Origin of the sequence: Actinoplanes xinjiangensis (assembly GCF_003148685.1) — a bacterium.
Taxonomy (GTDB): Bacteria; Actinomycetota; Actinomycetes; order Mycobacteriales; family Micromonosporaceae; genus Actinoplanes; species Actinoplanes xinjiangensis.
On record NZ_QGGR01000005.1, the window covers coordinates 1 to 114006 of the forward strand.

Genomic DNA, 114006 nt, shown 5'->3' on the forward strand with positions numbered 1-114006 from the left:
CGTATCCCAAGGGGAAACACCGACGTTGGCGGGCGGCCCACCCTGATTTTCACGCCTGCGAGGCGTCACCGGAAGGGATAGGAGAACTGACCTGATCCGGCAGCATCCGCGGCGAGGGCCGGTCGCTTCGGCGGCCGGCCCTCGCCGCGTGTGGGCCGCCGGTGTCGTCGGGGATCGTCCGGAATCTCGGCGGGAAAGACGTGCCCGACCCTCCCGCCGCCTCGACAATATCTTTACTATCGAGATAACCGCGGTGTAGTTTTTTGGAGACGCCGTTTCGCTAGGAGGAACCGTGACCGGACAGCCGTCCTGGCGGAAACGCATCGCCGGGACGCGCTCACCGGCGGCGGGACCGGGTAGGTATTGCTCCGCGCGTTCCTCGACCGGGGCGCCCCGGTCGCCCGCCGCGGGCAGACGCCCGCACGCCCACCCGCCCGCACCGATCGGAGCCCTTCGATGACCGACGCCCTCGGCTGGCGCCGCAAGTTCGGCGTCCTTGCCCCGTCCACCAACACGATCGTCGAACCCGACTTCTACGCGATGGCCGTACCCGGCGTCACCTCGCACTTCTCCCGCATCCACCTCCGCAGCGAGGGCCTCTCCGACGACACCGAGCTCGGCTCGGCCTGCGAGCGGGTGCTGACCTGCGAACCCGACTACATGGTCATGTCGACGGAGACGTTCCGGGACGGCGCCGACGGCAACCGGGGGCTCGTGGCCCGGATCAAGAAGATCACCGGACTCGACGTGGCCACCGGCGCGGAAGCGTGCGAACGCGCCCTGCGGGCCTACGGGGCCCGCCGGATCGGCGTGATCACGCCCTACCAGCCGGCCGGCGACGCCGACGTGGTCAGGTTCTTCGGCGAGATCGGCTTCGAGGTGACCGCCATCGAGGGCCTGCGGTGCCCCACCGCGGTGTCGATCGCCCACGTCACCGAGGACGAGCTGCGCGCCGCGATCCTCGACGTCAACACCCCCGACGTGGACGCGATCGTCCAGTGCGGCACCAACCTGTCCATGATCCGCCTGGCCGACGAGGCCGAACGCTGGCTGGGCAAGCCGGTGATCGCCGTCAACGCCGCCACCTGGTGGATGGCGCTGCGCGAGAACGGCATCAAGGACCGGGTGTACGGCGCCGGCTCCCTACTGCGCGAATATTGACCGCCCCGGTCGGCGCGACCGGCCGAGTCGCGGCACCCCCGGCGGCCCCATTTCCGGACAAACCACACGGTCAGCGAACGGTGCGTAGCGCCCCGCTGACCGTGCGGAATGCTTCGTATTCGCCGCATAAAGGTAATCGATTCGTTGTCCGGTGCCGATAGGTTTGCCAGGCTCACTAATATTCCGCGCGGCGCGGGGGTCCCCGCCGCGGTGATGAGAGAAGATCGATGACGAAGACTGCCTTCCGGGCCGGCCTTGCTGCCCTGGCCACCGCCACCATGCTGCTCTCCGGTTGCGGTGGTTCCGACAGCACCGAGCCGAAGGGCGGGACGACGACGGCGGCCTCGCAGGCGCCGGCCGACAACGGTGTGGCCGCGATGACCGCCGACGAGATCCTGACCAAGGCCAAGGAGGCGCTGACCAAGGCCGGCTCGTTCCACATGGCCGGTTCGGCGACGACCGACGGCGAGACCATGTCGCTGGACTTCAAGGTCGCCGGCAAGGACTTCGTCGGCACGATGTCGATGGGCAAGGACGCCGAGGTCGAGGTCCTGGCCGTCGGCGGCAAGCAGTACATGAAGCCGAGCGAGGGCTTCTGGGCGATGATCGCGGGTCCCGAGCAGGCCAAGAAGATGGTCGCGGCGACCGGCGGCAAGTGGGTGCTGGTCCCGGCGAAGGACCAGATCAGCGGCCTGTTCGCCGCCGCCGACGTCAACGAGCTGCTGAAGCCGGGTGGCACCCTGTCCAAGGGCGAGGCCACCAAGGTCGGCGAGCAGCCGGTGATCACCCTGAAGGACAGCAGCGACGCCGACTCCCTGGTGTTCGTGGCGACGACCGGCGAGGCGTACCCGGTGCGCATCGGCCCGTCCGCCACCGGCGAGGGTGTCACGTTCAGCGAGTTCGGCGCGAAGTTCGACGGCATCGTGGCCCCGGCCGCGAACCAGGTCATCGACCAGGCCACCCTGGGCAAGTAGGTCATCCGGCGGTCCGGGGGCGCCCGCGCCCCCGGACCGTCCCGGGCTGCACGTCGATCGATGAACTCCCCCGGCTATGAACGCCAAGATCATCCGGGCCGGCCTCGCCGCCCTGGCCACCGCGACCGTGCTGCTCTCCGGCTGCGGTGATGCCGTCTCGGCCGTCGTGGGCAGGTAGGCCACGGGCCGACGGGCGCTCAGCGGCGCCGGGTGTCAGCCAGTGGGATGCAGATCCTCGATGATCTGAGCCGGTGTCGCGGTGGCGATGGTCGGGGCCGGCACGGTGAACGGGTTCGTCCCGGGGGTGCCCGCTCGCATCCGTTCGGCCTCGACAGCTCGGGTCAGGGTGAACAACGCATTCGAGGCATGCCTCTCCGCCTCTGCGAACTCGCTGCTGATCTGCCCGAGTGCGGTGGACACGTTGATCGCGACCTCAGCAGCGGTCGGCGCCGCCAGCGGCAACTTCTCCTCCTCCGGCCGGTCCGGCAGGAGGCCCTGGCCCACGGTGCCGCCGACCTCGAGCAGAACGCCCGCCGTGAGCAGCGCCACCCCCGGGTTGAAGGCGCCGATGACGGTCCCGACGGCGACCATGATGATCGTTCCCCATTTGAGGGTCGTATCCACGGAGGAGTTTCTGCTGACCGCCTGGGTGGCGTTGATCGCTTGGTCGAGCAACGTGAGCACCGCTTCACGCCGGCGCATGTAGATCAATCTGGTCAGCTTCATCTGATCGCCCGCCAGGCGCACCAGCTCGCGGTGATTCGGCAGGGTGTTCTCCAGCGGAGTGACGAAGCTGCTGATGAAGTTCGTCCGGAACTCGCCGGCCCAGTGCACCATCTCACCCCGGACGTCGTTGATCCGGCCGAGCGCTGAACTGGATCCCGTCCAGCCGCCTGATGTCTGGGCATCCCCACCGAACTTCGCCTCGATCTGTCCCAGCAGAAGGACGACCGCATCGAACTGCATCGGGTCAGGGTCGAGATGCCGCTCGAACGAAGGCACGATCCATTCGTAGTCCTCGGTCCGGACCCGCTCGCGATACCGGTTGAACTCCTCCTCGGTGATGCCCCGTCGCTGTGGAACGCCGGGATGTTCCTCGTCCCACTTGGCGGCGACCGCCTTCGCCCACGAGTCGGCATCCTCGATGGTCTGCCGGATCAGCTCTTCCTTGAGCCGGCGCGCCCCCTGACGTACCGCCGAGGCGTATGTCTCACCGGTCAGCCGCACGGGAATCGGGGCGTCCAGGATCTCAGCCGATGCCATGTCGAGATACCTCCTGCCGTCAGGACGCTGTAGGCCGCCGGGGACGGTCCGGGTCATCCGGCGCTGGCGGGTTCGCGGCGACGTCCCGGGGGTCGTGGTCCGTCTCCATGTAGGCGTCGAGGATGGTCCTGCCATTGGCGGCGTCGACCTGATTGAAGATCTCGGTGGCGTGACGCACGCCCTGAGCGGCCTCCATCACCACATCACCCATCTCGATCATGAGGCTCTGCAACTCCGCGCGGAACGCATACCAGGCGTTCTCGACACCGCTCACGGGTGGTAACAGAGACCCGCTGTCGCTCGCTGGGATGTACAGATCGGTGCTGGGCAGTCCCATGATTCCGCCCGCGCCGTAGAAGACGCTCGCAATGCGTGGCAGGTGCACCTCCGACACCGTCCACAGGTGATAAAGGTCCCCACCGACGATCTCCGCCATCTACTTCCCCCCGAATCCCTGTCATTTCGCCGATGCCCGTGGGCGGCTCCGCGTCATCAGGACCACGGCCGCCACCGCGAGGACGAGTACGCCGGCCCCCAGCAGCCACGGCCACACCGTTCCGGCCTGTGGCGCCCCGGGCGACGGATGGGACGCGTCCACCCTGAAGACCCGGCTACCGACCATGTCGAACAGATAGAGCGGGCCGTCCCCGGCAGGGCCGGCGGCCAGGTCGAACGGCCCGAAGCCGAGGTTCGCCGTGTCGAGCTCCGTTGCGGTCGCGACGGCCCCATCGGTGCCTAGTCGTCGTACCGCATGTCGGACGTCGTCCACCACGTGGACGTCGGATGCCCGGCCGGCCACGGAGCGCACATTTCCCAGTGCGTCGTCTCCCGGCGGCTGCGCGGTGCCATCGCCGACAGTCCATCGGTCGGCCTGATGATCCAGGATCGGCGACACCGCGTCACCGCGCATCCGGTACAGGTCCTGCGCCGCGATCCAGAGATTACCCTGACCGTCGACCGCCAGACCGTTCGGGGCGAAGACCTCCGCGACGACGCTCACCGCGCCTGCCGGTGTGATCGCGACGACCCGGTTGTTCTCCCGGTCGGACACGTAGAGCGTGCCGTCCGCCGCTACCGCCAGTCCTCGAGGGAACCGCATCGGTCGGTCCAGCACGCCCTGACCGGTGGAGGCGTCCAGGCGCAGGGAGATCGTGCCGTCCGGAGCCAGCCCGTAGACCCGGAAGCCGGGCCCGTCCGCGATGAACAGTGTGCCGTCGAGGCCCACGGCCAGCTCACCCGGAAGTGAGAGCGAAAGCCCCGTTCCCATGGTTCCCGCCGGGACGGGACCGGCCTCCCCGGACGGCGTCCCGTCGCCCGCCACCGTGCGGATGACTCCATCCGGCGTCACCGCGCGGACGCGATGGTTGGCGGTGTCCGCGATGTAGAGCGTGCCGTCTGAAGCGACCGCTCCTCCGTACGGCTTGTTGAGCCGGGCGGATTTCGCCGGCCCTCCGTCGCCGGAGAACCCCGCGCTGCCGTCACCTGCCGCCAGGTCCAGCGATCCGGTGTCCCGTTTCGCTGCCACCGGCGCCGGCGCGGCCAGAATGGACAGCAGCACCGTCACACCGATGGCAACACGTCTCGCTGTCACGATTTTTGTGTACCACACACCACCGCATACGTTGGCTGTCATCAATCGGTTCGGCGATCGATGCACGCGGACGGAAGGCTGACACATGCATCCTCACGGCGCTGATCTGGGTGATCTTCTACGCGGCATGATCGTTACCGGAAAATCGCCGGATGATCAGATTCGGGCAACCGTCACCGGCAATCTGACCCTTGAGATCATTTTTCAGCGCCATACCTACGAATGGTACGACGAAAGCGGCCTGACCAGGCAATTGGCAGGTCTGGGAAAGAACACGTGGGTGGCCTGGGAACGCGAACGGCGAGAGATCGTCCGACGGGCGCTGTCACTGACATCCGAGGAAGCGGAACAAGATCGCCGGAACCGCGGTGACGCACGGCATCAGCGATTCCAGGACGGTTTGCACACGTTGCAGTGTCGGGGCGTTTCACCATCCGCGATTCTGCGCATCTCGACGACTGGAATGATCGATTGGCGCGTCGACATCGAGCCCGGGGTGCTGCGGGAGTTCGGTGAGCGAGATTTCGTGGAGGAGGCGACGGCGGCGTTCGCCGATCTGATGCGTGATCGGGAGCGCAAACTCATCCTGCTCAAGGCCGAGCACTTCGACCTCGGCATCCCCCGCGCCTGGCGGGAGCGCCTCCGGTAGCGGTGGCACGCCGGCGGGCGCGCCACCGGTCACCGGTGTCAGTCGGTCGGGGTGGCGCGGACGGCGTCGTCCTCCTTGGCCATCGCGTCCTGGCGGGCCGGCTCCTCGCGGAGGATGGCGGCGTTCAGCCATTCGTCCGGGATGGCGAAGGCGTCGACCAGGGTGCGCATGTGCGGGCGCAGGTCGCGCAGCAGGTCGTTGATCACCGCGGTGACGGCCTTGGAGCGGGCCGGTGTCAGCCGGCCGTGTTCCAGGAACCAGCCCTTGTCGGCCTCGATCACGGTCAGGGCGTAGAGGTCGCAGACCTTCGACAGCAGTGCCCGGGCCGACGGGTCGCCGGACCGTTCGATGCCGGCGACGAAGGCTTCCAGGGTGATCCGGTCGATGTGGGCTTTCGCGGTGGCCAGCACGTGGTCCTGGACGTCGTTGAAGATGTCGAACGGGCGGTCCTTCTTGGTGGCGGCTCCTCCGCGGAGGCGGCGGATCACGCTCTCCAGCAGGTGCTTCTCCCGGTCTTCGAAGACGGACAGGTGCCAGCCGCGGTCGGTGACGGCGACCTCCTCGTCGCGGCCGGGTACGGCGCTGACGAGCCGCTGGATCAGGGAGCGGGCAGCCGTACGCTCGAGGACCATCTCTGTGACCTGTTCGGCGACGAACGTCGCCCGGCCCCAGCCGTCCAGGGAACCGAAGGCGTCGCGGTAGCCGGTGAGCAGGCCTTTTGCGACCAGCTGGAGCAGCACCGTGTTGTCGCCCTCGAAGGTGGTGAAGACGTCGGTGTCGGCTTTGAGGCCGGGCAGCCGGTTCTCGGCGAGGTATCCGGCGCCGCCGCACGCCTCCCGGCACATCTGGATGGTGCGGGTGGCGTTCCAGGTCTGCATCGCCTTGAGGCCGGCGGCGCGGGATTCGAGTTCGCGCTGCCGGTGTTCGTCGGGTTCGGTGAGGGCGAAGACCTCGGACATGGTGACGGCGAGTTCTTCCTGGGCGAAGGCGTACGCGTACGCCCGCGCCACCGCCGGAAGGAGTTTGCGCTGGTGGGCCAGGTAGTCGTTGAGGGCGATCTCGCGGTCCGCGCCGGGGGCGGTGAACTGGCGGCGGCTCTCGCCGTAGCGGACGGCGATGGTGAGGGCGTTGCGGGTGGCCGCGGAGGCGGCGGCGCCGACGGTGACCCGGCCGCGGACGAGGGTGCCGAGCATGGTGAAGAAGCGGCGGGTGTCGTTCTCGATGGTGCTGGTGTACGTGCCGTCCGGCGCGACCTGCCCGTACCGGTCGAGGAGCATGTCCCGCGGGACGATCACGTGGTCGAACGTGAGCCGTCCGTTGTCGACGCCGAGGAGCCCGGCCTTGGGGCCGGCGTCGCCGATGGTGACGCCGGGCACCGGGTTGCCGTCCGCGTCGCGGATCGGCACCAGCCAGGCGTGTACGCCGTACGACTTCCCGCCGGTGATCAGCTGCGCGAAGACGACGGCCATCCGCCCGTCGCGGGCCGCGTTGCCGATGTAGTCCTTCCGCGCGGCCTCATGCGGAGTGTTCAGGATGAAATGCCCGGCTTCTTCATCGAAGACACACATGGTCCGCAGCTGCTGGACGTCGGATCCGTGACCGGTCTCGGTCATCGCGAAGCAGCCCATGAGGTCGGCGGAGATGATGTCACGCAGGTAGGCCTCGTGGTGCCGGGCGGTGCCGAGCGCGACGACGGCGCCGCCGAACAGGCCCCACTGCACGCCGGCCTTGACCATCAGGGACAGGTCGACCTGGGCGAGCATCTCGGCGGCGACGGTGGAGCCGCCCGGGTCGTCGGAGCCGCCGAACGCGGCCGGGAACGCGGCCGCCACACCGACGTCGGTCGGCAGCGCGCGGATGAGCCGGCTGACCCGTTCCCGTGCCTGGTCGCCGGTCTCGCCGGGGACGGTGACGAACTCGGCGCCGAGTTCGTCGCGCACGGCCTGCCGGATGTGCGCCCACCGGCCGTCGAGCACCTCGGCGAGGGAGGCGGAGACACCATTGATCATGACCCTATATTACCCACGAGTAACCAGGATGAACATGACGCGCGTCATGACAGACGCTGTTGTATCTGCTAGAAATATCTGGCAGATACAAGGAGGCGCGGATGGCACGGTCGAGTCAGACCCAGATGGCGGTTCTCGGCGGGTTGAGCATCGAACCGATGACGGCATATGCGCTGCGTGAGGCGATCCGCGATGTGCTCGGGCACTTCTGGAGCGAGAGCTTCGGCCAGATCTACCCGACACTCCAGACCCTCGAGGAGGAGGGCCACGTGCGGCGCCGGGAGGGCCCGCGGGCGCGGTCCTCGGTCTTCGAGATCACCGGGTCCGGCACGGCCCGGCTGATCGAGCTGCTCACCGAGCCGATCCGCGGCACACCCCCGCGCGACGGCCTGCTGCTGCGGCTCTTCTTCGGCCGCACGCTGGGCCGCGAGCGATGCCGCGGGTTGCTGGAGGCGGCGCGCGACACGGCGCTGAAAAACCTTCAGGGGTACGAATCACTGCAAACCCAGTTGTCCGCGCAAGAGGGCGACACCCCCGACTGGCCGTTCATCGAGGTCACCATCCGGGCCGGCATCCACCACTCCCGGGCCACGATCGCCTGGGCCGACGAGTCCCTGGCAGCGCTCGGCGATCCGGCCGGCCATCCCGAGCCCGAGGAGCCACAGCCATGACCGGCAGAGCCCGCCTCAACTTCGCCCTCTTCACCCTGGCCGTGATCGGCACCGGCTGGCTCGGCGTCGCCGTCGACCGGGCGGCCGGCGTGCAGACCGCGACCGGCACCGCCACCAGCAGTGGCAACGGTACGACCGGCATGCTGGTGTTCCTGCTCGGTCCGCTGGTGGCCGCACTCCTGCTGTATCTGCTGTCCCGCGACGGCGGCGGCCCCCTCGGCCTCGCGCCGCGGGCCGGACTCCGTTGGTACGGCCTCGCCGCGGTCTTCTATCCCGTGGTCACCGCGATCGCGATCGGCCTCGGCGTGGCCACCGGCCTCGTCACGGTCACCGGCCGGCCCGGCCTGGCGGCCGCCGTGATCAGCGTCTTCGCCGTCCAGCTGATCAAGAACCCGATCGAGGAGTTCGTGTTCCGTGGCTACGGCACCCGGACCGCGCTGGCCATGGGTCTGCGCGGCCGGCTCGTCCCGCATCTGCTGGCGGGCGCGGTGTGGGGGCTCTGGCACGTGCCGCTCTATCTGGTGTGGACGTCGGCGGCGGACATGCGCCTCGTCACGTCGCTGCCGATGACCCTGTTCCTGCCGTTGATGCTGGCCGGGACGATGGCGGCGTCGGTGCTCTACGGCGAGGTCCGCGCCCGGACCGGCTCGATCTGGCCGGGCGTGCTGATGCACAGCGTCTGCAACGCGATCGCCACACCGCTGATGGTGGGCGGATATCTCACCTTCGAGGGGCACAGTGACGCGGTGTTCTCGCCGGTCGCCGCGTCGATCGTGCTGACCACCCTGACGGCGGCCGCGGGCCTGGCGCTGATGCACAGCAGGAAGCCGGCGACCGTACGGCCGCCGGCTTCTCTGGAGAAGATCGGCTGAGTGCCCGGATCACGGTGCCGGGCCGGTCGCGCCGACGGGGATCAGTCGTCGTAGCCGGGCACCGTGAGCGGGTGCCGTTCCTCGTCACGGGCGGCGATGCCGGCCATCGAGCGCACGTACTGACGCCGGGTGATCTCCCCGTCCATGAGCTGGGCGCAGAGCACCCCCTCGAGGCTCTGCGGGGCGAAGAGCCCGTCCGGAATGGTCAGCGGCTCCACCTCGGCAGACGCGTCCGCACGCACCCCGCGCACCGCGAGCACACAGGCGGCGGCCAGGACCAGGATGAGCAGGAACAGGATCAGCATCGCCACCGCCTTGTCGGGTCATCGCGGGGCGTTCGCACCCCGCCTGACAGAGAGAACGGATCACAGGGCGTGTCGGTTCGACGATTTCTGTCACTGACCGCAACGAAGTTCCGGGCCGTCGACCACCATGACACGACACGATAGGAGTACGACGTATGCCCGGATTTTACTAATTATGGCTATCTTGCCTCTGTGCCCGGAAAGAGTGTTGTATCCCGTCTGCCGGATTATCGCGGCTTCAGCCGGCTCGCCGGTGACGCCGAACCAGCCCCGGAAGGCGACGACTACCGGGTCCGGTTGCGTCCGCTGTCCCGTCGCCGCCCCATCCGCTCGGTCCTGATCGCGGTCTTCGCGTTCGCGTTCGAGGCGACCTTCTTCGGATGGCTGCTCTCCTCGGTCCAGCTCCCCGACCGGCGGATGCAGACCGGGCTCTTCCTCGCCACCGCGTTCATGATCGTCGCGATCGCGCTCATCGAACTGTTCCGTCTGGTCAACGTGGTGACCCTGTGCCTGGCCACACTCCAGGCCCGTGACCCGGTGCCGGTGGTACCGGACGAGCGGCTGCGGGTGGCGTTCCTGACCACGATCGTGCCCGGCAAGGAGCCGATCGAGATGGTCGAGACGACGCTGCGGGCCGCCATGCGGATCCGCCACGGCGGCCGGTTCGACGTGTGGCTGCTCGACGAGGGCGACGACCCCGAGGTCAGGCGGATGTGCCGGCGGGTGGGCGCGTACCACTTCAGCCGCAAGGGCGCGCCGGACTGGAACACGCCGTCCGGGGCCTTCAAGGCGAAGACCAAGCACGGCAACTACAACTCCTGGATGGACCGGCACGGCGACCGGTACGACGTCTTCGTCTCGGTCGACCCGGACCACGTGCCGCTGCCGAACTTCTGCGAGCGGCTCCTCGGCTGGTTCCGCGACCCGGACGTGGCGTTCGTGATCGGCCCGCAGATCTACGGCAACTACGACAACGTGATCACCCGCTGGGCCGAGTCGCAGCAGTACCTGTTCCACTCGCTGCTCCAGCGGGCCGGCAACCGGCTCGGCATCCCGATGCTGGTCGGCACCAACAACGCGGTACGCATCAGCGCGCTCCGGTCGATCGGCGGACTCCAGGACTCGATCACCGAGGACATGGCGACCAGCCTCGCCCAGCATGCCCGCCGCAACCCGGCGACCGGCCGGCGCTGGCGCTCGGTCTACACGCCGGACGTGCTGGCCGTCGGCGAGGGGCCGTCGTCGTGGACCGACTACTTCAGCCAGCAGCACCGCTGGTCGCGCGGCACCGACGAGGTGTTCGTGGCCGGGTTCGCCCGGATGGTCCGGCGGCTCGGCTTCCTGCGGACGGTGCACTACTCGCTGCTGATGGCGTACTACCCGCTGACCGCCGTGTCCTGGCTGCTCGGCGCCGCCACCGCGGCGCTGCACGTGCTGCTCGGCGTGCAGGGCGTCCAGGTGCCGCAGCAGGTGTGGCTGATGCTCTACGTGGACGCCGCCCTGTTCCAGGTCGGCCTCTACCTGTGGAACCGGCGGCACAACGTCAGCCCGCACGAGGAGGCCGGTTCCTCCGGTCTCGCCGGCATGCTGCTGTCCACGCTGTGCGCGCCGATCTACGTCACCTCGTTCGTGCAGGCCGTGCTCCGCAGGCGGGCCGGTTTCGTGGTGACGCCGAAGGGTGACTCGGCCAGCCCGGACCGGCTGCTCACCTTCCGTACCCATCTGCGGTGGGCGGTCTTCTACGCCGCCCTGCTGGCCGTGGCCGCGGTGACCGGCCACGCGCACGGGTTCATGTGGCTGTGGCCCTCGCTCAACCTGGCCCTCTGCCTGACCCCGCCGGCGATCTGGGCGCTACAGGCGCTCGGCCGCAACCACCACCAGACCGTCACCGTGGAAGACGACAAGGAACCCATAATGATGGAAATCGCCGCATGAGTACGCGACGACGCCCGACGCTCGCCCGGCGCCTGCTGACGATGGCGGTCACGCTGCCCCTGATGGCGGCCGTGGCCGTGGTGAACAAGCCGATCGTGGTCTTCGCCGCCGAACGTTTCCACGAGTTCAGCATCAACCGGCCCTCCTACAAGGAGCAGTACGGCCACTGGTCCCTGCTCGACGTGCCGGCGAAGTTCCGGATCAACGCCGTCCACGCCGCGCTGCTGCGTACCGGAAAGATCCTGATCGTCGCCGGATCCGGCAACAACCGGGACGCTTTCGAGGCGGGCACGTTCCGCACGATCCTGTGGGATCCGCGCACCGACGCGTTCAAGGACGTCCCGACCCCGACCGACCTGTTCTGCGGCGGGCACACGTTCCTGCCGAACGGCAATCTGCTGGTCGCGGGTGGCACCAAGTCGTACGAGGTGCTGGAAGCGGACATCAAGAGCGCCGCCGGCGTCATGAAGATCAAGAACGAGTCACCGGACCGCGGCCCCCGCACGTTCCCGAAGGGCACCCGGCTGCTCGGCGCGAACGGCCGCGCCTACCTGACCCGGGCCGAGGTGACCGTGCCCGCGGCGGCCAAGATGTCGCACGGCGGCCACACGATGGTGCACGCCGGCGAGACCGAGGTCTGGGTGGACGCGGCCGACGCGGGCGACGCGGGCACCGTCACGCAGCCCGCCCAGTACGCGATCGACGGCCTGACCGGCACCGACACCCGCAACCTGTACGGCATCGCCGACAAGATCACCCGGGAGAAGCAGGAGTACGGCGGGGACCGCACGTCGTACGAGTTCGACCCGATCGCCGAGCGCTACGTCCGCACCGGGGACATGGTGGAGCACCGCTGGTACCCGACCCTGTCGACGATGCCGAACGGCGACGTGCTGGCGGTGTCCGGGCTGGACGAGTTCGGCCGGATGCTGCCCGGCGTCAACGAGCGCTACAAGGTCGCCCAGCGCAGGTGGGTGGCCGCGCCCGAATTGCAGCGGGTCTTCCCCACCTATCCGGCGCTGTTCCTGACCCGCGACGAGCGGCTGTTCTTCTCCGGCTCGAACGCCGGCTACGGCTCGGACACCGAGGGCCGTACCCCGGGGCTGTGGGACGTGACGAAGAACAGGTTCCAGACCGTACCCGGACTGGAGGATCCGCAGATGACCGAGACCAGCTCGTCCGTGCTGCTGCCGCCGGCACAGGATCAGAGGGTGATGATCATGGGCGGGGGCGGGGTCGGTGACTCACCGGTCTCCACGGCCCGGACCGCGATCGCCGACCTCGACGAGAAGGAACCCCGCTACCGGCCCGGACCGGACCTGCCGGCACCGACCCGGTACCTGAACACCGTGATCCTGCCGGACGACACCGTGTTCACCAGCGGCGGCTCGTCCGGGTACCGGGGTGGGCCGTACCAGGGGAAGAACCGCAGCGACCTGCTCACCGCGCATCTCTACGACCCGCGGCGGGAGGTGTTCCACCAGGCGGCGGCACCGAGTGTGGGCCGCAACTACCACTCCGAGGCGCTGCTGCTGCCGGACGGCAGGGTGGTCACCATGGGCAGCGACCCGATCTACGACGGCACCGGGAAGAACCCCGGGAAGTTCGAGCAGCGCATCGAGATCTACAGCCCGCCCTACCTGTTCCAGGGCGAACGGCCGGCGATCGGCGGCGGGCCACGGACGGTCAAACGCGGGCGCAGCGCCGCCTACGCGACCGCGGACGCCGACCGGATCACCGGGGCCCGGCTGGTCCGGCCGAGCGCGGTCACCCACGGCACCGACGTCGACCAGCGGTCGATCGAGCTGGGCGTACGGCGTACCCCCGGCGGGGTGACCGTGACGGTCCCGAACGAACCGGGCCTGCTCCCGTCCGGCTGGTACATGCTGTTCCTCACCGACGGCGAGGGCCTGCCCTCCCCGGCCCGCTGGGTGCGGGTGGCATGACGACGGGGACCGTTCAGTTGGTGGCGAGCCCGAGGGCGTACTCGGGCCACCACTGACCGGCCGGCGGGGCGTCCGGAAGGCACGCCCCGTCGGACTCGCCCGGCCGTTTCACCCACAGGTACGCGTCGACGCGGGGCGTGCCGGTGTCCTCGGTCGGCGCCGGCCCCAGCGCACGTCCCGGCGGGTTGCACCAGTGCCCGTCGGCGTTGCGCCCGTCGACCGGCGCCGGCCCGTTGCCGTTGCGGCTGGTGTCGATGACGAACGGTTTCCCGCCGAGTTCGTCGGAGACGGCCGTCCCGTACGCGACGTTGTCCTCGGTGGTCTCGAAGTTGGCCACGTTGAGGCTGAACCCGTCGGCGCTCTCGACCCCGGCGTCCCGGAGAGCCGCGGCCACCCGGCCGATGTCCTTGATCCAGCCGGGGTTGCCGGCGTCCAGGTAGACCCGCGTGCCGCCGCCCTCCTTGAACGCCCCGATCGCCTCGCGCAGCAGCGTGAGCCGTTCCTCGGCGGCCGGCCCGGTGACGCAGTCGTCGAGCACGTGCGGGACTGCATCGGGCTCCAGGACGACGATCGCCTGCCGTCCGCGGACGACCGCGGCCAGGTCGGCGATCCACGCCCGGTAGGCGGCGGCATCCGGCGCACCGCCACCGGAGTGGCCGCCGCAGTCACGCTGCGGCACCCAGTAGGGCACCAGCACCGGCGTACGCCCGGCCGCCCCGGCCGCCGCGACCAGCCGCCGGGCCCGGTCCTGGAAGCCCGGCCGGTCGTCGGCGAACCAGACCGCGTTCGGCGCCTCGGCGATCCTCCGCACCGCGGCCGCGTCCGCACTGCGGCCCTGCGCCTCCCAGGCCGCCACCTGCCGGACGGCGGGGGCGTCCGGCTCCACATAGAACACCGTGGACCCGGTCGCCGACGGCCGGGCCGGCGCCGTCGGGGCGGGCCGCTCGGGGGCGGAGGTGCAGCCGCCGAGAACGACCATCGTGGCCAGGCAGCAGAGTGCAGGAAGACTTCTCATCCCGACGAACGCTACCGACCGCGCATACCCGATCCCGGCTCAGCGCACCGAGCCTGCCACCGCAATCGCCTCTTCGAGTGTCACGATTCCCTCCAACCGGTAGGTGACGGTGTCCGTCGCCCAGATCAGGGTCGGTCCGGCCAGGCGCGCGGTCGCGGTCCGTTCCACCCCGTCGCGGCCCACATAGGTCACCGGGTGCGGGCCCGGCAGCCAGGCCGCGCCGATGCCGCCGGGCAGCTCCACGGGACGGGCGTCCGGGGCGGTCTTGAAGAACGCGGTGTCCAGCCGCCCGTCGAACACGTCCACCCGCACCGCGCCGCCGCGGTAGATCAGCGTGACCACCCGTGGGCGACCGTCCGCGTCCGGATCGGAGCGCAGCACCTGGTCCGGTTCGCCCAGGTGCGCCGGGGCGGCGACCGGGAAGGCGGCGGATGCGGTCGCCGACGGCAGCGCGCTCGGGGTGCCGGGCAGGGCTCCGCGGGGCGGCTCGCGGCGTACCTCCACTCCGGCGATGCGCAGCAGGTCACCGACCACCTCGACCACCGCGGCCCGGGCCGGGTCGACCACCGCGACCGTCGTGATCAGCGCGGCCACCGCGGCCGCCACCCACACCCGGGCGCGGCGCGGCCGGGCCGCCGGCGCCGCGAGGCGTTCCCGCACCGCGATCCGCTGATCAACAGCCGGGGGTACGGTCACCCGCGCCCCCAGGTCACGCAACTCGGCGATCAGGTCCTCGGGTTCAGGCACCGGCCACCCCCTCCGGCATCCGGTCCCGCAGTCGCGTCAGCGCCCGCGAGGTCCGTGACTTCACCGTCCCTTTCGGCACGTTCAGCGTGACCGCGGTCTCCGCCTCGGACAGGTCCAGCAGATAGCGGCAGACCAGCACCTCACGGTCCCGGTCGTCGAGGCTGCGTAACCGGTCGACGAGGAGCCGCCGCCGTTCGCGGGCCAGCGCCGACTCGGCCGGGTCGGGCTCGAACAGCAGCGGGTCCTCGCGTGCCGCGGCCCGCAGCCACAGCCCCTCCCGGCGGCGCCGGGACCGCACCAGGTTGCGGGTCTCGTTCGCCACGATGGCCAGCAGCCACGCCTTGAACCCGGCGTCGCCCCGGAACCGGCCCAACTGCCGGTACGCCTTCACGAACGCCTCCTGCACCACGTCGTCCGCGTCCGCCCCGGCGCCGAGCAGTACCGCCGCCCGGTGCGCGGGCACGGTGAACCGCGTGACCAGGACCTCGTACGCGTCCACGTCACCGGCCCGGGCCCGGGTCACCGCGGCCGCCTCGTCGATGTCGATGGTCGCCCCCTCCGCTGACACACCCTAAAGACACCGCCCACCCCCGATCGGTTCCCGGCTGGCCCCCACCGCTGCCTCACCCCCAACGAGACACCGCTCAGCACCAGCCAGACCTCCGTGGCTGGCTCCCACCGCTGCCTCAACCGCGGTGAGACACCGCTCAGCACCAGCCGGATCTCCGTGGCTGGTTTCCGCCGCTGTCTCAACGGCGGTGAGACGGCGGTGGGAGCCGGCCGGGAACCTCGGTGGGGCGGGCGGTGTCTTCGGGGTATGACGACCCGCCGCAACCTTCTGCTGCTCGCCGGATCCGCCCTCGCCCTCGGCGGCTGCCGGGAGACCGCCCAGGCCGCGCCCACCACGCCCACCGCGCCCGACGTGCTGCTCGCCGAATCGGACCGCGGGCTGCTGCGCCTCGGCCCGGCCGGCGAGCAGGTGCTCGGTCCGGCGGCGGCCGGCTACGACGGCGCCCACCTGTACGCGGCCCGGCCGGGCGGCCTGGACCAGGTGGACCCGGCGAGCGGAACCGCGGTGCGCAGCGCGGCGCTGGCCGACGGCTGGATCCCGCGGGTCGTCTCCACCGACGGCCGGGCGTGCGCGCTGAGCCGCACGGGGGCCTCCGATCGGCCCGCCGCGCGCGCCCGGACCCGGCTGCTGATCACCGGGCCGGGCGGGGCTTCGGAGCGGGACCTGGCCGGGGTGATCGAGCCGGACGCGTTCACCGCCGACGGGACCGGCCTGTTCGTGCTGGAGTGGCTGCCGGCGGCCGCGCCCGACCACTACCGGGTACGGCTGCTCGACCTGGCCACCGGGGAGGTGCAGCCGCTCAGCACCCGGGACAAGACGCCGCTGCCGCCGGGTGCCGAGGAGGAGATGCGCGGCGACGGGCGGCAGGCGGTGCTGTCCGCGGACCGGACCATGCTGTTCACCCTCTACACCCACCAGCCCGGCCATCGGCACACCCGTGATCTGCTCTCCGGGCGGCCGGGCGGCGCGCACGCCTTCGTGCACGTGCTGCACCTGAGCGAGCGGTGGGCGTACTGCCTGGATCTGCCGCATCCGTTCGGCGAGGGACCGGCCGCCGGGCACGCCCTGGCCGCGGACGGGCGCACCCTGTTCGTGGCCGATCTGAACGCCGGGAAGCTGGCCTACGCGAGCCCGGAGTCGCTGGCGATCGAGCGGGTGGTGGACGTGCCTCCGGTGCCGGAGTCGACGGCCGCCCTGGCGCTGACCGCGGACGGCCGGGTGCTGATCGGGGCGGGCGGGGTCACCGTGCTGGACCGTGCGTCCGGCCGGCAGACGGGCCGCTGGGAGCTGCCGGGCGCGGTCCGCGGGCTGGCCCTGAGCCGGGACGGTGGGCGTGTCTACGCCGGCGGGACCGGCCGGGTCACCTGGCTGGACGCCGCGACCGGCACCCGGTCGGGGGAGGTGGCGGTCCCCGGGTTGATCGCCCTACGCCACGTCGTGTGAGCGGCGCAGCACGTCCAGCACGAACCACTCGTCCTCGTGGTGCACCACGTGGTCCAGGCCGGCGGTGGCGAGCAGGGCGGCGTGCGCGTTGAAGCCGTCGTAGCTGCCGCTGTTCTCCCGGTCGCGGAAGTGCACCGCGACCAGGTCACCGCCGGGCTCCAGGCGCCGGGTCAGTCCGTCCAGGGTGGCGGTCAGGTCGTCGCCGGACAGGTAGTAGAGCAGGTCACCGATGACCACCAGGTCGAAGTCGCCGTCCGGCAGGTCGGCCGGCAGCTCGGCCCGCTCGACCCGCACGTTCGGCAGGTCCGCGGTGTTCTGCCGGGCCAGCTCGACGGCCTCCGGGACGCTGTCGGTGGTGAGCACCTCGTCGCAGCGGCCGGCGAGCATCCGGCTGAGCGTGCCGATCGAGGCGCCCGGCTCGTAGCAGCGGCGGTAGCGTTCACGCGGCAGGCTGGCCACGGTGACCGCGAACTTGCGGCGGTCGTGCCACTTGGTCGCGACGTCCCACGGATCGTCCTTGGCCTCGTAGAGGCCGATGAAGTGGTCCAGGGAGACGGAGGTCTCGGGTGGCGCCGCGTCGCCTGCTGCTCGTGTCACTCGGCGATTGTGCCTCCGTCCCGGCCCTCGGCCACGGTCAGGGTGCCGACGCCGTTCTCCGCGACCAGGTCGATGCCGCCGTCGCCGGTGCCCACGGTGAACCGGCTCCCCCGGTTGACGCCCTTCCTCCGGTCGCCGTAGAGGTCGACCGTGCCGGCGCCGCGTTCCAGGACGGCCCGGACCGGGGCGCGGCCGCCGGTGCTGACCCGCCAGTCGCGGACGCCGCCGGTCATCGAGATCGGTACGACCTTGTCCTGCCGGGGCAGTGTCAGGTCGATCTCGGCCGCGCCGCCGACCAGGTCCACCCGGCCGACCTTCGCGCCGGTGAGATCGATCGCGGCGGTACGGACGCCGCCGAGCATCAGCACCGACCAGGTGACGTCCGGGCTGAGGACCACGTCGACCTCGGCGGTGCCGGGGTCGGTGCCGTCGTCGACGAAGATCCGTACGGTGCCGTCGCGCACCTCGGCGCGGGTGCTGATACCGCTGCCGACCGGGCTGCTCACCCGGTACCAGTCCTCGCCGGTGTCGCCGACCCGCACGCTGAGCGCGGTGGTGCCGTCGGTGAGTTCCAGGGTGGCGAGGTCGGGCACCGGCGCGGCGGGCGCGCTGGTCTCGATGGAGACGGGCGGCTGACCGGCCGGGGCGGCGCCGGTGGCCGTGGCGGTCGGGACGGTCAGCACCGGGCCGGCGGTGGGTTCGGTGGGGCGGGTGGCGTACCACGCCAGCCCGGCGGCGGTCAGGATCGCGGCGGCCAGGGCGGCGACCGGTTTGCGGGAGGCGCGGCGGACACGGGTCTCGGCGAGCCGGAGTTCCACGGTGGGCCGCTGCGAGCCGCGGGGCATCCAGGCCGGATCGGTACGGACGGCGTCGGCCCCCTCCGGCTCGTAGTGGTCGGCGGCCGGCCCGAGCCGGTGCGGCGCGTCGGGCCAGAACCCGGAGATGTCGGGCAGCTTCGGCCCGGTCCCGGGTGGGCCGGTGACGACCAGTTCGATGACCCTGGGGTCGTTCTCGGCCGGGCTGTCGGTGTCAGAGACGGCAGGACTGTCCACGTAGCTCTCCTCGAGGCGCACGGCAGAACTCCACGCCGGTGATACGGATGCGAGCCCCGTTCGGTTCGATTGGAGCGCTCCCAACAAATGGGGACATCGTTTCCTCTTGCCCTGAGATGCCCCGAGCGTGTAGATCCTTATCGAATCCTTAAGTGATTCTGTGTGAACGATCCCCCACGGAAGCGAAATTGATGCCGGAAGACGACGCCCGTAACGGTCTGCGGGTCGGCGGCTGGATTCCGCCCTATTCACCCGGCGGCGGCCCCGCCGGGCCGATCCGGCCCACCGCACACGCGTACGCCAACTCTCCCCGCCCCCGCGACTCCTTCACCCGCCTCCGCGGCGAGGGGACGATGCGGCCACGCCTCGTGCTGGCCGCGGCGCTCTGCCTCGCCTGCGCGGCGACCGCGGCGATAGCCGTGGTGCTGGACGCCTCCCGCAGCACCGAGCCGGTCGCCGCCGAGTTCACCGTCCCGGTCGTCCCCGGGCAGCCGATACCGGCCTTCCCGGCACCCTTGGACTCGGAGGACGTACCGGTCAGCGTGCAGCCGTCACCCTCCGGCACGGTGCCGCCGGTACCGTCGACCGAGCGCCCGGCGGTACCGCCGAAGAGTTCACCGGCGGCGACCCGGACCACCACGAGACCGCCCGCGGCGACGCGGCCGGCGCCCCCGCCCCCGGTCCGGTTGAGCGTCGGTTCGACGGTCGGGCTGGAGGCGGCCGATCGACCCGGGCACCGAGTCCGGCACCGTGACTTCCGTGGCCGGCTGGAGGCGGTCAGCGCGTCGAGCAGCGCCGGGGAACGCGCCGACTCCGGCTTCCGGGTACGCACCGGACTCGGCGACGACGACTGCGCCTCGCTCGAATCGGTGAACTTTCCCGGATATTATCTCCGCCATCGAAATTTCGAAATACGGCTAGACAGGAACGACGGCTCGGCGCTATTCCGCCAGGACGCGACTTTCTGTCAGGTATCGATTCGGCAGGGCACCGCACTGGCGCTCCGGTCGACGAATTATCCGCGCCACTACGTGGTCGCCGACGGTGACCGGCTGAAGATCACCGAGACCACCGCGGCGGGGGCGACCGCCTTCACGCCGCGGAACGCGCTCTGACCGACCCCGGCCGGCCCATCCGGCCGGGGTCGGTCAGTGCCCTCAGTTCGTCCGGAGAACGGTCACACCGCGGGCCGGCAGGATCCCGGCGCCCGGCAGGGCGCCGAGGTCCACCGGCTCGTCGGTCCGGTTGATCAGGAACCAGTGGTCGCCGCGGACCGCCAGCTCGACCCGGCCGCCCCACTCCGCGGGCAGCTCACCGCGCACCCCCGCCGGGCCGAGCAGGCCGGGCACCAGCGCGGCGATCCCGTCCGGGCCGAGACGGGTGGAGACGTACGCCGCCGACCCGGCACCTGCCGGCCGCCGGGTGACCGCGGCACGCTCGGCCTGGTCCCCGGTCTTGTAGCGGGCCAGCACCTCGACGTCGTCGCCGGTCACATCGATCCGGTCGGTCCAGATCGTGCCGGTGGTGCCGTTGTCCAGCTCGACGCTCTCCTGGTCGAGCAGCGGGCCGAACTCCTCGATCCGGATGCCCAGCAGCTCACGCAGCGGTCCCGGGTAGCCGCCCAGCCAGACGTGGTCGTGCTCGTCCACGATGCCGGAGAAGTACGTGGTGACCAGGTGCCCGCCCCCGGTCACCCAGTCCCGCAGCCGGTCGGCCAGCGCGGCCGGGACGACGTGCAGGATCGGCGCGATCAGTACCCGGTACTCCTCCAGCGGCCCGCCCACCGGCAGCACGTCGGCGCGGATCCCGGCGTCCAGCAGTGCCGTGTACCAGTCCAGCGCCTCCTGCCGGTAGCGGAGCCGCTCGGTCGGGTGCGAGTCCTGCTCGGACACCCACCACGACTCCCAGTCGAAGACGATGCCGACGGCCGCGCGGCCCCGGCGCGAGCCGGCGATGGGCGCCAGCTCCCGCAACCGCTCCCCCAGCCGGGTCACGTCCCGGAAGAGGTCGCTGTCGGTCCCGGCGTGCGGCAGCATCCCCGAGTGGTACTTCTCCGCGCCGGCCCGCGACTGCCGCCACTGGAAGTAGCAGACCGCGTCGGCGCCGTGCGCGACATGGGTGAGGGAGTCACGTTCCAGTTCGCCCGGCTTCTTGGCGACGTTGACCGGCTGCCAGTTGACCGCGCTCGTCGAGTGCTCCATCAGGAACCACGGCCGGCCCTCGGCGATGTTGCCGGTCAGGTTGGCCGAGAAGGAGAGCTCGTCCCGGGCCTGTGGGCCGGGCAGCACGTAGTGGTCGTTGGACACGAAGTCGACGTCGGCGGCCCAGTCGGCGTAGTTCATCCCCTTCGTCTCGCCCATCACCATGAAGTTCGTGGTGACCGGCACGTCCGGGGTGATCTGCCGGAGCAGGTCGCGTTCGGCCCGCAGGTGGTCCTTCAGCGCGTCCGAGGAGAACCGCTTGAAGTCCAGCTGCTGGGTCGGGTTCGGGTACGAGGCGGCCAGCCGGGGCGGCAGCACCTCCTCGAAGTCGTCGTAGCGCTGGGACCAGAACGCGGTCGCCCACGCCTGGTTGAGCGCTTCGACGGTGCCGTACCGGGCGCGCAGCCACCGCCGGAAGGCCCCCGCCGCGTCGTCCGAGTAGTCGTAGATGTTGTGACAGCCCAGCTCGTTGTTGACGTGCCAGGCCACCAGCGCCGGATGCTCGGCGTAGCGGACGGCCAGCTCCCGGACCAGGCGCAGCGCCCGCTCCCGGAAGATCGGCGAGGTGGGCCGCCAGTGCTGGCGCCCGCCCGGCCACAGGGTCTCCCCGGTCCGGGTCACCGGCAGGATCTCCGGATGCTTGCGGGTCAGCCACGGCGGCGGCGAGGCGGTGGCGGTGGCCAGGTCGACGGCGATACCACCGGCGTGCAGCAGGTCCATCACCTCGTCGAGCCACGCGAAGTCGTACACGCCGTCGCGGGGTTCGAGCCGGGCCCAGGAGAAGATCGCGAGGGAGACGATGGTGACGCCGGCTTCCCGCATCGCCCGTACGTCGTCGTCCCAGACCTCGCGGGGCCATTGATCGGGGTTGTAGTCCGCGCCGAATTCCAGACGCGCCGACCCGGCGCGGCGAAGCCAGCGCCGGGTCGTCTCTGAGCTGTGCGTCATTTAACCGTGAAGCCCTGTTCCTGGCCGTACTTGACGGAGGCGTCCTGCCAGGCCTTCAGGCCGTCGGTCAGGTTGCCCTGGCCGATGTAGGCCTTGCCGACGGTGTCGCCGTAGATGCTGTTGGCGTAGACCTGGAACGGCAGGTACGACCAGCCGCTCACGACCTGGCCCGCGGACTCGGCGAGCACCTCGTTGACCTTCTGGCCACCGAAGTACGGGAATTCCTTGTTCTTGAACTCGGTCGCGTTCAGTTCGGCCGTGGTGGCCGGGAAGGCACCGGCGTCGACCCGGGTCTTGGCGCCCTCCTCGACGGCGGCGTACTTCACGAACGCGTACGCCAGAGCCTTGTTCGCACCGGCCGCCGGGACGGTCAGGGAGCTGCCGCCGTTCTCCGCGGTCGCCTTGGCGCCGCTCTCCCACTGCGGCATCGGCGCGACCCGCCACTTGCCGTTCGCGGCCTTCGCGCCGGACTCCAGGTTGGACGGCATCCACGCGCCGGTGACCAGGGTGGCGATGGTGCCGTCGCCGAGGCCCTTGTACCACTCGTCGGTCCAGCCGACGACCGGCGAGAGCAGCTTGGCGTCGATCAGCTTCTGCCACTGGGTGGCGAACTTCGACGAACCGGCGTCGGCGAAGTTCACCGTCACGTCGGTGCCGGAGACGGTGTACGGCTTCCCGCCCGCCTGCCAGATCAGGCTCGTGGTGAACCCGGCGTCGCCACTGTCGCTGGTGATGTACGCCTTCGGGTCCGCCTTGTGCAGCTTCTCGGCCGCCGCCGCGTACTCCTCCCAGGTGGTCGGCACCGCGATCTGGTGCTTGTCGAACACCTCCTTGTTGTAGAAGAGCGCCATCGGGCCCGAGTCGATCGGCAGGCCGTAGATCTTCCCGCCGGCGTGCACCGCGTTCCACGTGCCGGGGGTGAACTTGCCGTCCAGCCCGGCCGCGCCGTACCCGTCCAGTTCGGCCACCGACTTGTTCAGGGCGAACTGCGGAAGGGCGTAGTACTCGATCTGGGCCACGTCCGGGACTCCGGTGCCGGCCTGGATGGCGTTCAGCAGCGCGGTGTACTGGTCGTTGCCCGTACCCGCGTTGACGAGTTCGACCTTGACCTTGGGGTATTTGACCTGGAAGTCGGCCGCGACCTTGGTGATCGTGGTGTCCCACGCCCACACCTTCAGGTTGCCACCGGCCTCCAGTGCGGCGGCGACGTCGGCCTCCGACACGGTGCCGCCGCCGGCCCCGGTGTCCGGGTCGTCGGAGCTGGAGCAGGCCGTGGCGGAGGCCAGCAGGGTTATCGACAGCGCGGCGCCAAGGAGCGCCCGCCGGCGGATGATCGTCATTGCGGTTATCCCTTCGGTGATAGGGGATGTCACTGTTTGACACTCCCCGCGGCCAGTCCGGACTGCCAGTAACGCTGCAGCAGCAGGAAGACCACGGTGAGGGGGATGATGGTGAGCAGCGAACCGGTGATCACCAGGTCGAAGACGACGTCGCCGCCGACCGTGTTGGCCTGCCGGTTCCAGGAGTAGAGGCCGAGGGTGAGCGGGTACAGGTCGGCGTTCTTCAGCATGATCAGCGGCATGAAGAAGCTGTTCCAGGTCCACACCAGGTTGAACAGCAGCACCGTGACCAGGCCCGGGGCCAGCAGCGGCAGCGCCAGCTTGAAGAACGACCGGAACTCGCCGGCCCCGTCGACGCGCGCCGACTCGAGGATCTCGTTCGGCACCGCCTCGGTGGAGTACGTCCACATCAGGTAGAGGCCGAACGGCGACACCAGCGACGGGACGATCACCGCCCACGGGGTGTCGGTGAGACCCATCTTCGCGAACATCAGGAACGTCGGTACGGCCAGTGCGGTGGGCGGCACCGCGATCCCGCCGAGCACGATCGCGAAGACCGCACGCCGTCCCCGGAAGTCGAACTTGGCCAGCCCGTACCCGGCCAGCGCGGCCAGCAGGGTCGCTCCGCCCGCACCCACCACCACGTAGAACACCGTGTTCAGGACCCAGCGCCCGAAGATGCCGTCCTGGTAGGTGAAGGTGTCGGAGATGTTCTGGAACAGGGCGAAGTCGTCGCCGAACCACAGCCCGAAGGTGCCGAGCAGATCCTCCTGGGACTTCGTCGCGCTGAGCACGAGCCAGACCAGCGGAAGGACCGTGTAGATCAGCATCAGGCCGGTGACCAGGGTGAGCACCGTGCTGCGCTTGGTCTTCTTCTTCGTCACGCCCATCGTCACGTTCTTCTTCACAGCGACCCTCGCATGGTGCGGAGCTGGAAGAGGTAGGCGACGATCATCGTCGAGACACCCATCAGCAGCGCGATCGTCGCCGAGTAGTTGACCTGCTGCCCGGCGAACGACAACTGGTACGCGTAGATGTTCGGGGTGAAGTAGGTGGTCACCGAGTTCGGCGCCAGGCTGTCCAGCACCTGCGGCTCGTTGAAGAGCTGGAAGCTGCCGACGATCGAGAAGATCCCGGCGACGACCAGCGGGCCGCGCAGGGCCGGCAGTTTGATCGCGCGGATGATCCGGAACTCACTGGCCCCGTCGATCGCCGCGGCCTCGTAGAGCGCGTTGTCGATCACCTTCAGCCCGGAGTACAGGATCAGCATGTTGTAACCCACGTACTGCCAGGTCACGATGTTGCCGATGGTGACGAGGATCCAGGACGGCCCGAGCGGGTCGGGCAGGCTCAGACCGAACGTCTCGTTGATGCTGCCGACCAGACCGAACCGGATCCCGTAGAGGAACCCGGCCATCAGGGTCGCGACGACCGACGGCACCGCGTACGGCAGGAAGATCGCGACCCGGAAGAAGCCCGCCCCGTAGAGCCGCCCGCTGTCGATCGCGAGTGCCACCAGCAGGGCCAGGCCCAGCATGATCGGCACCTGGATGAGCAGGAAGAGCCCGACCCGGGTCAGGGCCTCCCAGAACTGTGGATCGCTGAGGGCCTTGGTGTAGTTCTCCAGGCCGACGAAGCTGGTCCCGCCCACGAGCCGGGTGCGGAAGACGCTGAGGTACGCCGAGTAGCCGATCGGTGCCAGGAAGACCAGTGCGAAGACCGCCAGGAACGGACCGGTGAACTGCCACCCGATCCATGAACGCCGGGTCAACCGTGCCCCCTCCCAAGGATGTTTACGTAAACATGTACGTCATGTTTACGTAAACATGACTGCCGTATAGTGGCACGGGCCACAAATCACGGTCAAGGAGATGATCACGATCGAAGCGCCCCGGCTCCGTGCCGCCTCGGACGTCCCCGGCGGGCGTCGCAAGCAGCGCGTCTCCATGGCTGACGTGGCCCGCCTCGCCGGAGTCTCCTCACAGACCGTCTCCCGCGTCGCCAACGGCGCGGCCGGCGTCGTTGAAACCACCCGCGAGCAGGTGCTCGCCGCCATGAGCGAACTCGGTTACCGGCCCAACAGCGCGGCCCGGTCACTGCGCTACGGGCGGTTCAACACGATCGGCGTCATCCTGTTCGGGTTGGCGTCGATCGGCAACAGCCGCACCGTCGAGGCGATCGCCACCCACGCCGCCGCCGAGGGCTACGCGATAACCCTCATCCCGGTCGGTGCCGCCACCCAGGACAACGTCATGGGAGCGTTCACCAGAATGGGCGAGCTGGCCGTCGACGGCGTCATCCTCATCATCGAGGTGCACCTGCTCGACGCGTCCGCCGTCGCCATCCCGCCCGGCGTCCACGTGGTCGTCGTCGACTCCGACGCCGGGGACCGCTACCCCGTCGTCGACACCGACCAGGCCGACGGCGCCCGGCAGGCGGTCCGGCACCTGCTCGAACTCGGGCACCGTACGGTCCGGCACGTGGCCGGCCCCGTCGAGTCCTACGCCGCCGAACGCCGCGCCGGCGCCTGGCGCCACGTCCTCGAAGAAGCCGGGCGTCCCGTCCACACCCCCGAACGCGGCGACTGGTCCGCCGACTCCGGCTACCACGCCGGCCTGCGCCTCGCCGCCGACCCCGCCTGCACCGCGATCTTCGCCGCCAACGACCAGATGGCCCTCGGCGTCCTCCGCGCGCTCCACGAACGCGGCCGCCGCGTACCGGCGGACGTCAGCGTCGTCGGCTTCGACGACATCGCCGACGCCGGCTCCTACCTTCCCCCGCTGACCACCGTCCACCAGGACTTCGCCGAGGTCGGCCGCCGGTGCGTGCACGCCCTGCTACGCCAGATCCACGACGAACCGGCCGACGCCGGCACCGACCTGGTCGCGACCCGACTGGTCATTCGCGGGAGCACGGCCCCACCGGGGTGATCGCCGGCGACGGGCACCCGGACCGCGAAGGACTTCGTCGGGCCGCGCGAGCGACGGCACGGACGAGGTGACGCCCGATGGTCACGCTGTCCCTACCCGCGCCCGGGAGCCTGCACCAGTGACCGCACCGGATCCGCTCGGCACCGTCAAGGGATGACGTTTCTTCGCTGGGGCATCGCCGCGCTGTGCGGCGCGTTGCTGGCCGGAACGGCGCCCGTGGCCGTCACCGCCTCCGGCCGGGCGCGTGGCGCACTGGTCTCCGACACCCTGATCGCGGCATACGACGCCGGTCAGGTGGGCGCCTATCTGACCGGCTCCGGGCTGGACCCCGCCCGGGCCCGGTACGCCGTCGACGCACACCGCATCGTCTACCGGACCGTCGATCCGCACGGCCGGCCGACGACCGCCAGCGCGTTGACTGATGGCGGACCCTGGAGGAAGACCTCCGAGACGAAGGGTGCCACCCATGCCGTCGAAACTCAGCGCCACCGAGATCCTGGACCGTGCCCGGACAGGCGCTTCGACCGCCGGCCGTGTCTTCGGCGAACCCATCGAACGCGACGGCGTCACGGTCGTCCCGGTAGCCGTGATCCACGGAGGCGGCGGAGCCGGTGCGGGCAGCGGCTCCCTAGAAGACAGCGACAAACCGGAGGGCGAGGGCTCCGGCGGCGGTTTCGGCTTCTCCGCCCGCCCGGCCGGTGTCTACGTGATCCGCGACGGCGACGCCCGGTGGCGTCCGGCCCTGGACGTCAACAAGATCATCGCCGGTGGGCAGCTCCTGGTCCTCGCCGCCCTACTCGTCGCGGGCTCCGTCCTTCGCCGCCGCCACTGACCCGAGCCGCTTCTCTCCCCGCCGGCCCGCTGACAGTCACCGCAACGTCCGGCCCGGGCGTCCCTTTGCGCACCGACCCGGGCCGGACCCGAACCGCCATGGTGATCGACTGCTGACATTCGGCGCCCCGGCTTCCCGGTGGGGACGTCAGGCGCTTCGCTTGTTGCGGCGGCGCTCGCCGATCTCCCAGGCCAGGATGTACTGGCGGATGGTCTGGGCCAGGTCCTCCTTGGTGTCGAAGGTGAGGATCAGGTGCTGGCCGGGGTCGCCGTGGGGGGCGTCGCGCACGTTGTGCACCACACCGCTGAGCGTCGCCTCGGCGGTGCCCAGCCAGACCGTGGCCTCGACCCGGTCGCCCTGGGTCAGGGAGGTGGCCTCGTCGATCCAGCAGCGCAGGCCGCCCTCGCTGATGTCCAGCAGGACACCCTCGGCGGGCTGGCCGCTGACCTCGGCCTCCAGGCGGACCACGGCGCCGGCTCCGCCGCGTACGAACTCTCGGCGGTTGTCGTGCCGGGGTTTGCCGGACGGCGTGAGGATCCAGCGCAGCGGGGCACTGCCGGACACCACGACGAGGCGGCAGGGCAGGACCACGCGGGTACGGGGCGGGGCCCAGAAGACCTCGAACTCCTGGCCGGGCTCGAACATGGCGAGGCCGGTCGTCTCCAGCGGCGCGGCGACGCTGAACGTGTCGCCGTCGATGGACTCCAGCTTCGAACGGAGGTTCACGCCGTCGCCGAGGACCAGGAAGATCGGGTCGCCGATGGCCGGAAGCTCGACGTCGGCCAATCCTCCAGCGCCTGGGACCGACATCACTCCAGCTGCACCGTTGCTCATCATTCACCTCTCCGGGATGCCCGTTCACGGCTGGTCGGGTCGCCCCTTCTCATCGGCAGTCCGCGGCCGTACGTGAACATCCCGGGGCCGCCGGGGCGACCGGCAGGTGTGACGGCCGTCGCGGAGAGGAAAAAACTTCCGGAAGGGACTGCACAATCCGGCGCCGGGATGCGTCGATGAGGTGTGACCTTCGAGCAATTCGCGTTGGCCCGCCTGCCCAGCCTGCTCCGATATGCGGTCGTCCTCACCGGCGATCGTGATCTGGCGCAGGATGTCGTGCAGGAGGTGCTGGCGCGCGCCCAGGTCCGCTGGAAACGCATCAGTGACGCCGACTCACCGGAGGCGTACGTCCGGCGCATGGTGCTCAACGAGTACCTGTCGTGGCGGCGCAGCTGGGCGGTGCGCCACATCCACGCGGCCGGGGAACGGTTGATCGAACTCGACGACGCACGCGGGGGCGTCCGCGACCACGCGGACGGTGTGGTCGAGGCCGACGCGCTCTGGCACCGGCTGTCCGCTCTCGGGCGCAAGCAGCGTGCGGTGCTGGTGTTGCGCTACTACGAGCAGCTGGACGACGACGCCATCGCCGACCTGCTGGGGTGCGCGCCCGCCACGGTGCGCAGCCATGCGTCGAGGGCACTGCAGATCCTCCGGCTCAATCAGCAGTCGGAGCTACGAGTCCACGCCGAGGAGAGGTCGTGAACGAGCACGGAGACCGGCTGCGCGAAGCCTTCACCAAGCACGAGACCGAGACGCCGGACCCCGCAGCGGTTTACGCCCGCGTCGAGGAGCTGGCGAAGAAATACAAGTGGCGCCGGTTCGGAGTGCAGGCCGCGGGTGGGGTGGCGCTGAGCGCCGGCCTGATCGCGGGCATCACCCAGCTGCCGGCGATCCTGCCCGCAGCCCCGGCTCCGAGCAACGCGCCGGCCTTCCAGGTCGCCGCACCGGTCGCGACGGTCGACCCGTCCGCACCGCTCACCGAGGACGAGGTCAAGGCCGGGATCGCCGCCTACTTCCAGGCCGGTTTCGGCTACGACAACGCGGTCCAGCTGGCCAAGCTGTGGAACCTCGCGGCTGACCAGATCGGGCAGGTCAAGGCGGTCGCCGGGCAGAAGCTGCTGGCCGGGGAGATCCTTCCGGTCACCGCGAAGCCGAACCCCGACGGACCCGTCGAGCCGACCGAAGACCCGGCCGACGCCCAGATCAACAAGCAGGTCGAGGAGTTCTTCCTCCAGGGCTACGACTGGGACGACGCGGTCGTGCTGGCCAAGCTGTGGAAGATGGACAATCCGGGCGACGCCAAGGCCGAAGCCGGCAAGCGCCTGCTCGCCGGTGAGTCACTGCCGGGCGGCGTCGAGCCGGACAGGCAGCAGATCGAGGAGGGCAAGAAGGCCCGCCTGGCGAACATCTTCTGGGACGCCGGCTACGACGGTCAGGATGCCGAGAAGCTCGCGAAACTCTGGAAGCTGGACGACGCGTACGCGGCCAAGGTCGAGGCCGGACGGCGGCTGAAGGCCGGCGAGACGCTCCCGATCCAGCCGTGACCCCGGGTCTGCGCCGGCGGATCGGCTTCGAAATCGAGTTGATGGCCCCTCCGGGGGTCAGCCGGCGCACCCTCGCCATGGACCTGGCCGGACGCTGTGGGGGCAGTGTCCGGCCGGTGTGGCACCACGACAGCGAGCCGTCCCTGGTCCCCGGCCTGGGACGGTTTCTGCATCTCACCCAGGGTTTCGAGGTGCGGCGGCCGGGCGGGGAACTGCTGTGCACGCTCGTCGACGACGTCACCCTGATGCACGGTCTCGATCCGCGGGCACCGGCCGTCCCCGGCTGGCACCGGATCCTCACCGACGACACCCGGCTGCTGCGCCTGCTCGCCGTCCAGTGCGATCCGGGCGCCCACCTGCCGGAGGTGCTGGCGCCGGCGGCCCTGCTCTGGGGCACCGACGTCCAGCAGCACGGCCGGATCTTCCGGCTCGACGACCCGGCCGGCGCGACGGTGGCCCTGGCCTCCCCGGCCGGCGGCGAACGCGAACGCCCCTGCGAGATCGTCACCGCGCCGATCGCGGAGGACCATCACGCCGCGCTCGCCGAACTCCTCGAACCGGCCCGCGAGCTGGGTTTCACCGTTCCGCACGAGGCGGCGGTGCACCTGCACGTCGACGGGGCGCCGTTCCGGTCACCGGATGCGCTGGCCAACGTGGTGCGCCTGTTCGCCCACTACCGGGAGGCGCTGCGGGAACTGCTAGCCACCAACCCGGCCTGCCGCCGGCTCGCGCCACTCCCGGCGCCGCTGGTCACCGCGGTCGAGGGCAAACCGACGACCGACGAACTCCGCAAGGCTGCCTCCGACGGCGGTCTGACCAAATTCTTCGACGTCAACCTGACGCAGGTACTCACCGACACACCGATCCGCGACACGGTCGAGATCCGCATCCTGCCGGGCGCCCTCGACGCGGCGGAAATCATCCACCGGGCCGCGCTGATCGACCTGCTCCTCACCCGCTGCGCCGATCCGGCGCCGATCCCGCCGCCGGCCGACCCCGGATCCGCGGTGGAGACGCTGCTGGAAATGGCCGCGGAAAGCCTTAACAACCTTGAGGGGTACGGCCAGTAGGAGCACCGTGAGCCACCCCGCGACGCAGGCGGCCCCGCACGGCCCGGCCCCGGCCGCCGGGCTGCTGCCCACCTCCCCCAACCCCCACACTCAGCCGCTCACCGCGTCACCAGCCACCGAGTCTTCGGCCCCAATCGTGTCTGCACGGCCTACTACACCGGGGCCGCTGGTGCGTTCCACGAACGGCGGAGCGTCTGATCGCGGTGCGTGCCGCCGATCTTGCTCGGCTGGTTCCCACCGCTGTCTCAGGCCCCTCGAGACAGCGGTGCGAACCAGCCGAGAAGAACCGGCTGGCCGTCACCGGTGCCTCAGCACGCCTGAGACAGCGGTGGGGGCCAGCCGAGCGTGAGCCACGGTTAAGCAGGTGGGTGCCGGCCACGCTGATCGACAACGGGATGCCGGTCGTGCTGATGACCGCGGCGTCGCTCGGTGTCACGGGGCGGGAGTCCCCGGCCGAGCTGGAGGCGGATGCGCGGCTGTGCCGCCGGGTGGAGCAGCTGCGACTACTCGCGGGCAGAATGATGCGTCTGGGGTTGGGAACGCGACGACCGTACCGAAGAGGTGTCTGACCTCGCCGCCGGCCCGCCTTCTCATGGAGTACTACGGAAGGAGCCGTCGTCCATGGTCGAGGAAACGGCTGAGAACAATGGCTGAGAAGATCCGCGACATCGCGCACGTCTCCGCGGTGCAACTGCTGACGCCCGTCCTCGACGACACCGTCCGGTTCTTCACCGAGCAGATGGCCATGGAGGTCGTCGAGCGCCGCGGCGACAGCGCCTACCTGCATGCGTGGGACGACTACGAGCACTTCACCGTCAAGGTCACCGGCGCGGGTACGTCCGGCATCGGGCGGACCTGGCTGCGCGCCCGCAGCCCCGAGGCCCTCCAGCGGCGGGTCCGCGACATCGAGGCCGCCGGTCTCGGGCAGGGGTGGAGCTCCGACGAGCCGGGGTACGGGCCGGTGTTCCACTTCACCGACCCGGACGGGCATCCGTTCGGCCTCTACTACGAGACGAAACGCTATGTGGCGTCGGAGGCCACCCGTCCGTCGCTGAAGAACCAGGCCGCGCGCTTCCCCGGCCGGGGCGCCAACGTGCGTCGGCTGGACCACGTCAACTACCTGGCCCGGGACGTGCCGCGCAACGAGGAGTTCCTGGCGGGGGCGCTGACCGGGCGGGCCAGCGAACAGATCGTGCTGAACGACGGAACCACGGCCGCCGTCTGGTACACGTTCACCGACAAGTCCTACGACCTCGTCTACACCCGCGACCGGACCGGTGCCGAGGGGCGCCTGCATCACGTGGCGTTCGCGACCGACACCCGCGAGGACATCCTGCGGGCCGCCGACGTGTTCCTCGAAGCCGGCGTGCACATCGAGGCCGGACCCCACAAACACGCCATTCAACAGACGTTCTTCCTGTACGTGTGGGAGCCCGGCGGCAACCGCATCGAACTCTGCAACGCCGGCGCCCGGCTGCTGCTCGCCCCCGACCACGAGGTGGTCACCTGGACCGAGACCGAACGCGCCAAAGGACAGGCGTGGGGTCTGAAGACGATCGAGTCGTTCCACACCCACGGCACGCCGCCGGTGGTCTAGGGGTGGCCGCCGTTCTCCTCCAGGGAGCGCAGCACCTCGATGACACAAAACGATACCGCCGGGGACGGGGTGGTTCGGCGGGGCGCTTCCGGTCGTACCGGAAAGGCGGCCCCGCGGCGCCGGACCGGAAGGGTCAGCGGGTGTTGAGGAAGGTGACCAGTTCGTCGGCGAAGGCCGGCTGCCGGACCGCGCCCAGGTGATCGCCCTCGATGACCGCCAGGCGGGCGTTCGGGATGGCCTTGGCCAGGAGTTCGGGACGGGCGGCCAGAACGTCGTCGCGGCCGGCGATCAGCAGGGTGGGCACGGCGATCGAGTCCAGCGGGATCGGGCTGGCGTGGAGGGCGGCGGCCTGGGCGGCGAGCGCCGTGCGGTCGCCGTCGACCGTGTCGACGAATGCGCGGAAACCGGCTGCGGCCGGGTGCGTGATCGTGGCCGGGTCGTCGGTGTGGAACGCCTCGCGGAACGCCTCGGCGGGGATGACCCGGGTGTCGACACCGCCGAGCTCGACGACCGCCGAACCGACACCGCCGATGACCAGCCGGCGCAGGCGGGGGTCGCGGGTGGCAAGGATGAGCGACACGATCGCGCCCATCGAGTACCCGGCCACGTCGACCTGCTCGACCCTCAGCAGATCGAGCAGCGTGATGACGTCCCGGGCCATCCTGGTCTCCCCGTAGACGGCCGGGTCGTGCGGTTTACCGGAGCGGCCGTGACCGCGCGCGTCGACGGCGATGACCCGGCGGCCGGTGGCGGTCAGGGCCGCGACGACGCCGGGCGAGACCCAGTTGGACCGGCCGTCGGCGATGAAACCGTGGTGCAGGAGCACGGGTGGCAGCTCGGCGTCGCCGTCCCAGTGATCCCAGTAGATCTCCACACCGTCGGTGGCCTCGAAGGTCGGCATCGGCGGATTCCTCTCCAGTTCGGCTCGGGCGCACGACAGCGTATGTGCGGAACGCGCCTGCGGTATCGGTGAGATCGCCGGTGTGGTCACCATGTGCGACGCGGGGAGCACCAACGATGTTGATCGCGATACATTGCGGGCTGTGACCCCCACACAGTTGCGCGCCTATTCCGCCGTCGTCCGATGTGGCTCGGTGAAGCAGGCGGCCGCGCAACTCGAGGTGTCCGAGTCCGCGGTGTCGCTGCACATCGGACAGCTCCGCCGGGAACTCGGCGACCAGTTGTTCTCGCGGACGGCGAAGGGGCTGACGTTCACCCCCGGCGGGCTGCGTCTCGCCAGCCGGGCCACCGAACTGCTCGGACTGCAGGACATCACGGTGCTCGAGGTGAGCGCGGCCGGGCAGGGGCGCCGGCTGCTGCGGGTCGGGGCGTCGTCGCTGTTCGCCGAGCACGCCGCGCCGGGGCTCATCGAACTGTTCGCGAGCCGGGCCGCGGACCTGGACGTCGAGTTGAGCGTGCGAAACCCGGGCTCGTTCGTCGAGGCGCTGATCGAGCGCAGTATCGACATCGCGATCGGGCCGGCGCCGGCGCTCCCCGATCCGGCGGTCCGGTGCCGGCCGGTCATGTATTACAAGGTCGTCGTCGTCGCCGGGCCGGACCATCCGCTCGCCGGGACCCAGCCGTCGCCGCGACAGTTGCGTGACCAGACGTGGCTGCTCGGACCGTCGGCCGCCGCCGATCGGGGCGCCATCCCGACTCTGCTGCGGCGACTCGGGGTGCCCGACGACCGCCAGCAGATCTTCCAGAGCCACGCGGCCGCCATCGAGGAGGCCAAACGGGGACGCGGGGTGGCGGCGGCACTGTCCTTCACCGTCGCGCCGGAGATCCGCAAGGGACATCTGGTCTCCTTCTGCGAGCCGCACGCGGCACTGGAGGAGGTCTGGCACGCGCTGACCCTGGCCGAGACGGGGAAACCGTCGGCGGCCGCCGAACTGGGCCGGTTCGCGTCCACGCCGCGGGCCATCCAGGCGATGATGCGCGGCACGGGGGTCAATGTGGCCCGCTTCAAACCGTCGATCCACGTCACCCTCTGGAGCTGACGCCCGCCGCCGCGGCCCGGCCGTCCCTTCCGGAACAGGCGCTACGCTTCGGCGATGCCGATATTCGTGGCCGTCGACCTCGGCGCCGAGACCGGCCGTGTGCTGCGCGGCACGTTCGACGGCGGCCGGCTGGAGGTCGGCGAGGTGCACCGGTTCGTCAACCGGCCGGTGGCACTGCCGCAGGGACTGCACTGGGACGTACTGGCACTGTTCGCGGACCTGTCGGCCGGGTTGACGGCCGCGCTGGCCGACCGGGGCGGCGACCGGGTGGCCGGGGTCGGCATCGACGCGTGGGGCAACGACTTCGCCCTGCTGGACCGCGACGGCCGCCTGGTCGGCAACCCGTGGCACTACCGGGACCGGCGGACCGAGTCCAGCACCAGGCTGGTCGCGCGGCGCGTCGACCCGGCCGTGCTGTACCGCACCACCGGCACCGCTCCCCTGTCGATCAACACGGCCAGTCAGCTGGTCGCGATGGAGGGCTCGGCACAACTGGACGTCGCCGAGCGGCTCGTCATGCTGCCCGACCTGTTCGGGTACTGGCTCAGTGGCCGGCTCGTCACCGAACAGACGATCGCGAGCACCAGCCAGCTGCTCGACGTCGGCACCCGCCGCTGGGCGGCCGGCGTCATCGAGGCGCTCGGGATCCCGGGCCGGCTGTTCGCGACCGACGTGGTCTCCCCCGGCACCCGGATCGGCTCGTTGCTGACGGACCGGCGGGTGCCGCTGTGGGCGGTCGCCGGCCACGACACCGCGTCCGCCGTGGCCGCGGTCCCGGCCGGGGCGCCCGGTTTCGGCTACATCTCCTCCGGGACCTGGTCGCTCGTCGGTCTCGAGCTGCCGGAGCCGGTACTCACCGACGAGGCCCGGCTGGCGGGTTTCTCGAACGAGGCGGGAGTCGACGGAACCGTCCGGTTCCTGCGCAACGGCACGGGTCTGTGGCTGCTCCAGCGATGCCGGGCGGCGTGGGGCGCGCTGCCCTACTCCGATCTGGTGGCCGCGGCGGGCACCGCACCGGCGTTCCGCTCACTCGTCGACCCGGACGCGCCGTGTCTCGTCGCGCCGGACGACATGCCGGGCCGGCTGGCCGAGCTGTGCCGGGCGAGTGCCCAGCCGGTCCCGGCCGGCCGGGCCGAGCTGGTCCGCTGCGTACTGGACAGTCTCGCCTGCAAGCACCGGTGGACCCTGGAGCGGGCCGAGGAACTCGCGGGCGTCCGTGCCGAGGTGGTGCACATCGTGGGCGGCGGGGCGGCCAACCCGCTGCTGTGTCAGCTGACCGCCGACCTGACCGGCCGGCCGGTGCTCGCCGGTCCGGTGGAGGCGACCGCTGTCGGCAATCTGCTGGTCCAGGCCCGGGCCGCTGGGGAGCTGTCCTCACTGGCCGAGATACGGCAGGTGGTACGGGCCTCGATGCCACCGCGACACTTCGAGCCGCGACCGTCGGATGCCGTCGAGGAGGCGTACGCCCGCTTCCGCACCCTGGTCGACACCGGTGACATGATCTGACATATTCTGCATCGACCACGTAGGGCAGGGGGTTCCCGGTGCTGATCGCCGAGCGGCGTCAACGGCTGCTGGCGGCCGTCCACGACCGGGGCTACGCGTCCTTCCGGGAACTCGCGGTGGTCCTCGGCATCTCCGAGTCCACGGTGCGCCGGGACCTGCGCTCGATGGTGGCCGACGGCCTGCTCACGCCGACGCGCGGCGGTGTCGGCCCGGCGACGCCCCGGCACCGGGATCCGGTCACGCCCGCCGAGCCCTCCGCGATGCGCACCGAGGACACGCAGGGGGATCCGGTGCGCGCCGAACGTGAGGCCATCGCGGCACACGCCGCCGGACTGGTCCAGCCGGGCAGTGCGGTGCTGCTCGGGCCGGGCCGCACCACCACGGCCCTGGCCCGCCGGCTCGCTGGCATCAGCCACCTGACGGTGGTGACCAACTCGATCCCGGTCACCCGGGAGCTCATCGGCTCACCACAGATCGACGTCGTGCTGACCGGCGGAGCGCTGCGCCGGTCGATCGGTGCGGTGGTGGGCCCGATCACCGAGCAGGTCCTCCAAGGGCTGCGGGGCGCGCAGGTCTTCCTCTCCGGCGAGGGCGTCACCGGAGAGCGCGGCCTGACCACCCCCAACGTCTTCGCGGCCGCGACCGACCAGGCACTGATGGCGGCCGGCCGGCAGGTCGTCGTGCTGGCCGACCACACCAAGCTCGGCCACGACACGATGTGCCAGACGGTGCCGAGCGATCGTATCGACGTGCTGGTCACCGATGACGCGGCGAACCCGGACGTGGTGCGCGGGCTGCGCGCGGAGGGTATCGACGTGCAGATCGCCTGACGGCGCTGCATCGTCAACTTTTACCATCTCCGGTCAATCCGACCTCGATCGTTGACACGACTTGCCACGACGTGGCTACGATCTGCCAACCTCAGGTCAAAGCCTTTCAATTTCTGGCACCTACGCGCCTCGTCCGGCGCGCGGCGCCGTCATCCGTCATGCCCTCATGAAGGGACGCCCGTGATGCCCCACCCCACACAGTTCGCCCGCGGCGCCGCGGCCGGTGCCACGCTCGCCGCCCTGGTGCTCTCCGCCGGCTGCACCAGGTCCGCCGGCACCGGCGCCCCGGCCCCGAACGGCTCGGCGGCACAGCAGGTCCAGGCCACCTCGGGAACCACCAGATGCACGCCGGAGCTCTACAACGGCGGCGTACCGAAGCTGGATCTGAAGACCGCCACCGTCGGTTTCGCCCAGTCGGAGAAGGAGGCCAACCCGTTCCGGATCACCGAGACGCAGTCCATCAAGGATGAGGCGGCCAAGCGCGGGATCAAGCTCATCACCACCAACGCCCAGTCCGACCTCAACAAAGAGATCGCCGACATCCAGGGCATGATCGCGCAGGGGGCCCAGGCGCTGATCATCTCGCCGCTCAACTCCGAAGGTCTCGACCCCGCGCTCAAGGCCGCCCAGGACGCCAAGGTGCCGGTGATGACCATCGACCGGCTGCTCACCACGAAGACACCCTGCACCGACTACCTGGGCTGGATCGGCTCCGACTTCGTCGTCCAGGGCGAGCGCGCCGCCGACGCGATGATCAAGGCGACCGGCGACCAGGGTGAGGTCGCGATCCTGCTCGGCGCGTCCGGGGTCAACGTGACGGTCGATCGCACCAAGGGCTTCAAGGACCAGCTGGCCGCCAAGGGCTCCAAGCTGAAGGTCGTCGCGGAACAGACCGGCGACTTCACCCGGGAGAAGGGCCAGAAGGTCACCGAACAGCTCATCTCCGCCAATCCCGGGATCTCCGCGATCTACGCGGAGAACGACGAGATGGCGCTCGGCGCGGTCGCGGCCCTCAAGGGCGCCGACAAGAAGCCGGGCGACATCAAGATCATCACCATCGACGGTACGAAGGGTGCCGTCCAGGGCGTCCTCGACGGCTGGATCGCCGGCGTGATCGAGTCCAACCCACGTTTCGGCCCGCTCGCCTTCCAGGCGCTCGAGGACTTCTACAGCGGTACGGGTGTCGTCGAGAAGACCATCATCGCCGACAAGGAGTACACCCCGGAGAACGCCGCGGCCGAACTCTCCAACGCCTACTGACCGCGGACGATGAGCATCCCCGCCCTCGACGTACGCACGGTGAGCAAGCACTTCGCCGGTGTCCGCGCCCTGACCGACGTCTCCCTCGAACTGTTCCCCGGCGAGGTGCACGCGCTGGTCGGTGAGAACGGCGCGGGCAAGTCCACCCTCATCAAGGTCATCACCGGGGTGTACCGGCCGGACGACGGCGAGATGCACTATCTCGGCGAGCCGGCGGCCTTCGCGCACCCCCGGGACGCGCAGACCGCCGGCGTCAGCACCATCTACCAGGAGATCAACCTGGTACCGATGCGCAGCGTCGCGGCCAACCTGTACCTGGGCCGGGAACCCGTCAACCGGTTCGGCCTCATCGACTTCCGCCGCATGCACCGCGAGGCGGGAGAGCTCCTGGCGGGCTACGGGATCACCGTCGACGTACGGCGCCGGCTGGGTGAACTCGGTCTCGGCGTGCAGCAGATGATCGCCGTCGCCCGGGCGCTGTCCACCGAGGCCCGGGTGGTCATCATGGACGAGCCGACCTCGTCGCTGGAGCCCCGCGAGGTGGATCTGCTGCTCGACGTGGTGGCGCTGCTGCGCCGCCGGCAGATCGCGGTGCTCTACGTGACCCACAAGCTCGACGAGGTGTTCCGGATCTGTGACCGGGTGACCGTGCTGCGCGACGGGCGCGTGGCCCACACCGGGCCGGTCACCGGAACCTCCCGGCTGCGGCTGGTCGCCACCATGCTGGGCCGCGACATCGACCAGATCCGCCGGCACGGGGCCACCACCTTCGGCGACCACCGGCCGGCGGCCACCGGCACGCCGGTACTGCGCGCCGAAGGCCTCACCCGGCGGCCGCTGCTCGACGGCGTCAGCGTGGAGGTGCACGCCGGCGAGGTCGTCGGACTGGCCGGGCTGCTGGGCTCCGGTCGTACCGAGACCGCCAAGGCCGTCTTCGGCGCCGACCGCCTGGACGAGGGCGCCGTCACCGTCGACGGCGGGTCCGCCCGGCGCTGGAACCCGGCCGCCGCCATCCGCAGCGGGATCGGGATGGTGCCCGAGGACCGCAAGGCCGAGGGGATCGTCGGCGACCTCAGCGTCCGCGACAACATCGTGCTGGCCGCGCTACCGAGACTCACCACCGCCGGGTTCCTCTCCCGGCGCCGGGAGGACGCGATCGTGGACACGTTCGTCCGCCGGTTGCGCATCAAGATCACCGGCCCCGGTCAGCGGGTCCGCGAACTGTCCGGCGGCAACCAGCAGAAGGTCCTGCTCGCCCGGATGCTCTGCCTGCATCCCCGGGTGCTCATCCTGGACGAGCCGACCCGCGGCATCGATGTCGGGGCCAAGGCCGAGATCCAGGCCCTGATCAGTGAACTCGCCACGCTCGGTCTCGGCGTGCTGCTCATCTCCTCCGAACTCGAGGAGGTCGTCGAGGGCGCCGGCCGGGTGCTCGTGCTGCGCGACGGTGCCCTCGTCGCCGTCCTGCACGACGACGAGGTCAGCGAAGCCCGCATCATGCGCGAGATCGCCCAGGCGTCCGAGGGAGGCACCGCATGACGGGCACCCGTACCGCCCGGCCCGACGTCCTCACCGTCCTCCGGGGCGGCGGCGTGTATCCGGCGATCCTCCTGCTCCTGCTCTTCAACGTCGCCTTCACACCGAACTTCGCCACCCTGACCAACCTTCGGCTGCAACTGGTGCAGGTCGCGCCGGTGGCGATCGTCGCCATCGGCATGGCCCTGGTCATCGGCACCGAGGGCATCGATCTGTCGGTCGGTTCCACGATGGCGCTCAGTGCCGCGCTGCTGCCGCTGTACCTCGGCTACGGGGTGTGGCCCGCCGTCGTCGTCGCCCTGCTGGCCGGTGCCGCCGTCGGGATCGTCAACGGATCACTCGTCGCGTTCGGCCACATGCAACCCATCATCGCGACCCTGGGCACCCTGGTCGCCTGCCGCGGGCTGGCCCTGGTGCTCGCCGACGGCCGGCTGGCCGAGATGTTCGACCCGGTTCTCGGCACGCTCGGCAACGACTCGGTCCTGGGAGTCCCGATCAGCGTGCTGCTGGTGCTCGTGGTGACCGGCGCGGCCGTCGTCGCGGTACGCCGGGCCGCGTTCGGGCGGCGCCTGCTGGCCGTCGGCGGCAACCGGGCCGCGGCCACCCTCGCCGGCCTGCCGGTCAACCGCACCCTGGTCACGGTGTACGTCGTCAGCGGAGTACTGGCCGCCGCCGCCGGCGTGCTCAGCACCGCACGGCAGGGGGCCGCCGACCCCTCGTCCGCCGGACTGCTCATCGAACTCAGCGCGATCACCGCCGTCGTCGTCGGCGGCACGCCCCTGTCCGGCGGCCGGATCCGCATCCTCGGCACGCTGATGGGAGCCCTGCTGATGCAACTGATCATCGCGACCGTGATCCAGCACGACCTGCCCGACTCGACGGCGCGCATGCTGCAGGCCGGCATCATCGTCGCGGCCGTCTACGTGCAGCGCGGACGGAGCCGGGCATGACCGCCGTCGAGACCACCGCGGCCACCACCGGCCACCGGACCGTCACCGGCCGGCTGTGGTGGCGCCCCGACCGGGCCGGTACGCCGATCGTGCTCGCGCTGGTGCTGATTGTTGGTTCGCTGGTCTTCGGGGACAGCTTCGCCAGTGGTCGCAACCTGGGCAACATAGCCCTGGACAGCTCGTACCTCCTGCTGATCGCGACGGGCATGACCTTCGTCGTCCTCAGTGGCGGCATCGACCTGTCGGTCGGATCGCTGCTCGCGCTCAGCGGTGTGCTGACCGCCTACGGCGCGCAGTGGGGCACCCTCACCGCCGTACTGCTCCCGCTCGCCGTCTGCGGGGTCATCGGGCTCGTCAACGGGCTGCTGATCGGGACGGCCGGGATCGCGCCGTTCATCGTCACGCTCGCCAGTCTGCTCTTCGCCCGCGGTCTGGCCTTCGCCGTCGCCGACGAGGGCAACAAGGTCCACCTCATCCCGGCCGACCTGGCCCTGACCCGGCTCGGCCAGGCCCGCTGGCTGGGCCTCAGCGCACCGGTCTGGTTCGCGCTGGTCGTCTTCGCCGCCGCCGTCGTGGTGCTCAACCGGACCCGGTTCGGGCAGTCCACGTTCGCCGTCGGGGACAACCTGGAGGCAGCCGGGCTGATGGGCCTGCCGACGGCTCGGGTCAGGGTGCTCGTCTACGTGGTGAGCGCGCTGCTCACCGGCATCGCCGGGGTGCTGGTGGCCGCACAGACCCAGTCCGGCCTGCCGACCATCGGCGAGGGCCGTGAACTGGAGGCGATCGCCGCTGTGGTGATCGGCGGAACCCTGCTCACCGGCGGCGCCGGCTCGCTGGCCGGGACCCTGGCCGGGGTTCTGCTGCTCAAGGTCATCCAGAACCTGATCAACCAGGTCGGCACCCTCACCTCGTACTACCAGCAGGTCGTCAGCGGCACGTTCCTGATCGTCGTGGTGCTGATCCAATCCCGACTCACCCGCCGGAGGATGCGATGAACATCGCGGCACGGTACGCACCGGGGGTCACCCGCCCCGCCGGGTCCCCGGACACCGAGCCGGTGCGGGTCGCCGTGGTCGGCACCGGCGACTGGTGGGGCCGGCACCACGCGGAGTTGTTCGCCGGACGGCCGGACACCACCCTGGTCGCCGTCGTCGGCCGGAACCCGGCCCGCACCGCGGCACGGGCCGCCGAGTTCGGCACCGTCGCCTACGTCGACGTCGACGAGATGCTCGACCGGGCGCGGCCCGACCTGGTCACCGTCTGCCTGCCGAACGAGGGCCACTACGAGCCGACGCTGCGGCTGATCCGTGCCGGGGTGCCCCTGCTACTGGAGAAACCGCTGGTCTTCGCGCTGGATGAGGCCGACACCCTGGTCGCCGAGGCGGCTCGCCGGGACCTGTTCGTCGGGATCAACTTCAACCACCGGTACGCCAGACCCGTCCGCCTGGCCGCCGCCGCCATCGCCCGCGGAGACCTCGGCCGGCTGGCCTTCGCCACCTGGCGCTTCGGCGGCGAGCCCGGCACCAGCCTCCATCCGCACGCGAACCTCATCGAAACCCAGTGCCACGGGCTGGACATGCTGGAACACCTGTGCGGCCCGATCGAGTCGGTGGTGGCGCAGTTGGCCGACCCGGGCGGGCACGGCTGGTCGACCCTCGTGGTGGCGGCCCGGTTCGGCAACGGCGCGGTGGGCAGCCTGGTCGGCTCCTACGACTCCTCCTACGCCTACCAGGACACCCACCGGGTGGAGCTGAACGGCACCGACGGGCGGATCCAGATCGACGACACCGTCCGCCGGTACAGCTTTCAGCGTGCCTCGGACGAGACCGCCCAGGTCTGGCAGGCCGGATATTTCAACGACACCGACCGCAGCTTCCACGCCACCTTCGACCGCCACGTCGACGATCTGCTCGCCGCGCTGCGGGCCGGGGATCCGCCACCGGTCCCGATCGGTGCCGGCCGCCGGGCGCTGCTGCTCGCCGACGCCGTCATCACCTCGCACGAGACCGGGCGGCGGGTCTCCACGGTGGAATGACGGACCGGCTCCTCACACGGGAGGGTCCTGCCGCGGCAACCAGCGCCAGCTGAGCTCGGCCCAGGAGGGTGCCGGTCCGGGCAGGGCCATGCCGGCACGCAGCCCGTCGAGCAGCATCGCCAGATAGCGGCGGCGCAGCGATGTGGTGCGGACCGGGTCGGGCACGCGCACCGCCGCGCACATCTCCAGCAGCATCGTCAGATCGGCGGGGACGGCCTCGGCGCGCATCTGTGGTCGGGCCCGCTCGAAGAGAGCGGTGGCCAGCGCGTCGGCCCGGACCGCGTCGGCGCTCATCTCCTCGGTGGGGGTGAACGTGCCGGCCAGGTGCACCGTCAGCGAGTGCACGTCGGCCTCGACGACCCCGTGCACGAACGCTTCGAAGGCGGCCCAGTCGTCAGCGGTGGCGGCGGCGCGCTCGGCCTGGTCGATGAAGGTCAGCAGGCCGTCGTGGCAGAGCCTGCGGAGCAGGTCCTCCTTGCCGGCATAACGCCGGTAGAGGGCGCTGATGCCGACACCGGCACGCTCGGCGACGGCGGCGACGGGCGCACGCTTGTCGGCCAGGAAGACCTCTTTCGCCGCCGCCAGGATCGTCACGTCGTTGCGTGCCGCCTGGCGGCTCCGGCCGGACGTCGGATTCGCCATGCCACTCAGCATAGCGGAGCGGAATGCTCTGTTCCGTTCGACGCCCAGGTCTGCTAGATTGAAGCGGAACGAAGCATTCCGTTCCGAATTGCTCCCGCCTCAAGGCATCCCGCCTCAAGGCATCCCGCCTCAAGGCATCCCGCCCCGAGGCATCCCGCCCCGAGGCATCCCGTTCCAAAGTTGACCGTTCCGAAGCTGAAAGAGGAACCGGCATGACCGCGATCCGCCCCTTCCGCATCGACGTCTCCGAGAGCGACCTCCAGGATCTGCGCGACCGGCTGGCCCGCACCCGCTGGACACCGGAGATCCCGGGCCAGGGCTGGCAGCGCGGCGTCCCGGTCGACTATCTGCGCGGCCTGGCCGCCTACTGGGCGGGCGAGTTCGACTGGCGGGCGGCCGAGGCTCGGCTCAACGCGCTGCCCCAGTTCCTCACCGAGATCGACGGGCAGACCCTGCACTTCGCGCACGTCCCCTCCACCGACCCGGCGGCGACCCCCCTACTGATCACCCACGACTGGCCGGCCTCGTTCGCCGTCTACCTGCCCGTGGTCGAGGCGCTGCGCGAGCACTTCCATCTCGTGCTCATGAGCAACCCGGGCGTCGGCTACTCCGGTCCACTCACCACTGCGGGCTGGACGACGGCACGGACCGCCGCGGCGTTCCATGAGGTCATGTCGCGCCTGGGCTACGAGCGGTATGGCGTTCAGGGCACCGGCGGAGGCGCCGCCATCGCCGTCGAGATGGGCCGGCAGGAGCCCACCAAGGTGATCGGCGTGCATGTCAACGGGCACATCACCTTCCCGTCCGCCGACCCGGCCGACTTCGCCGACCTGACCGAGGGGGAGCAGGCTCGTCTGGGCCGCCTCCAGGAGTTCCGGGACGACAAGATGGGTTTCAACGCCATCCAGTCGACTCGGCCGCAGACCCTGGCCCACGGCCTGCACGACTCCCCCGCCGGCCAGCTCGCATGGATCATCGAGAAGTTCAAGGAGTGGACCGATCCGGCGGCCGACCTCCCCGAGGACGCCGTCGACCGCGATCTGCTGCTGACCAACGTCAGCCTGTACTGGTTCACCGGGACGGCCGGCTCGTCGGCGAACCTCTACTGGGAGATGGCACACGACCCGACCGCGTGGGCGCCGAGGCCTCAGTCCACGGTCCCGCTGGGCGTCGCACTCGGCGTCACCGACGTCACGATCCGGCGTTTCGCCGAGCGCGACGCGCCGGTCACCCACTGGACGGAGCTACCGGCCGGCGGCAACTTCCTCTCCGCCGAGCAGCCCAAACTCTTCAGCGACGACGTGCAGACCTTCTTCGACTCGCTCTGACAGCGCCTCCGACTCGCTCTGACACCCCGCGCTGCGGCGATCCTCGCGCGGCACCCGCGCCGGGAGGTTGCCAACGCCGGCACCCCGCGCTCGGGACCCTCGGGTCCTCACGTCAGGGACGCCCCGCGGGGGTTCACACCCGGGTCATCCACCGGAGCTGACGGCACGAAAGACGATGGTCCGGCTGAAGGTGGTGCCGTCCACCTGGTAGGCGTGGCAGCCCGGGCCGGCGACCGTGGTCGTGGCGGGCAGGTCGTTTGTCTCCCTGGTGAGTTCGGCGTAGTGGCCACCGTCGCGCTCCTCGCCTGTGTAGGAGAACGTGACACCGGCCGATCCGGGGGCGTCGATCCGGGCCGCCCGCACGAGGACGGGGCCGGAATAGCCGACGCCGATCCAGCGGACCTTCTTCACGTAGGTTCCGTCCGGCTGCCGGTCGTCGGGTCGCAGTTCGAGTGCGGTATCGCCGCGGAAATAGTCGGCGACCGGATAGAGCGGGCCCTCACCGAGGACCTGGCCGGTCTGACCCGGACCGGACCAGGGACGCACCGCTGTCACCGGACATGCGGCGCCGGCAGGCACCTCGGGGAGCCGCAACGGCGGCACCGTGAACGTCGCGGAGGCGGACGGCACGGGCGGGTCCGGCAGGGTGGGCGTCGAGCTGTCGCAGCCGGTGACGCACAGTAGCAGCACGGCGGAGGCGAGTGTCCGGCTGGTGCGCGGCATACCCGCAGTATTCGCCTACGCCGCCCAAGAACGCGACCCCGCCGGGAGGGGTAGGCGGGCGCTATCTCGCCGGGGAGGAGCGGAACGAGGCCGGACGGGAGAGGTCGCGCAGGTGGTGGACGGCTTCGGTGAGGTCGGTGAAGGTGGCGGCCGGGAGGAGGCGGTCGCAGAACGGCAGCGCGGCAGCCATGCCGCCGACCTTCGGGGTCCAGCCGGGTGTGCCGGCACGGGGATTCAACCAGAGAACGCGGTACGCCCTGCGCCGTAACCGGGCCATCGCGGCGGCCATCGCCTCCGGTGGGTCGCTGTCCCAGCCGTCGGAGGCGACGATGACCACGCCGCCGCGGACGGTGTCACCGTGATGGGAGTCGAGGAGGGCGGTGATGTTGCCGGCGATCCGGGTGCCACCGAAACGGTCGTCGACGGCGGCGCCGGCCTGGTCGATCGCCTCCCTGGTCGAGGTGTGCCGCAGCGGGACGGTCAGGCGGGTGAGCCGGGTCGCGAAAGCGAAGACCTCGGCGTCGGCGACGGTCGTGAACGCGCGCATCAGCTGCAGATAGGCGGCGGCCTGCGCGCGCATCGACTCGCTGACGTCGCAGAGCATCACGACGCGGCGCGGCCGGGGTACGGGACGCTCGCGGACCACCGTGATCGCCTCCCAGCCGGTGCGGCGCGCCCGTGCGATCGTGGGGCGCAGAGCCACCCGCCGGCCGGCCGGGTCGGTGCGGTGACGACGGCCGCGCCGCTGTGGCCAGTGGGTGAGGGCCGCCCGCAGCGCCGCGCCGAGCGCCTCGGTCTGGGCCTGGTCCAGTTCCTCGAAGGGGACGTCGGCGAGGGCGGCCAGCGCGCTGGGCTGAAGTTCGGGCAGGCCGAGGCCGTCATCGGCGGATTCGTCGTCGGCGGCCACCGCGGCGGGCAGGGTGGCCCACGGCAGGCCCTCTCCTTCGGTCGCGGTCTCGCCGCCGGTTCCCGGGACGGCGACGTGCACGCTGTTCTCACGGCTCTTCGGGGGCAGGGCCGAACGACTCAACGGCAGCGGAGGCGTGTCGTCGAACACGGTGGCGAACACCCGGTCGAAGACGGCGAGGTCGTCGTGGCGGCGGACCAGCGACACCCGGGCCGTCCAGTAGAGAACGGTCCGGGACGTCGGTGGGCTGACGGCCAGCGCCCGGACCAGGTCGTCGGTCTCGGTGATACCGACCCGCAGGCCGGCACGGCGCAGCCGGGCCACGAACGCGACGGCGAACGCGGCCCGGTCCGTGCCGCGCAGCAGCACCGGGGCGGCGGGTTCAGCCGCGGGCAACGAACCAGACGATCACGGCGGCGACCACGACGGCTCCGACAGCGACCGGGATGACGCGCTTGTAGATCGAACCGCCGGCGACCGCGAGCAGGTCGATCGCCTCCGGCTCCGCGGTGTGCAACGCCCGCTCGGAAGTGAAAGCCGCAGCAGCGGAAGAGGTGGCGGGCGCCGCGGCGGATGAGGCTGGCGAGGCAGCGGAGAGGTCAGCGCCGGGAGTGCGGAGTGGAGCGACCGGCTCCGGGGTACCGGGCGCCGTCTCCAAGCGGCCGGCGGCCGGTTCGATCTCACCGGCGGACGGGTCCGGGACAATCGCGGGCGCGGCGCCATCGTCGGTCTTCGGCCCGGCGGGCGCGACAGCACCGAGCGCCACCGCGGCCTCAGGAGCGGTCGCGACGGCAGCCTCGGAGACAGCGGAAACCGGCTCGGCGGCGGGCGAAGCGACGGATGACGCCGCAGGAGAAGCGGCGGATGAGGGTGGTGAGGCGGCGGAGAGGTCGGCGCCGGGGGTACGGAGCGGGGCGACCGGCTCGGGAGTACCAGGCGCCGTCTCCAGGCGGCCGACGGCCGGCTCCATCTCACCGGCGGAAGGCTCCGGCGCAATCGCGGGCGCGGCGCCATCGTCACTCTTCGGCCCGGCGGGCGCGACAGCACCGAGCGCCACCGCGGCCTCAGGAGCGGTCGCGACCTCAGCCTCAGGAACAGCCGACACCGGCTCGGCAGCGGCGGGCGAAGCGGAAGAGACAGGCGCGGCACCGGGAGAGGCGGCGGGCGGCGAGCCGGGCGGCGGGGCGGCAACGGCACCGGGGGCGGACGCGGCCGGGGTGGGTGTTGCGGTGTCGGCGGCCAGTTTGGCCTCCAGGTTGGCTACGAACTGGGCGAGCAGCTTCGACGACACCTCCTTGATCATGCCGCTACCGAACTGTGCCAGCTTTCCGCTGATCTTCAGGTCGGTGTCGACGGAGACCTTGGTGGCGTTGTCGCCGGCGGGGGTCAGGGAGGCGCTGACCGTCGCGGACGCGTTGCCGGCGGAGCGGGCGTCGCGGCCCTTGGCGTCGATCACGGCGTGGTGGGTGGTGTCGTCCTTGGAGGTGAACTGGGCGGTGCCGGCGAAGTCGGAGATCACCGGGCCGACCTTGACCTTCACCCTGCCCTGGTAGACCTCGCCGTCGACGCCGGTGAGCTGGGCGCCGGGCATGCACGGGGCGATGCCCTCGAGGTCGGTCAGTACCTTCCAGGCCTGGTCTACCGGGATCGGCACGGTGAACTCGTTGGTGATCTTCATGGGGAGCTCTCCTGGGGTACGGCCGCGGCGATCGTGAGCCGGTCGTCGGGGGTCTTGGCGATGGTGCCGAGGGTGCGCAGGGTGTCGCCGGCGACGAGTTCGGTGGCGCCGAGAGCGGCCAGGGCGGAGACCCAGTCGATGGTTTCGGCCAGGCCGGGTGCCTTGTCCAGGTCGAGGGTGCGGACCCGGCCGATGAACTCGGTGGTGTCGCGGATGAGCGGGGCGGACGCCTCCGGCACGGCCCGCCGGACGATGGCGGCGACCTGTGCCGGGGGCGGGAAGTCGATCCAGTGGTAGAGGCACCGGCGGCGCAGCGCATCGTGCAGGTCGCGGCTGCGGTTGGAGGTGAGGACCACGATCGGCGGCCGGGTGGCGGCGAAGGTCCCGAGTTCGGGGACGGTGACGGCGGCCTCGCCGAGGAATTCGAAGAGCAGCGCCTCGAACTCGTCGTCGGCCCGGTCGATCTCGTCGATGAGCAGCACCGGCGGGGTGGGGCCGTCGTGCCGGACGGCGCGCAGGATCGGCCGTTCCAGCAGGAAGTCCTCGCTGAACAGGGAGGCGTCGTCGGAGGCGAGACCCAGCCGGATGTGCAGCAGTTGCCGCTGGTAGTTCCACTCGTACAGGGCTTCGCCGGCGGTCAGGCCCTCGTAGCACTGCAGGCGCAGGAACGGCGTGTCCAGAGCCTGGGCCAGGGCTTTCGCCGCTGCGGTCTTGCCGACGCCGGGTTCGCCTTCGAGCAGCAGCGGCTTGCCGAGGCGCAGGGCCAGGAAGACGGCCATCGCCAGGCCCTCGTCGGCCAGGTAGTCGACGGCGTCCAGGCGTTGGACGACCTCTTCAGGATTCTTCATGCGCCAGTAGCCGCTCGTAGTCTTCCGCGGTGTCCACGTCGACCGGCACGGTGCCGGCGGTGGCTATCTCGCTGACCGGGTGCTTCCCCGAATGCAGCAGCTTCCACACCGCCTTGTCGCCGTGCAGGGTGGACAGGTCGTCGTAGACGGGCCGGTGGAAGACGAACGGATGTCCCAGCCCGTCGGCGTACCGGCACACGCCGATCGGTGCGTCGACCAGGGCGACCCGCCGGACGTCGAACGGTGACACCAGCGGCTGGTCACCGAGGAGCAGCACGATCCGGTCGGTGTCGATGTGCGGGATCGCCGACCGGATCGACGACCCGCATCCGTCGCCGAACGCGGGGTTCTCGACGACCCGTACCCCGGAGAGGTCGACCTTGTCGCGGATCTCCGCGGCCGATCCGCCGAGGGTGACCACCAGGTCGTCGAGGTGGCAGGACCGGGCCATGTCGAGCGTGGCGTCGAGCAGGGTGCGGCCGCGGAACGGCAGCAGCTGCTTGGCCTCGCCGAGCCGCCGCGATCCGCCCGCGGCGAGCACCAGGCCCGTGACACTCATGAGTTCCGGCCGCGCGTGTGCTTCTTCAGGCAGCCGGGGCAGCAGTACCAGAAGTCGTGGCCGTCGACGACGGCGTGGTGGGTGTCCGGTCCGATGACGACGGTCATGCCGCAGATCGGGTCGGTCGCGGTCGCGGCGGGCGTCTCGGGGAGGAACGTGGCCGGCCCGACGGGCAGGGCCGGGCCGGCCACGAACTCTGGTTCGGCCTTGGCGAGGGCGGCGGCTTCGGCGTGCGACGCGGCCTTGGGCGGACCCGGGACCGACGCCGACGGTGCGGCCGAAGCCGCGGGCAAGACCGAAGCCGACGCCGCGGCCGAGACCGAAGCCGACGGTTCGGCCGAGACCGAAGCCGACGGTTCGGCCGAAGCCGCGGGCAAGACCGAAGCCGACGCCGCGGCCGAAGCCGCGGGCGAGACCGGATTCGAAGGTGCGGCCGAAGCCGCGGGGGCGGTGAGGCCGCCCGCCCGCATCTCGCGGACGATCTCGGCCAGGACCGACAGAGCGATCTCCCTGGGGGCACGGGCACCGATGTCGATGCCGGCGTGCGGACGTATCCGCGCGCGCTCGTCCACGGTCAGGTCCATCGCGTCGAGCAGGATCGCCGAGCGCGTGTGGCTGGCGACCAGCGCGATCAGGCCGGCGCCGGCGTCCAGGGCGGCGCGGATGGCGCGTTCCTCGTCACGGCCGAGCCCGGCCACGACGACCGCGGTGACACCGTCGTAGGAGCCGGTCACCTCGAAGTCGAGGAACCCGGCGAGTTCGGCGACGGCCCGGCTGATCGGGCTCTCCCCGGCCACCGCGACCAGCGGTTTCGGCAGCACCGGCCGGAGGAAGATCTCGATCGCCCCACCGGAGTGGCAGGGGTTGACGACGACGAGCGCGCCGGGCGTCTCGGGGAATCCGGCCGCGTCCTCGGGCAGCACCCGCAGCAGCATGGAGTTGCCGTCGCGCAGGGTGTCCATGGCCGCGGCCCGCACCGACGTCTCCGCGCAGACCCCGCCGACGAAGCCCTCGATGGACCCGTCGGCGAGGATGACCGCGTCGTCACCGGCCCGGGCGGAGGTGGGTTCCTGCGCCCGGACCACGGTGGCGTGCACGAAGGGCCGGCGCTGGGCGGTCAGCTCCCGGGCCCGCTCGGCTGTGCTCGTCGTCATCACGTACTCCTCGGGGTGGTTCTCAGATCGGCGGGGTGGCCTGGCCGCGCATCGCGTCCCAGACGCGGGACGGGGTGAGCGGCATGTCGGCGTGCCGGATCCCGAACGGCTTGAGCGCGTCGACGACCGCGTTGACGATCGCCGGCGGTGACCCGACGGTCGCGGATTCGCCGATGCCCTTGGCGCCGATCGGGTGGTGCGGCGACGGGGTGACCGTGTAGCCGGTCTCCCAGTCGGGCACTTCGAGCGCGGTCGGAATCAGGTAGTCCATCAGTGAGGCGCCGAGGCAGTTGCCGTCCTCGTCGAAGGAGATCATCTCCATCAGGGCCATGCCGACGCCGTCGGTGAGACCGCCGTGCACCTGCCCCTCGATGATCATCGGGTTGATCCGGGTGCCGCAGTCGTCGACGGCGATGAACCTGCGGACCTTGACCTCGGCGGTGCCCGGGTCGATGTCGACGACGCAGATGTACGCCCCGTGCGGGTAGGTCAGGTTCGACGGGTTGTAGCAGATCTGCGCCTCGAGACCGCCCTCGACGCCGTCCGGCAGGTCGCCCGCGCCGTGCGCCCGGAACGCGATCTCCTGGATCGTCACCGAGCGGCCCGGGTCGCCCTTGACCTGAAACGCGCCCTTGACCCAGTCCAGGTCGGCGACCGACACCTCCAGCATCGCCGAGGCGATCAGTTTCGCCTTGTCGCGCACCTTGCGGGCCACCAGGGCGGCAGCCGCACCGGAGACCGGCGTCGAGCGGCTGCCGTACGTCCCCAGCCCGAACGGGGTGTTGTCGGTGTCGCCGTGCAGGACGTCGATGTCGGCCGGCGGAATGCCCAGCTCCTCGGCGATGATCTGCGCGAACGTGGTCTCATGCCCCTGCCCCTGGGTCTTCACCGAGAGCCGGACGACCGCCTTGCCGGTCGGGTGGACCCGCAGCTCGCAGCCGTCGGCCATGCCCAGGCCGAGGATGTCCATGTTCTTGCGCGGGCCGGCACCGACCGCCTCGGTGAAGAACGAGATGCCGATACCCATCAGCTCGCCCCGGGCCCGCTTGAGTTCCTGCTCCTTGCGCAGTTCCTCGTAGCCGGCCATCTCCATGGCCAGGCGCATGGTGGGCTCGTAGTTCCCGGAGTCGTACACCCAGCCGGTCTTGGTGGTGTACGGGAACTGCTCGGGCTGGATGAAGTTCTTCAGTCGCAGCTCGGCCGGGTCCATCCGCAACTCGTAGGCGAGGGCGTCGACGATCCGCTCGACCAGGTAGACGGCCTCGGTGATCCGGAACGAGCAGGCGTACGCGACCCCGCCGGGCGCCTTGTTGGTGTAGACGGCGGTCATCTTGCAGTGCGCGGCCTGGATGTCGTAACTGCCGGTGAACACGCCGAAGAAGCCGGCCGGGTACTTCACCGGGGCGGCCGTGCCGTTGAAGGCGCCGTGGTCGGCCAGCACGTTCGTACGGATGGCGAGGATCCGGCCCTCGGCCGTCGCGGCGATCTCCGCGCGCATGATGTAGTCCCGCGCGAAGCCGGTGCTGATCAGGTTCTCCGAGCGGTCCTCCATCCACTTCACCGGTTTGCCGGTGACGATGGAGCCGACGATGCTGTGCACGTAACCGGGGTAGATCGGCACCTTGTTGCCGAAGCCGCCGCCGATGTCCGGCGCGATCACCTGGATCTTGTGCTCCGGGATGCCGGCGACGATCGCGTAGAGGGTGCGGTGCGCGTGCGGGGCCTGGGTGGTGGACCAGAGCCGCAGCCTGCCCTCGACCGGGTCGAAGTCGGCGACCGAGCCGCACGTCTCCATCGGGGCCGGGTGCACCCGCGGGTAGACGATGTCCTCCTTGACGATCACGTCAGCGGAGGCGAAGACCCGGTTCGTCTCCTCCTCGTCACCGGTCTCCCAGTCGAAGACGTGGTTGTCCGTCTTGCCTTCGAGGTCGGTGCGGATGACCGGGGCGTCCGGGTCGAGGGCCTTGCGGACGTCGACGACCGGTTCGAGGACGTCGTACTCGACGTCGATCAGTTCGAGGGCGTCCCGGGCCTGGTAGCGGTCCTCGGCGACGACGAACGCCACCTCCTGGCCCTGGAACCGCACCCGGTCGGTGGCGAGGACGGCCTGCACGTCGTTGGAGAGCGTCGGCATCCAGGCAAGGCCGAGGCCCTTGAGGGTCTCGCCGGTGACGACCGCCTTCACCCCGGGCGACGCCTCGGCGGCGCTGGTGTCGATGCTGACGATGTTCGCGTGCGCGAACGGCGACCGCAGGATCGCCAGGTGCAGCATGCCGGGCAGCTGGACGTCGTCGACGAACCGGCCGCGGCCGCGGAGCAGGCGCGCGTCCTCCTTGCGCAGCATCCGGCCGAACCCGACCGGATGCTGGTCGTTGTCGTCGAACTCGGTGAGTTTCTTGTCCTGGATGTCGGTCATGCCTGAACCGCCTCTTCGGTAGCGACAGCGGCAGCCTCGTGCACAGCCGCCCAGCGCACCGAGCGGATGATCGAGGAGTAGCCGGTGCAGCGGCAGATCTGGCCCGAGATGGCCTCGCGGATCTCACCCTCGGTCGGGTCCGGATTCTTGTCGAGCAGTGCCCGGCAGGTCATCAGCATGCCCGGCGTGCAGAAACCGCACTGCAGGCCGTGGCACTGCCGGAAGCCCTCCTGGATCGGGTCCAGCTCGGCGCCGTTGGCCAGGCCCTCGACGGTACGCACCTCGTGGCCGCCGGCCATCGCGGCGAGCACGGTGCACGACTTGACGGGTTCGCCGTCCATCCACACCACGCAGACGCCGCAGTTGCTGGTGTCGCAGCCCCAGTGGGTGCCGGTCAGGGCCAGGACGTCCCGCAGGAAGTGCACGAGGAGCATGCGGCCCTCGATCTCACGGGTGTACTCGGTCCCGTTGACGGTCATGGTGACCTGCATCAGCTCAGCTCCTCGCCCGTTCCACAGCCTTGCGCAGGGTGCGCCGGGTCAGCTCGTCCGCCAGGTGGCGCTTGTAGTCCGCGCTGCCGCGGGTGTCGGTGACCGGTTCGCAGCTGCGCGCCGCGATCGCCCCGGCCAGCTCGAACAGGCTCTCGTCGGGTTCGTGCCCGCGCAGGGCCGCCGAGATCTCCGGGATGCCGGTGGTGTTGGGGCCGACCGCGGCCAGGCCCACCCGGGCGTCGACGATCCGGCCCTGGTCCAGCCAGACCGCGGCGCCGGCGGACACCACGGCCCAGTCGCCGGCCCGGCGCTCGACCTTGGCGTACGCGCTGCCGACCCGGAAGGTCTTCCGGGGGATCCGGACCTCGGTGAGGATCTCGTTGTCCGCGACGGCCGTCTCGTACGGCCCGACGTGGAACTCCTCCATGGTGACGACCCGTTCCGACCCGCCCGGACCGCGGATGACGCAACTGGCGTCGAGGGTCGTGCACACCGCCGACAGGTCCTCCGACGGGTCCGCCTGGCACAGCGATCCGCCCAGCGTGCCGCGGTTGCGGACGATCGGGTCGGCGATCACCTTCTCGGCGTCCCGAAAGATCGGGAAGACGCCGGCCAGCACGTCCGACTCGAGAAGTTCCCGATGCCGGGTCATGGCCCCGATCCGCACCTCGTCGTCGCTGAGCCTGATGTAGCCGAGCTCGGCGTGCAGATCGTTGATGTCGATGAGATATTCGAAGTTGGCGAGCCGGAGCTTCATCATCGGCAGCAGGCTGTGACCGCCGGCCACCAGCCTCGCCGAGCTGCCCAGACGCTCCAACAGTCCGATGGCTTGATCCACGCTCGTGGCACGTTCGTACTCGAATGGAGCCGGCACCTGCACCCTGCACCTCCCGTGAAGTCGCGCAGACCCTCCCGCCGTCACGGTCCAATGTCAACACCGACCTAAGGGATGTCTTAACTCACCGTTGACGATCCGGTCGCTGATCACGGAAGGTGCTGGGATGCGCGAGATCGTGGACGGCCTGCTGGCCTGGCGCGCCGCCGGCACCTCCTTCGCCGTGGCGACGGTGGTGCACACGTGGCGGTCGGCGCCCCGGCAGCCGGGCGCCGCGATGGCCGTCAGCGAGCACGGCGAGGTCATCGGCAGTGTCTCCGGCGGCTGCGTCGAGGGCGCCGTCTACGCGGCCGCGCAGGAGGTCATCAGGACCGGAAAGGCGCAGACGCATACGTACGGGGTGAGCGACGGCGATGCGCTGGAGGTCGGTCTGACCTGCGGCGGAACCATCGAGGTCATGATCCGGCCGGATGCGGGGTCGCCCGCGCTCGACGGCCTGCTCGCCGCGATCGCCGCGGGCCGCCCGGTCGCCACGGTCACCGTGCCGGACGCGCAGCTGGTCGTGTGGCCGGACCGGCTCGAGGGCACCCTCGGCGACGGGGAACTGGACCGGATCGCCGGCGAGCAGGCGCGTGGGCTGCTCGCCCACGGCCGCAGCGCCATCGTCACCGCCTGCGAACGCGAGGTCTTCGTCCAGTCCTGGGCCTCCCCCGCCCGCATGATCGTCTTCGGGGCGATCGACTTCGCGGCGGCGGTCGCGCGGATCGGCAGGTTCCTCGGCTACCGGGTCACCGTCTGCGACGCCCGGGGCGTGTTCGCCACCCCGGCCCGGTTCCCCGACGCCGACGAGGTCGTCGTCGACTGGCCGCACCGCTACCTGGAGGGCACCGAGGTCGACGAGCGCACCGTGCTGTGCGTGCTCACCCACGACCCGAAGTTCGACGTCCCGCTGCTCCGGGTGGCGCTGCGCACCCCGGCCCGCTACATCGGCGCGATGGGCAGTCGCCGTACCTGCGCGGACCGGGTCCGCCGGCTCCGCGAGGCCGGGGTCGACGAGCAGGCCCTGTCCCGGCTACGGGCCCCGATCGGGCTGGACCTGGGCGCCCGCACCCCGGAGGAGACCGCGGTGGCGATCGCCGCCGAGATCGTCTCGCTGGCCTGGGGCGGCTCGGGCGCACCGCTGACCGGTCTCACCGCACCCATTCACGGTCATGATCGGCAAGGATCTCGCTGATCATCCGTTCCTGCTCGGCCGCACCGGCCCGGTCGTCCTTGTCCAGGGCCCCCACGAGGATCAGCATCGCCTTCCACAGCGCCCAGCCACGCGCCCGCACCCAGGTTCCCGCGTCCTGATCGACCGCCGCCCGGAACACCTCGCGGTCCGGACCGGTGAACATGGTCCAGGCGATCACCAGGTCACAGGCGGGGTCGCCGACACCCGAGGTGCCGAAGTCGAGCACCGCGGCCAGTTCGCCGTCGGCGACCAGCAGGTTCCCGGCCGCGATGTCACCGTGGAACCACACCGGATCGCCCCGGTGTTCCATGACCAGCGCGGCACCCCACACCTCGGCGGCGCGGGCGGTGTCGATCCGGCCCTCCAGCAGCCGCAGACAGTGGCGGGTCTCGTCGTCGTAGAAGACCGGGGGGCTGCCCCGGTGCCAGCTGTGATCCCCGGCCGCCGGGCCGCCCGCGGTGTCACACCGTTGCAGCGCCCGGACGAAGCCGGCCACCGACCGGGCGAACCGTGCCCGGTCGGTGATCGGCGCCCGCAACGCGGTCTCGCCCGGCAGCCACCCGCGTACCGACCAGGGGAACGGGTAGCCCTCGCCCGGTTCGCCGGCGGCCAGGACCGGCGGTACCGCGACCGGCAGGTGCGGCGCCAGCCGGGGCAGCCAGGTGTTCTCCTTGGCGACGGCCGGCACGTAGCCGGGAGCCGTGGGCAGGCGCACCGTCATGTCGTCGCCGAGCCGGTAGGTGCGGTTGTCCCAGCCGTCCACCTCGACCGGCGCCACCGGGAGCCCGGCCCACCGGGGGAACTGTGCCAGGATCAGCCGTCGTACCAGCGCCGCGTCGATGCCGGCGCGCCCGTCCGCGAAGGTCATCCCCGCATGGTGTCCGGAGCGGCCACTCCGTCAAACCTGTTTCCGGCGGCCGCGTTCCACCACGCGACGATGCGGTCGACGACCGGTTCCGGCCGGCGGGCCCAGCCGGTGTGGTCGTTGCTGGCCCCTGCGGGCACGTCGGCGTGACCGTAACGCCAGACCGTCACCGCGTCCGGGGCGAACATCCGCGCGGCGAAGCCCCGGACCGGCTTCTCCGGGGCGAGCCGGTCGCCCTCCAGAGCCACCACCAGAGCCGGGGTGCGGATCCGCGCGGGAGACGACGGTGTGCGGACCGGCGCGGGAGACGACGACGGGACGCGACCGGCCGCGCGCGGGGTGCGGATCGGGGCCGGGGACGGGAACGGGGTGTCGCCGGTCAGGGCCATCCGGGCCCACTCCCGCATCAGGGTGCGGGCGCCGGGACCGCCGAAGGCCGGTTTCGGCAGGAAGCCGAAGAGGGCGGTCAGCACCGGGATGATCACGCCGGCCTGGATGACGATCGGCAGGCCGGCCAGCGGATAGTCCCGGTGGTGCGGCAGGCAGCCACCGACCGCGACGAGACCGTCCGCGGGCGGATGGTGCAGCTGGTGCCCGGCGGCGAGCTGCGCGCCGAGGCTGTGGCCGAGAAGGATCACCGGGCGGTCCGGTGACTCTGCGCGGGCGGCGGCGACGGCGCGGGCGATCACGTCGACCTCGTCGGTGTACGACCAGTCGTGCCCCCGGGACGCGCGGGCGTCCTCCGGCTCGAACCCGCGCCGGGGCAGGGCCGTCGCCGACCAGCCGCGGGCCTCGAACGCCTCGACGAGCGGCCGGTAGTACCGGGAGCCGATGCCCATCGCGGGCGACACGAGGACGAGCGGGGCGGGCTGTGGCATGTCCGCACTCTTCGGGGCGGCGCTCAGCCCGGACAAGGGGTTATGGCACAGATCACCCGCGTTTCATGAGGCGGCCGACGGCGGCCATCAGCTCGGACGCCATCTCGTCGGCGCGGCCCTCCTTGGCGCCCTCGTGCATGCAGTGGCGGGCGTGGCCGTCCATCAGGCCGAGCGCCACCTTGTCCAGGGCGGCCTGGATGGCGGAGATCTGGGTGAGGATGTCGATGCAGTAGCGGTCCTCGTCGACCATCCGCTCGATGCCGCGCACCTGGCCCTCGATGCGGCGCAGTCGCGACTGCAGATTGTCCTTGGTCGCCGTGTATCCGCGGGTCGGGGCGGGGTTGGTCATGTCGACCATGCTACAACGCCTCCTGGGTACCCCTACCGGGTATGTGTATGGTGGGTGGAGACACCGAACGGAAGGAACCCGCCATGCAGACCACGACCTACCCCGTCACCGGCATGACCTGCGGACACTGCGCGACCTCGGTCACCGCCGAGGTCTCCCGCATCCCGGGCGTCAGCGACGTCACAGTCGACCTGGCCGGCGGCACGGTCACGTTCACCTCGGCGACGGCGGTCGACCGGGAGGCCGTGCGGGCAGCCGTCGACGAGGCGGGGTATGAGTTGGGCGACGCCTCATGACAGCGCCCGGCGCTTCACCAGTCCGACCGGAGGACGCCTCATGAACACCACGGGCAGGCTTTCCGCGTACGCCATCGGGTTGATCCTGATCTTCGGCGTGGCAGCCGGGGCGGGCCGCGTCGCCGGCCCGGACCAGACGCCCGCGCCGGCGGCCGCGCACGGCGAGGCCCACGCGGCACCCGTCGCGGAGCAGCGCCTGCCGGGCGGGCTCCAGATCGCGCAGGACGGCTACCGGTTGAGCCCGGTGACCACGCGGTTGTCGACGGAGGCCGCGCAGCCGTTCCGGTTCCAGGTGCTGGGGCCGGACGGGAAGCCGGTCACCGGATACACCGAGAACCACGAGAAGGACCTGCATCTGATCGTGGTCCGGCGCGACATGTCCGGCTACCAGCACGTTCATCCCGTGCTGGGCGCGGACGGCACCTGGGAGGTTCCGCTGCGGGTGGACACCCCCGGGCAGTATCGGGTGCTCGCCGACTTCCAGCCCGCCGCGGCCGGCGGGTCGCTGACCCTGGGCGCCGACGTCCCGGCACCCGGCGACTATCAGCCGGTGGCGCTGCCGCAGGCGGCGAAGACCGCCGAGGTCGACGGCTACACGGTCACGCTCGACGGGGATCTGGAGGGCGGCGCGCTCGGGTTCTCGGTGAGCCGGGACGGGCAGCCGGTCACCGACCTGGAGCCCTATCTCGGGGCGCGCGGGCATCTGGTGGTGCTGCGCGAGGGCGACCTCGCCTACCTGCACGTCCACCCGACCAGCGAGACCGCGCTGGCCTTCGCCACGGAGGTCCCGTCACCCGGGGCCTACCGTCTCTACCTGGACTTCCAGCACGCCGGCACGGTGCGCACCGCGGAGTTCACCCTCACCACCGCCGGGGTCACGCTGCCGGCGGCCCCGACCGGGCACGCCGGGGTCACGCCACCGGCAGCCCCGACCGGGCACGACGCCGATGGGCACACCCATGATTGACATCGCACCGCAGCTGATCGAACTCGAGATCGGCGGGATGACCTGCGCGTCCTGCGCCTCGCGGATCGAGAAGAAGCTCAACCGGATGGACGGCGTGACGGCGACCGTCAACTACGCCACCGAGAAGGCGACGGCCACGGTCGGCGACGGGGTGACCGCGGCCGACCTGATCGCCACCGTCGAGAAGACCGGATACACCGCGAAGCTCCCCGAGAAACCGGAGGAGGTCGTGGCGGCGCCGCGCGACATCCGGCTGTGGGTCGTCATCACACTCACCATTCCCGTCATCCTGCTCGCCATGGTGCCGGCCTGGCAGTTCACCTACTGGCAGTGGGCGTCGCTGGTGCTGGCCGCCCCGGTCGTCGTCTACGGTGGCTGGCCGTTCCACCGGGCCGCCGCGGTCAACCTGCGGCACGGCGCCGCGACCATGGACACCCTGGTCTCGCTCGGCACGCTCGCGGCGTTCGGCTGGTCGCTGTGGGCGCTGTTCCTCGGCACGGCCGGCGAGCCGGGCATGACGCACCCGTTCAGTCTGGAGATCACCCGTACCGACGGGGCCGGCGCCATCTACCTGGAGGCGGCCGCCGGGGTGACCATGTTCCTGCTGGCCGGACGCCACTTCGAGGCCCGGTCCAAGCGCCGGGCCGGTGACGCCCTGCGCGCCCTTCTGGAACTCGGCGCCAAGGACGTGGCGGTCCTGCGCGACGGCACGGAGGTGCGCGTCCCGGTCGGGCAGCTGGCGCCGGGCGACCGGTTCGTGGTCCGCCCCGGTGAGAAGATCGCCACCGACGGCGTCGTCGAGGACGGCTCGTCGGCGGTCGACCGTTCGCTGCTGACCGGTGAGAGCATCCCGGTCGAGGTCGGCCCCGGTGACGACGTCACCGGCGGCACGGTCAACGCGGGCGGCCGGCTGGTGGTCCGGGCCACCCGGGTCGGCTCCGACACGCAGCTCGCCCAGATGGCGCGGCTCGTCGAGCAGGCGCAGACCGGAAAGGCCGAGGTCCAACGGCTCGCCGACCGGATCTCCGGCGTGTTCGTGCCGATCGTGATCGCCCTCGCGGTCGCGACGCTCGGCTGGTGGTGGGGCACCGGCGGCGGCTGGACGGCCGCGTTCACCGCGGCGGTCGCCGTACTGATCATCGCCTGCCCGTGCGCCCTGGGCCTGGCCACCCCCACCGCGCTGCTGGTCGGGACGGGCCGCGGCGCCCAGCTCGGCATCCTGATCAAGGGGCCGGAGGCCCTGGAGTCGACGCGCCGCGTGGACACCATCGTGCTGGACAAGACCGGCACCGTGACGTCCGGAGTGATGACGCTGGTCGAGGTCTTCCCGGCCGGCGACGACGAACTGCTGCGGCTCACCGCCTCGGTGGAGGCGGCGTCGGAACACCCGATCGCCCACGCGATCGCCGCGGCGGCCGGCGATCATCTCCCGGTCCGCGATTTCACCGGCATCGAGGGCCTGGGGGTACGCGGAAAGGTGTCCACCCACGATGTCCTGGCCGGCCGGCTGTCCCTGCTGGAACGCGAGGGCTTCACGATCCCGGCCGCGGTGCGCGACGCGGCCGCCGCGTCGGAGAAGGCCGGCCGGACCGCGATCGTCTCCGGCTGGGACGGCGTGGCCCGGGGTGTGCTGTCCGTCGCCGACACGATCCGGCCCACCAGCCGGGACGCCGTCGCCGCGCTGAAGGGGCTCGGGCTGACCCCGGTCCTGCTGACCGGCGACAACGAGACCGTGGCCCGGGCCGTCGCCGCCGAGGTCGGCATCGACGAGGTGATCGCCGGGGTGCTGCCGGCGGGCAAGGTGGCCGAGGTCGAGCGGTTGCAGGGGCAGGGCCGGGTGGTCGCGATGGCCGGTGACGGGGTGAACGACGCGGCCGCGCTGGCCCGCTCCGACCTGGGGCTGGCCATGGGCACCGGCGCCGACGTGGCCATCGAGGCGTCCGACCTGACCCTCGTACGGGGCGACCTGACCGCCGCGGTCGACGCGATCCGGCTGGCCCGGCGCACCCTGCGGATCATCAAGAGCAACCTGTTCTGGGCGTTCGCCTACAACGTGGCGGCTCTGCCGCTGGCCGCGGCGGGCCTGCTCAACCCGATGCTGGCCGGTGCCGCGATGGCCTTCTCGTCGGTCTTCGTGGTCGCCAACAGCCTCCGCCTGCGCCGCTTCCAGCCGGCGCATTAGCGGCGGGCCGCCGGCCGTCACCCGTCTCAGTGACGGCCGGCCGGCCCGATCCGGTCTTCCGCGGGTGGAGAATGGACCGGTTCGCTGAACCGACGCCGGAGGCGGGGGTGGTGTTCATGTCCCGTTCGGACCGGTCTCGCATGGTGCGGGGCGTGGCTGACAAAGCGATTCTCGCGTCCGCGGCCGCCGTGATCCTCCTGGTTCCGGCGGCCCCGGCACACGCGACCCACCCCGGCAATGCCGACCGGGCCTGTTCGACCGAGGCGTCACTGCTCGGCTTCTCCGACGCGCTCGACAAGACGACCTTCGCGGGCACCCCGGTCGCCGGGCTGTCGGCGCTGGCGGTCACCGGCCGCGACCGTGGTCTGGCGCTCGTCGACAACATCGGGACGACACCGGCGCGGGTCTACTCGGTGCACCTCGCCAGGCCGGCGATCACCGGCGTCACTCTGCTGACCAGGGCGGACGGTACGCCGTACACCGGAAGTGATTTCGATGGTGAAGGGCTGATCGCCGAACCGGGTGGCCGGACGATCCTGGCGAGCTCGGAGCGGGAGCCGTCGATCCGGCGGTTCCGGCTCACCGACGGCCGGGAGATCGGCTCGCTGCCGGTGCCGTCGCGTCTCCAGGTCGCCCCGGCCGGCGAGGCCGCCACGAACCAGACGTTCGAGGCGCTGGCCGCGACGCCGGACCACCGGGTGATCTTCGCCGGCATGGAGGGCGCGCTCGCCGGTGACGGGGCCGGCAACAACCGGATCCTCCGCTATCAGGGCCGCGCCGGTGGCGCCTACCGGGTCGCCGGACAGCTCGCCTACCGCACCGATCCCGGTCTCGGCCTGGTCGAGCTGGTGGCGCTCGGCGGCGACCAGCTGCTGTCGGTGGAGCGGGGCTTCACCGCGGGCGTCGGCAACACCGTGCGGATCTACCAGGTCTCGGCCACCGGGGCGCCGGACGTCACCGGGGTGGCGTCGCTGTCCACGGTCACCGAGCCGCGGACCTGGCTGGGCAAGCGGCTGATCGCCGACATCGCGAACTGCCCGCCCTCCGGCGCCACCGCGAAGCAGCCCCAGCCGAACCCGCTGCTGGACAACATCGAGGCCGCCGCGCTCGGCGGCACCCTCCCCGACGGCCGCCGGGTGCTGCGCCTGCTCTCCGACGACAACGGCAGCGCCACGCAGGTGACCCGGCTCTACACACTGGCCGTGACGATCCGGCCGGAGGCGACCCTGCGGAGCCGGGCGATCCTGTCGGCGACCGCCTACCAGCCGGGTCCGGTCTCCGGCACCCAGCTGCCGACCGCGCCGGTCAACGGGATCAGCGCGCCGTTCCCGGGACAGCCCGTCCCCGGCTTCTCGGCGGTGCTCCCGCTCTCCGGCAACCGGCTGCTCGCCATGCCGGACAACGGGTTCGGTGCCAAGAACAACTCGGCGGACTTCCTGCTCCGGGCCTACGACATCACCCCCGGCCACCGGCACGGCCGGGTGCGGATCAACGGGTTCGTCAGCTTCCGTGACCCGGACCGCAGGGTGCCGTTCCCGATCGTCAACGAGAACACCACGGACCGGCTGCTGACCGGCGCCGACCTCGACATCGAGTCGCTGGCCCGGGACTTCCGGGGTGACCTGTGGATCGGGGACGAGTTCGGGCCGTACCTGATCCGGATGGACCGGACCGGGAAGGTGCTGCAGGCGCCGATCCCGCTGCCCGACGGCGGGAAGTCGCCGCAGTCGCCGGACCTGGCCGCCGGGGAGACCGCGACCGTGCCGGCCAGCCGTGGCTTCGAGGCCCTCGCCGCGAGCCGGGACGGCAGGACGCTGTACCCGATCCTGGAGGGTGCCCGCACCGACGACCCGAACCAGCGGCGCCGGATCGTCTACGAGTTCGACGTGCGCGGCGGCCGTTACACCGGGCGCACCTGGACGTTCCTGGTCGACGATCCGTCGCTGGTGATCGGGGACGCGGCCGTGCTCGACGGGCGGCGGCTGCTGCTCATCGAACGCGACAACGGCATGGGCCCGCAGTCGCTGGTCAAGCGGCTCGTCGTCACCGACCTGGACCGGGCCGCCGCGGACCGGACACTGCCGCGCCGGACCGCCGTCGACCTGATGCGCATCGCCGACCCGAAGGGCGTCTCCACCCCGGCCCGGCCCGGCGAGTACGGCGTCGGTGAGCTGTTCTCGTTCCCGCTCCAGTCGGTCGAGTCGGTGCTGCCGCTGGGCGGCTCCCGGGTCCTCGTCGCCAACGACAACAACTTCCCCGGCAACGACGGCCGCATCCCGGGCCACGCCGACGACACCGAACTGATCGTCATCGACGTACCCGGCCTCTGATCCCGACGGCCCGGCGCCTCCTCGGGCGAGGAGACGCCGGGCCACACCTCAGTCCAGGACGGCGAGCACCGTACCGGCGGCGACCGTGCGGTTGCCCTCACGGACGGCGAAGCCCATGCCGGCCTCCAGGGCGATCTCCTTGCCCAGGGTGACCGTCACCTCGTCCAGGGTGTCGCCGGGCATGACCAAGTCGCGCCCGCCCAGGTCCATCCCACCCGACACGTCGGTCGTGTGGAAGTAGAACTGGGGCCGGTAGTCGGCGGCGAACGGCGTGTGCCGGCCGCCCTCGGCGCTCGTCAGCGCGTACATCCGCGCCGTGAAGACCCGGTGCGGCCGCACACTCGCCGGCGCGGCGAGGACCTGGCCCCGCTGCACCTGCTCGCGCTTGACCCCGCGGAGCAGGACGGCGGCGTTGTCGCCGGCCTGCGCCGACTCCAGCACCTTGCCGAACGTCTCCAGCCCGGTGGCCACGCTGGCGACGGTCGGGCCGAGGCCGACGACCTCGACCGGCTCGCCGGCGCGCAGCTCGCCGCGCTCCACCTTGCCGGTGACCACGGTGCCCCGGCCGCTGATCGACAGCACGTTCTCGATCGGCATCAGGAACGGCTCCCCCAGCTCCCGCGGCGGGATCGGCACATACGCGTCGACCGCGTCGAGCAGGTCCACAATCGACGCCACCCAGCGCGGGTCGCCTTCGAGCGCCTTGAGCGCGCTGACCCGGACCACCGGTACCTCGTCGCCGGGGAACCCGTACTGCGAGAGCAGCTCACGGACCTCCAGCTCGACCAGGTCGAGCAGCTCCGGGTCGTCGGCCATGTCGCTCTTGTTGAGCGCCACCACCAGGTGCGGCACGCCGACCCGCTGGGCGAGCAGCACGTGCTCGCGGGTCTGCGGCATCGACCCGTCCTGCGCCGACACCACCAGGATCGCCCCGTCCACCTGCGCCGCCCCCGTGATCATGTTCTTCACGTAGTCGGCGTGCCCCGGCATGTCCACGTGCGCGTAGTGGCGCGACGCGGTCTCGTACTCGACGTGCGCAATGGTGATCGTGATCCCGCGAGCGGCCTCCTCCGGCGCCTTGTCGATCCCCTCGAACGCGACGTACCGGTTGGAGGCCGGGTCGCGGTCGGACAGAACCTTCGTGATCGCCGAGGTGAGGGTGCTCTTGCCGTGGTCGACATGACCCATCGTGCCGATGTTGAGATGCGGCTTGTTACGAACAAATTGGCTCTTCGCCATGATCTCTTCCAAGTCCTCACTGGATGCAAGGCAACACGGTGTTACACGACCCGTCGCCAGGCGGGGCGCGTCAGAACCCACGCAGCACACGGCCACCCTCCCCCGGGGTTCTGCTGCCGATGGGGAAGGGTCAGACTCGCGTATCAGCGCCGGGAAGAGCGCACACGGGAGCCACCACGGGGGGCAGCTTCAGACCGGGTGCGAACATGAACAGCACGGTAGGCGCCGATCCACCGCCGCGCGACCGAATTTCCCCACCGCTCTAGTACGGCCGGCTCACCGCCAGCAGGCCGTCGGCGAAGGTGCGGCGCCAGTTGACGTAGTCGTGCGATCCGGCGTACTCGACGTAGTGCACGTCGTAGCCGCGGGCCCGCAGCGTGTCGCGCATCCGCCGGTTGACCTCGATCTGGTGCAGTCCGTTCCGGGCGGGGGTCGTCTCCTCGGTGCCGACGTCGAGGTGGAATCGCACGTCGGCGCGAGGCCGGGCGGCCACCTGCCGGGTGAGCCACTCCGGCTCGCCGTCGGGCCCCCACCAGAAACTGCCGGACTGGCAGATCGCCGCACCGAACAGTTCGGGCAGTTCGAGCGCGAGATAGGCGGCGGCGAGGCCACCGCGGGAGGCGCCGGCGACGATGTTGCGGCCTCCGGTGTCCGGCGTGCCCCATAGGGTACGCACGAACGGCATCACCTCCCCCGCGATGAAGTCACGCAGCGCCGGGACCGCGCCGAGCTCATCGTCGCGGGTCGCGTCCGGCAGGTGCACGAAGACGGCGGTGTACGGCGGGACGCGGCCGGCCGCGACCAGGTTGTCCAGGGTCTCCGGGATCCGCAGCACCTCGCGGGCGTTGTGACCGTCGAAGACGACGAGGGTGGGCAGTCCACCGGCGGGCACCCCGGACGGCCGGTGCAGGACGATGTGGCGGTCCCCGCCGAACGCCGCGCTGCGCAGGGTGTGGGTCTCCCGGGTGCCGGGGGTGACCCCGGGGTGCCGGCTGATCCACGGTTCGGGCGGGGCACCCGGCAGCTCCAGCACGGAGGCCCACACGTCGTGGTCGGTCGGGTCCAGCGGGTCGGCCGGGAAGTGCTGGTGGCGCGGGTTGCCCGGGTCGACGTGGGCCGGTCCGGTGCCGGACCGGTCGGGCGGCATCGGGCTCCCGTCGCCGCCGGCCTCGTCGCCGTGGGCGAAGTAGTAGACGGTGCGGGTGGCGGCCGGCATCACCCGGGACAGGTGCCAGATGTCGGTGCCGGGAAGCCGGGTCAGGTCGTCCCAGATACCCCAGCAGACCCTGGTCCGGGCGGCGTCGCCCCGCCACAGGAAGGTGACCAGCACATGCTCGTCATCCCACGGCTCGACCACCGGTGTGCCGCCGGCGGCGAGGTCTTCCCAGAGCCCCGGGTCGGCCTGAAGCCGATCGATGATTCCCACCTCGGCGAGCGTTTCAGCAGGCCCCGGACATGTCAAGACATCGATGCGGCGCCGATCGCGCGAACCGCCTCGACAACCCGGCCGGCCGGTAGCGGGTCGAGCCAGTTGGGCCGGACGTCGGCGAAACGGACCAGGCCGGCCCGGTCCACGACGACGACCGATGCGAACGGCAGCACGGACCGGCCGGTGCCGAGCGGCCGGTCGGCGCCCGGGCTGGAGAAGCCGATCCGCAGGGCGTCGATGAGCACGTGCCGCGGGTCGGCGGCGACCAGGAAGGGCAGGTCGTCGCGGTGTTTGAGGCCGGCGAGGCGGTCGGGGGCCTGCGGGCTGACCGCGACCAGGTGGGCGCCGAGGTCGGTGAGGACGGGCTCCAGTTCGGCGGCGTAGGAGCGGAGCAGGTCCTCGCACCAGGGCGAGCCGGCGTAGCGGATGAAGACCAGCACGAGCGGGCCGGTGTCGAGGAGCCGGTCGAGGTGGATCGGGCCGAGGTCCACCTCGTAGAGGGACTGGAACGGCAGCCGGTCGCCCACCGCCACCATCCGTTTCCAGATCGCATTGCGGTCGAGAAGCTGCCGGAACGCCTCATCGTCGACCCGCCGCAGGTCATGCACGGTCGTCATGTCGTCTCCCGTCGTCAAGGATGCGACCAGCATAACCCATCAAACACATAGGATATATAGGTGACGGGTCGCCGCCGTGCGAGACTCGTCACCTCTCAGGCGGCCGGCCGGCTCACGTCCCAGTGCTCGACGATCAGGCCGTCCTCGAACCGCCAGATGTCGACCACGTCCTCGTTCGGGCCCTCGGCCGGGATCAGGGTGTAGTGCGCCACCACGAACTCGGCATCCGCGATGACGTGCTGGATCTCGATCTGCGCGCTCGCGATCGGCGAGGTGAGGAGGAACTCGATCCAGGCGTCCCGTCCGGGCGGGGCACCGACGGTGTGCGAGACGAAATCCTCTCGGATGATCTCCCGGAGCACCTCGATCTCCCCGGCCGCGAACCGGCCGAACGCATCGAGGAACCGTCTCTTGTTCTCTTCAGCGGGGTCGATGTCAGTCATGCCCTCACGGTGGCACCGGAACGGTCCGCTGTCGAGGTTCCTAGCATTGATCCGATCGATCCGTGCCCGCTTTGCGAAAGTCTGCCCAGAAGGCCGGGCCGCGTGCGCCCGGATGGGCAATAAACCCGTTCCGACCCCCACCGTCAGGCGTTTCCCTCGCGCTATCTCCTGCGCTGTCCAACTGGTGAATCGTACGTTTCTCCAAGCGCATGTCGCGGGCGTGAGTGGTCCGCACCGCGCATTTCCGTACCCATTTCCGTCCGCCATTCAGGAGACACCGATGCTGAACGCGATCACCGCCGGAACGATGCTGCTCTCGAGCCTCGGCGCGCCCGCCACCGGAATGAATACCGTCGCACCGCCGGACGACATGACCATCTCGGTGGTCTCCGCGAACGGATCCGGCTGTCCCAAGGGCAGCGCCGTCGTCGAGGTCTCACCGGACAACAAGGCGTTCACCGTCTCGTACAGCAAGTTCGTCGCCCAGGTGGGCCCGGAATCGGGTCCGCTCGACTACCGCAAGCAGTGCCAGCTCGCTCTCAACGTCAAGATCCCGACCGGTTACACCTACGGGATCGCGCGCGCCGACTACCGCGGATACGCCCGCCTCGAGAAGGGCGCCACCGCCTCGGAGACGGCGTTCTACTACTTCCAGGGCATGTCGAAGACGGGCGTCAGCAAGTACCAGTTCAACGGGTTCATGGACGACTCGTGGCAGGTCACCGACGAGGTCGGGATCGAGGCGGTCACGTGGCTGCCGTGCGGCTCCTCGCGATACCTGAACATCAACACCGAACTGAAGGTCAACCGGGGCTGGTCGGACAAGACCACGACCAGTTTCATCACCATGGACTCGTCCGATCTCAACCTCGACACGATCTACCGGATCGCCTGGAAGGAATGCCCGCAGTGACCCTCAACGGGGACGGACCAGTCCGGCGTTGAAGGCGGCGATCACCAGCTGAGCACGATCACGCGCGGACAATTTCGCGAGCAGGTGCGTGATGTGCGTCTTCACCGTCTTCACCGAGATGACCAGGGCGGCGGCGATCTCGTCGTTGGCGAGACCGTTTCCGATCAGCGCGAGAACCTCCACCTCGCGCGGGGTGAGCCGTCGCAGCGCCCCGGCCGGACGTTCCGGCCGGGGCGCGGCCACGTAGTGCGCGACCAGCCGCGTCAGAATGGACGGCGCGAACAGCGACTCACCACGGCACGTCCGCCGGACCGCGTCGACCAGATCCTCCGGCCGCGCGTCCTTCAGCAGGAACCCGGACGCCCCGGCCTGCAGCGCGGCGTAGACGTACTCGTCCAGCTCGAACATGCTCAGCACCAGCACCCGGGTGCCGGCCAGTGCCGGATCCGCGCAGATCCGCCGGGTCGCCTCCAGCCCGTCCAGGCCGGGCATCCGCACATCCATCAGCACCACGTCCGGCCGGGTGGCCCGGGCCCGCAGCACCGCCTCGGCCCCGTCGCCGGCCTGCCCGACCACCTCGAGATCGGGCTGATGACCGATGACGACCGCGAGACTGCGCCGCAACAGCGGCTGATCATCAACAAGCAGAACCTTCAGCGGTACGGCCACCGCTCCCACCACCGCACCCCTCCCGCCCCCGGCTCCGCCGCTACCGCCCTCCACCATCCCGCCCCACCCTCTCCCCAGCCCCACCCCGACAACTCCCGCCCACCGCACCCGGACCACTCACCACTTCCGTGCTGGCGCCGCCGGCACGTCAAGGACCCCGGCTGGCTCTCACCGCTGTCTCAACGCCCGTGAGACAGCGGTGAGAGCCAGCCGGAGGGGTGGCGGCGTGGTCACGGGGGCTCGTCGGGAATGCGGGCGACCAGGTGAAAGCCCCCGTCGACGTGCTCGGTGGTGAGGGTGCCGCCCAGGCTGACGACGCGTTCCCGGAGGCCGGCCAAGCCGTGACCGGCGCCCGGCGTGGCCCGCCACCCGGCGACGGGACCGCTGTCGGAGACGCTGACGACCACGTGCGGGCCGTCCCGGCGGACCCGCACCGCCACGTCCGCCGGCCCCGCGTGCCGGGCCGTGTTGGCGAGCCCCTCCCGAACCGTGCGGCAGACCGCCACCTGCACACCCGGCGAGATCCCGTCGAGGTCCCCGGCGGTGAGATCGACCCGCAACCCGGTGGCGCCCGCGGCCCGGACGATCTCCGGCAGCGCGTCGAGACCCTCCAGCGGGGCGCGCGGTCCGGGTGCGGCGGGATCACGCAACACGGTCAGCATCCGGCGCAGTTCGGCGGTGGTCTCCCGGCTGGCCGCCTCGATGTCGTCGAGCGCGGCCCGCATCTGAGCCGGCTCCGGCTCGTACCGGGTGGCGGCCACCCGCACGGTGATCAACCCGAGCCCGTGTGAGACCAGATCATGCAGGTCACGAGCGATCCGCAGGCGCTCGGCGAGAACCGCCTCGGTGGCGGCCCAGGCGGTGAGGCGGCGTTCGTAGGCGACGCGGTCGACCCGCCACCGGCGTACCGCCCAGACCGCGGCGGTGATCGCGCCCCCGCCGATCAGCACCGGGACCACCCGGGCCGCCGGCCCCTCGGCACCGACCGTGCACATCGCCATGATCAGCACGGCGACGACCACCAGGACGACCGGGACCGCCCGGCTGCGCAGAGCCGGCCGCTCGAACACATTCACCGCTCCGACTGTAGGCCTCGGACCAGGGTCGTAGACGCCCCTGATCCGCACGCACCACCGCCGCACCGACGAACACCGGCTGGCTCTCACCGCTGTCTCAGGGCGCTTGAGACAGCGGTGAGAGCCAGCCGGATCCAGTTCTCGAACCAGAACGTAGACGACCACGGACGGCACCCACCGCCTCACCGTACGGACACCGGCTGGTTCCCACCGCTGTCTCGGGACCTCTGAGAGAACGGTCAGAACCAGCCGGATCCAGTTCTCGAACCAGAACGTAGACGACCACGGACCGGCACCCACCCGCCTCACCGGATAGACATCGGCTGGCTCTCACCGCTGTCTCAGGGCGCTTGAGACAGCGGTGAGAGCCAGCCGGGTTCTGGTCGGACCTGGGTCGTAGGTGGGCTCGGAAAGCCGGAGCACGGTCCGATGTGCCCCGGGCCGGGCGCGACTTGACTGGGGCGATGATCACTATCGAGGGTTTGACCAGGGTCCGGGGGCGGGCCCGGGTTCTGCACGAGGTCGGTTTCACGGCGCGGCCGGGGCGGGTCACCGGGTTTCTCGGGCCGAACGGGGCCGGGAAGACGTCGACGTTGCGGGTGCTTCTCGGTCTGGACCGGCCGCAGGCGGGGCGGGCGCTGATCGACGGGCGGCGCTACGCCGACCTGGAGCGCCCGCTCACCGTGGCCGGGGCGCTGCTCGACGGCAGCGGGGCGCACCGGTCCCGGACGGCGCGGGCGCATCTGCGCTGGATGGCGGCGAGCAACGGGCTGCCGAAGGGCCGGGTGGACGAGGTCCTGGAGTTGGTCGGGCTGGCCCCGGAGGCCGGCAAGCGGGCCGGAAAATACTCGCTGGGGATGAGCCGGCGGCTGGGACTGGCCGCCGCGCTGCTCGGCGATCCGCCGGTCCTGATCCTGGACGAGCCGGTGAACGGGCTGGACCCGGCCGGGATCCGGTGGATGCGCGCGTTCCTGCGCGACAGCGCCGCCGAGGGGCGGACCGTGCTGCTCTCCAGCCACCTCATGGGCGAGCTGGCGGAGACCGCCGACGACGTGGTGATCATCGACCACGGCACGGTGGTGGCGGACGGCACGCTGGCCGAGGTGGTCGGCGAGCACGCGACGCTGGAGGACGCCTTCCTGGCCCGGACCGCAGGCGAGGGGGCGTCATGGTGAACCAGAACCAGAACCCGAACCGGACCGTGGGCGAGGGGGCGTCGTGGTGAGTCAGGTTCGGGCTGAGCTGCTTAAACTTCTCAGCCTGCCGACGGCGTGGGTGGGGCTCGTGCTGGGGTTGATCGCGGCGCCGGCGCTGGCGCTGGTGAGTGCCGGCGGCACCCGCAGAGCGATCGAGAACGGATTCCACGCGGACGCGTCGGATGCCGCGTTCCAGCCGCTGGGGATCGGCCTGCTGGGCGCGCTGATCCTCGGCGTGGTGGTGATGAGCAGCGAGTACACGTCGACCGGGGACGATTCGCCGGGGGCCCGGCAGTTGCAGGCCACGCTCGCGGCGATGCCCCGGCGGTGGCGCCTCGTCGCGGCGAAGGCGGTGACGCTGAGCTTGCTCGTGACGGTGCAGGGGACGATCACCGCGGTGGTGACGCTGGCGCTGAACCGGGTGGTGCTCGGCGACCTGGTGCCGGCGGCGGCTCCGGGCCGGGTGGCGGGTGCGGTCCTCTACTGGGTGCTGATGGGCCTGCTGGCGTACGCGCTGATGTTGATCTTCCGGAACGGGATCGTCACGCTGACGGTGCTGATCCTGAACATCTCGGTCGTGTCGTTCTCCTACCTGCTGACGAAGGTGACGCCGCTGGCCGCCTATCTGCCGGACATCGTCGGGACGCACATGTTCCTGAACGAGGTGGGTGACGTGCGGATCGCCCCGCTGACCGCCGGCGTGGTGATGACCGGCTGGGTGGTCGCGCTGCTCGGCCTGGGCGGATGGATGTTCGATCGGCGCGACCCGTGATCGGCGCGGTGAAAGCCGAGGTGAGCAAGCTGGTCACCCTGCCGTCACCGGCCATCACCGTGGCGCTGACCTGGGCGGTCACCGTGCTCGTGAGGCAGGCCGATCCGCCGGGTGGTGCGGTGCCCTACAGCCAGGCCGGGGTGCTGGTGCTGGGGGTGCTGGCGGCGGGCCACGAGTATCAGCGCGGCGGGCAGATCCGGGCCACCCTGCTGGCCGTGCCGCGGCGGCCGCTGCTGTTCGCGGCGAAGACGGTGGCGCTGCTGGTGACGGCCGGCCCGGCGGTGTTCGTGGCGGCACTGCTGGCCGGCGAGCCGGGCGCGACCGGCGGTCTGCTGCTGGATCTGCTGCTGGCGGCGGGGGTGGCGACGATCGTGCGGCATCCGGTGGGAGCCACGGCCGTCGTGCTGACCGCGTACCAGATCGTCGTGCCCCTGATCCGCAACGGCCTCCCGGACGTCGCTCTGCCACCGGCACCGGTATGGTCGGCCGCGATCATCGCGGCAGCGGCGGTGACCTTCCACCGCCGCGACGCGTGAGACACGGGGGCGCTTGACGCCCCGGTGTTGAATGCCGACAGAGCGGGGGCCCCTATTTTGTGCATGTGTCATTCACCTGCGCACCCCCGCGCTGTACACCTCGAGGAGTAATAACGATGGCGCAGCGCCCCTCGCTCGCGGAAGTCCGCGAGCGCACCTATAAACGCCGGGACGCCTGGTGGACGGTGTGGCTGGTCGACCCCCTGGCCGGTCCGCTGGTGCGGCTGGTGGCGCCGTGGAAGTGGGCGACCCCGAATTTCCTGTCGCTGTCGGCGTTCGTCGTGGGCCTGGGTGCGGCGGCGTGTTTCTGGCAGGGCGAGTACGTGTGGCTGCTGGCCGGCGCCGTGCTCTTTCATCTGGCTTTCGTGCTCGACTGCATGGACGGCAAGATCGCCCGCCTGAACGGGACCGGGTCGATCTTCGGCACCTGGCTGGACTACGTGTTCGACCGGCTGCGGGTGGTGACGTGCGCGCTGGCCATGTTCGGCGGCCAGTGGAACCTGACCGGTGAGACCCTCTACCTGTGGCTGGCCACCGCGGTGATCTTCCTGGACATGTTCCGCTACCTGAACGCGCTCCAGATGCAGAAGGTCAAGCTGAGCATGAAGGAGAAGCTGCTGGAGGCCTCCGGCGGGACCGCGACGGACTACGTCGAGGAGACCGACGACGAGGTGGTGGAGCAGGACGACCCGGAGAAGGCCCAGGTCGACGTGCACGGTGACTTCCGCGAGCGGTTCGGTCTCTTCCTGACGGTCCGCAACTTCCTGCTGCGGCAGCGCATCCGCGTGCACGTGTTCAGCGGCATCGAGTTCATGATGTTCGTCTTCATCGTGGGCCCGCTGGTCAACCAGATCGTGGTGGTGACCATCGTGTCCGGCGTGCTGCTGCTGGCCTTCGAGGCCTTGCTGATCTTCAAGCTCTGGACCACCACCCGGACGTTCCACAGGCGGCTGGCCGCTCTCTGAGCCCTCGCGCACCGAAGCCCCGGCGGGTCACCGCCGGGGCTTCTTCGTGTGCGGCCTCGTTGCGCTTTGGCGCACTTTTAGCGTGTTTTGTCCATAGACTCACCGTGAACCGGCCGAACCGACGAAATGAGGAGAAGAATGTCGAACGTCGCGAACCAGCAGACCCGGACGGACACCCCGTCCACCGGTTGGCTGGTGGCCGAGCTCCACCGGATCCGCGAGGTCCTCGACGTCCTGCCGCTGCCCGACAAGACCTCCGCGGCGGCGCACCGGGACCTCGGCGAGGCCGAGATCATGCTGCTCGACGCCGAGCCCGACCGGCGGCGGCTCGGCGGCACCCTGGAGCGCCTGGCGCTCGTGCTCGCCGCCTCCGGGGCGCTCGACCACGCCGGCCAGGCCCTGTCCGGACCACTCGGCACTCTCGCCGACTGGGTGGGCGAGCCGGGCCGCACCGTCCGGCAACTACTGGCCTGACAGTGCGGCACGCCGGAGCGTCAGGCGACGGTCACCCAGGCCCCCGAGCCGTCCACGTTGATGTTCTGGCTCTGCCGCTCACCGGAGGCGAAGTCGATCACGCACTGGTACGAGCCGACACCCATCGTGTCGACCTTGACGGCCGAGCAGGTGGCCGCCGCGACCTCGGCGACCTCGCCGTCGACGGTCTTGAAGTCGCTGTTGCCGACGACGTCCTCCTGCAGCCACGCCGCGGTGAACGCGTCGGCCGACAGCTCGACCCCGCCGGCCGGGGCCTGGTCGGCGACCACCTGGGTCACCGGCACCGCCGCGGAGGTCACCGGCGGAGTGGTGCTCCTCCCGGCCCCCAGGGCCGCGATGAGGCCGGCCACCGCCCAGACCACGGCGACGGTGATGCCGAAGGTGACCCAGTACTTGTTGGTGGGGAACCCGGCGCGCTTGGCCTTGCCCGAACGGCGGGCCGCCGAGATCGCCCCGAAGATGCCGAAGACCGCCGTGAACGCGATGACCGGCCCGATCCCCGGAACCTTGAACTGCTGCGGCACCGACGGGTAACCACCCTGCGGCGGCGGGAAGGCACCCATCGGGGGCTGCTGCGGGTAGGCGGCGGTGGGGTCGTACTGGGTGTTCGGCGCAGTCGTCATCTCAGGGCCCATCCGTGGTAGGAGTCACATCCTTGCGCCCTGAGTGATCGGCCCCGCCGGGTCTGCCATGAGGAAAGCCGGCGGCGGGTCAGACGACGCGGACCGGCACCACCTCCGGTGCGCCGAGACGGGCGGCGTCGGCCGTCTCGTCGTCCTGCTGCTCCTGGGAGGCGCGTTCCGCCTCCACCCGGAGCCGGTAGTTCTCCACCTCGCGTTCCCGCTGGGACGGGGTCCAGCCGAGGACCCGGCCCATCAACTCGGCGGCGTGCGGTGCGGCCACCACACCCCGGTCGAAGGTCTCGATGGAGATCCGGGTACGCCTGGTCAGCACGTCGACCAGGTGGCGGGCGCCCTCGGCGGCGGCCGCGTAGACGAACTCGGCCCGCAGATAGTCGTCGGCACCCTCGATCGGGCGGGCCAGACCCGGGTCGTCGCGGATCAGGTCGAGCAGTTCGTGGACCAGCGAGCCATACCGGCCGAGCAGGTGCTCGACCCGGGCCACGTGCAGGCCCGACTCGGCGGCCAGCAGGCCGCGGCGGTTCCACAGTGCCGGGTAGCCGTCCGCGCCGAGCAGCGGCACCCGGTCGGTCACCGACCTCGGCACGGTACGGGCCAGACTGTGCACACACGCGTCGACGGCGTCCTTCGCCATCACCCGGTACGTGGTGTACTTGCCGCCGGCCACCACCACCAGCCCCGGCACCGGGCTGCTGACCGAATGCTCCCGGGACAGCTGCGACGTCGACTCGGACTCGCCGGACAGCAGCGGCCGCAGCCCCGCGTAGACGCCCTCCACGTCGGCGCGTTCCAGGGGCCGGGCCAGCACCTTGTTGACCTCGGTGAGCAGGTAGTCGATGTCCTTCGCGGACGCGGCCGGATGCGCCTTGTCCAGGGACCAGCCGGTGTCGGTGGTGCCGACGATCCAGTGCCGGCCCCACGGGATCACGAACAGCACACTCGACGCGGTCCGCAGGATCAGGCCGGTCGACGAGTGGATCCGGTCGCGGGGCACGACCAGGTGGATGCCCTTCGAGGCGCGGACGTGGAACTGGCCCCGCTCGCCGACCAGGGACTGGGTGTCGTCGGTCCACACCCCGGTCGCGTTGATCACCTGGTGGGCGCGGATCTCGTACGTCCGGTCGTGTTCGAGGTCGTGGACCCGTACCCCGGTGACCCTCTCGCCCTCCCGGAGGAAACCGACCACCTCGGCCCGCGTCGCGACGTGGGCCCCGTGCGACGCCGCGGTCCTGGCCAGGAACATGGTGTGCCGGGCGTCGTCCACCTGCGCGTCGTAGTACTGCAGAGCCCCGACCAGCGACTCCCTGCGCAGCGCGGGGCAGGCGCGCAGTGCGCCGCGACGGGTCAGGTGCCGGTGCCGGGGAAGCGACCCGGACAGGGCCATCGTGTCGTAGAGGGTGACGCCGGCGCCCGCGTAGACCCGCTCCCAGCCGCGGTGCTTGAGCGGGTAGAGGAACCGGACCGGGCGGGCCAGGTGCGGCGCGAGCCGCTGCAGGATGAGTCCCCGCTCCCGCAGCGCCTCGCGGACCAGCCCGAAGTCCAGCATCTCCAGGTAGCGGAGACCGCCGTGGAGGAGTTTGCTGGACCGGCTGGACGTGCCGGAGGCGAGGTCGCGCGCCTCGACGAGCCCCACGGTCAGTCCCCGTGTGACCGCGTCGAGCGCGCACCCCGCCCCCACCACTCCCCCACCGATCACCAGTACGTCGACCTCTTTCGCCGACAGGGCTTCGAGTGCGGCGTCCCGGTACGCGGGTGAAAGAGCAGTCATGATCAGTCCACGTCCACCCAGTCGAGGGTCCGCTGCACCGCCTTCTTCCACTTCCCGTGACCCTCTTCGCGCTGTTCCCCCGACCAGCTCGGCTGCCAGCGCTGCGACTCGTTCCAGTTCTCCCGCAGCTCGTCGGTGTTCTTCCAGAACCCGACCGCGAGACCGGCCGCGTAGGCGGCGCCCAGCGCGGTGGTCTCGGCGACGACCGGGCGGCTGACCGGCACACCGAGCACGTCGGCCTGGATCTGCATGCAGAGGTTGTTGACGGTGATGCCGCCGTCGACCTTCAGCACGTCCAGGGTGACGCCGGAGTCCTGGGCCATCGCGTCGACCACGTCGCGGGTCTGGTAGCAGATCGCCTCCAGGGTGGCCCGGGCGATGTGCGCGCCGGTGTTGAACCGGGACAGCCCGACGATCGCGCCCCGGGCGTCGGAACGCCAGTAGGGCGCGAACAGCCCGGAGAACGCCGGGACGAAGTAGACGCCGCCGCTGTCCGGGACCTGCGCGGCCAGGGTCTCGCTCTCCGCGGCCGAGTTGATGATGTGCAACTGGTCGCGCAGCCACTGCACGGCCGATCCGGTGACCGCGATCGAACCCTCCAGGGCGTAGACCGGGGCGGCGTCGCCGAACTTGTAGCAGACCGTGGTGAGCAGGCCGTTCTCCGAGCGCACCAGGTTGGTCCCGGTGTTGAGGAGCATGAAGTTGCCGGTCCCGTAGGTGTTCTTGGCCTCGCCGGGGCTGAAGCAGACCTGCCCGACCGTGGCCGCCTGCTGATCGCCGAGGTCGCCGGTGAGCGGCACGTCGCCGCCGAGGGGCCCGCTGACGTGCGCGACACCGTAGCCGTTCGGATCCGACGAGGGCCGGATCTCCGGGAGCATCGCGCGGGGGATGCCGAAGAACGACAGCAGCTCGTCGTCCCAGTCGAGGGTCTCCAGGTTCATCAGCATCGTCCGGCTGGCGTTGGTCACGTCGGTGACGTGGTTGCCGCCCTCCTTGCCGCCGGTGATGTTCCACAGCAGCCAGCTGTCGGTGTTGCCGAAGAGGGCGTCGCCGCGTTCGGCGGCCTCCCGCACCCCGTCGACGTTCTCCAGAATCCATTGGATCTTGCCGCCGGAGAAGTAGGTGGCCGGCGGCAGTCCCGCCTTGCGCCGGATCGTCTGTCCACGCTCGTCACGATCGAGGGCGGAGGCGATCCGATCGGTACGGGTGTCCTGCCACACGATCGCGTTGTAGTAGGGCCGGCCGGTCCGCCGGTCCCAGACCACCGTGGTCTCCCGCTGGTTGGTGATCCCGACCGCGGCCAGGTCACTCGCCGACAGGTTCGCCTTCTGCATGGCCGTGCGCACGACGGTGACGGTCCGGTCCCAGATCTCGATCGGGTTGTGCTCGACCCAGCCGGCCCGCGGCAGGATCTGCTCGTGCTCCAGCTGGTGCCGGGCCACCTCGTTACCGCCATGGTCGAAGATCATGAAACGGGTGCTGGTGGTCCCCTGGTCCACTGCGCCCACGAAGTCAGCCACGGGTCGCCTCCACTTCTGCCTCGTCTCTCGGTGTCGGGACGCGGCCCACCTCCGGCTCTTCGGCCGACGGCAGGAAACGCCCGATCAGAGTCTGGTACAAGCCGGCGCCCACGATGCCACCGATGACCGGCCCCACGATCGGGATCCAGAAGTACAGATACCCCGTCTGGTCGCGGAACGCTCCCCCGTAGCCGGTGAGGAAGCTGGCGAGGCGCGGACCGAAGTCACGGGCCGGGTTGATCGCGTAACCGGCGTTCGTCCCCCACGCCATGCCGATCGCGACCACGAGCAGGCCGACCACGACCGGGCCGAGGTTGGCACCGGGCGCGGTGTTGGCCATGTCGGTCAGCGCCAGGATGACGAAGAGCAGGATGGCCGTACCGATGATCTGGTCCCGGAAGGCGCCCCATTCGCTGACCGGGAGCGTCCCGTTGCCCGGCAGCGTCGAGAAGACGCCCTGCGTCTTGATCGTCAGGCCGGGGTCGGCGGCGTGCAGGACCTCGGTGTAGTTCCAGCGCACCAGGAGCGCGGCCAGGAACGCGCCGAGAGTCTGTGCGAGCGCGTACGGGGCCACCTTCCGCCAGGAGAAGCCCTTGAAGACGGCGAGGGCGATGGTCACCGCCGGGTTGAGATGCGCGCCGCTGATCCGCGCCGCGACGTAGACGCCGAGGGTGACGCCCAGGCCCCAGGCCCAGGCGATGCTGTCGTGGTCGCCGATGCCGGCGGCGGCGACCTGCGCCACCACCCCCACACCGAACAGAATGAGAATCATGGTGCCGGCGAACTCGGCCGCGAGCTCACCGGCGAGTCCTGGAACCTTGAGTCGTGTAGCCATGCTCCCTCCAATCGCTGCCTGGACCGTATGAAGGGGCGCGGACGGCGGCAATGAACGCCGGTCGGCATTGTCGAACATCAATTACTGCGGGTCGTCACGCAGTGGCATAGAGTCCGAAACATGCCCGGTACGGTGCAGTCGATCGAGCGAGCGGCCGCGATCCTGCGGACGCTCGCCGGCGGGCCCGGCCGCCTCGGGCTCAGCGAGATCGCCCGCACGCTGGACCTGGCGAAGGGCACCACCCACGGCATCCTGCGCACCCTGCAACTGGTCGGGTTCGTCGAACAGGACCGGGTCTCCGGGCATTACCAGCTCGGCGGGGCCCTGCTGCATCTGGGCACCAGCTATCTCGACATCAACGAGCTGCGGTCCCGGTCGATCAACTGGGCCGACCCGCTCGCCGCCCGCAGCGGGGAGGCGGTCCGGATCGGCACCGTCCTCGAGGGCCGGGTGCTCGTCGTGCACCACGTGTTCCGGCCGGACGACACGTTCCAGACCCTCGACGTCGGCACCCTGCTGCCCCTGCACGCCACCGCCCTCGGCAAGGTGCTGCTGGCCTACCGGGCCGGTGGCCCGGTGCCCGACCTGGAGACCTTCACCCGGCTCACCCTCACCGATCCGCGTGCGCTCACCACCGCGCTGGAGGGGGTACGCGACGCCGGCTGGGCCGGTGAGGTCGAGGAGTTCCTGCTCGGCCAGGCGTCCGTCGCGGCGCCGATCCGTGGCTACGGCGGCCTGGTGGTCGGCGCGATCGGGATCTCCGGCCCGGTCGACCGGGTCTGCGACAGCCGCTACCGTCCCCGGGCCCCGCTCGTCGACTACGTCCGCGACGCCGCCCGCGCGATCTCCCGCGACCTGGGGGCGACCCGATGACCGACCGGTACGTCGTCGCGATCGACCAGGGCACCACGTCCACCCGGTGCATCGTGTTCGACCGGCGCGGGCAGCTCGTCTCGCTCGCCCAGCAGGAGCACAAGCAGTACTTCCCGCGGCCGGGCTGGGTCGAGCACGACGCCATGGAGATCTGGCGCAACGTCGAGCGCCTCGCCCCGCGGGTCCTGTCCCGCGCCGGGATCGGCCTCGACCAGGTGGCGGCGGTCGGCATCGCCAATCAGCGGGAGACGACCGTCATCTGGGACCGCCGCACCGGCGTGCCGGTCGGCCGGGCGATCATCTGGCAGGACACCCGGACCGACGCGCTGGTGCACTCGCTTCTCGCACAGCCCGGTGCTTCCGACATCTCCGAGATCTCCGGCCTGCCGCTGGCGACGTACTTCTCCGGGCCGCGCCTGCGCTGGATCCTCGACCACACCCCCGGCCTGCGGGAACGCGGCGAACGCGGCGAGGTGCTCTGCGGCACCATGGAGACCTGGCTGATCTGGAACCTGACCGGCCGCACCCAGCACGTCACCGACGTGACCAACGCCAGCCGCACCATGCTCCTCGACGTGCGGTCCCTGGACTGGTCCCCGCGGGCGCTCGACTTCTTCGGCATCCCCCGCGCGATGCTGCCGGCGGTGCGGCCGTCCATCGGCGGCTTCGGCACCGCGTCGGAGGGCTTCCCGGGGGTACGCATCGGCGCCGCTCTCGGCGACCAGCAGGCGGCCCTGTTCGGGCAGACGTGCTTCACCCCCGGCGAGGCGAAGTGCACGTACGGCACCGGCAGTTTCCTGCTCCTGAACACCGGCCCCGACCTGGTCCGCTCGGACAACGGGCTGCTCAGCACGGTCGCCTACCAGATCGCGGGTGCCCCGGCCGTCTACGCGCTGGAGGGCTCGATCGCGATCACCGGCTCGCTGGTCCAGTGGTTCCGCGACCAGCTGGAGCTGATCTCCAGCGCGCCTGAGATCGAGACCCTGGCGCGGACCGTCGCCGACAACGGCGGCTGCTACATCGTCCCGGCGTTCTCCGGGCTCTACGCCCCCTACTGGCGCAGCGAGGCCCGGGGCGTCATCGTGGGCCTGACCTCGTACATCACCAAGGGCCACCTGGCCCGCGCGGTGCTGGAGGCGACCGCCTGGCAGACCCGCGAGGTGGTCGACGCGATGAACGCCAACTCCGGCCTCACCCTGACCACCCTCAAGGTCGACGGCGGGATGACCGCCGACAACCTGCTCATGCAGATGATCGCCGACGTGCTGGACGTGCCGCTGGTCCGCCCGCTCGCCGTGGAGACGGTGTCACTGGGCGCCGCGTACGCGGCCGGCCTGGCCGTCGGCTACTGGCCCGACCTGGACGGCCTGCGCAGCAACTGGCACATCGCCGGCCAGTGGATGCCGGCCATGGACCCGGGCGTCCGCGACCTCGAGTACGCCAACTGGCGCCGTGCCGTGGAACGCACCTTCGACTGGATCCAGCCCGCCTGACCGGCGATCCGCCCCGCCCTAGGCGGCGACCAGGCGCGGGTCGGCCTTGCGGAAGCCCTGGCAGTGGCCGCAGACCTGGTAGTAGGTGGCCGGTTTCACCGGGAACAGCGGGATGAAGAACAGGGTGAACCTGGTGGTGCGGCGCAGCAGATGCTGCGGGGCCTGCCAGCCGCAGATCTCGCAGTTGGCCACCCGGGCGCCCATCGCATGGTCCTTGCTTCGCAATCCGAACAACAGGAACAACGGACTTCTCCTCGGCTCGCGGGTGTGCGTACCCCATGGTCTTACCCACGGGCAAGCGGTACGTGCCTCCCGTCACGAAAACCATGTGCGCCGGAATCGGGCGGCCCGGGACGGAGTTCGCGCAGACATGACGACGATCGGACTCATCGGCAGCGGGAACATCGGCAGCACCGTGGCGCGGCTGGCGGTGGCGGCCGGGCACGACGTGGTGCTGAGCAACTCCCGCGGGCCGCAGACGCTGGAGGAACTGGTCGCCGAGCTGGGCCCGAAGGCCCGCGCGGCGACTCCGGCCGAGGCTGCCGCGGCCGGTGACATCGTGGTGGTGACCGTGCCGCTGCACGCCTACTCCGCCATCCCGGCCGGGCCGGTGGCCGGCAAGGTGCTGATCGACACGAACAACTACTACCCGGAACGCGACGGTGTGATCGCCGAGCTGGAGGACGGTTCCACCACCACCGGCGAGCTGGTGCAGCGGCACTTCGCCGGGGCGTCGGTGGTGAAGGCGCTGAACAACATCTGGTTCGAGCACCTGCGGACGCTGGCCCGGCCGTCCGGGGCGCCCGACCGGTCGGCGCTGCCGATCGCCGGGGACGACACGGCGGCCAAGAAGGCGGTCGCCGGCTTCCTGGACGGGATCGGCTACGACACGGTCGACATCGGGCCGCTCGCGGAGAACCGGCGCACCCAGCGGGACACCCCGGTCTACGTCGCCCCGTACGGCGCCTACGGTGTCCCGGTGGGCACCCCGGCGGGCGCACAGGCCGTCCGTGACCTGGTGGCCGCCGCCTGACCTCGTCCTGATGGCGCCCGCCCGCGCCGTCCGACCCGTACCGGGTGGGAGTTTCTTCCGATGTCCCGGACCCGCCGCTCTCGGTAGCGTCGCGGGCAGCGGGCAGCGAACGGGGTGGGGGAGGGCGTATGCAGGACCAACAGGTGGACCTCACCGTCACCGTGGAGTGGACGGGTCCCGATGAGGTGGTGGCCCGGGTGGGCGGTGAACTCGACATCCGGACCGTCCCGCCGATGCTGCGGGAACTGGGCGGGCTGCTCGGCGACGACGGTCCCGCCCTGATCCGGCTGGATCTGTCCGGTGTCGAGTTCTGCGACCATGCCGGGCTGCGGGCGCTGCACATCCTGGAGACGACCGCCGGGGCGGGACGGGTGTCCATCGTCGCCGCCCACCCGGCGGTCGACATGATCCTGCGGCTGTGCGGTCTCAGCACGTTCCTGGGCCATCCGGCGGGCGCGCCCGCCTGCACCGGCTGATCGGCCGACCCCGCCCGGTACCTGTCCGCCGGCCCCGGCACGGCCCATGATGGAGGTGTGGGCCTTCCTCCCGGGAGTGGGCGGATCACAGCCGAGGTCCTGCGGATCGCGGCGATGCCGTCCGGCGTCCGGCAGCGGGCCGAGGCGCTGATCGAGGCGCTGCGCCCGGTGCTGCGGCACGACGCGGCCTGGCTCAGTCTGCTCGATCCGGAACGCTGGGTGCAGGAACCGGTGGCCGCGCACGGCCACCAGCAGCGGGTGCTGCGCCACCTGGCGAGTGCGGCGTTCATGGTCGACGTGATGCGGGTCGGCATGCATCGGCAGCACCGGCCGATCCGGGTGTTCGACTCGCCGGTCCCGGTGTCCGAGCTGCCCGTGTGGGTCGACTACTTCGCCCCGGCCGGGCTCGCCGAAGGGGTGTCGATCCCGCTGGTCACGGCGGACGGCCGCTATCTGGGGCTGCTCGGCGCGCACACCGAGTCGCCGGAGCCGCTCGGCGACGACGCCTTGGACCTGCTGGTCATGCTCACGCCGCTGATCGCGCACGCGGTGGACCCCCTGCGCACGCTGACGACCCTGGCCGGGATGGTCCGGGACGCGCGGGCCGGGGTGGTGCTGACCCGGGCCGGGCGGTCCGAGGAACTGCCGGGGATGCCCGGCGCCCGGGCCGTGGGGGTGTCACCGGCCGTGCTGGACCTGGTCGGGTCGCTGCTGACGCCGGGCCGGACGTGGGCGCGGTTCCTGGTGCCGGGTGAGGATCGGCCCGGACACGGCACCCTGCTGCAGGCGACGGCGCTGGCCTGCCCGCCGGAGCCGCCCGGCCATCACCGGGCCATGGTGCTGTTCGGGCCACCGCCGCAGACGTACGGCCTGACCGCCCGCGAGTTGCAGGTTCTCGGACTGGTGGTGGAGGGGCACACCAACGCCGCGATCGCCGTCGCCCTGCACATCACGGCCCGGACCGCGGTCGGGCACCTGGAGCACATCATGCGGAAACTGGGCGCCGAGTCGCGGACCGCGGCGGCGGTGCGCGCCGATCGGCAGGGCCTGTACGTGCCGTCCGGTCTCCTCAGGATCTGAGCAGCGCCCACACGATCTTCCCGGCCCGGGTGGGGAGGGCGCCCCACACGTTGACCGCCGCGTCGACGATGCGCAGGCCGTACCCGCGTTCGGTCAGCGGGTTCTCCATCTCGCGGCGGATCGACGGCAGCACCGGCGACCCGTCGACCACGGCCAGGTGCAGCAGCGCGCCCGCGTCCCGGCGCGAGATCAGCACCTCGATCGGGGTGCCGGCGTGTTCGGCCGCGTTCACCACCAGCTCGGAGACGACCAGCCGGGCCCGGGTCACCAGCGGGGCCATCCCCCACTGTTCGCAGGCGGTGGACACCATGTGCCGGGCGCGGGCGGCGGCGGCGGTCTCCGGGGGCAGGTGCAGGCGTACCCGGTCGATCCGCGGGCGGGTGCCGGTCAGGAACGAGCGGGCCAGCGGGACCGAGGGGAACGCCGGGACCAGACGGCCGGCCGGTGCGCCGCTGAGCCGGGCGGACAGATCGGAGTGGTCGGGCAGGCAGGCGGCGACCCGTACGGCGGGCTCCATCCGCTCGCCGTGCGCCGCCGCGGTCAGCCAGAGGGGCGCACTCATCGCGCCCGGGTCGTGCAGGCCGCTCAGGTCGAGCAGCAGACCGGCCGGATGGTGTGACATGCATGTGTTGAGCAGCCCGAACGCGACCGGCCAGAGTGCCCTTTCCCAGACACCGCGCACGGTGAACTCGACGACCCAGGTCTCGTCGTCCACCATGGCTGTGACCGAAGGGCCGGACATCGGCTCGTCCCCGTCTCCGCAGATCTCTCCAGGAAACTAGCCAAGCCTGCGCTGCGACGCCAATCCCTCGACGGGGCATGGCACGACCCGTCGGCGGACGGGCCGTGCCATGCCGGTATCAGCGGAACGTGTCGTGGGTGATGTATCGACCCGTCGGTGGGGTGACCGTGGTGCGGTTGGCGCCCGGCTCCCAGGTGACCGTCCCGTCCGGGTCCCTCTTGACGTACTTGAACTCGACGGTCGTGTTCGGCGGCAGGCTCACCGTGCCGGACCAGACCGGGTAGCCGCCCGGGCCGAGCGCGACCGCCCGGGCCGGATCCCAGCCACCCAGCTCGGGCAGGTTGCCGACGACGGACACCTGCTGGCCCCATCGCGTCTCGGCGGTGACGTTGAAGGTCGCGGCGATGCGGTCCGGGTCCGGCCGGAAGGTGACTCCGAGGCCCTCGGTCACCGCGCCGGTGTTCACCGAGTACGCCAGACCGGCCGTCCCGGCGGCGTTCTCCACGCCGATGGTGGCGCCGGTGCCGGCCGCCTGTTCTCCCGACAGGCCCCGGTAGCGGTACGTGACCGTGCCGTCGGCGTGCAGGGTGGCGCTGACCGAGATGCGGCCGCCGCCGTGGCCGAAGAACCGCACGTCACGCCACTCCACCACGAACGTGTCCGCGGTGCCGGCGGTGAAGACGCCGGCCTGCTCGTCGACCACCAGGTCGTCCCAGAACGCGAACAGCGCGTCGTTCGGGTCGGCGGCGTCGGGCAGGGCGGTGTTCTGGTAGACGGCGCTCACCGGGCCGAAGCCGATCACGCCGTTCGTGCTGATCCAGGCACGGGTGCGGGTGGTGCCGTAGTGGGTGACCGGGAACGGCAGGGTCACCTCGGTGACCACGTCGTCGCCGGTGATCGGCAGACGCTCGGTGCCGGGCCGGTAGTCCCCGGTCGCGGGGGCGCAGCGGTAGCCGTACCCGTCGGCGATCTGCCGCAGCGCCACGTCGACGGTGACCTCGGCGCTGACCGTGAGTGACCGGTTCTCGGCGGCGAAGCAGCCGCCCGTGGGACGGATCGTCAGCTCGTAACCGCCGACCGGCGCGGCCAGGCGGAACCGGCCGTCGGCAGCCGTGGTGACCGTCACCGGGGTCCCGGTCAGCGCGACCGTCACCCCGGACAGCGGCGTGCCGGCACCGGTGACCACACCGGACACGATGCCGGAGGCGCCGGCGGACAGTGCCGGATCGACGACCCGGGTGTCACCGGCGGTGATCGTCACGTCGGTTTCGAACGTCTCGTAGCCGAACGGGGCGACCCGGATCCGGTAGGCGCCGGCCGGCAGCCGGCCGAAACGGTAGGCGCCGTCCGCGGCGGTGGTCACCGTCCGCGACGCGGTTCCGGTCACCCGCACCGGCACACCGCCCAGGGGTACGCCGCCCGCCCGCACCGTCCCGGCGAGGCTGCCGGACGGGCTCACCGCGAGACGGACGGCCGCGTACGCGTCGAGCCGGCCCTGCCCGTACACGTTGTTGTCGTCGGCCGTCCCGCCGCAGGCGGTGTCGTCGGTGTCGATCGCCGTCTCGTCCAGGATCGTCCGGGTGGCGCCGATGTCCCGGCGCAGCGACGGCACCGCCGACCAGATCAGCGCGACCGTCGCCGCGGTGTGCGGCGAGGCCATCGAGGTGCCGCTGTACGACGCATAACCGCCGCCCGGCACGCTGGACCGCACGTCCACGCCGGGCGCCGACAGGTCCGGTTTGACGCCGCCGTCCTGGCCGGCCCCGCGGCTGGAGAACGAGGCGATCACGTCGTCGACGTCGGTGGCGCCGGACGCGTACGTGTCGGCGTAGGACCCCGGGGTGCCGGAGGTGTCGCAGCCCGGCCCGGCGTTGCCGTTGGAGAACGCCGGGAAGATGCCGGCCGCCGCCCACGACCGCACCACGTCGGAATACCACGGGTCGAAGCCCGCGCCGCCGCCCCACGAGTTGTTGACGACGTCCGGTGCCAGGTCGGGCCGCGGGTTCTGCCCGTTGCGGTCGGTCGGCGCGACCATCCACTGACCGGCCGCGAGCAGAGCGCCGATCGAGCAGGAACCGTCCTCGCAGCCCTTCGCGGCGATCCAGGTGACGCCCGGCGCCACCCCGATACCGCCGGTCCCGGCCATCGTGCCCATCGTGTGGGTGCCGTGGCCGTTGTTGTCGCACGGGGCCGCGCCGGCGCAGAGGCCGGTCGGGTCGAACCAGTGGTAGTCGTGGGTGACGCTGCCGTCCGCCTGCCAGCCGCGGTAGCCGGCGGCCAGGGCCGGATGGTCGAACTGGACGCCGGTGTCGATGTTCGCCACCACGACGCCCCGCCCGCGGACGTCGTTCTCGTTCCACACGCGGGGCGCGCCGATCCGGTCGACGTTCCACTCCACGGCGTCGACGGTCGCCTGCACGGCACCGGCGGCCGGGGCCGGCAGGGTGACCGGGGTGTCCGGCAGCACCGCCTTCACCTCGGGCCGGGCGGCGACGTCGGCGAGCAGGTCCGCGTCGCCGGTGACCCGGACGGTGTCGGCGATCCAGTAGGTGTCGAAGTCGGCCCCACGGCTGGTCAGCAGCTTGCGCAGGCCTCGCTGACTGCGGGCGGCACCGTCGCGCGCGGCCCGGTGGACGGCCTCGGCGCGGGCCTTGCCCCGGGCCTTCGCGGCCGGGCCCAGGTCGGTCCCGCCGCGCAGCAGCACCCAGAACGACGTCTCCTTCCCGCCCTCGACGGCCGCGCTCACCGCACCGTCGATCTTCGGGTCAGGGCCGGGGCCGGCCGCCGCCGCCGGCACACCGGACAATGTGGACGCTGCGAGCACGAGCACGGCGAGGCTCGCGCCGGCCGCCCACCTCCGCGGTCTTCTCGAACTCGGGCCGCTCCGGTCCTGCCTCATGTCTTCCTCCGGGGTCGCTCGATGCGGTCGAATGCCGCGGCTCACTCCGCCGGGAACGGAGATCGCCGCGGTCATGGCCGGCCGGACCACGGTTTTGGACACTATTGATTTCCCTGAGTCTCTGCAAGTTCTTGCAGATATTTCAGTTTGTTTCAGACCGATGTCAATGTCGTCGTATAAATGAAGTCCGCAGGTGAAGGCAGGGATCAGAATCCCGCCGGTACGCGGCGGATCCGCCTGTCACGCCGATGACGACAATCACTTCCTCGCCTCTATTGCCCGCACATGACAGCAAGAAGTTGCAGACGTTTCAGGAGTTACCAAGCCGGTCAGCGGACCGCGGTGAGGCGGGCGACGGTGCGCTGCTTGAAGGCGAAACCCTGTTTGGCCGCGTCCCGGAGGTGGGCCACCAGCGGTGAACGGGAGCGGCGCGCCCACGGGACCGGCACCTCGGTGGTGCCGTACTTCTGCTTGTACGCGTTACCGCCGACGAAGTCGAACTCGGTGACCCCGCGCGCCCTGGCCCACCGCAGGGCGTGCCAGATCAGCGTCTCGTTGGGGCGCAGGTGCTGCGACGTCCGGTAGCTGGCGCCGCCCCAGAAGTACATGGCGCGGTGGTGCCACGGGAGGATCGCGGTGGCGATACTGCGGCCCTCCGGGTCACGGGCGCGCAGCAGCAGTACCCGTCCGGTGGGACCGAGGTGACGGATCAACGACCGAACTCTTTCCACCGAATAGGTCGGTACCAGATTCTGTTTGGCGAATACGTCGCGCAATTGATCGTAGAATTCGTCGGCGAATGCGGGATCGGCGTCCACCTCCTCGACGGTGACGCCCGACTTCGCGGCCTTGCGGATGTTTCTGCGGCACGCGCTCGCCATCGCGCCGAACAACGCGTCCTCATCCGGATTCAGATCGATCACCGCGGTCGGCGCCTCGTCCCAGCGCAGGCCGAGGCCGGGCAGATCGGCGGGCGTGAGGCCGCGGTCGCGGATCTCCAGGTGCACGGCGCCGGCTTCACCGAAGGCGAACGGCATCAGGGCACCGAGCGCGGCCCGGCGGGAGACGTCCGGCCGGAGGGTGAATCCGAGGTACGACGTGGTCCATCCGGCCATCGGACTGCCCAGGATACGCATACCGAAGCGCCTGCTCAGGAGCCCGGTGAAGTGCCCGACCGGCTGACCCGAGTCGGTGACGACGGCGAACAGCGGCTCGGCGTTCTGGCACTCGGCGATGAACCGGAGCCACTCGGGAGTGTGGAAGATCAGCCGATCCGGGTAGGTCGCCCGGTCAGCCCAGAGAGCGGCGTCAGGCTGCACCCGGTGCAGTCGCAACATGAGGGGTCCCCCATCGAATTATGGTCCGGCGGGCCTGATGATGCTCAACCATAAGTCCATTCCGCAAGAAGCCGAACGGGCTATTCGTAATTGATGCGAATAATACTCGCGTTCATTATGACAATTGCTACTGACGCTCCCCGGGACGCATTTGCGAAGGTGGGTGAGTGCCACGGGGCGATGCCGGCGTGGCCGCGACCTGTCGAACGAGCGGGAGGGTGCCGATCGCATGCAGACGGCGATCAGACGACGCCTGAACGAACTGGGACTGCGCAGTCGCCTGCGGGCACGGCCCCGGTTGCAGGGACGGATCCTGGCCCCGGCCGGGCTGCGGCACCGGCTGCCCAGTACCCCCGGCCTCTACTTCCCCTTCTACCACGACGTCCCCGCCGAGTACGCCCGGGACCTGCGCCACCACCTGCGCGCCCTGCAGCGGATCGGCCCGATGGTCGCCTGGGACGAGGCGATGCGCATCCTGACCGGCGCGCAGCCGCTGACCGGGCCGGTGTTCTGCCTGTCCTTCGACGACGCCCACCCGACCTGGCGTGACGTGGCCGCGCCGGTACTGCTGGAGATGAGGGTCCCGGCGATGTTCTTCCTGACCTCCGGCATGGTCGGGCAGCCGGGGAACCTGACCTGGAACGACTGCCGTGACCTGGTGGCGGCCGGGTTCGACTTCGGCTCGCACACGGTCACCCATCACCGGCTGGCCGACCAGGACGACACGACCGCGGCCCGGGAGATCGTCGACTCGAAACGCGAGATCGAGGACGAGCTCGGCGTGCAGATCCGGGACTTCGCCGCGCCGTACGGTCATCCGGCCGTCGACTACCGCGAGCGGGACGTGACCGTCGCCCGGGACGCCGGGTACCGCAGTTTCTCCAGCACCCTGCGCCCGGCCATGCACGCCGGCGACTCCCCGATGTGCATCCGCCGGCAGGGTCTGCACCCGGCCTGGCCGATCCTGGCCGTGAGGACCCGTGTCCATGACTGACATCCGGACCGACGCCCGTATCTACCTGTCCCCGCCCGACGTCGGGGACCTGGAGCGCAAGCTGCTCCTGGACGCCTTCGACTCGAACTGGGTGGCCCCGGTCGGCCCCGACCTGGACGCCTTCGAGGAGCAGGTGGCCGAGCGGGTCGGTGTGCGGCACGCGGTGGCGCTGAGCAGTGGCACGGCCGCGCTGCACCTGGCCCTGATCGCGGCCGGCGTGCGGCGCGGCGACACCGTGCTGGTGCCGTCGTTCACGTTCGCCGCGACCGCGAACGCGGTGGTCTACCTGGGGGCCCGGCCGGTCTTCGTGGACTCCACCCCGGACAGCTGGAACGTGGACCCGGAGCTGGTGATCGAGGAACTGCGGGCCCGGGCCGAACGCGGGAACCTGCCCCGGGCGGTGATCGCGGTCGACATGTACGGCCAGTGCGCCGACTACGCCCCGCTGCTGGAGGCGTGCGACCGGTACGGCGTACCCCTGATCGAGGATGCCGCCGAAGCCCTCGGCGCCACCTATCGCGGAAGGCCGGCCGGGTCGTTCGGGCTGGCCGGGGTGCTGTCCTTCAACGGCAACAAGATCCTCACCACCGGTGGCGGCGGAATGCTCGTGACCGACGACGGGCGGGTCGCCAAGCAGGCCCGGCACCTGTCCACCCAGGCCCGCGAGCCGGTCGCGCACTACGAGCACCGGATGATCGGCTACAACTACCGGCTCAGCAACCTGCTCGCCGCGGTGGGCCGGGGCCAGGTGCAGCGGCTGGATCAGATGATCGCGGCCCGCACGGCGACGTTCGCGTTCTACCGGGCCGAGCTGCCGGACCTGACGTTCATGCCGGTCGCCGCCTACGGCACACCCAACCACTGGCTGACCTGCGTGCTCGCCGACGACGAGGGACACCGCGACCGGCTGCTCGCCGCGCTCAACGGCCGCGACATCGAGGCCCGGCCCGCCTGGAAGCCGATGCACCTGCAACCGGTCTTCCAGGACTGCGTGATGCGCGGTGGCGAGGTGTGCGCCGACCTGTTCCGCCGCGGGGTGTGCTTGCCCAGTGGATCCGCTCTGACCGACCACGACCGGAGACGCGTCGTCGACGCGGTTCGGGAGGGCTGAGGCGCCATGCACATCGTCTACATCCACCAGTACTACTGCAATCCGCGGATGGCCGGCGGGATCCGCTCGTACGAGCAGGCCCGCCGGCTGGTGGCGCGCGGGCACACGGTCGACGTGATCACGACGGACATCACCCCGGGGGCACGGCAGCTGGGCTGGACCACGACCGTCGAGGACGGCGTGACCGTCCACTGGTTCCGGGTTCCGTACAACAACGACATGTCGTATGCCCGCCGCCTGCGGGCCTTCGCCGAGTTCATGGTGGTGGCCGCCGTGAAGGCGGCGAAGCTGCGCGCCGACCTGGTGTTCGCGACCAGCACGCCGCTGACCGTGGCGGTGCCCGGCGTGATCGCCGCGAAGCTGCGCCGGGTGCCGTTCGTCTTCGAGGTCCGCGACCTGTGGCCCGAGGTGCCGATCGAGATGGGCGCCCTGCGCAACCCGGTGCTGCGGCGGGTGGCCGGCGGGCTGGCGAACTTCGCCTACCGCAACGCGTCCGAGGTGATCGCCCTCTCCCCCGGTATGGCCGACGGCGTCGTCGCCCGCCGGCCGGGCACCCCCACCACGGTCATTCCGAACGCCGCCGACCTCGATCTGTTCCGGGTCGCCCCGGAGCAGGTACGCCGGTTCCGCGCGGCCCACGACTGGCTCGGCGACCGCCCGCTGATCGTCTACACCGGCGCCCTGGGCGTGGTGAACGGCGTGGAGTACCTGGTCCGGGCCATGCACACGGCCACGAAGGTGGACCCCGACCTGCGGTTGCTGATCGTCGGGCACGGCAAGGAGTGGGAGCCGACGAAGACGCTCGCCGCCGAACTGGGGCTGCTGGACCGGGTCGTGCACATGTGGGAGAAGGTGCCGAAGTCGCAGCTGCCGGTGATCCTCGGCGCGGCCACCATGTCCAGCAGCACCGTCCGCCCCATCCGCGGTCTGTGGGACAACTCGGCGAACAAGTTCTTCGACGCCCTCGCCGCGTCCCGGCCGATCGCCATCAACTACGGCGGTTGGCAGGCCGACCTGCTCCGGGAGACCGGGGCCGGTCTGGTGCTCGATCCGGTCGACACCGAGTCCGCCGGCGCCGAACTGGCCCGGCACCTGCGCGACGAGCTGTGGCTGAAACAGGCCCGGGACGCCGCGCACCGGCTGGCCGTGGAGCAGTTCTCCCGCGACCTGCTCTTCGAGAAGTTCGAGGCCGTGCTCAACCGGTCCGCCCGGTGCGACACCGAGCCCGCCCATACCTGAGATTTCGGGGGAACCACCGTGGAACTGCGTGCGTACGTCCGGGCCTGCCGGCGCCGATGGCCCTGGCTGCTGGTGCCGGTACTGGTCGCGGCCGGCATCGCGGCCGTACTGACCATGGCCGGCGCGCCGGGCCACAAGTCGTCGATGGTCCTGTACGTCAGTTCCGGCAACGCGGATCCGGACTCGGGGGCACGGCGGCTCAACTCGTACATCGCGCTGCTCACCGGTCCCCGGGTGGGGCAGGCCGTGGTCGACCGGATGGGCCCGGAGGTCACCGTCGAACAGGTGCAGAAGAGCCTGTCCGCACAGATCCGGGAGGGCACCGACCTGCTGGAGGTCTCGGCCGTCGACTCCGACGCCGACCGCAGCAGGCAGATCGTCACGACCGCCGCGTCGGTGCTGGTCGGCCTGGCCCGGCAGATCGGCGCCCCGGCCGACCCGGATGCCGGCCCCGCCACCCAGGTGTCGATCGTGCAGGACGCGGTCACCGTCGAGGAGCCGGACAACCTGACCCGCAACGCCGGTTTCGCCGCGGTGCTGGGCCTGCTGATCGGGGCCGGTGCGGTCGCCGGGAAGGAGGCCACCGGCCGTACGGTCGCCGAGGAGGACGATCTGCGCCGGCTCGGCCTCGACGCGGTCGGGACGATCTCGATCGGCGGCCGGTCCCGTGCCGGCCATCCGGATCAGGCGCTGGCCGAGGCGTTCCGCCGGTTGCGCAGCCTGCTGCCGGTGCTGGCCGAGCACCCGGCCATGACGGTCCCGGCGCGGGGCCGTTCGCTGCTGCTGACCGGTGCCGGCCGCAAGGAGGGCACCACGGCCGTCGCCTGCGGCCTGGCCATAGCGATGGCCGAGACCGGCGCGCGGGTGGTGCTTGTCGACGCGAACATGCGGACGCCCGGGATCGGGCGTTACCTGTCCCTGGACGCCGCACCCGGTCTGGCCGAGGTGCTGGCCGGCACGGCCCGCGTGCCGGACGTGCTCCAGGACTCGCTCGGCGGCCGGGTGACGGTGCTGCCGGCCGGCGAGCACGCGCCCGACCCGGGTGAGCTGCTGGCCTCACCGCGGCTGGGCGCGACGGTACGGACCCTGACCGAACGCTACGACATCGTGCTCGTGGACGGCCCGGCACTCCAGGGTGTCGCCGACGCGACCGTGATAGGGCAGGTCACCGACAGCGCGCTGCTCGTGGTGCGGGCCGGCCGGACCCGGACCGCGGAGGTGGAGAAGTCGATCGACCTGCTCCAGCGGGTCGGCGCGAAACTCGCCGGCGCGGTGCTGAACGCGCTGCCGCGCAAGCTGCCGCAAAACGGCTCGTGGCAGGGCCCGGCCGAGGTGAGCACCGGGATGGACAGTCCCGACCTGGTCTTCGGGCTGGACCCGACACAGTCGCCGCGTCTGGACGACACGTTCGTGTCGCTGCCCGTGGTCGGTACCGCGCGGGGCCGGGCGAAGGTGGCCGACGCGGAGAACGAGCACTCCCCCGAAGTACCGGCTCAGCGCAGCGGTGCCGACGACGACGCCGACGAGGAGCAACAGCGCAGTGAGTGAGCTACGGATCGGGAGCCCCACGGCCGGCCCGGTCGCCCTCGCCGGGAAGGTGCTGCGGGAACCGTCCGTCCAGCTGCTCGCCTCGCAGGTGCTGACCGGGGTGGTGGCGATGGCCGCGAACATCCTGATGGTCCGGTCGCTCAGCCCGGCCAACCGGGGCGAGGTGGCGCTGCTGCTCCAGGTGGTCTATCTCGCCACCCAGCTGCTGCTCCTCGGCACCGAGCGCAGCTTCGTGGCGGCCTACCACAACGTGTCGCCGGCGCCCGCCGTTCGTGCCTACGCGCGGCTGCTCGCCGTACCCTGCCTGCTGTTCCTCGGTGGTGCGGTGATCTGGCAGGTGGCCGCACCCGCGCATCTCACGCCGGGTCCGCTGATCGTCGCGATGCTGGCCTGGTTCGCCCTGATCGAGGCGACCAGCCTCGCCACCCGGTCGATCGCCATCGCGGTGGGCCGGGTCCGGGACTTCCTGCTGGCCCGGGTGCTCGAGGCGCTGCTGCTGTTCACCATGCTGATCGGGCTCTACCTGGGCCACGCCGACCACCCGGAGTGGTGGTTCCTGGCCTACCTGATCGCCGGTGCCACACCGACCGTCGTCTACCTGGTGATCTGGCTGCGACTGCCGATCGTCGCCGGCTCCGGTGCCGTCCACCCGGACCAGAACCGCCAGGTCCGGCGGGAGGGACTGGCGCTGTTCCCGGCCGCCCTGTCCAACATGGCGATGCTGCGGGTGGACCGCCTCGTCATCCCGGCGCTGGCGTCGACCGCGGCGCTCGGCCACTACACGTCGGTGGCCACCATGACCGAGCTGTTGGCGTGGCCGATCCGGGCGTACGCCGACTCGCGTCTGGGCCGGTGGCGGGTCTCGCACAACGAGGGCGCCCTGAAGGCGGCACCGATCGTGGCGGCCGTCGCCGTCTACGTGCTGGTGGTGGTCCCGTTGGTGGCCGGCGGCCTGTACCTGCTGGTCGAGCCGCTCTTCGGCCACGAGTACGCGGACGCCAAGGTGATCGTGCTGCCCCTGGTGGCGGCGGCCGGACTGTACGCGGTCTCCCGGATCAGCCTGGGCCTGCTGATCGCCAAGGGGCACGGCGGTCTCGTGTCGGCCGCCGAGATCGCCGGCTTCGTGGTGAGTTTCGCCGCCTACCTGCTGCTGATCCCCCGCCTCGGCATCCTCGGCGCGGCCTACGGCTCGCTCGCGGGATACGGCGCCTGCCTGGTGTTCGCGATGGTGGCGAGCCGGATCGTGGGCCGGCGGTGAACGTCGGTGGCCGGGCCTTCCTGGCGCCCGGCCTGCTGCTGATCCTCGTCGCGATCGGCGGACGGTACACCCTGGACCGGGCCGGGCTGCTCGAACTGGCATGGGTGGACCTGCGGGTGATCGGGCTGATCGTGGCGCTGGTGGTACTGGGGCTCGGCGCCGGCCGCACGCGGCGGCCGCCGATGCAACGGGAGGGCTGGCTGGTCGCCGCCCTGCTGTTCTTCCTGTTCCAGATCGCCTCGGGACTGTGGGCGCCGTCGGCCGCCCGGGTCGGCCCGCAGACGCTGGACCTGGTGCTGCTCGGGGTGCTGGTGGTGGCCTTCTACCGGTACTCGCTCGGTGACCCGGAGACGGTCGTCAGGTTCACGTTCCGGCTGTTCTTCGTCGCCGCGATCGTCTACGCGCTGGCCGCCATCTTCATCAGCGGGCCCGGTGAGCAGGGCCGCTACTCGGCGTTCGGCGGTGGCCCGAACGTGTTCGCCCGGATCGAGGTGCTCGGGGTGATCAGCGCGGTCGCCCTGTTCATGCTGACCGGCCGGATCCTGCCGCTGCTGGTGATCCCGCTCTTCCTGCTGGCCACGGTGCTGTCCGGGTCGCGGGGCACGCTGGTGGCCGGTGCGGTGGTCGGTTTCGTGGCAGTGCTGAAGCTGCGGCACCGGCTGCGCGGCGGGGCGATCGCCCTGGCGGCCCTGGTGGCGGTGGTCGCAGTAGGCGCCATCTGGGCTTTCGCCCCACCGGAGTTCACCGACCTGTTCCAGGAACGATTCGTTGAACAGACCGTGCAGGAACAATATCTCTCCGGGCGGACCGACATCTGGATGGCCGCCGTCGACATGTTCATCGACCACCCGATCGCCGGGGCCGGACTCGACGGCTTCTACGGCCTGATCGGGGTCAACCAGGCCGTCGAATATCCGCACAACTACGTGCTCGCGGTCGCCGCCGAGGGTGGGCTGGCCGGGCTCGGCCTGCTCACCGTCTCGATCGTGCTGTGGACCCGGATCGTCCGGGGCGGTGGCGCCCGTCCGCAGCTGACCGGGCTGGCCGTGGCGGCGACCGTCTTCGTGGCGCTGTCCGGCCTGTTCTCCGGCGACTACTACGACTCCCGCCTGGCCTGGATGTTCGCCGGCCTCGCCGCGGCCGCGGCGCTGGTCCCGGTGCCGGCCGGCGCGCGGGAACCGGCGGTGGCCCGGTGAAGCGGCGCACGATCCTCGCGGCCGGGCTCGGCGGGGCGCTGGTCGCCGGCGCGACCGGGCTGCACCTGGTCCGCGGCGCCGCCGAGGACGACGTCCCCGAACTGCGGGAGCCGATGCCCGCCGCGCCGCCCGCGGTGGAACAGGTCGCGAAGATCAAGCCGGTCGCGTACTGGACCGGGATCTTCATGAAGAGCTGGGACTTCGCGGACGGCAACGCGACACCGCTGAGCAGGTCCAAGGACAGCCGGGACCACTACGACCTGGCGTACGACGTCGACGCCTGCACAGCGATGTACCGGGCCACCGGCCAGCCACGCTACCTGGACCGGGGCCTGACGTGGCTGGAGAACGTGGTCGCCGCGGCGGTCCCGTCGACCTCGCTGGCGAAGAGTTCGTTCGCCGACCGCTACCAGGGCTGGGGATCGAGCCGGGCCGGCGGGGGCGGCGACGAGGTGCCGCTCTACGAGTCGTACCTGTGGCGCTACGGCACCGGCCTGCTGGTGGCTATGAAGGACCTCACCGACACGGGCTACCGGGCCCGGTTCGACCGGCTGCTGGCGTTCGCCGAGACGAACGTCTTCGACAAGTGGTTCACCCGCGGGACCAAGGACTACCTCTACCGCGAGCGCACCCACATGGCCGCGCACTGGGCACTGATCGCGATGAACGTCGCCCACCTCACCGGCGACCAGGCGCGCAAGGCCCGCTGCAACACGGTCGTCGACCACATCAGCTCCCAGTTGCGCGGGCAGCTGCGCCGTAACCCGGCCGAGCCGACCGCCTGGTTCTGGAGCGACGAGTGGGACTCGGCGAAACGGCCGGGCCAGGACGTCGGCCACGGCAACGGGGTCGTCACGTACGTGGTCGAGGCCCGCGACCGCGACCAGGGCTGGTCGGCCGCCGACGTGGCCGCGTTCTCGTCCCTGCTCACCAGGGTCATCTGGCCGGGCGGGACGACGTATCACGCCTATGTGGACGGCACCGGCACCGACAACGGCTGGTGGTCCGACGGCTTCGTGAAGCTGGGCCGCTACGACCCGGCCGTGCAACTACGGCTGGAGAAACACCAGGTGGTGAACGATCAGTTCGCCGCGAACATGGCGCTCAACGCCCGCCTGCTTCGGGCCTGAGCACCGGAAGGGACACCTGAGATGACGGCATCGCTGCTGGAACCGGCGGCACGCGAGTGGAAGGAGGCGCTCCAGCACGTCAGACACGACATGTACCACGTGCCGGAATACGTCGTCCTCGACGCCCGGCTCTACGGCGGCGTCCCCGCCGCGTTCCACTACGAGCAGGACGGGCGGCGGTTGCTGATCCCGCTCATCCTGCGGGAGATCCCGGGCACGGACCTCAAGGACGCGATCTCACCGTACGGCTACCCGGGCCCGGTCAGTGACGCCGCACCGAACGACCGGTTCTGGCAGACGGCCTGCGCGGCCTTCGTCGGCGCGCTGCGCGAGGCGGGGGTGGTGTCCGCGTTCGTCCGGCTGCATCCGCTGCTGCACGGCCCGGCGCCGGCGCTGCGGGACCACGGCGCGCTGGTCCACCACGGCGAGACCGTGTCGATGGATCTGACCGTCTCCGAGGAGGAGATGTGGAAACAGACCCGCGCCGACCACCGCAACCACATCAACCGGGCGAAACGGGCGGGCACCGAGATCGTGTTCGACGACTGGGACCGGCTCGGCGAATGGGTGGAGGTCTACCACGACAACATGCGGCGGGTCGGCGCCACGTCGTACTACTTCTTCACCGCCGAGCACCTGTCGGCACTGCACGACGCGGTCGGTGACCGGATGCACCTGGTGGTGGCGCTGGAAGACGGCCAGGTCGTCGGGGGCAACACCTTCTTCTCGTACGACGGGATCGCCACCGGATACGTGTCGTCGACCCGCCGGGCCCCGAAACGGTACGCCGACGAACTGCTCTACGACTCGGTGCGCCGCTGGTGCGGCTCCCGCGGTGACCGGGTGTTCCACCTGGGCGGCGGCAAGGGCGGCGCGAACGACTCGCTGTTCTCGTACAAGGCCGGGTTCGCGCCGGGCCGGCACGCCTTCCACACCTGGCGGGTGGTCGCCGACCGGGACGCCTACCGGCGGCTGGTCCACGACCGCCGCCCGGACGCCGATCCGGCCGACCTGACCGTCACCTTCCCGGCCTACCGTTAGGAGCCCCCGTCATGCGGATCACCTGTGTCGGCGGAGGGCCGGCCGGACTCTACTTCGCGACCCTGGCCAAACTCGCCGACCCCGGCAACGAGGTCACCGTGCTGGAACGCAACCCGGCCGGCGTCACCTGGGGCTGGGGGGTGGTGTTCTGGGACGACCTGCTCGACGACCTGTTCCGGTACGACCCGGTCAGCGCCGAACGGATCTGGCAGGCCGCGTACAAGTGGGACGAGTACGAGGTCCGCGCCACCGGCAAACCCACCACCCATCTGGCCGGGTACGGCTTCAGCCTGGGACGCCACCGGCTGCTCGACATCCTGTCCGCGCGGGCCGTCGAGCTGGGCGTGAACATCACCTGGTCCGACGAGCTGACCGACCTCGCCGACCTGCCGCCGTCCGACCTGGTGGTGGCCTGTGACGGCGCCCGCAGCCGGATCCGGGAGGCGCACGCCGAGCACTTCGGCGCCGAGGTGGAGGTGGCCCGCAACAAGTACATCTGGCTGGGCACACCCAAGGTGTTCGACACGTTCACCTTCGGGTTCGAGCAGACCCCGGCCGGCTGGATCTGGTTCCACGCCTACCCGTTCGACGACAAGACGTCCACGTTCATCGTCGAGTGCACCCCGCAGACGTGGTCCGGACTCGGCTTCGACACCCTCGACGCGCGCGACGGCACCGAGCGGCTGCGGCAGATCTTCGCCTCCCATCTGGACGGCGCGGCACTCATCGACCATCGGGCCGAGGTCGGGCGTACCGGCTGGCAGAGTTTCCGGCGGGTCACCGCGCAGCGCTGGGACCACGGCAACGTGGTGCTGATGGGCGACTCCGCGCACACCACCCACTTCGCGATCGGCTCCGGCACCAAACTGGCCATGCAGGACGCGATGGCCCTGGCGGACGCGGTCGGATCCGGCGACGATCTGGCGGTGGCCCTGGAACGGTACGAGCACCGGCGCAAGGCGGCGATGGCTCCCCTCCAGCGGGCGGCCCGGGCCAGCAGCGCCTGGTTCGAGAAGATGCCGGAGTACGCCCACCTGCCGGCCGGCCGGTTCTCCTACGCCCTGTCGAACCGCCGCGGCGAATACCCCACCTGGCGGTACCTGCTGCACATGGCGACACAGAGCGCGATCCCCCGCACCCTGCTCCGGTGGACACTCAGCGCCCGCCGGTGGAGCCGGGCCCGCCGCCGGACCGACGCCGGTCAGGTGACCACCGGGCACGCGATCCTGCCCCACACCGCCTAGCACCCGACGAAGGGATGACCGATGGCCGAAGGCGCCCTGCTGGAACCCGCAGACCCGGCGTGGGCCGACGCGTTGCGGCGCGTCCACCACGACGTCTACCACCTGCCCGGGTACGTGACCCTCGACGCCCACCTGTCCGGTGGCACACCCGTCGCGTTCCGGTACGACGAGATGGGCCAGGTGCTGCTGCTGCCACTCGTGCTGCGGCCGGTCCCCGGCACCGGGCTGCGCGACGCGGTCTCCCCGTACGGCTACCCCGGCCCGGTCAGCGACGTCCCACCGGCCGACACCGGCTTCTGGACGCGCGCCGCCCGGCACATGGCGGCGCTGCTGCGCACCCACGACGTGATCACCGTCTTCGCCCGGCTGCACCCGCTGCTCCCGGCGCCGGTCGCCGCCCTGGCCGCGGCCCTTCCCGGCGCCGGGACGGTGGTGCACCACGGCGAGACGGTGTCGGTCGACCTCACGCTCACCCCCGACCAGCTGTGGCACGACACCCATCGCACACACCGCAACCAGATCAACAAGGCGGGCCGGGCCGGCGTACGGATCGTCGTCGACGACTGGGATCTGCTCGACGAGTGGGTGGGCACCTATCACGCGACGATGCGACGGGTCGGGGCGACGGACTTCTACTTCTTCGACGCCGGCCACTTCCACCGGCTGCGGGCCCGCCTCCGGGATCAGATCCATCTGGCGGTGGCCGTCCGCGACGGCGAGGTCCTCGGCGGGAACCTGTTCTTCGCCCACCGGGGCATCATGCAGACCCACCTCCAGTCCACCCGGGACGGCCAGATCTGGTGGGCGGACAAGCTGCTCTACCACGAGGTACGGCTGTGGGGCCGGGACCGCGGCCACCTGGTCCACCACATCGGCGGCGGGGTGGGCGGCGCCGACGACTCGCTGTTCCGTTACAAGGCGGCGTTCGCGGCCGGCCGGCAGGACTTCCACACCTGGCGGGTGGTCACCGATCCGGCCGCCGTCGAGAAACTGTGCGGTGTGCCGACGGAGGCGATGATGGCCGGCCGGTTCCCGCCCTACCGGTAGGTCTCCACCAGGCCGGCCAGGATGTCGTGGGTGCGGCGCAGGTCGGCCATCTGCGACTCGATGCGCCGCAACTCGCCGGTGAGCCGGTCGGCCAGCCACGGCGTACGGATCGACTCGTCGGCCACGCACGGCAGCACGTCCCGGATCGTCGCCGTCGACAGGCCGGCGGCGAGCAGGCTCCTGATCAGCGCGACGCGGTCGACGGCCGCCGCCGGATAGTGGCGCTGTCCGCCCGTACCCCGATCGCTCTGGAGAAGTCCCTGATCCTCGTAGTAGCGCAGCGAGCGTGCGCTCGCGCCGGTCGCCGCGCTGAGATCACCGATCCGCATGCCGTGTCTCCCCGCTCACAACGCTTGACCCTCACATCGATGTCAAGTCTTAGCGTTCCCCCATGACGACGACAAGCCCGCTGCGCACCCTTTCCGCGTCGACCTCGCCCTTCTCGGGCGGCGGCCCGCAGCTGACCTCGCCCTTCTCGGTCGGTGGTCTGCACCTGCCGAACCGGCTCGTGATGGCGCCGATGACCCGGTTCCGGTCGCCCGGCGGCGTGCCGACCGCCGAGGTCGCCGCCTACTACCGGCGGCGGGCGGCCGGCGGCATCGGCCTGATCGTCACCGAGGGCACGCTCGTCGGCCATCCGAGCGCGAGCCACGAGACCACCGTCCCGCGGATGACGGCGGGCCCGGCCGAGGAGGGCTGGCGGCAGGTCACCGCGGCCGTGCACGCCGCGGGCGGCCGGATCGCCGCCCAGCTCTGGCATCTCGGCAGCGAACGCCGGCCGATCGACGGCATCCCGGCCTGGACCCCGTCGACCATGTCGGTCGCCGACATCGACACCATCGTCGCCGCGTTCGCCGAGTCCGCCCGGGTCGCGGTCCGCGCCGGTTTCGACGCCGTGGAGATCCACGCCGCCCACGGTTACCTGCTCGACGAGTTCCTGTGGCCGGTCACCAACCGGCGCACCGACACCTACGGCACCGCGCGGGCCACCTTCCCGGCCGAGGTGGTCCGGGCCGTCCGGGCCGCGATTCCGGCCTCGACCCCTTTGATCGTACGGTTCTCCCAGTTCAAGGAGCGCGACTACGACGCCCGGATCGCCGCATCGCCGCACGAGCTGGAGTCGCTGCTCGCCCCGCTGGCCGCCGCCGGCGCGGACGTCCTGCACGCCTCCCAGCGGCGTTTCTGGGAGCCGGCGTTCCCCGGTTCGCAGCTGAATCTGGCCGGCTGGTCCCGCAAGCTGACCGGGCTCCCGTCGATCACGGTCGGCTCGGTCGGCCTGACCGCCGATCTCCCGGAACTCCCGCGCCTGCTCGCCGGCCTCTCCGACGGCGAGTTCGACCTGGTCGCCGCCGGCCGCATCCTGCTGGCCAACCCGACCTGGGGCCGGCTGCTCACCACGAACCGCCACACCGAGATCCGCAACTACCGAAAGTCCGACGAGGACGTCTACTTCTGACCGGCCGGCTCCCTCCAACGGGCCACTTCCGACAGGCCAGCCACTTCCGACAGGCCAGCCACTTCCAACCGGCCGGCCGTGATGACGCGGGCGAGATCAACGTTCTGCCGCGGTCCTCCCGACGGCAGCCGGCCCGCTACGCTGCGGCGCGTGCGCGATCCCGGTTTCCTCGATGCGGTCCGGTCGTCCTACGACCACGTCGCCGCCCACTACGCCACCCTCTTCAACGACGAACTCGCCGACGAGCCGATGCTGCGGAGCGTCCTGACGCTCTTCGCCGACCTGGTGACCGCACCCGGAACAGCACTCGCCGCCGACCCCGCCGACGGCTACGGACTCGGACCCGCCGGGCCCGGCCGGGTCGCCGACGTCGGCTGCGGGCCGGGCCACGTGACCGCGTTCCTGCGCAACCGGGGTCTGGACGTCTTCGGCGTGGACCTGTCCCCCGGCATGATCGCCCAGGCCCGTGCCGGCTACCCGGACCTGGACTTCGAGGTCGGCTCGATGACCGCCCTGAACCACCCCGACGCCGGCCTGTCCGGCCTGAATGCCTTCTACTCCACCATCCACTTCCCGACGCCGGAACTGCCGGCCGTCTACCGCGAGTTCCACCGCGTCCTCCGACCGGGCGCACCACTGTTACTGGCGTTCCAGGCCGGCGACGAACCGAAACACTTCACCCACGCCTGGGACCACGACGTGGACCTGACCATTCACCGCCGCCGCCCGGAGACGGTCACCGGGCTACTCGCCGAGGCCGGCTTCCGTACCGTGATGACCTCGCTCTACGAGCCCCCGTCAAAACCCGGCCGGCAGTACGCCTATGTAATCGCCCACCGCCTCCCGTCCTAACCGGCTGGCCCCCACCGCTGCCTCCGACACGCCGAAACAGCGGTGACAGCCAGCCGGATCTTCTCGGCTGGTTCCCGCCGCTGTCTCAGACGCGCCGAAACAGCGGTGACAGCCAGCCGGATCATCCCGGCTGGTCCTCACCGCTCTTTCGGGGGTCGTGAGACAGCGGTGACGGCCAGCCGAGCAAGGTCGGCTGCCCGTCGGCAGGCATCGGTAGCAGACACTCCGGACGCTGACGCCGCTCAGGCGCTCGCGCCGGGCCCGGGTGGTGAAGCCGCGCCCAGACTCTGAGGCCGGGCTGGACGGTGGCGCCGGAGAGGCGGTCACGCGGGCATACGGTGGCGGCGCCCAAACGGTCACGCTGCCCGACGGTCAGGCCGCCCAAACGGTCACGCCACCCAAACGGTCACGCCACCCAAACGGTCACGCCGCCCAAACGGTTACGCGCCGGGCAGACGGAGGCGGTGGTCAGACGGTGACGCCGGCGGCGGTTGGGGCGGGTTCGGCGGTGGCGAGGGTGACGCGGCTGGGCGGTTCTTCGCGCGGGAGCGGGACGGCGCCGGCGCCGGCGGTCGGTCGGGGCCGTCGGGGCTGGACCCGGCCTGCGCTACCACCGCGGCCGGGATAGATCAGCAGTCCGTTGACCGGATCGGGCACCGCATCCAGCGCGGCGCGAACGGCCGGCAACGCGCGGAACTCGGGCCACGTCTCCTCGGAATCGAAGGCGACCTCGAAGAGGACACCCCACCCGAACGTCTGCCAATGCCACTCCCGGGCACCGAACGAGACGGCCGCGGACACCATGGTCTCCTGATGCGCGTCACGCCAGCGGGAAGCTGACGAGTGCGGTCCGTCAAGAACCTCGATCGTCCACCAGTGCAGGCTCATATCGACCACCACCACGGCATTCGGGTGTCCCCGATGCTACTGCGCAGCGAAGATCCACCGATTGGATTCGGCACACCTACCGCGAGGTTGGCATCTCCGGGGAAAGTTGGCATCGCATCGCCGGGGAACGGCTGACCTCCCGGTGAAGGCACCACAAACAGTCCCCGCACCAACCCCAACCGACGCAGGCACACTGGCGAGCAAGGCGGCCCTTCCCGCCGCCGCGCCAACCTCCCGACGGACAAGACGCCCCCTCTCCACCGGCGTCGTCTTCCCACGAACAGGGCGGACCTCCCCCCACCCCCGCGTCGGACTCCCGAGAATCGGAATGGGCCTCTTCCCACCAGCGACGGCCTGCCAGTGGAGGGTGAACAGTGGTCAACGATGGTGGGAGCACACACCGCCCGATCGAGTGCGCTGGTCATCGTGATAGCGACGGCCAGCGCACACGCATGCTCGACTGTGTGGCCTCATCACGCTGATGACGTTGGTGAACGCACACGATCAGCGATCGTGTGCTCTGGTCGTCGTCGTTCACCAGTGTCGACCGCGCCATCGGCCCGAACGACGCTGGTGGGTGAACGGTTCGCGCAAGCGGACGTGACCCGCAAACGGCGTCAGCCCGCCAAATCAACCGCACAGGGCAACGATCGGATGGCGGCGAACCTGTCCCCGACCGCGAGGGTCTCAGCAGCGGCGGCCACCCCACTCAGGAGTACCCGGATCCGATGGCGAACTGAGCGGGTTGAGCCGCGCTGGACAGGGCCGCCCGGCGGGGGAACAGCCGAGACGGCAAGCCCACGGCAGGGAATGGGGGTGGTCAGGCGGCGGAGCGGCCGGAGCGGCGGGTCGCGGGGAGGGCGGCGTGGCGGGGGGCCGTCAGGCGGCGAGGGCGGCGCAGGACCGGCTGGGCGCCGGAGGCCGTGGTGGTGCGGGATTCGGGAAGCTGCGGGCCGGCCCACGCCGGGATGGCGCCGGGTGGGGTCAGGGTGCGGTCGGGTGGGATCCACAGTGGCTGCGGGGTGGTGGCCGAGCCCCACCACATGAATGCGCCGTATCCGCGGACCAGTGGGGGCTGCAGGGCGGGCCAGTACGCCTCGGCGGGGATCGCCAGGCGCCAGGCCTCGGCGGGGAGGAGGGCGCCGGCCCGGGGTGGGGGTACGACGACGCCGCCCGCGTGCAGGTGGGCCGGGAGCGGGTCGCCGGCGGGGGCGACGGCCGCGGGGGCGGAGGCCAGGACGATCGCCGAGCCGACGGTGACCAGGCCGGCGGCGAGGGCGGGTAGTTCCCAGCCGGGGCGGACGGTGTCGCCGATCAGGGTCAGGGCGATGATCGACGGGAGGACCACCTCGCCGGTCCAGTGGACGGCGGTGACCCGGCCGACCTCGCCGCCCTGGAGGGCGCTCGCGTACAGCAGCATGCCGGTCAGTGCGAAGGCGATCATCGTCCAGGTGACCGGCTCGGTGACGACGGCGACGAACCCGGTGGTGAACTGCCGCATCTCCTCCTCGGGGAACTGCAGCGCGCGGCCGGAGATGGCGGCACCGCCGAGACAGAAGCCGCCGATCAGGGCGATCAGGCCCGGACGGCCGGTCTTCGTGGCGCCGTAGCCGAGCACCCAGAGCAGCAGCAGCGCCGACACCAGGCCGACGCGGACGTTGGTGGACGGCAGCATCTCGTGTTGCTGGCCGGCGGAGAGGGCGAGGACCCCGAGGGCGGTGGTGGTGCAGACGATGGCGGCGACGTCGCGGCCGCGCAGCCGGGAGCCGAGGAACAGCCAGGCGGCGACCGCGGTGACGGCCAGGGAACCGGCGAGGACCGACTCGACGACGTAGACGGCCAGGTGCTGGAGGGCGACGATCGCGCCGATCCAGGCGATGATGTCGAAGACGATGCCGATCAGGTACAGCGGATGGCCCAGGGTGCTGGCCGTGCTGTGGCTGCGTTTGGCGCCGACGGCCTGGAGGATCGATCCGGTCGCGTAGCTGAAGGCGCCGAACACGGCCATCCCCAGCGCGAACCAGCTCATGGAGGTCATCGCCCACCTCCCACAAGACCACACCGAGCTTGATCACTCAGCGTGCACCGGCAAGTCACTCTCGGATCATATGGCTCCGGAAAGATCCATGCGAGCGAATCCTTCGATCGTCTCCACGATGCGCTGGACATCGGCCGGGCCGCAGCGGTGGTCGACCGGCAGGGTCAGCATCCGGTCGGCGAGGTCGGCGGCGTCGGGGTCGCCGCTCCAGAAGCCGTTCCGGTCCTGGCGCCAGTGCACCGGAGCGAAGATCCCCGACCTTGCGAGGTACGCGAGCAGCCCGTCCCGTTCGGTCTCCGAGGAGAGCACGAGTTGCACCCGGAAACCCCCGGCACCCAGCACACGGCCACCGAGCGCCGTCGCCACCTCTTGCGCGTTGCGGGTGCTCGCCGACCGTACCCCCTCGATGTCCAGGAACGGCAGCAGCGCCGCGGTGACCGCCGACGTCTCCGCCGCACTGCCGAGGAGTTGCTGTTCGCCCTGCCGTTGCAGGGCGCGGAAGCGGTCCTTGGGGATCGGCCGGCCGTCCTGCCAGGCGGCCTTGAGCAGCATCGCCGCGAGTTTCAGCCCGGCTGCCTGCTGCGGCCCGGTCCCGGAGGGTCGCGGCAGGTCGTGCCCGGACGGTGACCAGAGCAGGCCGCCGTCCGGCAGGGGCAGCGTCTTGCGCAGCGAGGCGACCGCGTAGGCGGCGGTGCTGGTTCGCGCCCAGTCGCTGAACGGGTCGTGCGAGTGGTCCTCGATCACGGTGACGCCGGGATGCGCGCGGGCCCAGTTGTGCCAGGCGGTGCCCTCCTCACGGCCGAACAGGTTCTGGGCGAGGACGACGTCGCCGTCGGCGGCCCGCAGCGTCTCCCAGCGCGGGCCGCCGTCCGGCAGGTGCCGGTACCAGCCGACCGGGATCTGCCGGGCGAGGAACTCGGCGACCCCCATGCAGAAATAGCTGGGTACGTGCAGCCGGCCGGCCGGGGTGAGCGCGCGCAGCAGGCTGCTGAGCGCGCCGCATCCGGTGGCGAAGAGTTCGCGCCGTTCGGGGAGCCACCGGGGCAGGCCGCCCCGCTCGGGATCGAGCAGGGCGGCCGGGTCCCAGTGGAACTCCGAGCCGATCTCAGGCGGCACGGCTGACTTCCCCGGAGCCGACTTCCGCGGACGGGGACGAGGGCGCAACCGTCTTCTGGCGGGCGATGTTGATCTGGTCGACGTGGACCGGCGGTTCGTCGCGGTTCAGGGAGATCGCGGTGCGCAGGAGGATCTTCAGGTCGAGCGCGGGTGACCAGTTGTCGACATACCAGCGGTCGAGGACGAACCGCTGCGCCCAGTCGATGTCGTCGCGGCCGTTGATCTGCGCCCAGCCGGTGATCCCGGGCTTCACCTCGAGACGGCGGGCGTCCTCCGGCGAGTAGCGGGCGACCTGCGGCAGTACGTCCGGACGAGGGCCGACCAGGTTCATCTGCCCGCGCAGCACGTTGATCAGCTGGGGCAGCTCGTCGAGGCTGGTCCGCCGCAGGAACCGTCCGCACCGGGTGATCCGGGGATCGTTCTCGACCAGGCCGAACGGGTCGTCGATGCCGAGCTGGGCACTCATCGCGACCGAGTTGTGGACCATCGAGCGGAACTTCAGCATCCGGAACGGAGCGCCGTCCTTGCCGGCCCGGTCCTGGACGAAGAGGACGCCCCTGCCGTCCGCGATCCGGATCCAGGCGGCGATCGCCAGGATCACCGGTGCGAGCAGGACGAGCATGAGCAGAGCGGTCAGCCGGTTGAGGGCGTTCCAGAGCGGGCGCACGATTACCTCTTCTCTTGCGGCTCTTACAGCGACTCGACGGCCGGGCCGGTCAGGCGGTGGCGGGTGTCGAGCACGTATGACGCGTGTTCCAGGACCAGATCCAGGTCGAAGTCGTCGTGGTCGGCGAGCAGCACCACGGCGTCGGAGTCGGCGACCTGCTCGGCGGTGAGCGGCACCATCCGGACCCGGCTGTCGACGTGGGCGTCCTCGACCACGTGCGGGTCGGCGGCCCGGACCTCGGCGCCCATCTCCAGCAGCAGCGAGGCGACCCGGCGGGCCGGCGACTCGCGGGCGTCGCCGCTGTTCTTCTTGTAGGCCAGGCCGAGCAGCAGGACCCGGGACCCGTTGACCGCCTTGCGCCGCTTGTTGAGGGCGGCCACCAGACGGCGGGCGACGTAGTCGGGCATGTGGTTGTTGATGTCGTTGGCCAGCTCGACGAAGCGGAAACTCTGGCCGAGGGTCCGCTGCACCCGCCACGACAGGTAGGACGGGTCGATCGGCAGGCAGTGGCCGCCGACGCCGGGGCCGGGCACGAACCGCATGTAGCCGAACGGCTTCGACGAGGCGGCGGCGATCGCCTCCCAGACGTCGATGCCGAGGTCGTGGGCGTACACCGCCAGCTCGTTGACCAGGGCGATGTTGACGTGCCGGAAGGTGTTCTCGAGCAGCTTGGCCAACTCGGCGACCTTCGGGTCGGAGACCGGGACGGTGGAGTCCACCACCGACGCGTAGAACGCCTGCACCATGGCCAGCGACGCCGGGTTGATGCCGGACACCACCTTCGGGGTGGTCACCAGGTTCCACTCCCGGTTGCCCGGATCGATGCGCTCCGGGCTGTAGCCGAGGTGGAAGTCGACGCCGGCGATCAGGCCGGAGCCCTCCTCCAGCAGCGGCGCCACCAGCTCGGACGTGGTGCCCGGGTAGGTCGTCGACTCCAGCGCCACGGTCGCGCCGGGCCGCAGATAGCGGGCCAGGGTACGGGCCGAGTCCTCGATGAAGGTGAGGTCCGGGCTGCCGTCGCGCAACGGGGTCGGCACCGCGATCACGGCGATGTCGAAACCGGCGCACGCACGCGGGTCCGACGACGGGTGGAACGAGCCGGTCGCCAGCACCCGTTGCAGGTCGGCGGAGGACACGTCGTCGACGTAGGACTCACCGGCGGCGAGTCGTTTGATCCGATCGTCGTCGACGTCGAAGCCGACGACGGTGTGCCCGACCTCGGCGGCGCGGACCGCGAGCGGCAGCCCCACGTAGCCCTGACCGGCGATGACGACCCGCATGGGTGTGTTCTCCTTCGTGGGTTTTCGGACGTTCCGGGCCTTGCGCCGGCGGCTCATGGATGCCGGCCGAACGGGACGGCGGCGGCGGCCGGCTCGGTGCGGCGCTGCTTGCCGGCGAAGACCGGGTGCGGCGACTTGGGCAGAGCGGGGCTGTCCGCCAGCCAGTGCAGGACGGCGATCAGGTCCTCCCGCGGCGACGACGGGTCGAGCAGCGACAGCACCGCGCCGTCCAGCGGGGGCACCGGCGCCTGCGAGATCAGCGGGTGGTGGGGCCGGTGGTCGGTCTCGTTCGGCCCGAGCAGCACCTCGGCGAGCTTCTCGGCCGGCCGCAGTCCGGTGTAGACGATCTGGATGTGCTGGTCGGCGGCGTCGGCGATGCGCTTGGCCACGTCGGCGATGCGTACCGGCTCCCCCATGTCGAGGACCAGCACCTCACCCTTGCTCTCACACGCACCGGCCTGGATGACCAGCCGCACCGCCTCCTGGACGGTCATGAAGTAGCGGGTCACGTCCGGGTGGGTGACGGTGATCGGGCCACCGGCCTCGACCTGGGCGGCGAACGCGGTCAGCACCGAGCCGCGCGAGCCGAGCACGTTGCCGAACCGGACGCTGCAGTAGGTGCCGGTCGCGGCGGCGTCGGCGGCCGCGGTGAGCCGCTCGGTGATCCGCTTCGAGTAGCCGAGGACACTGCACGGATCCGCGGCCTTGTCGGTGGAGATGTTGACCAGGCGGTCCACGTTGTGGCGCATCGCGGTCTGCAGGATCTGGTACGTGCCGATGATGTTGGTCTTGAGTGCCTCGGACGGGTGCATCTCCAGCAGCGGCAGGTGCTTGAGGGCCGCGGCGTGGAAGACGACGTGCGGTTTGTGCTCCGCGAACACCTCGTCGAGGCGCTGCTGGTCACGGATGTCGGCGACGACCAGGTTGCGGTCGTCGAGCTGCCCACGACCATCGATCGAGAGTTGTACGGCGTGCAGTCCGGACTCGTCGCGGTCCAGCATCACCAGCTTCGCCGGGTGGAACCGGGCCAGCTGCCGGCACAGCTCCGAGCCGATCGAGCCGCCCGCCCCGGTGACCAGCACCCGGCGGCCCTCCAGGTAGCCGGCGACGGCGGCCAGGTCGATGCCGACCTCGCGGCGCCCGAGCAGGTCCTCGTGGCTGACCGGGCGGATGTCCTCGACCCGGACGGTACGCCCGAACAGCTCCACCACCGGCGGGACGACCTTGAGGTCGACGTTGAGCGGCTCGGCGAGTGCGGTGAGCGCCCGGATCAGGTCGGCGCCGGCGCTCGGGATCGCGATGACCACGGCGTCGGCCTTGAACCGGCGGACCACGTCGGCCATGTCGTCGCGGGTGCCGCAGACCGGCACGCCCATCACCCGGAACGTGCGTTTCGCCGGGTCGTCGTCGAGCAGGGCGACCGGCACGTACCGGCTGCGCGGGCTGCGCAGCATCGCCCGGATCACCTGGGTGGCGCCCTCGCCCGCACCCATCACCACGACCCGGCCGCCGTGCTCCGGCGACGGGCGCAGACGGCTGTCCTGCAACGAGCGGACCAGGTAGCGCACGCCCGCGGTCAGGACCAGGGCGAACAGGCCGGCGGCGATGATCGCCGAACGCGGCACGAGCCGGCCGAGGACGGTGTCCAGGACGAGGACCGCCGGAACGGTCGTCGCGGCGGTCCGCACCAGGGCGGCGATCTCCTCGAAACAGCCGTACGCCCAGCGTCCGGTGTAGAGCCCGAAATGGATGCCGGCCCCGGTGTGCACGACCGCGGCGACCGCGGACAGCACCACCAGACCGAGGAAGTAGACCTCGGCGACGTGGCCGTCGTGCCGCAGCAACGTCGCGATCAGCAGCGCGGCACCCATGGCCACCGCGTCGACGGCCGCGCGTGCCGCACGGCCGGGCAGGGCGCGGCGGTACCACGGAACCCGGTGTGGGCCCGGGCCGCGCCAGTCGCCGGGAGTCGCGTCGGCGGTGGTGTCGCCGGACGCTCGTCGCCGTACCTGCATGGAATCCCCCTCGTACGATGCCGGCCGCGGATCCTTTGTCGCCCGAACAAGGAAAAGCGAGCCGGCGCAAATGCATTTCCGGACATGAAATGCCGCCATGGCTCCCTTTAGTGAAATTAGCGTCGCAGTCACCGGGGGCGGATTACAGTAGCAATTGTCATACGCTACGTGAGTAAATCTCATATTCATTTGATCGGCATTTTCGCCGACCCGTACGGGCACTCGGGCATGGCCATTCGGCGGAGGATGTCATCTCCAGAGTGAGAAGATCTCGCCTTAGGCGTGACATCTGCGACTTCCGTTGCGACGCACTTTCCGGCAGCGTCTTCAGGGCGGATGTCGCAAGCGTTCTGTCGAGAATGCGACCGGGGGACAAAGGATGAGGGTGCTGCACGTCATCAGCACGCTGGAACCGGGTGGAGCAGCCGGCCAATTGCGGTTGCTGGTGCGCCGGATGCCGTACGACTGCGAGATCGTCACACTCGGTGCCGCCGTCCCGTTCGGCGCTCCGGTGCACCGGATACCGAGCGGGCGCGACCACGACCCGGGTGCCGTCCGGAGACTGCGGCGGCTGATGCGCGGCGGCCGGTACGACCTCGTGCACACCCACCTACGGAGGGCGTGCGTGCAGGGCCGGATCGCCGCCCGGCTGGCCGGCGTACCGCACATCGTGGCCACCGAGCACCACCGGGGGGACTCGCCGTCGGCCCTCTACCGGGTGAGCGAGCGCCTCGGCCAGATCACCATCGTCCCGTCGCCGGTGGTCGCCGAACGGCTGCGCTCCCGCGGTGTCCCCGACCGCCGGATCGCCACGATCCCCAAGGCCGTCGACCCGGCCGAGCTCCGGTTCGACCCGATCCTGCGGGCCGCCGCCCGCGCCCGTCTCGGCATCGGCGCGGCCCAGCCGGTCATCGGCAGCGTCGGGCGGCTCGTCCCGGACAAGCGGTTCGACCTGCTGATCCGGGCGATCGCCGAGGTGCCGGACGCGATGCTGCTGCTCGCCGGCGACGGCCCGGCCCGCGCCGACCTGGAACGGCTCGCCGAGATCGAGGGTGTCGCCGGACGGGTCCGGTTCGCCGGGCCGGTCGACCATCCGCGGGAGACCCTCTGCGCCATCGACGTCTTCGCCTCCCCCGGTCAGTCCACGTTCGGCCTGGCCACGCTGGAGGCGGTGGCCGCCGGGCTGCCGGCCGTCTACGGCTCGTGCGTGCCCCTGGAGGCACGGGCCGCCGCGCGGGCACCGGTCCCCGGCACGCAGCGGCTCTCCCAGGACCGCGAGTCACTGCCGCGGGCGCTGCGTGCCGAGATGCTGTGCCTCGCCGAGCGGCGCGGCGCCCGGCTGCCGGCCCGGTCAGCGGGAGCGCGGTACGACGCCGACCACCTGGCCGACACGGTCCGCCGCCTCTACGAGCGGGTCTCCACCCGGCCCGCCCGGCGCGGGGTCATCGGGCCGCTGCTCGGTCGGCTCGGCCGGCCCGGAGGATCCGGGCACGCCGGTGGTCCCGGCCGGAAGCACAGCTTTCCACTACCCGGCGGAAGCGTGCGAAACGCATGAGCCGCCAGAGCACCATGTAGCCGAAGGCGGCGCCGAACGTGTTCGACACCACGTCGTGCACGTCCGCCCAGCGCTGGCCGCTCAGGGTGAGCAGCAGGGTCAGCTGGGTCACCTCGATGCTCAGGCTCAGCAGGAAGCCGGTCAGCACCACCCGGCCCCAGTCCCGCACCCCGAACACCAGGTACAGCACGGTCGCCAGCGGCACCGTCATCAACGTGTTCAGCACGAAGTCACGCTTGCGCATGTCGATGATCGGCACCCACAGGATCCGCGCCAGATCCGGCGGCGCGGCACCCGGCCCCCACGCCAGGCTCATCGGCAGCAGCGTGGCCCCGATCACCGCCACCGCATACCACCCGGCCAGCCAGAACACGGCCAGGCGCACCGCGGTGAGCTGCCGGCGACGATGGAGCACCACCACGGAAACGACCATCAAAAGGGCGCCCAGGGGCAAAAGAACGGGCAGCGCCGGGATATCAAGCCGATGGATCAGCATCTGTTCCCACGCTACCCGGCCGGCGCTGCGCTCAGCGCAGCCATCCCTGCTTACGGGCGATCCGGATCGCGTCCAACCGGTTACGCGCACCGGTCTTCGAAATGATCGCGGAAAGGTAATTGCGGACCGTACCGCCGGATAGATAGAGACGGCCGGCGATCTCTTTCACCGACTCGCCCTCCGCGGCCAGGCCCAGCACCTCCAGCTCCCGCGTGCTCAGGCCCCGGTCGGTGTTGAGCGAGGCGGCCTGCAGCATCGGCGACACCACCCGCTCACCGCGCGCCAGGCGGCGCACCGTGTCCGCCAGCATCGCCGGCGACGCGTCCTTGATCAGGAAGTTCAGCCCGCCGTTCCACCGCCGGGGCGGCAGCATGCCCCGCTTCGACGGATCGCAGAGCAGCAGCATCGAACACGACGGGATCGCGGTGTGCAGCTGGTCCGCCAACGGCAGGACCTGACTCACCATGTACTGCGTGTCGATCACCACGACGCCCGGCCACAGCTGTGCGGCACGCTGCGCCAGATCGCCGCCGAGGGGCAGGGTGTCCACGTAATGCATGTCCGGTTCGGCCTCGAGGAACGCTCGTACCGGGACACCGAAATATCCCTCGTCTCTGACCACGACCACCCGGATCATCACACCACCCTCGTCGATGGACGCCCGGCGCCGGCCGGTTGTCGACCTGTCAGGAACGCTGGATGCACGTACCTTTCTATCGCCCCGTGTCCATTCAGCGAACCGCGGGTCGACAGATCTTCCATTGACCCGGGAAAACTGCCGTCGTCCCAGTTCACAGGCATTTCGCGCCAAGAGAGATCACCATTGGACACGTACTTAACGTAACGGGCCGGCGCACTCTGCGCACCTGCCCATAGCCGATCGAACGAGTCAGGTATGCCGGATCAACGAATCTGGCGGCCGAAATGACCAGGACATGGATCAGTTACCGATGAGAAACCCGGGTGATGTCGGACTATTTCTGGACCAAAGGTACAGCAAACCGATCAATTTTCGCCATTCTGATCACCTGAAAGTGAGAATGACACCCACTCTGCGACCGAACCGTTATCGTCGCCATTCATGATCATCTCGGAAAACGAGAATCGTTCGTGCGTCCGAAAAGGATTACCTATTCCCTCCACCGGAGGACATGCCTGGCGGACCACGGCTCCCACCATTAATGGGGCTTTTTTACTATTATTCCCTTTTCGTACGATCGCCGCGTCCCCAGCCGCCCCGCACCGCCCCGCAAGCTCGTCGCGGAGGGCGCCGCCGGTGACGGCTCCACCCGTACACAAGCGGGTTGGCGGGTTCGGGGGAAACATGTACTCTCCCCGGCAATGGAAACCTTCGGTTGTGGAACGGGGGTCTCGTCCGCGCAAGGTGAGTGCTGATGCGCTCCTTGATCGCGGACGGGCGGGCCCGTCTTCTCAGTTGGCGGCGCGTGCGGGAGTTCGCCGTGCCGGCCTTGATGATCGAAACTGCTACCGCCCGGCGGAATGCCGGCGACTGGGCCGGGGCGTGCGCCGCCGCCCACATCGACGTGGATCTCGATCTGCGTTCCGTGGCCTCCGGATACGGGCGGGAATACGCCGCCCTGATTCGTGCCGATCTGCGGCGACTCGCCCCTGACCTGCTGCGATGGCATCTCCCTCGGACCGTCTCCGATGGACTGCTGCGGCCGGGACTGACCATGTCACTGGCTCGGTACCCGGTGGCTGATCACGACGTCCATCTCGTGGTGCGGACCGCCCCCAGCTGGGCGGAGGCGGGGCAGCGGGTCAGTCTGGCGCTCTGGGACCCCACCCGGCCCGGCACCGGGCCGCACCCGCGGCCGCGGCCGGACCGGCGGTTCCGCCTCGATCTCCATCCCCACCTCTGGGCCGCCGAT

At 71.0% G+C, this 114006-nt stretch carries 107 protein-coding genes (1 of these 107 only partly in view); 55 read left to right on the forward strand and 52 right to left on the reverse strand.

What is annotated here, in order from left to right; all coding sequences use genetic code 11:
- Nucleotides 1–456: 456 nt before the first annotated feature.
- Nucleotides 457–1161 (forward strand): maleate cis-trans isomerase family protein, encoded by a 705-nt coding sequence (locus tag BC793_RS12365; protein WP_109592490.1) that lies wholly within the window; start codon nucleotides 457–459, stop codon nucleotides 1159–1161.
- Nucleotides 1162–1388: 227 nt separating this feature from the next.
- Nucleotides 1389–2135, forward strand: coding sequence for a hypothetical protein (locus BC793_RS12370; RefSeq protein WP_109592492.1), 747 nt, complete (start codon nucleotides 1389–1391; stop codon nucleotides 2133–2135).
- Between the two features lie 213 nt (nucleotides 2136–2348).
- Here the strand turns inward: BC793_RS12370 and BC793_RS12375 are convergent, their stop codons facing one another.
- Genes BC793_RS12375 through BC793_RS12385 form a run of 3 tightly spaced genes read right to left on the reverse strand, consistent with a single transcriptional unit; the run spans nucleotide 2349 to nucleotide 4989 of the window.
- Nucleotides 2349–3398, reverse strand: coding sequence for a hypothetical protein (locus BC793_RS12375; protein ID WP_109592494.1), 1050 nt, complete (start codon nucleotides 3396–3398; stop codon nucleotides 2349–2351).
- A gap of 19 nt (nucleotides 3399–3417) precedes the next feature.
- The gene (locus BC793_RS12380; protein ID WP_109592496.1) at nucleotides 3418–3834 is read right to left on the reverse strand and encodes a hypothetical protein; all 417 of its coding nucleotides are present in this window, start codon (nucleotides 3832–3834) and stop codon (nucleotides 3418–3420) included.
- A gap of 21 nt (nucleotides 3835–3855) precedes the next feature.
- A complete protein-coding gene (locus BC793_RS12385) occupies nucleotides 3856–4989 on the reverse strand; it encodes an NHL domain-containing protein (protein ID WP_158319232.1) in 1134 nt (377 codons plus the stop codon).
- Between the two features lie 127 nt (nucleotides 4990–5116).
- On the opposite strand from BC793_RS12385, the gene BC793_RS48775 reads away from it, so the two are divergent.
- Entirely contained in the window at nucleotides 5117–5638 is a 522-nt protein-coding gene (locus BC793_RS48775) for a hypothetical protein (protein ID WP_146246239.1), read from the forward strand.
- 38 nt (nucleotides 5639–5676) lie between these two features.
- On the opposite strand, the gene BC793_RS12395 is transcribed toward BC793_RS48775, so the two are convergent.
- A complete protein-coding gene (locus tag BC793_RS12395) occupies nucleotides 5677–7647 on the reverse strand; it encodes an acyl-CoA dehydrogenase family protein (RefSeq protein ID WP_109592502.1) in 1971 nt (656 codons plus the stop codon).
- A 101-nt stretch (nucleotides 7648–7748) separates the two neighbouring features.
- Between BC793_RS12395 and BC793_RS12400 the strand changes: the two genes are divergently transcribed.
- Both BC793_RS12400 and BC793_RS12405 read left to right on the forward strand, forming a co-directional pair.
- On the forward strand, nucleotides 7749–8318 hold the full coding sequence (locus BC793_RS12400) for a PadR family transcriptional regulator (protein WP_109592504.1): 570 nt from the start codon (nucleotides 7749–7751) through the stop codon (nucleotides 8316–8318).
- The gene (locus BC793_RS12405; RefSeq protein WP_109592506.1) at nucleotides 8315–9190 is read left to right on the forward strand and encodes a CPBP family intramembrane glutamic endopeptidase; all 876 of its coding nucleotides are present in this window, start codon (nucleotides 8315–8317) and stop codon (nucleotides 9188–9190) included. The genes BC793_RS12400 and BC793_RS12405 overlap by 4 nt, the downstream gene beginning before the upstream one ends.
- Before the next feature lie 41 nt (nucleotides 9191–9231).
- Here the strand turns inward: BC793_RS12405 and BC793_RS12410 are convergent, their stop codons facing one another.
- Nucleotides 9232–9495 carry a hypothetical protein gene (locus BC793_RS12410; RefSeq protein WP_109592508.1) on the reverse strand — a complete coding sequence of 88 codons (264 nt, stop codon included), beginning with the start codon at nucleotides 9493–9495 and terminating at the stop codon, nucleotides 9232–9234.
- 192 nt (nucleotides 9496–9687) lie between these two features.
- Here BC793_RS12410 and BC793_RS12415 point away from each other — a divergent pair, with 192 nt between their 5' ends.
- A complete protein-coding gene (locus tag BC793_RS12415) occupies nucleotides 9688–11430 on the forward strand; it encodes a glycosyltransferase family 2 protein (RefSeq protein ID WP_239169954.1) in 1743 nt (580 codons plus the stop codon).
- Nucleotides 11427–13376 carry a radical copper oxidase GlxA gene (glxA, locus tag BC793_RS12420; protein ID WP_109592510.1) on the forward strand — a complete coding sequence of 650 codons (1950 nt, stop codon included), beginning with the start codon at nucleotides 11427–11429 and terminating at the stop codon, nucleotides 13374–13376. The genes BC793_RS12415 and glxA overlap by 4 nt, the downstream gene beginning before the upstream one ends.
- A 13-nt stretch (nucleotides 13377–13389) precedes the next feature.
- Here the strand turns inward: glxA and BC793_RS12425 are convergent, their stop codons facing one another.
- Genes BC793_RS12425 through BC793_RS12435 form a run of 3 tightly spaced genes read right to left on the reverse strand, consistent with a single transcriptional unit; the run spans nucleotide 13390 to nucleotide 15706 of the window.
- Nucleotides 13390–14391 (reverse strand): glycoside hydrolase family 6 protein, encoded by a 1002-nt coding sequence (locus BC793_RS12425; RefSeq protein WP_109592512.1) that lies wholly within the window; start codon nucleotides 14389–14391, stop codon nucleotides 13390–13392.
- Nucleotides 14392–14430: 39 nt separating this feature from the next.
- Nucleotides 14431–15138 (reverse strand): hypothetical protein, encoded by a 708-nt coding sequence (locus BC793_RS12430; protein WP_239169955.1) that lies wholly within the window; start codon nucleotides 15136–15138, stop codon nucleotides 14431–14433.
- Nucleotides 15131–15706, reverse strand: coding sequence for an RNA polymerase sigma factor (locus tag BC793_RS12435; RefSeq protein ID WP_239169956.1), 576 nt, complete (start codon nucleotides 15704–15706; stop codon nucleotides 15131–15133). Before BC793_RS12435 ends, BC793_RS12430 begins: the two co-directional genes overlap by 8 nt.
- Nucleotides 15707–15955: 249 nt before the next feature.
- Between BC793_RS12435 and BC793_RS50535 the strand changes: the two genes are divergently transcribed.
- The gene (locus tag BC793_RS50535; RefSeq protein WP_203896160.1) at nucleotides 15956–17152 is read left to right on the forward strand and encodes a YncE family protein; all 1197 of its coding nucleotides are present in this window, start codon (nucleotides 15956–15958) and stop codon (nucleotides 17150–17152) included.
- Here the strand turns inward: BC793_RS50535 and BC793_RS12445 are convergent.
- Nucleotides 17135–17749, reverse strand: a complete 615-nt coding sequence (locus BC793_RS12445; RefSeq protein WP_109592514.1) for a class I SAM-dependent methyltransferase — start codon at nucleotides 17747–17749, stop codon at nucleotides 17135–17137. The genes BC793_RS50535 and BC793_RS12445 overlap by 18 nt on opposite strands.
- Nucleotides 17746–18822, reverse strand: coding sequence for a hypothetical protein (locus BC793_RS12450; protein WP_109592516.1), 1077 nt, complete (start codon nucleotides 18820–18822; stop codon nucleotides 17746–17748). Before BC793_RS12450 ends, BC793_RS12445 begins: the two co-directional genes overlap by 4 nt.
- 170 nt (nucleotides 18823–18992) lie before the next feature.
- Between BC793_RS12450 and BC793_RS12455 the strand changes: the two genes are divergently transcribed.
- Nucleotides 18993–19916, forward strand: coding sequence for an AbfB domain-containing protein (locus tag BC793_RS12455; protein WP_203896162.1), 924 nt, complete (start codon nucleotides 18993–18995; stop codon nucleotides 19914–19916).
- Nucleotides 19917–19958: 42 nt separating this feature from the next.
- On the opposite strand, the gene BC793_RS12460 is transcribed toward BC793_RS12455, so the two are convergent.
- Genes BC793_RS12460 through BC793_RS12475 form a run of 4 tightly spaced genes read right to left on the reverse strand, consistent with a single transcriptional unit; the run spans nucleotide 19959 to nucleotide 25061 of the window.
- Entirely contained in the window at nucleotides 19959–21950 is a 1992-nt protein-coding gene (locus tag BC793_RS12460) for a beta-galactosidase (RefSeq protein WP_109592518.1), read from the reverse strand.
- Nucleotides 21947–23290: an ABC transporter substrate-binding protein gene (locus tag BC793_RS12465; protein WP_203896163.1), complete on the reverse strand. Its 1344-nt coding sequence runs from the start codon at nucleotides 23288–23290 to the stop codon at nucleotides 21947–21949. Before BC793_RS12465 ends, BC793_RS12460 begins: the two co-directional genes overlap by 4 nt.
- Before the next feature lie 29 nt (nucleotides 23291–23319).
- The gene (locus tag BC793_RS12470) at nucleotides 23320–24180 is read right to left on the reverse strand and encodes a carbohydrate ABC transporter permease (protein WP_109593018.1); all 861 of its coding nucleotides are present in this window, start codon (nucleotides 24178–24180) and stop codon (nucleotides 23320–23322) included.
- A gap of 14 nt (nucleotides 24181–24194) precedes the next feature.
- Nucleotides 24195–25061, reverse strand: coding sequence for a carbohydrate ABC transporter permease (locus BC793_RS12475; protein WP_109592519.1), 867 nt, complete (start codon nucleotides 25059–25061; stop codon nucleotides 24195–24197).
- Between the two features lie 100 nt (nucleotides 25062–25161).
- On the opposite strand from BC793_RS12475, the gene BC793_RS12480 reads away from it, so the two are divergent.
- Nucleotides 25162–26220, forward strand: a complete 1059-nt coding sequence (locus BC793_RS12480; RefSeq protein ID WP_239169957.1) for a LacI family DNA-binding transcriptional regulator — start codon at nucleotides 25162–25164, stop codon at nucleotides 26218–26220.
- 466 nt (nucleotides 26221–26686) lie between these two features.
- Entirely contained in the window at nucleotides 26687–27052 is a 366-nt protein-coding gene (locus BC793_RS12485; protein ID WP_109592523.1) for a spore germination protein GerW family protein, read from the forward strand.
- A gap of 147 nt (nucleotides 27053–27199) precedes the next feature.
- Here the strand turns inward: BC793_RS12485 and BC793_RS12490 are convergent, their stop codons facing one another.
- Complete coding sequence (locus tag BC793_RS12490) at nucleotides 27200–27838, reverse strand: PilZ domain-containing protein (RefSeq protein WP_239169958.1); 639 nt, start codon at nucleotides 27836–27838, stop codon at nucleotides 27200–27202.
- A gap of 231 nt (nucleotides 27839–28069) precedes the next feature.
- Here BC793_RS12490 and BC793_RS12495 point away from each other — a divergent pair, with 231 nt between their 5' ends.
- The 5 genes from BC793_RS12495 (at nucleotide 28070) to BC793_RS12515 (ending at nucleotide 32097) form a co-directional block, all read left to right on the forward strand.
- The gene (locus tag BC793_RS12495; RefSeq protein ID WP_109592528.1) at nucleotides 28070–28588 is read left to right on the forward strand and encodes a SigE family RNA polymerase sigma factor; all 519 of its coding nucleotides are present in this window, start codon (nucleotides 28070–28072) and stop codon (nucleotides 28586–28588) included.
- Nucleotides 28585–29430, forward strand: a complete 846-nt coding sequence (locus BC793_RS12500) for a hypothetical protein (RefSeq protein ID WP_109592530.1) — start codon at nucleotides 28585–28587, stop codon at nucleotides 29428–29430. Before BC793_RS12495 ends, BC793_RS12500 begins: the two co-directional genes overlap by 4 nt.
- On the forward strand, nucleotides 29427–30500 hold the full coding sequence (locus tag BC793_RS12505; protein WP_109592532.1) for an amidoligase family protein: 1074 nt from the start codon (nucleotides 29427–29429) through the stop codon (nucleotides 30498–30500). Before BC793_RS12500 ends, BC793_RS12505 begins: the two co-directional genes overlap by 4 nt.
- A 368-nt stretch (nucleotides 30501–30868) precedes the next feature.
- Nucleotides 30869–31069, forward strand: coding sequence for a PrpF domain-containing protein (locus BC793_RS52790; RefSeq protein ID WP_203896164.1), 201 nt, complete (start codon nucleotides 30869–30871; stop codon nucleotides 31067–31069).
- 77 nt (nucleotides 31070–31146) lie between these two features.
- Entirely contained in the window at nucleotides 31147–32097 is a 951-nt protein-coding gene (locus BC793_RS12515) for a VOC family protein (RefSeq protein ID WP_109592534.1), read from the forward strand.
- Nucleotides 32098–32230: 133 nt separating this feature from the next.
- Here BC793_RS12515 and BC793_RS12520 read toward each other — a convergent pair whose 3' ends face one another.
- Nucleotides 32231–32998, reverse strand: a complete 768-nt coding sequence (locus BC793_RS12520; protein WP_109592536.1) for an alpha/beta fold hydrolase — start codon at nucleotides 32996–32998, stop codon at nucleotides 32231–32233.
- Between the two features lie 142 nt (nucleotides 32999–33140).
- Between BC793_RS12520 and BC793_RS12525 the strand changes: the two genes are divergently transcribed.
- The 8 genes from BC793_RS12525 to BC793_RS12560 all read left to right on the forward strand — a co-directional run bounded on the left by BC793_RS12525 (nucleotide 33141) and on the right by BC793_RS12560 (nucleotide 42214).
- On the forward strand, nucleotides 33141–34097 hold the full coding sequence (locus tag BC793_RS12525; RefSeq protein WP_109592538.1) for a LysR family transcriptional regulator: 957 nt from the start codon (nucleotides 33141–33143) through the stop codon (nucleotides 34095–34097).
- A 54-nt stretch (nucleotides 34098–34151) separates the two neighbouring features.
- Nucleotides 34152–35603 (forward strand): rhamnulokinase, encoded by a 1452-nt coding sequence (locus BC793_RS12530; protein ID WP_109592540.1) that lies wholly within the window; start codon nucleotides 34152–34154, stop codon nucleotides 35601–35603.
- Nucleotides 35604–35641: 38 nt separating this feature from the next.
- A complete protein-coding gene (locus BC793_RS12535; protein ID WP_109592542.1) occupies nucleotides 35642–36433 on the forward strand; it encodes a DeoR/GlpR family DNA-binding transcription regulator in 792 nt (263 codons plus the stop codon).
- Between the two features lie 183 nt (nucleotides 36434–36616).
- Nucleotides 36617–37693, forward strand: a complete 1077-nt coding sequence (locus BC793_RS12540; RefSeq protein ID WP_109592544.1) for an ABC transporter substrate-binding protein — start codon at nucleotides 36617–36619, stop codon at nucleotides 37691–37693.
- Nucleotides 37694–37702: 9 nt separating this feature from the next.
- On the forward strand, nucleotides 37703–39232 hold the full coding sequence (locus tag BC793_RS12545) for a sugar ABC transporter ATP-binding protein (protein ID WP_109592546.1): 1530 nt from the start codon (nucleotides 37703–37705) through the stop codon (nucleotides 39230–39232).
- A complete protein-coding gene (locus tag BC793_RS12550; RefSeq protein WP_109592548.1) occupies nucleotides 39229–40179 on the forward strand; it encodes an ABC transporter permease in 951 nt (316 codons plus the stop codon). Before BC793_RS12545 ends, BC793_RS12550 begins: the two co-directional genes overlap by 4 nt.
- Nucleotides 40176–41174, forward strand: a complete 999-nt coding sequence (locus BC793_RS12555) for an ABC transporter permease (RefSeq protein ID WP_109592550.1) — start codon at nucleotides 40176–40178, stop codon at nucleotides 41172–41174. Before BC793_RS12550 ends, BC793_RS12555 begins: the two co-directional genes overlap by 4 nt.
- A complete protein-coding gene (locus tag BC793_RS12560) occupies nucleotides 41171–42214 on the forward strand; it encodes a Gfo/Idh/MocA family protein (protein ID WP_109592552.1) in 1044 nt (347 codons plus the stop codon). The genes BC793_RS12555 and BC793_RS12560 overlap by 4 nt, the downstream gene beginning before the upstream one ends.
- Before the next feature lie 12 nt (nucleotides 42215–42226).
- Here BC793_RS12560 and BC793_RS12565 read toward each other — a convergent pair whose 3' ends face one another.
- Nucleotides 42227–42856 (reverse strand): TetR/AcrR family transcriptional regulator, encoded by a 630-nt coding sequence (locus BC793_RS12565; RefSeq protein ID WP_109593020.1) that lies wholly within the window; start codon nucleotides 42854–42856, stop codon nucleotides 42227–42229.
- Between the two features lie 212 nt (nucleotides 42857–43068).
- Between BC793_RS12565 and BC793_RS12570 the strand changes: the two genes are divergently transcribed.
- On the forward strand, nucleotides 43069–44184 hold the full coding sequence (locus BC793_RS12570; RefSeq protein ID WP_109592554.1) for an epoxide hydrolase family protein: 1116 nt from the start codon (nucleotides 43069–43071) through the stop codon (nucleotides 44182–44184).
- Nucleotides 44185–44328: 144 nt separating this feature from the next.
- Here the strand turns inward: BC793_RS12570 and BC793_RS12575 are convergent, their stop codons facing one another.
- The 9 genes from BC793_RS12575 to BC793_RS12620 form a co-directional block, all read right to left on the reverse strand.
- On the reverse strand, nucleotides 44329–44907 hold the full coding sequence (locus BC793_RS12575) for a hypothetical protein (protein ID WP_109592556.1): 579 nt from the start codon (nucleotides 44905–44907) through the stop codon (nucleotides 44329–44331).
- 61 nt (nucleotides 44908–44968) lie between these two features.
- Nucleotides 44969–46210: a vWA domain-containing protein gene (locus BC793_RS12580; protein ID WP_109592558.1), complete on the reverse strand. Its 1242-nt coding sequence runs from the start codon at nucleotides 46208–46210 to the stop codon at nucleotides 44969–44971.
- Nucleotides 46197–47492, reverse strand: a complete 1296-nt coding sequence (locus BC793_RS12585; RefSeq protein ID WP_109592560.1) for an SRPBCC family protein — start codon at nucleotides 47490–47492, stop codon at nucleotides 46197–46199. Before BC793_RS12585 ends, BC793_RS12580 begins: the two co-directional genes overlap by 14 nt.
- Complete coding sequence (locus BC793_RS12590; protein ID WP_109592563.1) at nucleotides 47489–48340, reverse strand: AAA family ATPase; 852 nt, start codon at nucleotides 48338–48340, stop codon at nucleotides 47489–47491. The genes BC793_RS12585 and BC793_RS12590 overlap by 4 nt, the downstream gene beginning before the upstream one ends.
- On the reverse strand, nucleotides 48327–48899 hold the full coding sequence (locus BC793_RS12595) for a nucleotidyltransferase family protein (protein WP_109592565.1): 573 nt from the start codon (nucleotides 48897–48899) through the stop codon (nucleotides 48327–48329). The genes BC793_RS12590 and BC793_RS12595 overlap by 14 nt, the downstream gene beginning before the upstream one ends.
- Entirely contained in the window at nucleotides 48896–50053 is a 1158-nt protein-coding gene (locus BC793_RS51235; RefSeq protein ID WP_239169959.1) for an XdhC family protein, read from the reverse strand. Before BC793_RS51235 ends, BC793_RS12595 begins: the two co-directional genes overlap by 4 nt.
- Before the next feature lie 22 nt (nucleotides 50054–50075).
- A complete protein-coding gene (locus tag BC793_RS12610; RefSeq protein WP_109592567.1) occupies nucleotides 50076–52469 on the reverse strand; it encodes an aerobic carbon-monoxide dehydrogenase large subunit in 2394 nt (797 codons plus the stop codon).
- Nucleotides 52466–52960 (reverse strand): (2Fe-2S)-binding protein, encoded by a 495-nt coding sequence (locus BC793_RS12615; protein ID WP_109592569.1) that lies wholly within the window; start codon nucleotides 52958–52960, stop codon nucleotides 52466–52468. The genes BC793_RS12610 and BC793_RS12615 overlap by 4 nt, the downstream gene beginning before the upstream one ends.
- Before the next feature lie 4 nt (nucleotides 52961–52964).
- On the reverse strand, nucleotides 52965–53882 hold the full coding sequence (locus tag BC793_RS12620; protein ID WP_307784568.1) for an FAD binding domain-containing protein: 918 nt from the start codon (nucleotides 53880–53882) through the stop codon (nucleotides 52965–52967).
- A gap of 79 nt (nucleotides 53883–53961) precedes the next feature.
- Between BC793_RS12620 and BC793_RS12625 the strand changes: the two genes are divergently transcribed.
- Nucleotides 53962–55029, forward strand: a complete 1068-nt coding sequence (locus tag BC793_RS12625; RefSeq protein WP_109592573.1) for an XdhC family protein — start codon at nucleotides 53962–53964, stop codon at nucleotides 55027–55029.
- Here BC793_RS12625 and BC793_RS12630 read toward each other — a convergent pair.
- From BC793_RS12630 to BC793_RS12640, 3 genes are read right to left on the reverse strand one after another with little or no spacing between them, the layout of a single operon-like run.
- Complete coding sequence (locus BC793_RS12630; protein WP_109592575.1) at nucleotides 54986–55897, reverse strand: aminoglycoside phosphotransferase family protein; 912 nt, start codon at nucleotides 55895–55897, stop codon at nucleotides 54986–54988. The genes BC793_RS12625 and BC793_RS12630 overlap by 44 nt on opposite strands.
- Nucleotides 55894–56772, reverse strand: a complete 879-nt coding sequence (locus tag BC793_RS12635; RefSeq protein WP_109592577.1) for an alpha/beta fold hydrolase — start codon at nucleotides 56770–56772, stop codon at nucleotides 55894–55896. The genes BC793_RS12630 and BC793_RS12635 overlap by 4 nt, the downstream gene beginning before the upstream one ends.
- 52 nt (nucleotides 56773–56824) lie before the next feature.
- Nucleotides 56825–57121: a metal-sensitive transcriptional regulator gene (locus BC793_RS12640; protein ID WP_106325209.1), complete on the reverse strand. Its 297-nt coding sequence runs from the start codon at nucleotides 57119–57121 to the stop codon at nucleotides 56825–56827.
- Nucleotides 57122–57204: 83 nt separating this feature from the next.
- On the opposite strand from BC793_RS12640, the gene BC793_RS12645 reads away from it, so the two are divergent.
- The 4 genes from BC793_RS12645 (at nucleotide 57205) to BC793_RS12660 (ending at nucleotide 62896) form a co-directional block, all read left to right on the forward strand.
- A complete protein-coding gene (locus tag BC793_RS12645) occupies nucleotides 57205–57417 on the forward strand; it encodes a heavy-metal-associated domain-containing protein (RefSeq protein ID WP_109592578.1) in 213 nt (70 codons plus the stop codon).
- Between the two features lie 40 nt (nucleotides 57418–57457).
- Nucleotides 57458–58384 (forward strand): hypothetical protein, encoded by a 927-nt coding sequence (locus BC793_RS12650; protein WP_109592580.1) that lies wholly within the window; start codon nucleotides 57458–57460, stop codon nucleotides 58382–58384.
- Complete coding sequence (locus tag BC793_RS12655; protein ID WP_239169961.1) at nucleotides 58377–60566, forward strand: heavy metal translocating P-type ATPase; 2190 nt, start codon at nucleotides 58377–58379, stop codon at nucleotides 60564–60566. Before BC793_RS12650 ends, BC793_RS12655 begins: the two co-directional genes overlap by 8 nt.
- A 152-nt stretch (nucleotides 60567–60718) precedes the next feature.
- Nucleotides 60719–62896 (forward strand): esterase-like activity of phytase family protein, encoded by a 2178-nt coding sequence (locus BC793_RS12660; protein ID WP_239169962.1) that lies wholly within the window; start codon nucleotides 60719–60721, stop codon nucleotides 62894–62896.
- A 48-nt stretch (nucleotides 62897–62944) separates the two neighbouring features.
- On the opposite strand, the gene tuf is transcribed toward BC793_RS12660, so the two are convergent.
- The 4 genes from tuf to BC793_RS49535 form a co-directional block, all read right to left on the reverse strand.
- Nucleotides 62945–64135, reverse strand: a complete 1191-nt coding sequence (gene tuf, locus BC793_RS12665; RefSeq protein WP_109593022.1) for an elongation factor Tu — start codon at nucleotides 64133–64135, stop codon at nucleotides 62945–62947.
- Nucleotides 64136–64397: 262 nt separating this feature from the next.
- Nucleotides 64398–65561, reverse strand: coding sequence for an alpha/beta hydrolase-fold protein (locus BC793_RS12670; RefSeq protein WP_239169963.1), 1164 nt, complete (start codon nucleotides 65559–65561; stop codon nucleotides 64398–64400).
- Nucleotides 65562–65593: 32 nt separating this feature from the next.
- Nucleotides 65594–66181, reverse strand: a complete 588-nt coding sequence (locus BC793_RS12675; RefSeq protein ID WP_109592584.1) for a redoxin domain-containing protein — start codon at nucleotides 66179–66181, stop codon at nucleotides 65594–65596.
- Between the two features lie 95 nt (nucleotides 66182–66276).
- Nucleotides 66277–66624: a nuclear transport factor 2 family protein gene (locus BC793_RS49535; protein WP_158319234.1), complete on the reverse strand. Its 348-nt coding sequence runs from the start codon at nucleotides 66622–66624 to the stop codon at nucleotides 66277–66279.
- 280 nt (nucleotides 66625–66904) lie between these two features.
- Here BC793_RS49535 and BC793_RS12685 point away from each other — a divergent pair, with 280 nt between their 5' ends.
- Complete coding sequence (locus tag BC793_RS12685; protein WP_109592588.1) at nucleotides 66905–67537, forward strand: DUF4360 domain-containing protein; 633 nt, start codon at nucleotides 66905–66907, stop codon at nucleotides 67535–67537.
- Nucleotides 67538–67540: 3 nt separating this feature from the next.
- On the opposite strand, the gene BC793_RS12690 is transcribed toward BC793_RS12685, so the two are convergent.
- Nucleotides 67541–68206, reverse strand: coding sequence for a response regulator (locus tag BC793_RS12690; RefSeq protein WP_373871214.1), 666 nt, complete (start codon nucleotides 68204–68206; stop codon nucleotides 67541–67543).
- Nucleotides 68207–68436: 230 nt separating this feature from the next.
- Nucleotides 68437–69282 carry a sensor histidine kinase gene (locus BC793_RS12695; RefSeq protein WP_203896165.1) on the reverse strand — a complete coding sequence of 282 codons (846 nt, stop codon included), beginning with the start codon at nucleotides 69280–69282 and terminating at the stop codon, nucleotides 68437–68439.
- 464 nt (nucleotides 69283–69746) lie between these two features.
- Here BC793_RS12695 and BC793_RS12700 point away from each other — a divergent pair, with 464 nt between their 5' ends.
- The 5 genes from BC793_RS12700 (at nucleotide 69747) to BC793_RS12720 (ending at nucleotide 73225) form a co-directional block, all read left to right on the forward strand.
- Nucleotides 69747–70457, forward strand: coding sequence for an ABC transporter ATP-binding protein (locus BC793_RS12700; protein ID WP_109592592.1), 711 nt, complete (start codon nucleotides 69747–69749; stop codon nucleotides 70455–70457).
- Between the two features lie 109 nt (nucleotides 70458–70566).
- A complete protein-coding gene (locus BC793_RS12705) occupies nucleotides 70567–71250 on the forward strand; it encodes an ABC transporter permease (RefSeq protein ID WP_109592594.1) in 684 nt (227 codons plus the stop codon).
- A gap of 8 nt (nucleotides 71251–71258) precedes the next feature.
- A complete protein-coding gene (locus BC793_RS12710; protein ID WP_146246240.1) occupies nucleotides 71259–71786 on the forward strand; it encodes a hypothetical protein in 528 nt (175 codons plus the stop codon).
- 116 nt (nucleotides 71787–71902) lie between these two features.
- Nucleotides 71903–72751: a CDP-alcohol phosphatidyltransferase family protein gene (locus BC793_RS12715; RefSeq protein WP_109592598.1), complete on the forward strand. Its 849-nt coding sequence runs from the start codon at nucleotides 71903–71905 to the stop codon at nucleotides 72749–72751.
- 138 nt (nucleotides 72752–72889) lie between these two features.
- The gene (locus BC793_RS12720) at nucleotides 72890–73225 is read left to right on the forward strand and encodes a hypothetical protein (RefSeq protein ID WP_109592600.1); all 336 of its coding nucleotides are present in this window, start codon (nucleotides 72890–72892) and stop codon (nucleotides 73223–73225) included.
- A gap of 20 nt (nucleotides 73226–73245) precedes the next feature.
- Here BC793_RS12720 and BC793_RS12725 read toward each other — a convergent pair whose 3' ends face one another.
- The 4 genes from BC793_RS12725 to BC793_RS12740 all read right to left on the reverse strand — a co-directional run bounded on the left by BC793_RS12725 (nucleotide 73246) and on the right by BC793_RS12740 (nucleotide 78010).
- Nucleotides 73246–73869 (reverse strand): hypothetical protein, encoded by a 624-nt coding sequence (locus BC793_RS12725; RefSeq protein ID WP_146246241.1) that lies wholly within the window; start codon nucleotides 73867–73869, stop codon nucleotides 73246–73248.
- 88 nt (nucleotides 73870–73957) lie between these two features.
- Entirely contained in the window at nucleotides 73958–75661 is a 1704-nt protein-coding gene (locus BC793_RS12730; protein WP_373871216.1) for a glycerol-3-phosphate dehydrogenase/oxidase, read from the reverse strand.
- Entirely contained in the window at nucleotides 75658–77175 is a 1518-nt protein-coding gene (glpK, locus tag BC793_RS12735) for a glycerol kinase GlpK (protein ID WP_109592606.1), read from the reverse strand. Before glpK (BC793_RS12735) ends, BC793_RS12730 begins: the two co-directional genes overlap by 4 nt.
- Complete coding sequence (locus BC793_RS12740) at nucleotides 77168–78010, reverse strand: MIP/aquaporin family protein (RefSeq protein WP_109592608.1); 843 nt, start codon at nucleotides 78008–78010, stop codon at nucleotides 77168–77170. Before BC793_RS12740 ends, glpK (BC793_RS12735) begins: the two co-directional genes overlap by 8 nt.
- A 120-nt stretch (nucleotides 78011–78130) precedes the next feature.
- On the opposite strand from BC793_RS12740, the gene BC793_RS12745 reads away from it, so the two are divergent.
- Complete coding sequence (locus BC793_RS12745; RefSeq protein ID WP_109592610.1) at nucleotides 78131–78883, forward strand: IclR family transcriptional regulator; 753 nt, start codon at nucleotides 78131–78133, stop codon at nucleotides 78881–78883.
- Nucleotides 78880–80376: a glycerol kinase GlpK gene (gene glpK / locus BC793_RS12750; protein ID WP_109592612.1), complete on the forward strand. Its 1497-nt coding sequence runs from the start codon at nucleotides 78880–78882 to the stop codon at nucleotides 80374–80376. The genes BC793_RS12745 and glpK (BC793_RS12750) overlap by 4 nt, the downstream gene beginning before the upstream one ends.
- 18 nt (nucleotides 80377–80394) lie before the next feature.
- On the opposite strand, the gene BC793_RS12755 is transcribed toward glpK (BC793_RS12750), so the two are convergent.
- On the reverse strand, nucleotides 80395–80580 hold the full coding sequence (locus BC793_RS12755) for a zinc-ribbon domain-containing protein (protein ID WP_239169964.1): 186 nt from the start codon (nucleotides 80578–80580) through the stop codon (nucleotides 80395–80397).
- Nucleotides 80581–80704: 124 nt separating this feature from the next.
- Between BC793_RS12755 and BC793_RS12760 the strand changes: the two genes are divergently transcribed.
- From BC793_RS12760 to BC793_RS51240, 3 genes are all read left to right on the forward strand, one after another.
- On the forward strand, nucleotides 80705–81409 hold the full coding sequence (locus tag BC793_RS12760; protein ID WP_109592616.1) for an NADPH-dependent F420 reductase: 705 nt from the start codon (nucleotides 80705–80707) through the stop codon (nucleotides 81407–81409).
- Between the two features lie 128 nt (nucleotides 81410–81537).
- Nucleotides 81538–81885, forward strand: a complete 348-nt coding sequence (locus tag BC793_RS12765; protein ID WP_109592618.1) for an STAS domain-containing protein — start codon at nucleotides 81538–81540, stop codon at nucleotides 81883–81885.
- A 57-nt stretch (nucleotides 81886–81942) separates the two neighbouring features.
- Nucleotides 81943–82965: a LuxR C-terminal-related transcriptional regulator gene (locus tag BC793_RS51240; RefSeq protein ID WP_109592620.1), complete on the forward strand. Its 1023-nt coding sequence runs from the start codon at nucleotides 81943–81945 to the stop codon at nucleotides 82963–82965.
- On the opposite strand, the gene BC793_RS12775 is transcribed toward BC793_RS51240, so the two are convergent.
- From BC793_RS12775 to BC793_RS12785, 3 genes are all read right to left on the reverse strand, one after another.
- Nucleotides 82955–83683 carry an ATP-binding protein gene (locus BC793_RS12775; RefSeq protein WP_109592622.1) on the reverse strand — a complete coding sequence of 243 codons (729 nt, stop codon included), beginning with the start codon at nucleotides 83681–83683 and terminating at the stop codon, nucleotides 82955–82957. The two genes, BC793_RS51240 and BC793_RS12775, sit on opposite strands and share 11 nt — an antisense overlap.
- A gap of 142 nt (nucleotides 83684–83825) precedes the next feature.
- Nucleotides 83826–86537 carry a S8 family serine peptidase gene (locus BC793_RS12780; RefSeq protein ID WP_158319235.1) on the reverse strand — a complete coding sequence of 904 codons (2712 nt, stop codon included), beginning with the start codon at nucleotides 86535–86537 and terminating at the stop codon, nucleotides 83826–83828.
- 398 nt (nucleotides 86538–86935) lie between these two features.
- Nucleotides 86936–87943: a lipid II:glycine glycyltransferase FemX gene (locus BC793_RS12785; protein WP_109592626.1), complete on the reverse strand. Its 1008-nt coding sequence runs from the start codon at nucleotides 87941–87943 to the stop codon at nucleotides 86936–86938.
- 229 nt (nucleotides 87944–88172) lie between these two features.
- Here BC793_RS12785 and BC793_RS12790 point away from each other — a divergent pair, with 229 nt between their 5' ends.
- The 10 genes from BC793_RS12790 to BC793_RS12835 are packed head-to-tail and all read left to right on the forward strand — an operon-like array spanning nucleotide 88173 to nucleotide 99751.
- Nucleotides 88173–88937 (forward strand): polysaccharide deacetylase family protein, encoded by a 765-nt coding sequence (locus BC793_RS12790; RefSeq protein WP_109592628.1) that lies wholly within the window; start codon nucleotides 88173–88175, stop codon nucleotides 88935–88937.
- Nucleotides 88930–90048, forward strand: coding sequence for a DegT/DnrJ/EryC1/StrS family aminotransferase (locus tag BC793_RS12795; protein ID WP_109592630.1), 1119 nt, complete (start codon nucleotides 88930–88932; stop codon nucleotides 90046–90048). Before BC793_RS12790 ends, BC793_RS12795 begins: the two co-directional genes overlap by 8 nt.
- Before the next feature lie 6 nt (nucleotides 90049–90054).
- Entirely contained in the window at nucleotides 90055–91287 is a 1233-nt protein-coding gene (locus BC793_RS12800) for a glycosyltransferase family 4 protein (RefSeq protein WP_109592632.1), read from the forward strand.
- Between the two features lie 18 nt (nucleotides 91288–91305).
- Nucleotides 91306–92835, forward strand: coding sequence for a tyrosine-protein kinase domain-containing protein (locus BC793_RS12805; RefSeq protein WP_109592634.1), 1530 nt, complete (start codon nucleotides 91306–91308; stop codon nucleotides 92833–92835).
- Entirely contained in the window at nucleotides 92828–94093 is a 1266-nt protein-coding gene (locus tag BC793_RS12810) for a lipopolysaccharide biosynthesis protein (RefSeq protein ID WP_109592636.1), read from the forward strand. The genes BC793_RS12805 and BC793_RS12810 overlap by 8 nt, the downstream gene beginning before the upstream one ends.
- Nucleotides 94090–95289, forward strand: coding sequence for an O-antigen ligase family protein (locus BC793_RS12815; RefSeq protein WP_109592638.1), 1200 nt, complete (start codon nucleotides 94090–94092; stop codon nucleotides 95287–95289). Before BC793_RS12810 ends, BC793_RS12815 begins: the two co-directional genes overlap by 4 nt.
- Nucleotides 95286–96419 carry a hypothetical protein gene (locus BC793_RS12820; protein WP_109592640.1) on the forward strand — a complete coding sequence of 378 codons (1134 nt, stop codon included), beginning with the start codon at nucleotides 95286–95288 and terminating at the stop codon, nucleotides 96417–96419. The genes BC793_RS12815 and BC793_RS12820 overlap by 4 nt, the downstream gene beginning before the upstream one ends.
- Before the next feature lie 21 nt (nucleotides 96420–96440).
- Nucleotides 96441–97460, forward strand: a complete 1020-nt coding sequence (locus BC793_RS12825; protein ID WP_109592642.1) for a GNAT family N-acetyltransferase — start codon at nucleotides 96441–96443, stop codon at nucleotides 97458–97460.
- 11 nt (nucleotides 97461–97471) lie between these two features.
- Nucleotides 97472–98704 (forward strand): FAD-dependent monooxygenase, encoded by a 1233-nt coding sequence (locus BC793_RS12830; RefSeq protein WP_109592644.1) that lies wholly within the window; start codon nucleotides 97472–97474, stop codon nucleotides 98702–98704.
- A 21-nt stretch (nucleotides 98705–98725) separates the two neighbouring features.
- Nucleotides 98726–99751 carry an IlvD/Edd family dehydratase gene (locus tag BC793_RS12835; RefSeq protein ID WP_109592646.1) on the forward strand — a complete coding sequence of 342 codons (1026 nt, stop codon included), beginning with the start codon at nucleotides 98726–98728 and terminating at the stop codon, nucleotides 99749–99751.
- Here the strand turns inward: BC793_RS12835 and BC793_RS12840 are convergent.
- A complete protein-coding gene (locus BC793_RS12840) occupies nucleotides 99742–100080 on the reverse strand; it encodes a MerR family transcriptional regulator (RefSeq protein ID WP_109592648.1) in 339 nt (112 codons plus the stop codon). The two genes, BC793_RS12835 and BC793_RS12840, sit on opposite strands and share 10 nt — an antisense overlap.
- A gap of 62 nt (nucleotides 100081–100142) precedes the next feature.
- On the opposite strand from BC793_RS12840, the gene BC793_RS12845 reads away from it, so the two are divergent.
- Together BC793_RS12845 and BC793_RS12850 are read left to right on the forward strand one after the other, a co-directional pair.
- Nucleotides 100143–101207, forward strand: a complete 1065-nt coding sequence (locus BC793_RS12845; protein ID WP_109592650.1) for an oxidoreductase — start codon at nucleotides 100143–100145, stop codon at nucleotides 101205–101207.
- Nucleotides 101208–101357: 150 nt separating this feature from the next.
- Nucleotides 101358–102059: a class I SAM-dependent DNA methyltransferase gene (locus BC793_RS12850; RefSeq protein ID WP_109592652.1), complete on the forward strand. Its 702-nt coding sequence runs from the start codon at nucleotides 101358–101360 to the stop codon at nucleotides 102057–102059.
- Between the two features lie 468 nt (nucleotides 102060–102527).
- On the opposite strand, the gene BC793_RS12855 is transcribed toward BC793_RS12850, so the two are convergent.
- From BC793_RS12855 to BC793_RS12880, 6 genes are all read right to left on the reverse strand, one after another.
- Complete coding sequence (locus tag BC793_RS12855) at nucleotides 102528–102947, reverse strand: hypothetical protein (RefSeq protein WP_109592654.1); 420 nt, start codon at nucleotides 102945–102947, stop codon at nucleotides 102528–102530.
- 820 nt (nucleotides 102948–103767) lie between these two features.
- Entirely contained in the window at nucleotides 103768–104985 is a 1218-nt protein-coding gene (locus BC793_RS12860; RefSeq protein ID WP_109592656.1) for a hypothetical protein, read from the reverse strand.
- Nucleotides 104986–105051: 66 nt separating this feature from the next.
- Entirely contained in the window at nucleotides 105052–106101 is a 1050-nt protein-coding gene (locus tag BC793_RS12865; protein ID WP_109592658.1) for a hypothetical protein, read from the reverse strand.
- Nucleotides 106091–106768 (reverse strand): sugar transferase, encoded by a 678-nt coding sequence (locus tag BC793_RS12870; protein ID WP_239169966.1) that lies wholly within the window; start codon nucleotides 106766–106768, stop codon nucleotides 106091–106093. The genes BC793_RS12865 and BC793_RS12870 overlap by 11 nt, the downstream gene beginning before the upstream one ends.
- 23 nt (nucleotides 106769–106791) lie before the next feature.
- A complete protein-coding gene (locus BC793_RS12875; RefSeq protein ID WP_109592660.1) occupies nucleotides 106792–108048 on the reverse strand; it encodes a nucleotide sugar dehydrogenase in 1257 nt (418 codons plus the stop codon).
- Nucleotides 108049–108101: 53 nt separating this feature from the next.
- The gene (locus tag BC793_RS12880) at nucleotides 108102–110063 is read right to left on the reverse strand and encodes a nucleoside-diphosphate sugar epimerase/dehydratase (RefSeq protein WP_109592662.1); all 1962 of its coding nucleotides are present in this window, start codon (nucleotides 110061–110063) and stop codon (nucleotides 108102–108104) included.
- A gap of 379 nt (nucleotides 110064–110442) precedes the next feature.
- Between BC793_RS12880 and BC793_RS12885 the strand changes: the two genes are divergently transcribed.
- Nucleotides 110443–111618 (forward strand): glycosyltransferase, encoded by a 1176-nt coding sequence (locus BC793_RS12885; RefSeq protein WP_109592664.1) that lies wholly within the window; start codon nucleotides 110443–110445, stop codon nucleotides 111616–111618.
- Here the strand turns inward: BC793_RS12885 and BC793_RS12890 are convergent.
- Both BC793_RS12890 and BC793_RS12895 read right to left on the reverse strand, forming a co-directional pair.
- The gene (locus BC793_RS12890) at nucleotides 111506–112039 is read right to left on the reverse strand and encodes a VanZ family protein (RefSeq protein ID WP_239169967.1); all 534 of its coding nucleotides are present in this window, start codon (nucleotides 112037–112039) and stop codon (nucleotides 111506–111508) included. The two genes, BC793_RS12885 and BC793_RS12890, sit on opposite strands and share 113 nt — an antisense overlap.
- A gap of 106 nt (nucleotides 112040–112145) precedes the next feature.
- Entirely contained in the window at nucleotides 112146–112751 is a 606-nt protein-coding gene (locus BC793_RS12895) for a response regulator transcription factor (protein WP_109592668.1), read from the reverse strand.
- Between the two features lie 757 nt (nucleotides 112752–113508).
- Between BC793_RS12895 and BC793_RS49540 the strand changes: the two genes are divergently transcribed.
- Nucleotides 113509–114006: the beginning of a hypothetical protein gene (locus tag BC793_RS49540; RefSeq protein WP_239169969.1), read on the forward strand. The gene runs 1092 nt beyond the window's last position; only the first 498 of its 1590 coding nucleotides appear in the window; its start codon is at nucleotides 113509–113511; the stop codon falls past the right edge of the window.

Bases quoted from the DNA above. Each gene is read 5' to 3' on its own strand.
- BC793_RS12365 (WP_109592490.1), top strand. From the start codon at position 457: ATGACCGACGCCCTCGGCTGGCGCCGCAAGTTCGGCGTCCTTGCCCCG.
- BC793_RS12370 (WP_109592492.1), top strand. From the start codon at position 1,389: ATGACGAAGACTGCCTTCCGGGCCGGCCTTGCTGCCCTGGCCACCGCC.
- BC793_RS12375 (WP_109592494.1), bottom strand. From the start codon at position 3,398: ATGGCATCGGCTGAGATCCTGGACGCCCCGATTCCCGTGCGGCTGACC.
- BC793_RS12380 (WP_109592496.1), bottom strand. From the start codon at position 3,834: ATGGCGGAGATCGTCGGTGGGGACCTTTATCACCTGTGGACGGTGTCG.
- BC793_RS48775 (WP_146246239.1), top strand. From the start codon at position 5,117: ATGATCGTTACCGGAAAATCGCCGGATGATCAGATTCGGGCAACCGTC.
- BC793_RS12395 (WP_109592502.1), bottom strand. From the start codon at position 7,647: ATGATCAATGGTGTCTCCGCCTCCCTCGCCGAGGTGCTCGACGGCCGG.
- BC793_RS12400 (WP_109592504.1), top strand. From the start codon at position 7,749: ATGGCACGGTCGAGTCAGACCCAGATGGCGGTTCTCGGCGGGTTGAGC.
- BC793_RS12405 (WP_109592506.1), top strand. From the start codon at position 8,315: ATGACCGGCAGAGCCCGCCTCAACTTCGCCCTCTTCACCCTGGCCGTG.
- BC793_RS12410 (WP_109592508.1), bottom strand. From the start codon at position 9,495: ATGCTGATCCTGTTCCTGCTCATCCTGGTCCTGGCCGCCGCCTGTGTG.
- glxA (WP_109592510.1), top strand. From the start codon at position 11,427: ATGAGTACGCGACGACGCCCGACGCTCGCCCGGCGCCTGCTGACGATG.
- BC793_RS12425 (WP_109592512.1), bottom strand. From the start codon at position 14,391: ATGAGAAGTCTTCCTGCACTCTGCTGCCTGGCCACGATGGTCGTTCTC.
- BC793_RS50535 (WP_203896160.1), top strand. From the start codon at position 15,956: ATGACGACCCGCCGCAACCTTCTGCTGCTCGCCGGATCCGCCCTCGCC.
- BC793_RS12455 (WP_203896162.1), top strand. From the start codon at position 18,993: ATGCCGGAAGACGACGCCCGTAACGGTCTGCGGGTCGGCGGCTGGATT.
- BC793_RS12460 (WP_109592518.1), bottom strand. From the start codon at position 21,950: ATGACGCACAGCTCAGAGACGACCCGGCGCTGGCTTCGCCGCGCCGGG.
- BC793_RS12465 (WP_203896163.1), bottom strand. From the start codon at position 23,290: ATGACGATCATCCGCCGGCGGGCGCTCCTTGGCGCCGCGCTGTCGATA.
- BC793_RS12470 (WP_109593018.1), bottom strand. From the start codon at position 24,180: ATGGGCGTGACGAAGAAGAAGACCAAGCGCAGCACGGTGCTCACCCTG.
- BC793_RS12480 (WP_239169957.1), top strand. From the start codon at position 25,162: ATGATCACGATCGAAGCGCCCCGGCTCCGTGCCGCCTCGGACGTCCCC.
- BC793_RS12485 (WP_109592523.1), top strand. From the start codon at position 26,687: ATGCCGTCGAAACTCAGCGCCACCGAGATCCTGGACCGTGCCCGGACA.
- BC793_RS12515 (WP_109592534.1), top strand. From the start codon at position 31,147: ATGGCTGAGAAGATCCGCGACATCGCGCACGTCTCCGCGGTGCAACTG.
- BC793_RS12520 (WP_109592536.1), bottom strand. From the start codon at position 32,998: ATGCCGACCTTCGAGGCCACCGACGGTGTGGAGATCTACTGGGATCAC.
- BC793_RS12530 (WP_109592540.1), top strand. From the start codon at position 34,152: ATGCCGATATTCGTGGCCGTCGACCTCGGCGCCGAGACCGGCCGTGTG.
- BC793_RS12540 (WP_109592544.1), top strand. From the start codon at position 36,617: ATGCCCCACCCCACACAGTTCGCCCGCGGCGCCGCGGCCGGTGCCACG.
- BC793_RS12545 (WP_109592546.1), top strand. From the start codon at position 37,703: ATGAGCATCCCCGCCCTCGACGTACGCACGGTGAGCAAGCACTTCGCC.
- BC793_RS12550 (WP_109592548.1), top strand. From the start codon at position 39,229: ATGACGGGCACCCGTACCGCCCGGCCCGACGTCCTCACCGTCCTCCGG.
- BC793_RS12555 (WP_109592550.1), top strand. From the start codon at position 40,176: ATGACCGCCGTCGAGACCACCGCGGCCACCACCGGCCACCGGACCGTC.
- BC793_RS12560 (WP_109592552.1), top strand. From the start codon at position 41,171: ATGAACATCGCGGCACGGTACGCACCGGGGGTCACCCGCCCCGCCGGG.
- BC793_RS12565 (WP_109593020.1), bottom strand. From the start codon at position 42,856: ATGGCGAATCCGACGTCCGGCCGGAGCCGCCAGGCGGCACGCAACGAC.
- BC793_RS12570 (WP_109592554.1), top strand. From the start codon at position 43,069: ATGACCGCGATCCGCCCCTTCCGCATCGACGTCTCCGAGAGCGACCTC.
- BC793_RS12575 (WP_109592556.1), bottom strand. From the start codon at position 44,907: ATGCCGCGCACCAGCCGGACACTCGCCTCCGCCGTGCTGCTACTGTGC.
- BC793_RS12585 (WP_109592560.1), bottom strand. From the start codon at position 47,492: ATGAAGATCACCAACGAGTTCACCGTGCCGATCCCGGTAGACCAGGCC.
- BC793_RS12590 (WP_109592563.1), bottom strand. From the start codon at position 48,340: ATGAAGAATCCTGAAGAGGTCGTCCAACGCCTGGACGCCGTCGACTAC.
- BC793_RS12595 (WP_109592565.1), bottom strand. From the start codon at position 48,899: ATGAGTGTCACGGGCCTGGTGCTCGCCGCGGGCGGATCGCGGCGGCTC.
- BC793_RS51235 (WP_239169959.1), bottom strand. From the start codon at position 50,053: ATGACGACGAGCACAGCCGAGCGGGCCCGGGAGCTGACCGCCCAGCGC.
- BC793_RS12610 (WP_109592567.1), bottom strand. From the start codon at position 52,469: ATGACCGACATCCAGGACAAGAAACTCACCGAGTTCGACGACAACGAC.
- BC793_RS12615 (WP_109592569.1), bottom strand. From the start codon at position 52,960: ATGCAGGTCACCATGACCGTCAACGGGACCGAGTACACCCGTGAGATC.
- BC793_RS12625 (WP_109592573.1), top strand. From the start codon at position 53,962: ATGCGCGAGATCGTGGACGGCCTGCTGGCCTGGCGCGCCGCCGGCACC.
- BC793_RS12630 (WP_109592575.1), bottom strand. From the start codon at position 55,897: ATGACCTTCGCGGACGGGCGCGCCGGCATCGACGCGGCGCTGGTACGA.
- BC793_RS12635 (WP_109592577.1), bottom strand. From the start codon at position 56,772: ATGCCACAGCCCGCCCCGCTCGTCCTCGTGTCGCCCGCGATGGGCATC.
- BC793_RS12640 (WP_106325209.1), bottom strand. From the start codon at position 57,121: ATGACCAACCCCGCCCCGACCCGCGGATACACGGCGACCAAGGACAAT.
- BC793_RS12645 (WP_109592578.1), top strand. From the start codon at position 57,205: ATGCAGACCACGACCTACCCCGTCACCGGCATGACCTGCGGACACTGC.
- BC793_RS12650 (WP_109592580.1), top strand. From the start codon at position 57,458: ATGAACACCACGGGCAGGCTTTCCGCGTACGCCATCGGGTTGATCCTG.
- BC793_RS12655 (WP_239169961.1), top strand. From the start codon at position 58,377: ATGATTGACATCGCACCGCAGCTGATCGAACTCGAGATCGGCGGGATG.
- tuf (WP_109593022.1), bottom strand. From the start codon at position 64,135: ATGGCGAAGAGCCAATTTGTTCGTAACAAGCCGCATCTCAACATCGGC.
- BC793_RS12675 (WP_109592584.1), bottom strand. From the start codon at position 66,181: ATGACGACCGTGCATGACCTGCGGCGGGTCGACGATGAGGCGTTCCGG.
- BC793_RS49535 (WP_158319234.1), bottom strand. From the start codon at position 66,624: ATGACTGACATCGACCCCGCTGAAGAGAACAAGAGACGGTTCCTCGAT.
- BC793_RS12685 (WP_109592588.1), top strand. From the start codon at position 66,905: ATGCTGAACGCGATCACCGCCGGAACGATGCTGCTCTCGAGCCTCGGC.
- BC793_RS12700 (WP_109592592.1), top strand. From the start codon at position 69,747: ATGATCACTATCGAGGGTTTGACCAGGGTCCGGGGGCGGGCCCGGGTT.
- BC793_RS12715 (WP_109592598.1), top strand. From the start codon at position 71,903: ATGGCGCAGCGCCCCTCGCTCGCGGAAGTCCGCGAGCGCACCTATAAA.
- BC793_RS12720 (WP_109592600.1), top strand. From the start codon at position 72,890: ATGTCGAACGTCGCGAACCAGCAGACCCGGACGGACACCCCGTCCACC.
- BC793_RS12725 (WP_146246241.1), bottom strand. From the start codon at position 73,869: ATGACGACTGCGCCGAACACCCAGTACGACCCCACCGCCGCCTACCCG.
- BC793_RS12740 (WP_109592608.1), bottom strand. From the start codon at position 78,010: ATGGCTACACGACTCAAGGTTCCAGGACTCGCCGGTGAGCTCGCGGCC.
- BC793_RS12745 (WP_109592610.1), top strand. From the start codon at position 78,131: ATGCCCGGTACGGTGCAGTCGATCGAGCGAGCGGCCGCGATCCTGCGG.
- glpK (WP_109592612.1), top strand. From the start codon at position 78,880: ATGACCGACCGGTACGTCGTCGCGATCGACCAGGGCACCACGTCCACC.
- BC793_RS12755 (WP_239169964.1), bottom strand. From the start codon at position 80,580: ATGGGCGCCCGGGTGGCCAACTGCGAGATCTGCGGCTGGCAGGCCCCG.
- BC793_RS12765 (WP_109592618.1), top strand. From the start codon at position 81,538: ATGCAGGACCAACAGGTGGACCTCACCGTCACCGTGGAGTGGACGGGT.
- BC793_RS12775 (WP_109592622.1), bottom strand. From the start codon at position 83,683: ATGGTGGACGACGAGACCTGGGTCGTCGAGTTCACCGTGCGCGGTGTC.
- BC793_RS12785 (WP_109592626.1), bottom strand. From the start codon at position 87,943: ATGTTGCGACTGCACCGGGTGCAGCCTGACGCCGCTCTCTGGGCTGAC.
- BC793_RS12790 (WP_109592628.1), top strand. From the start codon at position 88,173: ATGCAGACGGCGATCAGACGACGCCTGAACGAACTGGGACTGCGCAGT.
- BC793_RS12795 (WP_109592630.1), top strand. From the start codon at position 88,930: ATGACTGACATCCGGACCGACGCCCGTATCTACCTGTCCCCGCCCGAC.
- BC793_RS12800 (WP_109592632.1), top strand. From the start codon at position 90,055: ATGCACATCGTCTACATCCACCAGTACTACTGCAATCCGCGGATGGCC.
- BC793_RS12825 (WP_109592642.1), top strand. From the start codon at position 96,441: ATGACGGCATCGCTGCTGGAACCGGCGGCACGCGAGTGGAAGGAGGCG.
- BC793_RS12830 (WP_109592644.1), top strand. From the start codon at position 97,472: ATGCGGATCACCTGTGTCGGCGGAGGGCCGGCCGGACTCTACTTCGCG.
- BC793_RS12835 (WP_109592646.1), top strand. From the start codon at position 98,726: ATGGCCGAAGGCGCCCTGCTGGAACCCGCAGACCCGGCGTGGGCCGAC.
- BC793_RS12840 (WP_109592648.1), bottom strand. From the start codon at position 100,080: ATGCGGATCGGTGATCTCAGCGCGGCGACCGGCGCGAGCGCACGCTCG.
- BC793_RS12845 (WP_109592650.1), top strand. From the start codon at position 100,143: ATGACGACGACAAGCCCGCTGCGCACCCTTTCCGCGTCGACCTCGCCC.
- BC793_RS12855 (WP_109592654.1), bottom strand. From the start codon at position 102,947: ATGAGCCTGCACTGGTGGACGATCGAGGTTCTTGACGGACCGCACTCG.
- BC793_RS12860 (WP_109592656.1), bottom strand. From the start codon at position 104,985: ATGACCTCCATGAGCTGGTTCGCGCTGGGGATGGCCGTGTTCGGCGCC.
- BC793_RS12875 (WP_109592660.1), bottom strand. From the start codon at position 108,048: ATGCGGGTCGTCATCGCCGGTCAGGGCTACGTGGGGCTGCCGCTCGCG.
- BC793_RS12880 (WP_109592662.1), bottom strand. From the start codon at position 110,063: ATGCAGGTACGGCGACGAGCGTCCGGCGACACCACCGCCGACGCGACT.
- BC793_RS12885 (WP_109592664.1), top strand. From the start codon at position 110,443: ATGAGGGTGCTGCACGTCATCAGCACGCTGGAACCGGGTGGAGCAGCC.
- BC793_RS12895 (WP_109592668.1), bottom strand. From the start codon at position 112,751: ATGATCCGGGTGGTCGTGGTCAGAGACGAGGGATATTTCGGTGTCCCG.